The 115343-nt window shown below is 72.2% G+C and carries 106 protein-coding genes, 1 other RNA gene and 1 pseudogene (2 of these 108 only partly in view); 65 read left to right on the top strand and 43 right to left on the bottom strand.

Going from position 1 to position 115343, the window contains the following annotated elements:
* On the bottom strand, positions 1-173 hold the beginning of the coding sequence (locus ABD709_RS06950; protein WP_344773672.1) for a phytoene desaturase family protein. The gene continues 1138 nt to the left of window position 1, outside the view; 173 of the gene's 1311 nt are visible here — the first part of the coding sequence; the start codon lies at positions 171-173; the stop codon falls past the left edge of the window.
* 3 nt (positions 174-176) lie between these two features.
* On the bottom strand, positions 177-653 hold the full coding sequence (locus ABD709_RS06945) for a YbaK/EbsC family protein (protein WP_344773670.1): 477 nt from the start codon (positions 651-653) through the stop codon (positions 177-179).
* 42 nt (positions 654-695) lie between these two features.
* Between ABD709_RS06945 and ABD709_RS06940 the strand changes: the two genes are divergently transcribed.
* From ABD709_RS06940 to ABD709_RS06920, 5 genes are all read left to right on the top strand, one after another.
* Positions 696-1145 (top strand): hypothetical protein, encoded by a 450-nt coding sequence (locus tag ABD709_RS06940; RefSeq protein ID WP_344773668.1) that lies wholly within the window; start codon positions 696-698, stop codon positions 1143-1145.
* A gap of 123 nt (positions 1146-1268) precedes the next feature.
* Positions 1269-1739, top strand: coding sequence for an SAV_6107 family HEPN domain-containing protein (locus ABD709_RS06935; RefSeq protein WP_344773666.1), 471 nt, complete (start codon positions 1269-1271; stop codon positions 1737-1739).
* Positions 1740-1776: 37 nt separating this feature from the next.
* Positions 1777-2484, top strand: a complete 708-nt coding sequence (locus tag ABD709_RS06930; protein WP_344773664.1) for a methyltransferase domain-containing protein — start codon at positions 1777-1779, stop codon at positions 2482-2484.
* 21 nt (positions 2485-2505) lie between these two features.
* Positions 2506-3780, top strand: coding sequence for a DNA polymerase IV (gene dinB / locus ABD709_RS06925; RefSeq protein WP_344773662.1), 1275 nt, complete (start codon positions 2506-2508; stop codon positions 3778-3780).
* Positions 3781-3831: 51 nt separating this feature from the next.
* Positions 3832-4263 (top strand): DUF3040 domain-containing protein, encoded by a 432-nt coding sequence (locus tag ABD709_RS06920; protein WP_344773660.1) that lies wholly within the window; start codon positions 3832-3834, stop codon positions 4261-4263.
* Positions 4264-4287: 24 nt separating this feature from the next.
* Here the strand turns inward: ABD709_RS06920 and ABD709_RS06915 are convergent, their stop codons facing one another.
* From ABD709_RS06915 to ABD709_RS06905, 3 genes are read right to left on the bottom strand one after another with little or no spacing between them, the layout of a single operon-like run.
* Complete coding sequence (locus ABD709_RS06915) at positions 4288-6603, bottom strand: transglutaminase TgpA family protein (protein WP_344773658.1); 2316 nt, start codon at positions 6601-6603, stop codon at positions 4288-4290.
* Positions 6600-7895: a DUF58 domain-containing protein gene (locus ABD709_RS06910; protein ID WP_344773656.1), complete on the bottom strand. Its 1296-nt coding sequence runs from the start codon at positions 7893-7895 to the stop codon at positions 6600-6602. Before ABD709_RS06910 ends, ABD709_RS06915 begins: the two co-directional genes overlap by 4 nt.
* A gap of 13 nt (positions 7896-7908) precedes the next feature.
* Positions 7909-8898, bottom strand: coding sequence for an AAA family ATPase (locus ABD709_RS06905; protein WP_344773877.1), 990 nt, complete (start codon positions 8896-8898; stop codon positions 7909-7911).
* A 301-nt stretch (positions 8899-9199) separates the two neighbouring features.
* Between ABD709_RS06905 and mraZ the strand changes: the two genes are divergently transcribed.
* The 26 genes and pseudogenes from mraZ to ABD709_RS06775 all read left to right on the top strand — a co-directional run bounded on the left by mraZ (position 9200) and on the right by ABD709_RS06775 (position 33514).
* Positions 9200-9622, top strand: coding sequence for a division/cell wall cluster transcriptional repressor MraZ (mraZ, locus tag ABD709_RS06900; RefSeq protein ID WP_344773654.1), 423 nt, complete (start codon positions 9200-9202; stop codon positions 9620-9622).
* Between the two features lie 265 nt (positions 9623-9887).
* Positions 9888-10037, top strand: a complete 150-nt coding sequence (locus ABD709_RS06895; protein ID WP_344773652.1) for a hypothetical protein — start codon at positions 9888-9890, stop codon at positions 10035-10037.
* Between the two features lie 13 nt (positions 10038-10050).
* The gene (gene rsmH / locus ABD709_RS06890; protein ID WP_344773650.1) at positions 10051-11016 is read left to right on the top strand and encodes a 16S rRNA (cytosine(1402)-N(4))-methyltransferase RsmH; all 966 of its coding nucleotides are present in this window, start codon (positions 10051-10053) and stop codon (positions 11014-11016) included.
* Positions 11013-11576: a cell division protein FtsL gene (gene ftsL / locus ABD709_RS06885; protein ID WP_344773648.1), complete on the top strand. Its 564-nt coding sequence runs from the start codon at positions 11013-11015 to the stop codon at positions 11574-11576. The genes rsmH and ftsL overlap by 4 nt, the downstream gene beginning before the upstream one ends.
* Positions 11577-11626: 50 nt before the next feature.
* Positions 11627-13408, top strand: a complete 1782-nt coding sequence (locus tag ABD709_RS06880) for a peptidoglycan D,D-transpeptidase FtsI family protein (RefSeq protein WP_344773646.1) — start codon at positions 11627-11629, stop codon at positions 13406-13408.
* On the top strand, positions 13408-14946 hold the full coding sequence (locus tag ABD709_RS06875; RefSeq protein ID WP_344773644.1) for a UDP-N-acetylmuramoyl-L-alanyl-D-glutamate--2,6-diaminopimelate ligase: 1539 nt from the start codon (positions 13408-13410) through the stop codon (positions 14944-14946). The genes ABD709_RS06880 and ABD709_RS06875 overlap by 1 nt, the downstream gene beginning before the upstream one ends.
* Entirely contained in the window at positions 14943-16328 is a 1386-nt protein-coding gene (locus ABD709_RS06870) for a UDP-N-acetylmuramoyl-tripeptide--D-alanyl-D-alanine ligase (RefSeq protein WP_344773642.1), read from the top strand. Before ABD709_RS06875 ends, ABD709_RS06870 begins: the two co-directional genes overlap by 4 nt.
* Positions 16328-17413, top strand: a complete 1086-nt coding sequence (gene mraY / locus ABD709_RS06865) for a phospho-N-acetylmuramoyl-pentapeptide-transferase (protein WP_344773640.1) — start codon at positions 16328-16330, stop codon at positions 17411-17413. Before ABD709_RS06870 ends, mraY begins: the two co-directional genes overlap by 1 nt.
* The gene (gene murD, locus ABD709_RS06860) at positions 17413-18873 is read left to right on the top strand and encodes a UDP-N-acetylmuramoyl-L-alanine--D-glutamate ligase (RefSeq protein ID WP_344773638.1); all 1461 of its coding nucleotides are present in this window, start codon (positions 17413-17415) and stop codon (positions 18871-18873) included. Before mraY ends, murD begins: the two co-directional genes overlap by 1 nt.
* 127 nt (positions 18874-19000) lie before the next feature.
* Positions 19001-20173 (top strand): putative lipid II flippase FtsW, encoded by a 1173-nt coding sequence (gene ftsW / locus ABD709_RS06855; RefSeq protein WP_344773636.1) that lies wholly within the window; start codon positions 19001-19003, stop codon positions 20171-20173.
* Between the two features lie 49 nt (positions 20174-20222).
* Positions 20223-21317: an undecaprenyldiphospho-muramoylpentapeptide beta-N-acetylglucosaminyltransferase gene (gene murG, locus ABD709_RS06850; protein WP_344773634.1), complete on the top strand. Its 1095-nt coding sequence runs from the start codon at positions 20223-20225 to the stop codon at positions 21315-21317.
* Positions 21314-22735: a UDP-N-acetylmuramate--L-alanine ligase gene (gene murC / locus ABD709_RS06845; protein ID WP_344773632.1), complete on the top strand. Its 1422-nt coding sequence runs from the start codon at positions 21314-21316 to the stop codon at positions 22733-22735. Before murG ends, murC begins: the two co-directional genes overlap by 4 nt.
* Complete coding sequence (locus ABD709_RS06840; protein ID WP_344773630.1) at positions 22728-23456, top strand: cell division protein FtsQ/DivIB; 729 nt, start codon at positions 22728-22730, stop codon at positions 23454-23456. The genes murC and ABD709_RS06840 overlap by 8 nt, the downstream gene beginning before the upstream one ends.
* Positions 23457-23689: 233 nt before the next feature.
* Positions 23690-24635, top strand: a pseudogene (ftsZ, locus tag ABD709_RS06835) (cell division protein FtsZ); the annotation flags it as partial.
* A 256-nt stretch (positions 24636-24891) separates the two neighbouring features.
* Positions 24892-25617, top strand: coding sequence for a peptidoglycan editing factor PgeF (gene pgeF / locus ABD709_RS06830; protein WP_344773875.1), 726 nt, complete (start codon positions 24892-24894; stop codon positions 25615-25617).
* A complete protein-coding gene (locus ABD709_RS06825) occupies positions 25614-26318 on the top strand; it encodes a YggS family pyridoxal phosphate-dependent enzyme (protein ID WP_344773626.1) in 705 nt (234 codons plus the stop codon). The genes pgeF and ABD709_RS06825 overlap by 4 nt, the downstream gene beginning before the upstream one ends.
* Positions 26319-26378: 60 nt before the next feature.
* On the top strand, positions 26379-26876 hold the full coding sequence (locus tag ABD709_RS06820; RefSeq protein WP_344773624.1) for a cell division protein SepF: 498 nt from the start codon (positions 26379-26381) through the stop codon (positions 26874-26876).
* A gap of 61 nt (positions 26877-26937) precedes the next feature.
* Positions 26938-27228 (top strand): YggT family protein, encoded by a 291-nt coding sequence (locus ABD709_RS06815; protein ID WP_344773622.1) that lies wholly within the window; start codon positions 26938-26940, stop codon positions 27226-27228.
* A 141-nt stretch (positions 27229-27369) separates the two neighbouring features.
* A complete protein-coding gene (locus ABD709_RS06810) occupies positions 27370-28161 on the top strand; it encodes a DivIVA domain-containing protein (protein WP_344773620.1) in 792 nt (263 codons plus the stop codon).
* 164 nt (positions 28162-28325) lie between these two features.
* Positions 28326-29315, top strand: coding sequence for a TraR/DksA family transcriptional regulator (locus ABD709_RS06805; protein WP_344773618.1), 990 nt, complete (start codon positions 28326-28328; stop codon positions 29313-29315).
* Positions 29288-29866: a signal peptidase II gene (gene lspA / locus ABD709_RS06800; RefSeq protein ID WP_344773616.1), complete on the top strand. Its 579-nt coding sequence runs from the start codon at positions 29288-29290 to the stop codon at positions 29864-29866. Before ABD709_RS06805 ends, lspA begins: the two co-directional genes overlap by 28 nt.
* Complete coding sequence (locus ABD709_RS06795) at positions 29863-30795, top strand: RluA family pseudouridine synthase (RefSeq protein WP_344773614.1); 933 nt, start codon at positions 29863-29865, stop codon at positions 30793-30795. The genes lspA and ABD709_RS06795 overlap by 4 nt, the downstream gene beginning before the upstream one ends.
* Entirely contained in the window at positions 30782-31234 is a 453-nt protein-coding gene (locus ABD709_RS06790) for a GNAT family N-acetyltransferase (RefSeq protein WP_344773612.1), read from the top strand. Before ABD709_RS06795 ends, ABD709_RS06790 begins: the two co-directional genes overlap by 14 nt.
* Positions 31231-31776, top strand: a complete 546-nt coding sequence (locus ABD709_RS06785; RefSeq protein WP_344773610.1) for a 2'-5' RNA ligase family protein — start codon at positions 31231-31233, stop codon at positions 31774-31776. Before ABD709_RS06790 ends, ABD709_RS06785 begins: the two co-directional genes overlap by 4 nt.
* Positions 31777-31817: 41 nt before the next feature.
* The gene (locus ABD709_RS06780; RefSeq protein ID WP_344773608.1) at positions 31818-32615 is read left to right on the top strand and encodes an AIM24 family protein; all 798 of its coding nucleotides are present in this window, start codon (positions 31818-31820) and stop codon (positions 32613-32615) included.
* Positions 32615-33514 (top strand): AIM24 family protein, encoded by a 900-nt coding sequence (locus ABD709_RS06775; RefSeq protein ID WP_344773606.1) that lies wholly within the window; start codon positions 32615-32617, stop codon positions 33512-33514. Before ABD709_RS06780 ends, ABD709_RS06775 begins: the two co-directional genes overlap by 1 nt.
* Before the next feature lie 30 nt (positions 33515-33544).
* Here ABD709_RS06775 and ABD709_RS06770 read toward each other — a convergent pair whose 3' ends face one another.
* From ABD709_RS06770 to rnpB, 4 genes are all read right to left on the bottom strand, one after another.
* Positions 33545-33880, bottom strand: coding sequence for a hypothetical protein (locus tag ABD709_RS06770; protein WP_344773604.1), 336 nt, complete (start codon positions 33878-33880; stop codon positions 33545-33547).
* Between the two features lie 50 nt (positions 33881-33930).
* The gene (locus tag ABD709_RS06765) at positions 33931-34086 is read right to left on the bottom strand and encodes a DUF6131 family protein (RefSeq protein ID WP_344773602.1); all 156 of its coding nucleotides are present in this window, start codon (positions 34084-34086) and stop codon (positions 33931-33933) included.
* A 128-nt stretch (positions 34087-34214) separates the two neighbouring features.
* Positions 34215-34604 carry a winged helix-turn-helix domain-containing protein gene (locus tag ABD709_RS06760; protein ID WP_344773600.1) on the bottom strand — a complete coding sequence of 130 codons (390 nt, stop codon included), beginning with the start codon at positions 34602-34604 and terminating at the stop codon, positions 34215-34217.
* Between the two features lie 120 nt (positions 34605-34724).
* An RNA gene (gene rnpB, locus ABD709_RS06755) (RNase P RNA component class A) lies at positions 34725-35094 on the bottom strand.
* Positions 35095-35116: 22 nt separating this feature from the next.
* Here rnpB and ABD709_RS06750 point away from each other — a divergent pair.
* The 3 genes from ABD709_RS06750 to ABD709_RS06740 are packed head-to-tail and all read left to right on the top strand — an operon-like array spanning position 35117 to position 36032.
* The gene (locus ABD709_RS06750; RefSeq protein ID WP_344773598.1) at positions 35117-35524 is read left to right on the top strand and encodes a tetratricopeptide repeat protein; all 408 of its coding nucleotides are present in this window, start codon (positions 35117-35119) and stop codon (positions 35522-35524) included.
* A 25-nt stretch (positions 35525-35549) separates the two neighbouring features.
* On the top strand, positions 35550-35717 hold the full coding sequence (locus ABD709_RS06745; RefSeq protein ID WP_344773596.1) for a hypothetical protein: 168 nt from the start codon (positions 35550-35552) through the stop codon (positions 35715-35717).
* On the top strand, positions 35718-36032 hold the full coding sequence (locus ABD709_RS06740) for a hypothetical protein (RefSeq protein ID WP_344773594.1): 315 nt from the start codon (positions 35718-35720) through the stop codon (positions 36030-36032).
* A gap of 1 nt (position 36033) precedes the next feature.
* On the opposite strand, the gene ABD709_RS06735 is transcribed toward ABD709_RS06740, so the two are convergent.
* The gene (locus ABD709_RS06735) at positions 36034-37047 is read right to left on the bottom strand and encodes a glycosyltransferase family 2 protein (protein WP_344773592.1); all 1014 of its coding nucleotides are present in this window, start codon (positions 37045-37047) and stop codon (positions 36034-36036) included.
* 39 nt (positions 37048-37086) lie between these two features.
* On the opposite strand from ABD709_RS06735, the gene ABD709_RS06730 reads away from it, so the two are divergent.
* From ABD709_RS06730 to ABD709_RS06700, 7 genes are all read left to right on the top strand, one after another.
* Positions 37087-37932 (top strand): sulfotransferase, encoded by an 846-nt coding sequence (locus ABD709_RS06730; RefSeq protein WP_344773590.1) that lies wholly within the window; start codon positions 37087-37089, stop codon positions 37930-37932.
* 234 nt (positions 37933-38166) lie between these two features.
* The gene (locus ABD709_RS06725; protein ID WP_344773588.1) at positions 38167-38790 is read left to right on the top strand and encodes a TetR/AcrR family transcriptional regulator; all 624 of its coding nucleotides are present in this window, start codon (positions 38167-38169) and stop codon (positions 38788-38790) included.
* 14 nt (positions 38791-38804) lie between these two features.
* A complete protein-coding gene (locus ABD709_RS06720) occupies positions 38805-39380 on the top strand; it encodes an HhH-GPD-type base excision DNA repair protein (protein ID WP_344773586.1) in 576 nt (191 codons plus the stop codon).
* On the top strand, positions 39381-40715 hold the full coding sequence (locus ABD709_RS06715) for a SpoIID/LytB domain-containing protein (RefSeq protein WP_344773584.1): 1335 nt from the start codon (positions 39381-39383) through the stop codon (positions 40713-40715). It begins immediately after the preceding gene.
* A 297-nt stretch (positions 40716-41012) separates the two neighbouring features.
* On the top strand, positions 41013-42338 hold the full coding sequence (locus ABD709_RS06710) for an RNA polymerase sigma factor (protein WP_344773873.1): 1326 nt from the start codon (positions 41013-41015) through the stop codon (positions 42336-42338).
* Positions 42339-42595: 257 nt separating this feature from the next.
* The gene (locus ABD709_RS06705; RefSeq protein WP_344773582.1) at positions 42596-43876 is read left to right on the top strand and encodes an MFS transporter; all 1281 of its coding nucleotides are present in this window, start codon (positions 42596-42598) and stop codon (positions 43874-43876) included.
* Positions 43877-43959: 83 nt separating this feature from the next.
* Entirely contained in the window at positions 43960-45426 is a 1467-nt protein-coding gene (locus ABD709_RS06700) for a hypothetical protein (protein WP_344773580.1), read from the top strand.
* Positions 45427-45436: 10 nt separating this feature from the next.
* Here the strand turns inward: ABD709_RS06700 and ABD709_RS06695 are convergent, their stop codons facing one another.
* The 3 genes from ABD709_RS06695 to ABD709_RS06685 form a co-directional block, all read right to left on the bottom strand.
* The gene (locus ABD709_RS06695; RefSeq protein ID WP_344773578.1) at positions 45437-46789 is read right to left on the bottom strand and encodes an amidase; all 1353 of its coding nucleotides are present in this window, start codon (positions 46787-46789) and stop codon (positions 45437-45439) included.
* A 25-nt stretch (positions 46790-46814) separates the two neighbouring features.
* Positions 46815-47654 carry an EamA family transporter gene (locus ABD709_RS06690; RefSeq protein ID WP_344773576.1) on the bottom strand — a complete coding sequence of 280 codons (840 nt, stop codon included), beginning with the start codon at positions 47652-47654 and terminating at the stop codon, positions 46815-46817.
* 91 nt (positions 47655-47745) lie between these two features.
* Positions 47746-47976, bottom strand: a complete 231-nt coding sequence (locus ABD709_RS06685; RefSeq protein ID WP_344773574.1) for a DUF7455 domain-containing protein — start codon at positions 47974-47976, stop codon at positions 47746-47748.
* Positions 47977-48264: 288 nt separating this feature from the next.
* Between ABD709_RS06685 and ABD709_RS06680 the strand changes: the two genes are divergently transcribed.
* Positions 48265-50328, top strand: coding sequence for a DNA gyrase/topoisomerase IV subunit B (locus ABD709_RS06680; protein WP_344773871.1), 2064 nt, complete (start codon positions 48265-48267; stop codon positions 50326-50328).
* Positions 50329-50334: 6 nt separating this feature from the next.
* Here ABD709_RS06680 and ABD709_RS06675 read toward each other — a convergent pair whose 3' ends face one another.
* The 4 genes from ABD709_RS06675 to ABD709_RS06660 are packed head-to-tail and all read right to left on the bottom strand — an operon-like array spanning position 50335 to position 55839.
* Positions 50335-50829 (bottom strand): beta-class carbonic anhydrase, encoded by a 495-nt coding sequence (locus tag ABD709_RS06675; protein ID WP_344773572.1) that lies wholly within the window; start codon positions 50827-50829, stop codon positions 50335-50337.
* 42 nt (positions 50830-50871) lie between these two features.
* Positions 50872-52620: an MFS transporter gene (locus ABD709_RS06670; protein ID WP_344773571.1), complete on the bottom strand. Its 1749-nt coding sequence runs from the start codon at positions 52618-52620 to the stop codon at positions 50872-50874.
* Positions 52617-53354: an LppX_LprAFG lipoprotein gene (locus ABD709_RS06665; RefSeq protein ID WP_344773569.1), complete on the bottom strand. Its 738-nt coding sequence runs from the start codon at positions 53352-53354 to the stop codon at positions 52617-52619. The genes ABD709_RS06670 and ABD709_RS06665 overlap by 4 nt, the downstream gene beginning before the upstream one ends.
* 4 nt (positions 53355-53358) lie before the next feature.
* Positions 53359-55839: a DNA gyrase/topoisomerase IV subunit A gene (locus ABD709_RS06660; protein WP_344773567.1), complete on the bottom strand. Its 2481-nt coding sequence runs from the start codon at positions 55837-55839 to the stop codon at positions 53359-53361.
* Positions 55840-55898: 59 nt separating this feature from the next.
* Here ABD709_RS06660 and ABD709_RS06655 point away from each other — a divergent pair, with 59 nt between their 5' ends.
* The 9 genes from ABD709_RS06655 to ABD709_RS06615 all read left to right on the top strand — a co-directional run bounded on the left by ABD709_RS06655 (position 55899) and on the right by ABD709_RS06615 (position 65157).
* Positions 55899-56477 carry a dihydrofolate reductase family protein gene (locus ABD709_RS06655; RefSeq protein ID WP_344773565.1) on the top strand — a complete coding sequence of 193 codons (579 nt, stop codon included), beginning with the start codon at positions 55899-55901 and terminating at the stop codon, positions 56475-56477.
* Between the two features lie 16 nt (positions 56478-56493).
* Positions 56494-59205, top strand: a complete 2712-nt coding sequence (locus ABD709_RS06650; RefSeq protein ID WP_344773563.1) for a bifunctional acetate--CoA ligase family protein/GNAT family N-acetyltransferase — start codon at positions 56494-56496, stop codon at positions 59203-59205.
* 18 nt (positions 59206-59223) lie between these two features.
* Positions 59224-59874 (top strand): sulfotransferase family 2 domain-containing protein, encoded by a 651-nt coding sequence (locus ABD709_RS06645; protein ID WP_344773561.1) that lies wholly within the window; start codon positions 59224-59226, stop codon positions 59872-59874.
* A gap of 1 nt (position 59875) precedes the next feature.
* A complete protein-coding gene (locus tag ABD709_RS06640; protein WP_344773559.1) occupies positions 59876-60433 on the top strand; it encodes a DUF5998 family protein in 558 nt (185 codons plus the stop codon).
* The gene (locus ABD709_RS06635; protein WP_344773557.1) at positions 60430-61566 is read left to right on the top strand and encodes an alkaline phosphatase family protein; all 1137 of its coding nucleotides are present in this window, start codon (positions 60430-60432) and stop codon (positions 61564-61566) included. The genes ABD709_RS06640 and ABD709_RS06635 overlap by 4 nt, the downstream gene beginning before the upstream one ends.
* A 79-nt stretch (positions 61567-61645) precedes the next feature.
* A complete protein-coding gene (locus tag ABD709_RS06630) occupies positions 61646-62176 on the top strand; it encodes a SigE family RNA polymerase sigma factor (protein ID WP_344773555.1) in 531 nt (176 codons plus the stop codon).
* Positions 62173-63258: a hypothetical protein gene (locus ABD709_RS06625; RefSeq protein ID WP_344773553.1), complete on the top strand. Its 1086-nt coding sequence runs from the start codon at positions 62173-62175 to the stop codon at positions 63256-63258. The genes ABD709_RS06630 and ABD709_RS06625 overlap by 4 nt, the downstream gene beginning before the upstream one ends.
* Positions 63259-63304: 46 nt before the next feature.
* A complete protein-coding gene (locus ABD709_RS06620) occupies positions 63305-63973 on the top strand; it encodes a thymidine kinase (protein ID WP_344773551.1) in 669 nt (222 codons plus the stop codon).
* 11 nt (positions 63974-63984) lie between these two features.
* Positions 63985-65157: a hydroxymethylglutaryl-CoA reductase gene (locus tag ABD709_RS06615; RefSeq protein ID WP_344773549.1), complete on the top strand. Its 1173-nt coding sequence runs from the start codon at positions 63985-63987 to the stop codon at positions 65155-65157.
* Between the two features lie 13 nt (positions 65158-65170).
* On the opposite strand, the gene ABD709_RS06610 is transcribed toward ABD709_RS06615, so the two are convergent.
* From ABD709_RS06610 to ABD709_RS06580, 7 genes are all read right to left on the bottom strand, one after another.
* The gene (locus tag ABD709_RS06610; protein WP_344773547.1) at positions 65171-66370 is read right to left on the bottom strand and encodes a GAF domain-containing sensor histidine kinase; all 1200 of its coding nucleotides are present in this window, start codon (positions 66368-66370) and stop codon (positions 65171-65173) included.
* A 14-nt stretch (positions 66371-66384) separates the two neighbouring features.
* On the bottom strand, positions 66385-67539 hold the full coding sequence (locus ABD709_RS06605; protein ID WP_344773545.1) for a histidine kinase dimerization/phospho-acceptor domain-containing protein: 1155 nt from the start codon (positions 67537-67539) through the stop codon (positions 66385-66387).
* Between the two features lies 1 nt (position 67540).
* Positions 67541-68242 (bottom strand): response regulator transcription factor, encoded by a 702-nt coding sequence (locus ABD709_RS06600; protein WP_425575055.1) that lies wholly within the window; start codon positions 68240-68242, stop codon positions 67541-67543.
* A gap of 1 nt (position 68243) precedes the next feature.
* Entirely contained in the window at positions 68244-68618 is a 375-nt protein-coding gene (locus tag ABD709_RS06595) for a hypothetical protein (RefSeq protein ID WP_344773541.1), read from the bottom strand.
* Positions 68618-70441: an Ig-like domain-containing protein gene (locus tag ABD709_RS06590; RefSeq protein WP_344773539.1), complete on the bottom strand. Its 1824-nt coding sequence runs from the start codon at positions 70439-70441 to the stop codon at positions 68618-68620. The genes ABD709_RS06595 and ABD709_RS06590 overlap by 1 nt, the downstream gene beginning before the upstream one ends.
* Positions 70438-71016: a signal peptidase I gene (locus ABD709_RS06585; protein ID WP_344773537.1), complete on the bottom strand. Its 579-nt coding sequence runs from the start codon at positions 71014-71016 to the stop codon at positions 70438-70440. Before ABD709_RS06585 ends, ABD709_RS06590 begins: the two co-directional genes overlap by 4 nt.
* Positions 71017-71095: 79 nt before the next feature.
* Positions 71096-71626, bottom strand: a complete 531-nt coding sequence (locus ABD709_RS06580) for a TasA family protein (RefSeq protein ID WP_344773535.1) — start codon at positions 71624-71626, stop codon at positions 71096-71098.
* Between the two features lie 179 nt (positions 71627-71805).
* Here ABD709_RS06580 and ABD709_RS06575 point away from each other — a divergent pair, with 179 nt between their 5' ends.
* Positions 71806-73836: a M3 family metallopeptidase gene (locus tag ABD709_RS06575; RefSeq protein WP_344773533.1), complete on the top strand. Its 2031-nt coding sequence runs from the start codon at positions 71806-71808 to the stop codon at positions 73834-73836.
* 107 nt (positions 73837-73943) lie between these two features.
* A complete protein-coding gene (locus tag ABD709_RS06570; protein WP_344773531.1) occupies positions 73944-74858 on the top strand; it encodes a hypothetical protein in 915 nt (304 codons plus the stop codon).
* A gap of 33 nt (positions 74859-74891) precedes the next feature.
* Here ABD709_RS06570 and ABD709_RS06565 read toward each other — a convergent pair whose 3' ends face one another.
* The 4 genes from ABD709_RS06565 to ABD709_RS06550 form a co-directional block, all read right to left on the bottom strand.
* Positions 74892-76046, bottom strand: coding sequence for a PQQ-dependent sugar dehydrogenase (locus ABD709_RS06565; protein WP_344773529.1), 1155 nt, complete (start codon positions 76044-76046; stop codon positions 74892-74894).
* A 32-nt stretch (positions 76047-76078) separates the two neighbouring features.
* On the bottom strand, positions 76079-76948 hold the full coding sequence (panB, locus tag ABD709_RS06560; RefSeq protein ID WP_344773527.1) for a 3-methyl-2-oxobutanoate hydroxymethyltransferase: 870 nt from the start codon (positions 76946-76948) through the stop codon (positions 76079-76081).
* Between the two features lie 107 nt (positions 76949-77055).
* Positions 77056-77415, bottom strand: coding sequence for a YbjQ family protein (locus ABD709_RS06555; protein WP_344773525.1), 360 nt, complete (start codon positions 77413-77415; stop codon positions 77056-77058).
* Positions 77416-77424: 9 nt separating this feature from the next.
* Positions 77425-77886 (bottom strand): VOC family protein, encoded by a 462-nt coding sequence (locus ABD709_RS06550; RefSeq protein WP_344773523.1) that lies wholly within the window; start codon positions 77884-77886, stop codon positions 77425-77427.
* Positions 77887-77924: 38 nt separating this feature from the next.
* Here ABD709_RS06550 and ABD709_RS06545 point away from each other — a divergent pair, with 38 nt between their 5' ends.
* The 3 genes from ABD709_RS06545 to ABD709_RS06535 are packed head-to-tail and all read left to right on the top strand — an operon-like array spanning position 77925 to position 84339.
* On the top strand, positions 77925-79991 hold the full coding sequence (locus ABD709_RS06545) for an NAD(+) synthase (protein ID WP_425575054.1): 2067 nt from the start codon (positions 77925-77927) through the stop codon (positions 79989-79991).
* Positions 79992-80001: 10 nt separating this feature from the next.
* Positions 80002-81339, top strand: a complete 1338-nt coding sequence (locus ABD709_RS06540) for a glutamine synthetase family protein (RefSeq protein ID WP_344773521.1) — start codon at positions 80002-80004, stop codon at positions 81337-81339.
* A gap of 6 nt (positions 81340-81345) precedes the next feature.
* The gene (locus tag ABD709_RS06535; RefSeq protein WP_344773519.1) at positions 81346-84339 is read left to right on the top strand and encodes a bifunctional [glutamine synthetase] adenylyltransferase/[glutamine synthetase]-adenylyl-L-tyrosine phosphorylase; all 2994 of its coding nucleotides are present in this window, start codon (positions 81346-81348) and stop codon (positions 84337-84339) included.
* A 259-nt stretch (positions 84340-84598) separates the two neighbouring features.
* On the opposite strand, the gene ABD709_RS06530 is transcribed toward ABD709_RS06535, so the two are convergent.
* Entirely contained in the window at positions 84599-86509 is a 1911-nt protein-coding gene (locus ABD709_RS06530; protein ID WP_344773517.1) for an APC family permease, read from the bottom strand.
* 91 nt (positions 86510-86600) lie between these two features.
* Between ABD709_RS06530 and ABD709_RS06525 the strand changes: the two genes are divergently transcribed.
* The 4 genes from ABD709_RS06525 to ABD709_RS06510 all read left to right on the top strand — a co-directional run bounded on the left by ABD709_RS06525 (position 86601) and on the right by ABD709_RS06510 (position 90289).
* On the top strand, positions 86601-86939 hold the full coding sequence (locus ABD709_RS06525) for a hypothetical protein (RefSeq protein ID WP_344773515.1): 339 nt from the start codon (positions 86601-86603) through the stop codon (positions 86937-86939).
* Positions 86936-88009 carry a sensor histidine kinase gene (locus ABD709_RS06520; RefSeq protein ID WP_344773513.1) on the top strand — a complete coding sequence of 358 codons (1074 nt, stop codon included), beginning with the start codon at positions 86936-86938 and terminating at the stop codon, positions 88007-88009. Before ABD709_RS06525 ends, ABD709_RS06520 begins: the two co-directional genes overlap by 4 nt.
* Complete coding sequence (locus tag ABD709_RS06515; RefSeq protein ID WP_344773511.1) at positions 88006-88680, top strand: response regulator; 675 nt, start codon at positions 88006-88008, stop codon at positions 88678-88680. Before ABD709_RS06520 ends, ABD709_RS06515 begins: the two co-directional genes overlap by 4 nt.
* Before the next feature lie 91 nt (positions 88681-88771).
* On the top strand, positions 88772-90289 hold the full coding sequence (locus tag ABD709_RS06510) for a fatty acid desaturase (protein ID WP_344773509.1): 1518 nt from the start codon (positions 88772-88774) through the stop codon (positions 90287-90289).
* On the opposite strand, the gene ABD709_RS06505 is transcribed toward ABD709_RS06510, so the two are convergent.
* From ABD709_RS06505 to ABD709_RS06490, 4 genes are read right to left on the bottom strand one after another with little or no spacing between them, the layout of a single operon-like run.
* Positions 90282-91778: a GDSL-type esterase/lipase family protein gene (locus ABD709_RS06505; protein WP_344773507.1), complete on the bottom strand. Its 1497-nt coding sequence runs from the start codon at positions 91776-91778 to the stop codon at positions 90282-90284. The genes ABD709_RS06510 and ABD709_RS06505 overlap by 8 nt on opposite strands.
* A gap of 9 nt (positions 91779-91787) precedes the next feature.
* On the bottom strand, positions 91788-93452 hold the full coding sequence (locus tag ABD709_RS06500; protein WP_344773505.1) for an FAD-binding dehydrogenase: 1665 nt from the start codon (positions 93450-93452) through the stop codon (positions 91788-91790).
* 45 nt (positions 93453-93497) lie between these two features.
* A complete protein-coding gene (locus tag ABD709_RS06495) occupies positions 93498-94922 on the bottom strand; it encodes an MBL fold metallo-hydrolase RNA specificity domain-containing protein (RefSeq protein WP_344773503.1) in 1425 nt (474 codons plus the stop codon).
* Positions 94923-94932: 10 nt separating this feature from the next.
* Complete coding sequence (locus ABD709_RS06490) at positions 94933-95067, bottom strand: hypothetical protein (RefSeq protein ID WP_344773501.1); 135 nt, start codon at positions 95065-95067, stop codon at positions 94933-94935.
* A gap of 153 nt (positions 95068-95220) precedes the next feature.
* Between ABD709_RS06490 and ABD709_RS06485 the strand changes: the two genes are divergently transcribed.
* Positions 95221-96039 (top strand): COG4705 family protein, encoded by an 819-nt coding sequence (locus ABD709_RS06485; protein ID WP_344773499.1) that lies wholly within the window; start codon positions 95221-95223, stop codon positions 96037-96039.
* A gap of 69 nt (positions 96040-96108) precedes the next feature.
* Here ABD709_RS06485 and ABD709_RS06480 read toward each other — a convergent pair whose 3' ends face one another.
* From ABD709_RS06480 to ABD709_RS06455, 6 genes are all read right to left on the bottom strand, one after another.
* The gene (locus tag ABD709_RS06480) at positions 96109-96693 is read right to left on the bottom strand and encodes a hypothetical protein (RefSeq protein WP_344773497.1); all 585 of its coding nucleotides are present in this window, start codon (positions 96691-96693) and stop codon (positions 96109-96111) included.
* Between the two features lie 94 nt (positions 96694-96787).
* Positions 96788-97612: a universal stress protein gene (locus ABD709_RS06475; RefSeq protein WP_344773495.1), complete on the bottom strand. Its 825-nt coding sequence runs from the start codon at positions 97610-97612 to the stop codon at positions 96788-96790.
* A gap of 370 nt (positions 97613-97982) precedes the next feature.
* Entirely contained in the window at positions 97983-101309 is a 3327-nt protein-coding gene (cydD, locus tag ABD709_RS06470) for a thiol reductant ABC exporter subunit CydD (protein ID WP_344773493.1), read from the bottom strand.
* Positions 101306-102343 carry a cytochrome d ubiquinol oxidase subunit II gene (gene cydB, locus ABD709_RS06465; protein WP_344773491.1) on the bottom strand — a complete coding sequence of 346 codons (1038 nt, stop codon included), beginning with the start codon at positions 102341-102343 and terminating at the stop codon, positions 101306-101308. The genes cydD and cydB overlap by 4 nt, the downstream gene beginning before the upstream one ends.
* A 15-nt stretch (positions 102344-102358) precedes the next feature.
* On the bottom strand, positions 102359-103792 hold the full coding sequence (locus ABD709_RS06460; protein WP_344773489.1) for a cytochrome ubiquinol oxidase subunit I: 1434 nt from the start codon (positions 103790-103792) through the stop codon (positions 102359-102361).
* 125 nt (positions 103793-103917) lie between these two features.
* The gene (locus ABD709_RS06455; RefSeq protein WP_344773487.1) at positions 103918-104892 is read right to left on the bottom strand and encodes an Acg family FMN-binding oxidoreductase; all 975 of its coding nucleotides are present in this window, start codon (positions 104890-104892) and stop codon (positions 103918-103920) included.
* A gap of 126 nt (positions 104893-105018) precedes the next feature.
* Here ABD709_RS06455 and ABD709_RS06450 point away from each other — a divergent pair, with 126 nt between their 5' ends.
* The 3 genes from ABD709_RS06450 to ppdK all read left to right on the top strand — a co-directional run bounded on the left by ABD709_RS06450 (position 105019) and on the right by ppdK (position 110098).
* Positions 105019-105687 (top strand): response regulator, encoded by a 669-nt coding sequence (locus tag ABD709_RS06450; RefSeq protein WP_344773485.1) that lies wholly within the window; start codon positions 105019-105021, stop codon positions 105685-105687.
* Position 105688: 1 nt separating this feature from the next.
* Complete coding sequence (locus ABD709_RS06445) at positions 105689-107380, top strand: GAF domain-containing sensor histidine kinase (RefSeq protein ID WP_344773483.1); 1692 nt, start codon at positions 105689-105691, stop codon at positions 107378-107380.
* 75 nt (positions 107381-107455) lie between these two features.
* Complete coding sequence (gene ppdK, locus ABD709_RS06440; protein WP_344773481.1) at positions 107456-110098, top strand: pyruvate, phosphate dikinase; 2643 nt, start codon at positions 107456-107458, stop codon at positions 110096-110098.
* Between the two features lie 123 nt (positions 110099-110221).
* Here the strand turns inward: ppdK and ABD709_RS06435 are convergent, their stop codons facing one another.
* Positions 110222-111217 (bottom strand): Acg family FMN-binding oxidoreductase, encoded by a 996-nt coding sequence (locus ABD709_RS06435; RefSeq protein ID WP_344773479.1) that lies wholly within the window; start codon positions 111215-111217, stop codon positions 110222-110224.
* Positions 111217-111624: a pyridoxamine 5'-phosphate oxidase family protein gene (locus tag ABD709_RS06430; RefSeq protein ID WP_344773477.1), complete on the bottom strand. Its 408-nt coding sequence runs from the start codon at positions 111622-111624 to the stop codon at positions 111217-111219. The genes ABD709_RS06435 and ABD709_RS06430 overlap by 1 nt, the downstream gene beginning before the upstream one ends.
* 129 nt (positions 111625-111753) lie before the next feature.
* On the opposite strand from ABD709_RS06430, the gene ABD709_RS06425 reads away from it, so the two are divergent.
* Complete coding sequence (locus tag ABD709_RS06425) at positions 111754-112569, top strand: YwiC-like family protein (protein WP_344773475.1); 816 nt, start codon at positions 111754-111756, stop codon at positions 112567-112569.
* Between the two features lie 6 nt (positions 112570-112575).
* Here ABD709_RS06425 and adhP read toward each other — a convergent pair whose 3' ends face one another.
* The gene (gene adhP, locus ABD709_RS06420) at positions 112576-113592 is read right to left on the bottom strand and encodes an alcohol dehydrogenase AdhP (protein WP_344773473.1); all 1017 of its coding nucleotides are present in this window, start codon (positions 113590-113592) and stop codon (positions 112576-112578) included.
* 29 nt (positions 113593-113621) lie between these two features.
* Positions 113622-115343, bottom strand: the 3' portion of a protein-coding gene (locus ABD709_RS06415) for a cation-translocating P-type ATPase (RefSeq protein WP_344773471.1). 1071 nt of this gene lie beyond the right edge of the window; 1722 of the gene's 2793 nt are visible here — the last part of the coding sequence; its start codon lies off the right edge, out of view; the stop codon is at positions 113622-113624.

Here is a 115343-nt window from a genome sequence, read left to right as displayed (position 1 = left end):
AGGGTGTACGTCGCCCCGGCGTCCCAGGTGAAGCCCTCCTCGCGGACCGTGCCGAGGGCGCCGCCCAGCGAGCCCGACGCCTCGAGCAGGGTCACGTCGTGGCCGAGCTTCGCCAGCCGTGCCGCGGACGCGAGGCCGCCGAGCCCGCCGCCGACGACGACGACCTTCGCCATCCGCTAGGCCTCCACGTCGATGGGCGTCGCGCCGGTGATCCGCAGCAGCTCGTCGTAGGTGGTCGAGAACACCGCCGCCGGGTGCCCCGCCGCCGCCCACACGACGTCGTACTGCTGCAGCCAGGTGTCGAGGTACGTCGGCACCGGCGCCGGGTGCGCGATGGGCGAGACCCCGCCGATGACCTGCCCGGTGTGCTCCCGGACGAACTCCGGCTTGGCCCGCCGCAGCGACGGCACGCCGACTCGTTCGGCCGTCGCCGCCACGTCGACGCGGTGCGCGCCCGAGGTCAGGATGAGCACCGGCTTGCCGTCGGCGTCGAAGAGCAGGCTGTTCGCGATCGCGCCGACCTCGCAGCCCAGTGCCTCGGCGGCCAGTGCGGCCGTGTGGACCGAATCGGGCAGAATGACGATCTCGCCGGTCCCACCGAGACGCTCGTGCGCCTCCCGGAACAGGGTGATCGAGGGGTGGTCGTCCGGCATGGGCCCGACCCTATCGAGGGCGGCGCGACGAGAGAGGAACCGATGGCTGAGGGACCGGAGCGACCGGCGAGCGTCGAGCTGGCGTGCTACCTGCTGTGGGCCCTCGTCGCGGCGGGCCTCGTCGTGTCGGTGCTCGTCGTGGTGTTCCGGTCCCGGCTCGCCGAGACCTGGGCACCCCAGCCGACGGGGGACAGCACCGTGCAGCCGGTGGACTTCGTGCCCGTCATCCTCGTGCTCTACATCGTCGTCGCGGGTACCACGCTGACCCTCGTGCCGCTGCTGCGGCTGGGGCACAACTGGGCGCGCCACGTCCTCGCGGCCCTCGCGATCGGCATCGTCGTGGCGACCGCCGCGACCATGCGGACCTCCCCGCCGGCCATGGTGCAGACCTGCGCGATCGTGGCGGCGGTGATGGCGGCCGTCACCGTGGTGCTGCTCTGGCACCCCGACAGCCACCGCTTCATCCGGGAGTCCGGCCCCGAGCAGGAGTGAGCCGCGGCCGACCCGGCCGACCCGGCCGACCGGAGCCTTGACGCTCCGTCGGGGGAGAGGTGTACATTGGCACTCGTTCGAACAGGTGTTCGAACAGCCACCTTCATCTCAGGGGAGCCGGCCATGGTCGACCAGCACCAGCCCAGCCCGTCGTCGCCGCACACGATGCCCGCGACGACCCACTCCTATCTCATCCGTGCGGCGGAATCCCTGAGCGAGGCGGTCGGCGCCCGCGACGTGCCGACCCGCTACGCCTGCGCGCACGTCGCCGCGCTCCGGGCCGCGGCGGCCCTGCTCTCGGCCCGCGCCCGCCCCGAGGCCGCCCATCCGGGCCGGCGGCGCCGGCCGCAGCGCAACGCCTGGGTGCTGCTCACCGAGGTCGCGCCGGAGCTGACGGAGTGGGCGGTCTACTTCGCCGCGGGCGCGGCGAAGCGCGCTGCGGCCGAGGCGGGCTCGACGCGCGCCGTGACCGACCGCGAGGCCGACGACCTGGTGCGTGAGGCCGATCGGTTCCTCGCCGTCGTCGAGCAGGCGCTCGGCCTGGTGCCGCACGTCCCGTTCGGCAACCGGCTCGCCGGGCGCGCCGCGGGCTGAGCGCGGCAGCCGCGACGGGGGCCCTAGTGTTGCGGTCATGGCAACCGGAGAGCGCCGCGGCTCCGCGAGGACGGCGGTCGTGTGGGACGCCCTGGATCGCGTCCTGGCAGGAGAGCCCCGCGACGTGCTCGACGTCGGCGGCGGCACCGGGGGGTTCGCGGTCCGGGTCGCCGAGCTCGGCCATCGGGTCACCGTCGTCGACCCCAGTCCGGACGCGCTGGCGTCGCTCGGCCGCCGGGCGCGTGAGGCGGGCGTGGAGGTCACCGGCCGGCAGGGCGACCTCGCCGACCTCGCCGCCGAGCCCAAGTCCGCCGATCTCGTGCTCTGCCACGGCGTGCTCGAGGTCGTCGACCCGGGAGAGGCGCTCGCCCGGATCCGGGAGGTGCTGCGCCCCGGCGGGCAGCTCAGCCTCCTGGTCGCCGGCCGCCACTCCGCCGTGGTCACCCGGGCGATGGCGGGCCACTTCCAGCAGGCACTGGCGCTGCTCGACGGCGACGACGGGGCGCGCACGGGCGGCCGCACCGGGCGCCGGTTCACCGCCGACGAGGTCCGCGGCCTGCTCGAGGGCGCCGGCTTCACGACCCGAGCGACGCACGCGGTCCGGGTCTTCACCGACCTCGTCCCCGGCTCGCTGCTCGACCTCGAGCCGGGCTCGTCTGCCGCGCTCACCGAGCTGGAGCGTGCCGTCGCCGAACGTCCGGAGTACCTCCCGCTCGCAGCCCAGCTGCACTTCCTCGCCGACTAGCCCACCGGCCGCGGGGCGGCCGTGACCACGACGCCGCTCCTGCACGTCGACATGGACGCGTTCTATGCGTCCGTGATGATCCGCGACCGCCCCGAGCTGCACGACGTGCCCGTCGTCGTCGGCGGCGGCCACCGCGGCGTCGTGCTCTCGGCCAACTACCCCGCGCGCGCGTACGGCGTCCGCTCCGGAATGTCCGGCTGGGAGGCCTCCCGGCTGTGCCCCGACGCCGTCGTGATGGCGCCGGACTTCGACCTGCTGGTGCCGGTCTCGCGCGCGATCATGGAGACCTTCAGGTCGGTCACCCCGACGGTCGAGGTGATGTCGCTCGACGAGGCGTTCCTCGACGTGCGCGGCGCCGTGCGCCTGTTCGGACCGCCGGAGGCGATCGCCGAGCGGATCCGGTCCCGGGTCCGCTCCGAGCACGGCATCACCTGCTCGGTCGGCATCGCCGCCGCGATCTCGGTCGCCAAGCTCGCCAGCCGGCGCGCGAAGCCCGACGGCGTGCTCACCATCCCGCCGGACCGGTTCGTCGAGATGGTGCACCCGCTCGACGTGGGCGAGCTGTACGGCGTCGGCGACGCCACGCGCGCGCGGCTGCACCGGATCGGTCTCGAGCGCGTCGGTGACGTCGCGGCGATCCCGGTCGACCAGCTGCGCCGGATGGTGGGCAGGCACCTCGGCGGGCACCTGCACGCGCTGGCCTGGGGCCGCGACCGCACCTGGCTGCGACCGGGCGGGGCCGGCACGTTCGGGTTCGGCGAGGGCGAGCCCGAGGGCAGCATGGGGTCGCAGCACACCCTCGCGGCCGACACCCGCGACCGTGAGGAGCTGCTGCGCGAGCTGCTGCAGATCTCCAGCCGCGTCGCCGCCCGGGTCAGGGCGGCCGGGAAGTGCGGGCGGACGGTGTCGATCACCATCCGGTTCTCGGACTTCCGGACGATCACCCGGTCGCACACGCTGCCCGAGCCGACCGACGTGACCCAGGACGTCTACGCCGCGGCGGTGCGCCTGCTCGACTCCCTGGGCCACTGGCGGGACGGCGCGCCGGGCCCGCCCGGTGTGCGGCTGGTGGGGGTCCGCGTCGAGGGCCTCGTGCCCCTGCTGCCCGAGCGTGGTCGCCAGCTGGCGCTCGGTGACCGCGACCCCGGCTGGCCCGACGCGGACCGCGCGGTCGACGTCGCGACCGGCCGTTTCGGCAAGGGCGCGGTCCGCCGCGCGTCGCTCATCGGGCCCGACGTGTCCGCGGGCGCCTCCCCGCCCGAGACAATCTCCGGGATCGGCCTACCGATGCGGTGAGACGCTGCCTACACTGGTCCCCACACCAGTCGTGAGTCGTGGAGGAAGCCGGTGCCACTCTCTGAAGAGGAGCTGCGTCTGCTCGAGCAGATGGAGCGCGCCCTCGTGGCGGAGGATCCCAAGCTCGCCTCCACGCTGCGTGGCACCACTCTTCGTCAGGCCGCCCGCCGCCGCGCGATCGTCGCCGGCCTGGTCTTCGCGATCGGAATCGGCGTGCTGATGACCGGCGCCATCACCCGGTTCTGGCAGATCGGCATCCTCGGCTTCGTGATCATGCTGGGCTCGGCCACCGTGGCGCTGAGCTCGCTCCGCGGCCAGCGCGCCGGCGCGTCGTCCGCCGCGGTCTCGGCCCACCCCTCCGGCTTCGGCGTCATCGACGGCGGCCGTTCCGCGCGCCGCTCCCGCGCATCGCGCTCCTCCGGCACGTTCATGGGCCGCATCGAGGACCGCTGGCGCCGCCGCAAGGACCAGGGCGGGTTCTAGTCGGGCCGAGCGTGTCGCCGGGCGTCAGCTCCGGACGGGCAGCGGCAGCCGGTCGTCGACGCGGTCGGCGGAGCGCCAGAGCGAGCGGGGCAGCCAGGCGCCGCGGCGCCGTACCTTCGGGAGGGCAGCGGTCGTGAGGGCGGTGACGCAGGCCTCGCCGTCGGCGCGCAGCTCCTCCGACGGTTCGGAGACCGCGCTGCCGGGGCGGGCGTAGCGGGTCAGCTCGATCCGGGCGACCAGCCGGTTGAGGGCTTCGCCGTGCCCGGCCATGTGCTCGACCAGGACGGCCGCGATCTCACGGGGTGACCGGCCCGTGGGCCACGGCACCTGGAGGTCGACGGCAGTGGCGGCGAGCTCGGCCCACACGTCCTCGGGAGCCCCGGCGAGGCGCCGGGCCCGGAGCCGGCCGCGGACCACGCGCGGCAGTCCGGCGGCCACGAGGAGCAGGAGGACCAACCCGAAGACGACGAGCATCACCGTGGTCGACGTGCTCTGCCCGGAGCCGGCCCGCTCGCGTGCGGTCGTGGTCTCCGGGTCCGCCGCCGTGGTCGGGGTGTCCGCGCCGTGGGGGGTGTCCCCGAGCAGCTCGTTCACGTGCTTGGGGGCGTTCGGGTCCGTGGCCGGGTCGGAGCGGTCGATCCGGGCCCGGGTGTAGGACGGGACGGTCTTCGCGCGGTCCGCCGGCGTGGGCTCGAAGCGGACCCAGCCGGCGCCCTCGAAGTAGAGCTCGGGCCAGGCGTGCAGGTCGTGCGTGCTGTAGGCGAACACGCCGGGGCCCACCCGGTCGGGCTCGTAGAAGCCGACCGCGACCCGAGCCGGGATCCCGAGCGTCCGGGCCATCACGGCCATCGCCGAGGCGAACTGCTCGCAGTAGCCGATCCGACCGTCGGGACCCTTGTTCAGGAACGTCGCGAACGTGCCACCGCCGGTGCCCTGCGGGGCATCCTCGACGCTGTAGGTGAAGTTGTCGCGGAACCACCGCTGCAGCAGCACCGCCTTCTCGTAGTCCGAGGACGCACCGTTGGTGGCCTCCAGCGCGTACTGGGCGACCGACGACGGCAGCCCGTCGGGCAGGTCGGTCAGCGTGCTCGGGACGTCACCGCTGACCGAGTCGCGGAAGAAGGCCCCGGTCGTGCCGTAGTCGGGCCTGATCGCCGTGAACGAGTAGTTCTCGCCGGCGGTGGTGAGGTCGTCGTCGGCGGAGATGAAGTCCATCGAGTCGGGGTCGTAGCGCCAGTCGTCGGACGAGAGCACCTTGGTGGCGGGGTAGATCGTGGGCAGCCAGTAGCTGTTGAAGCTGTCGCTCACCGAGACCCGGTAGTCGTAGGTCTCGCGGGGGACGTCCGCGGCGAGCCCCTGGGGGGGCGGCAGCGGCGCGCCGTCGGCGCGCTGGTTGCTGGAGACGTCGCGGTCGCCGCTGGTCCACTCGTCGCCGGTGAACCAGTTGAGCACCGCGATCCGCAGGTAGTCGGGATTGGGGTCGTCGGTGGTGATCCGCAGCAGCTGCTGGTCCTCGCCCTGCTCGAGGTCCCTGCGCATGTCGGTCTGGGGATGGTGGATGGTGATGTCGCCGGACCCGGACCCGGGTCCGAGCCCGAACACGTCGAGGTGCAGGACGGGCACGAACACGGGGACCACCAGCGCGAGCGCCGTCGCAGCAACGCCGATCCGGCCCGCCCCGGCCCGGACGGCGTCGGCGACGGGGTTGGCGTCGGTCCACGGTGAGCTCTCCGTGGGTCCGAGGGGCCGGCCCCAGCGCAGCAGGTCGTCGCGGGCGTCGACGTGCAGCAGCACGAGGAAGCCGATCGCGGCGCCGAGGAACGCGAGCGCTCCCGGGCCGCTCTCCGTGAGCCCGGCCGGCACGGAGTAGATGGCGAGGAGGGGTAGGCCGGCGATCGGCACCCTGCGCAGCGTGCAGGCGAGCAGGTCGACGAGCAGCAGGAACCCTGCTCCGCAGACGATGAGCAGGGGAGCGACCGAGGGCGCGCTCGGTCCGATCGGCGCCTGGTAGGTCTGCGCCGAGTTCATCGCCCCCGACAGGGCGTGCCCGATCGCGACGAGGTTGTCGTGGGTCGGCAGCGCCGAGCCGGCGATGTGGCCGCAGACGTACGCCGCCGCCACGAGGGCCTGCACCGGGAGCACGACGAGGCGGGGCAGCCCCGCGTGGCGGAGCAGCGCCCCGGTCACCGCGATCAGCACGCCGCAGATGACGAGGGGGATGAGGTACTGGCCCTTGCCGACGATGAAGACCCGCCACGACAGCAGCGCGGCCAGCGTGGTGGCCGCCGCCACCAGGGCGAGGAAGAGGGCGTGGGGGAGTGCGGGGCGTCCGGTCCTCATCGGATCGCGGCCTTCCCTGCCGCGGCCCGCTCGGCGGCGCGGCCCAGGTCCTGCCACGCCCGGTCGAGCCGGTCTCGCGGCCCGACGGGGACGGCCCGCCAGCCGAGCAGGCTGACCGCGGCCGCAGCGGCCGGCAGGTCGGCGGCCGGCGTACGGGTGGTCCACTGCTCGACGTCGATGACGATCGCCAGCGCCGAGCTCGCGTCGTGGCGGATCCGTCGCAGCGCCGGGACGTCGGTCGGCTCGGTGCTCCCGAGCACGGCGACGACGAGACCGCCGCGGGCCTGCTCACCGCACCAGCCCACGTCGAGCAGCGGCCGCTGGGTGGGAGTGATCAGTGCGAGCCGTTCCAGCTCGGCCACCGCGTTGTCGGTGTCGTCGGGAGGGGAGCCCGCGGAGGTCACCAGCCGCACCGAGTAGCCGGCGAGCTCGAGGTGGGTCAGGATCGACGCCGCGACACTGACGGCCGCCTCGAAGCTGGAAGCGAGCCCCTGGCCGCGGTGGACCCGGAGCCGGTCGTCGAGCAGCACGGTCGCCCGCGCCTCCCACGGCTGCTCCTCGCGGCGCACCATCAGCTCGCCGACCCTGGCCGAGCTGCGCCAGTGCACGCGGCGCAGCTCGTCGCCGCGACGGTACTCCCGCACGCTGACGTCCTCGGCCGACCCCGCTGCGAACGCCTGGGGCCGGTGCTCGCCGGTGCCGCTCCAGCCGCCGCCCAGCGGGATCCGCGGCAACGCGACGGTGCGCGGGGTGACGACGAGGTTGGACGTGCCGGGGAAGGTACGGCGCAGCTCGACGAGCCCGAACGGGTCGGCGACCCGCAGCGCCAGCGGGCCGATCTCGAAGGCGCCACGGACGTCGGAGCGCACCTGGTAGCTGACCTTGCGCTCCCAGTGGCGGCTCAGGCCGCGGAGCACGAACCGCGACCGGGTGCCGAGGGCGTAGGGGACCAGGTCCTCGGCCAGCAGGGCGCCGGTCGGACGGCGCCCGTCGTTGACGATGGTGAGGTCGACCCGTGCCGGCTGGCCGGCGGTCACCAGCCGGGGCGCGACCGATCGCGACACCGTGATCTGGGTGCGGCCCCGACCGATCACGAGCGCGGCCACGAGCGGCAGGACCAGCACGAGCACGCCGACCCGGGTCAGCGCGGACTGCCCGAGCAGGATCGCGCACAGGATCGCCGTGACCCCGGCGGCGACGAACGCGCGACCGCGCAGGGTCAGCCCGCGCAGGGCGTCGCGCACACCGCCCACCGAGTGCAGCTGGCTGGTGGTGGTGACGGGCTCGGGCACGGGAGGCGCTCGCTCAGGCGTCCGGGTCGGGGACCGGGACCCGGGCGGTCACGGCCTCGAGGACCGACGCGACCTGGCGGCCGGACACCGCGGCCTCCGCGCTCGGCAGGAGGCGGTGGGCGAGGACCGACGGGACGAGGGCGCGGACGTCGTCGGGCAGGACGTAGTCGCGCTGCTGCATCGCGGCGTAGGCCTTGGCCGCCCGGACCAGGTGCAGGGTGGCTCGCGGCGACGCACCGAGGAGGAGCTCCGGGGCCTCGCGGGTCGCGGAGGTGATGGCCACGGCGTAGCGCTGGACCGCCTGGCTGACGTGCACCTGGCCGACGATCGCGGACAGCTTGCGGATCTCCGCGCCGTCGGTGACCGGCTCCAGGTCGTCGAGCGGGTTGAGCGCCGTGTGCGAGTCGAGCATCGCGATCTCGGCCGCGGTCGTCGGGTAGCCGACCGAGACCCGCGCCATGAACCGGTCGCGCTGCGCCTCCGGAAGCGCGTAGGTGCCCTCCATCTCGACCGGGTTCTGGGTCGCGATGACCATGAACGGCGGCTCGAGGTGGTAGGTGACGTTGTCGACGGTGACCTGTCGCTCCTCCATGCACTCCAGCAGCGCCGACTGGGTCTTCGGCGAGGCCCGGTTGATCTCGTCGCCGATCACGATGTTCGCGAAGACGCCGCCGGGGCGGAACTCGAACTCGCGGGTGTTCTGGTTGTAGACCGAGACGCCGGTGACGTCGGACGGCAGCAGGTCCGGCGTGAACTGGATGCGGCGGACGGTGGAGTCGATGCTGCGCGCGAGCGCCTTGCTGAGCATCGTCTTCCCGACGCCCGGCACGTCCTCGAGCAGCAGGTGCCCCTCGGCCAGCAGCACGACGAGCGAGGCTGACACCACGTCCGGTTTGCCCTCGATCACCTTCTCGACGTTGGCCCGGATCCGGCCCGCGACGCGCGCCACCGTGGCCACGTCGGCCTGCTCGAGCTGGGGGTGGGTCGACGACTCCACGTGCATGGTCTCCCTCGGTGCGGTGGGCACGGGGTGGCCCACGTGCTCAGGTTATGTGACGAACGGTGGCCGCGCTGGGTTCACATCCGGTCTCGATCCGGTCTCGATCTGGTCTCTACGCCACGTCGGCTCGTCTCGGCGCACGCAGGCCTTCGCCCGCGCCCGCGGCCGTGACCCGGGCGCGCAGAGACGAGCCGACCCGGCGGTGCAGAGATGCGCCGACTCGGGGGGAATGTGGTTGACGGTGGGGGAAAGTGGAGTATTGTGGTGGAAAGTGGAGGAAAGCTGAGGCGCAAGGGGGTGCCCGATGTTCTTCATGGGCACCTACACCCCGAAGCTCGACGAGAAGGGGCGCCTCTTCCTCCCGGCGAAGTTCAGGGACCGACTGGCGGAGGGCCTCGTGGTGACGCAGGGACAGGAGAACTGCCTCGTCGTCTGGCCGTCCGACGTGTTCGCCGAGGAGGCCGAGCGCGCCGCCGCGCGGCCGATGACCAACCGCGCCGCCCGTAGCTATGCCCGCGTGCTGTTCGCGGGCGGTGACGAGGGCACGCCCGACAAGCAGGGCCGGATCGGCATCCCGGCGCACCTGAGGGACTACGCGGCGCTCGAGCGCGACGTCGTCGTCATCGGGGTGCGGGACCGGCTCGAGATCTGGAACCCCGACAAGTGGCGGGAGTTCCAGGCCGCGGCCCTGGAGGACTTCGCCGAGCTCGACGAGGACGACGACTAGCACAACCGAAGAGAGATCCGCAGGACGAGGCCTCCGCCCGCTCCTCCGCTTTCCGGAGCACCTTCCCCGGCCCCGGACAGCACCCCACGGCAGCCGCCACCCGGGACACCTTCCCCGGCCCCGGACGGCAGCGGCCGGAGCGGGCAGGGACCTGGTCCTGCGGATCTCTGCATCACCAGGCAGTCACCACCGAGCACCACCGCGCACCACACCGCACCACCGAGCACCAGGGCAGAGGGCGAGCAGAGTCGATGAGGGTCGAGCGATGAGCGTGCTGGACGCGCCGGACCGGACCGGCGCCACGCCGCGGGTCCGCGAGCAGGCACGCGACGTGCTCGTCCTGATGGCGTTCTCCGCGGGTGTCTCGCTCTCCGTGGCGCTCCTCCTCCTTCTTGTCTCCGGACTCGGGCGCTGACGGGGCCGCGACCGTGACGACTCCCCGCCACGCACCCGTCCTCCTGGACCGGGTCGTCGCGCTCCTGACGCCTGCGCTCGACCACGAGGACGCCGTGCTCGTCGACTGCACGCTCGGCCTCGGCGGCCACAGCGAGGCGGTGCTCGCGCGCTGCGGACTGGCCCGGGTGATCGGCATCGACCGCGACCCGCAGGCTCTCGAGCTCAGCCGCGAGCGGCTCGCGCCGTACGGCGACCGGTTCACCGCCGTGCACGCGGTCTACGACGAGATCCCCGACGTGCTCGACGAGCTGGGTCTCGCCGAGGTGGACGGGGTCCTCTTCGACCTCGGCGTCTCCTCGATGCAGCTCGACCTGCCGGAGCGGGGCTTCGCCTACGCCGTCGACGCGCCCCTGGACATGCGGATGGACGCCGGGTCGGGGCCGACCGCCGCCGACGTGCTCAACACCTACCCGGCCGGGGACCTGGTCCGGATCCTCCGCGAGTACGGCGAGGAGCGGCACGCGCGCCGGATCGTGGCCGCGGTCGTCCGGGAGCGGGACCGCGAGCCGTTCACGACCTCGGGTCGCCTGGTCGAGCTCCTCTACGAAGCCATCCCCGCGCCGGCCCGGCGTACGGGCGGGCACCCCGCCAAGCGCACCTTCCAGGCGCTCCGGATGGAGGTCAACGACGAGCTCGGCGTCCTCAACCGGGCGATCCCGGCGGCGATCGACGCGATCGGCGTCGGCGGCCGGGTGGTCGTCGAGGCCTACCACTCGCTGGAGGACCGGCTCGTCAAGCGGGCCTTTGCCGCAGCGGTGAGCACCGACGTCCCCGAGGACCTGCCGTTCGTACCGGAGGGGCACGAGCCCGCCCTCCGCCTGGTCACCCGCGGCGCCGAGCAGGCGCCGCCCGAAGAGATCGCCACCAACCCCCGGGCCGCCTCCGTGCGGCTCCGGGCCATCGAACGAGTCCGACCGCGGACAGGAGTCGCCTCATGAGCTACGCCGCCCCCCAGCTGCGCGCCCGACTTCCCAGGATCGCCGACGCGGCGATCCAACGGGCCCGGCTCACGGTCGTCCCGCGACCGAGGGCCCGAGCGGCCCGCGCGCCCCGGATCCCGTTCGTGATGCTGGTGAGCGCGGTGCTCCTCGCCGGCGTGGTGGGGCTGCTGCTCTTCAACACCTCGATGCAGGCGGCCGCGTTCCGCGAGACGTCGCTGGAGAACCAGGCCAGCGACCTGGCCGCGCGCCAGGAGGCGCTCGAGACCGACGTGCAGGCCCTGCGCGACCCGAAGCGGATCGCGCACGCCGCGCAGAGCATGGGCCTGGTCATCCCGACGACCACGGCGGGCGTGATCGACCTCGCGACCGGGGAGATCAGCGGCAACCCGGTGCCGGCCCAGGGCACCCCGCTGCCGCTGTTCCCGCCGCCCCCGAGCCGTCCGGCGGCGCTGGACCCGCCGGCGGTGCACGTCGCGGCGTCGCACGGCGTGCCGGACCAGGATCGGGGTGGCAGCGGGCCTAAGTTGGGCGACAAGCACCGCGCGGCCCGTCGCTGACCGCGCACCGCCCGCCACACCCCGTCCCGCCGACCTCCAGGACCGAAGCGTTGAGTCGACCGACAGTCCGCAGCGCCGTCCGGCGCGGCTCCCCGCAGCTCCGGCTGCGGGTGGGGTTCCTTGTGATCGCGATCGTGCTGTCCGTGTTCGCCGCCCGGCTGGTCCAGCTGCAGGGCGTCGACCCCGGCTCCTACGCCGCCATGGCTGCCGCCGAGGGGTCGGTCACGGTCACCCTGCCGTCGGCGCGCGGCGAGATCCTCGACCGTGACGGCCAGCCGCTCGCCGAGACCGTCGACGGGCTGATGGTCATCGCCGACCCGGCGCTGACCAGCGAGAAGGCGCCGCAGATCGCGCGGTTCCTGGCCAAGCGGCTGCACGTCGACTACATCAAGACGCTCGACCGGCTTCGGGTCGAGGGCAGCCGTTACCAGTACGTCGCCCGCCAGGTGCCCGCGAGCCTCGCCTCCGACGTCGTCAACGACGCCGAGGACAAGGGCTTCGACGGCCTGTTCACCGAGCGGGACCCGCTGCGGGTCTACCCGGGCGGCGACGTCGCCGCGAACCTGATCGGCTTCCTCGGCACGCCGGGCGCGGACGGGTCCGCCCGGGCGCTGGCCGGCCTGGAGGCGTCCTTCAACCACTACCTCGCCGGCAAGGACGGCCAGGCGCGCTACCAGGTCGGCGCCGGCCAGGAGATCCCGCTCGGCGACAACACGATCACGCCGGCGGTCAACGGCCACGACCTGCACCTGACCATCGACCGCGACATGCAGTGGTACACCCAGCGGGTCCTGCAGCAGACCGTCGAGGGCGCCGGGGGCGACTCCGGGGTCGCCGTCGTCATGGACAGCCGCACCGGCGAGCTCCTGTCGGTCGCCGACTACCCGTCCTACGACGCGAGCCGCCCGCAGGACTTCACCGACCACAAGGACCTCTTCAAGTCGGCCGCGCTGACCGACGTCTACGAGCCCGGCTCGGTCGAGAAGGTGCTCACCCTGTCGTCGCTGATCGACGCCGGCCTCGCGACCGACCGCACCAGGCTCACCGTGCCGCCCGAGCTGGACCGGCAGGACCACCCGATCCACGACTACTGGGAGCACGGCACGCTGCACCTGACGCTCGCGGGCGTCCTCGCCAAGTCGTCGAACATCGGCACCGTGATCGCCGCCGACCAGTTCAAGCGCGGCCAGCTCCGCAGCTACCTCACCAGGTTCGGCCTGGGCAAGCGCACCGGCATCGGGATCGGCGGCGAGACCAAGGGCATCCTGCCGTCCGGCTCCGCCTGGACCGACCAGGTCGACGACCGCATCGCGTTCGGCCAGTCGGTCTCGGTCAACGCGATCCAGATGGCCGCAGCGGTCAACACCATCGCCAACGGAGGAGTGCGGATCGATCCCAGCCTGGTCGAGGGACACGCCACGCTCGACGACGGCACCGAGATCGGCTCCGACGACGCGACCGAGCACCGCGTGGTCAGCGCGGACGCCGCGCACCAGACGATGCTGATGATGGAGCGCGTGCTCGACCCCGACGCCGGTGTCGCGCCGCTCGCCGCGGTCCCGGGCTACCGGGTGGCCGGCAAGACCGGCACGGCGCAGGAGGTCTCGAGCGACTGCGGCTGCTACAACGGCCTCACTGTCTCCTTCGCCGGGTTCGCGCCCGCCGACGACCCGCGGTTCACGATCTACGTCGTCGTGCACAACCCGCGACCGGGCAGCGGTGGCGGCTCGACCGCCGGTCCGGCATTCTCGAAGCTGATGAGCTACGCACTGCGCCGTTACGGGGTTCCGCCCACCGGGACCCAGCCGTCCCGCCTTCCCGTCGAGTGGTGATGGCGGCGGCCGGGCTCGACCGGGCGGCCGTCGCCGCCACCCGCCCCCGGCACCCGGCTCCGGTGCGGGTCGAGGACGTCAGGGCGTGGGCGGGCGACGATGCGCGCCTCGAGCTCGCCGGGACGGCGCGGCCGGTCACGGGGATCACCCTGGACTCCCGGCGGGTTCTCCCCGGCGACGTGTACGCCGCCCTCCCCGGCGCCCGCGCGCACGGCAGCGCGTTCGTGGCCCAGGCTGCCGAGGCCGGTGCCGTCGCCGTGCTGACCGACGCCGCGGGCGCCGCGCCTGCGACGGAGGCGGGCCTGCCCACCGTCGTCGTCGAGGCGCCACGCTCGGTGCTGGGGGCGGTCTCCGCCGGCGTCTACGGCGACCCCGCCGCCGCGCTCCGGATGGTCGGCGTGACCGGCACCCAGGGCAAGACGACCGTGACCCGGCTGCTCGACGGCGGCCTCGACGCGGCCGGGATCCGCTCGGCGGTCGTCGGCACGGTCGGCACCAGGATCGCCGGCGTCGACGTGCGGACCGCGCTCACCACGCCCGAGGCGCCCGACCTGCACGGCCTGTTCGCGCTGATGCGGGAGCAGGAGGTGGTCGGCTGCGCGATGGAGGTCTCCAGCCACGCCCTCGTCCTCGGCCGCGTCGACGGCGTCGTCTTCGACGTCGCGGTGTTCCTGAACCTGGGCCGCGACCACCTCGACTTCCACAAGGACGTCGAGGACTACTTCCAGGCGAAGGCCGGCCTGTTCACCCCCGAGCGCGCCCGGCTCGGCCTCGTCGACGTCGACGACGAGCACGGACGCCGGCTCGCGGGGGAGGCGCCGATCCCCGTGCGCACGCTGTCCGCGCGCGGCCGCGCGGCCGACTGGACGGCCACCGACGTGCGCACCGCTCCGGACGGGTCCCGGTTCACGGTCCGTGGCCCGCGCGGACTGGCCGTACCCGCGTCGGTGCCGCTGCCCGGCGACTTCAACGTCTCCAACGCGCTGGCTGCGATCGCCGCGGCCGTCGAGGCCGGCTACGACGCCGAGCAGGTCGCTGCCGGCATCGCCGCGTCGGGCGGCGTACCAGGCCGTCTCGAGCGGATGACCACCGGCGACGAGGGCTTCACCGTCGTCGTCGACTACGCGCACAAGCCGGACGCCCTCGAGGCGGTGCTCCGCACGCTGCGGCCCGTGACCGAGGGCCGGCTGATCGTGGTGATCGGTGCCGGTGGCGATCGCGACCGCGGCAAGCGCCCGGTCATGGGCCGGATCGCCAGCGAGCTCGCCGACCTCGTCGTCGTCACCGACGACAACCCCCGCACCGAGGACCCCGCCCAGATCCGGCGCGAGGTGCTCGCCGGCACCGACGGCCCCGCCGACGTGCTCGAGATCGGTGACCGGCACGCCGCCATCGCCGAGGCGATCGGCCGCGCCGGCGACGGCGACGTGGTCCTGGTCGCCGGCAAGGGGCACGAGACCGGCCAGGAGATCGGGGCCGTCGTGCACCCGTTCGACGACCGCGACGTGGTCCGCGAGCTGCTGGGCGGCGGCGCATGATCCCGCGGACGCTGGCGGAGATCGCCGACGCCGTCGGTGGCAGCATCCACGGCCCTGCCGACCTGGTGGTGTCCGGCCCGGCGTACGTCGACAGCCGCACGCCGGTCGACGGCGGCCTGTTCGTCGCGGTCGTCGGCGAGCACGTCGACGGCCACCAGTACGCCGACCACGCGCACGCGGTCCTCGGCAGTCGTCCGACGGGCGCGCCGACGATCGTCGTCGACGACGTGGTCCCCGCGCTGGGCCGGCTGGCTCGGCACGTGGTCGACCGGCTCGACGCGACCGTCCTCGCGCTGACCGGGTCGCAGGGCAAGACCGGCACCAAGGACTACCTGGCCGGGGTCCTCGCCACGCTGGCGGGCGCCGACCGGGTGGTCGCCACGGCGGCCAACAACAACAACGAGATCGGCGTGCCCCTGACGGTGCTGCGCGCGACGGGCGACACCGCCTACCTCGTCGTCGAGATGGGCGCGCGGGGCATCGGCCACATCGGCTACCTGTGCAGCATCGCGCCGCCGGACGTCGCCGCCGTCCTGAACGTCGGGTCCGCCCACGTCGGGGAGTTCGGCAGCCGCGAGGCCATCGCCCGGGCGAAGGGCGAGATCGTCGAGTCCCTCGCCCCGTCGGGCGTCGCCGTGCTCAACGCGGACGACCCGCTCACCACCGGCATGGCGTCGCGGACCGCGGCGCGCACCGTGTCCTTCGGTACCCACGGGGACGTGTCGTGGCGCGAGGTCCGGCTCGACGAGCTCGGCCGGCCGTCGTTCGAGCTCGGCTTCGACGGGCAGTGGCACCCGGTCACGCTCCAGCAGTCCGGCGGGCACCAGGTGGCCAACGCCGCGGCTGCCGCCGCGATGGCGATCGCGACCGGTCTTGCCGCGGCCGACGTCGCCGCCGCGCTGTCCGGTGTCGCCGCGGCCTCGCCGTGGCGGATGGAGGTCGGCAGGCGGGACGACGGGATGGTCGTCGTCAACGACGCCTACAACGCCAACCCCGAGTCGATGCGCGCCGCGCTCGAGGCGCTGGTCGCGATCGGGCGGAGCGGCGGGCGCCGCACGATCGCGGTCCTCGGCGAGATGAAGGAGCTCGGTGCGGAGCACCTCGACGGCCACCGCGCCGTGGGCCGGGTCGCCGCGGAGCTCGGCGTCGACGTGGTCGTCGTCGTCGGTGAGGCGGCGGCCGGGATCTCCGACGGAGCGCAGGACGTGGCGGACGCCGCACCGCAGGTGGTGCCGGTGCCGGGTCGTGAGGAGGCAGTGGCCTGGGTACGGCACAATGCCGGGGCCGGGGACGCCGTACTGGTGAAGGCGTCCCGCGGCGCCGCCCTGGAGTGGGTGGCCCGGCAGCTGCTCGACGATGCGGACGGGAGAGGTGAGCGCTAGTGCTGGCGATCCTGTTCGGCGGCGGCATCGCCCTGCTGATCTCGCTGCTCGGCACCCGGGTCGCGATCAACCTCTTCACCCGGTGGGGCTACGGCCAGGAGATCCGCGACGACGGTCCGACCACCCACCACACCAAGCGCGGTACGCCGACCATGGGCGGCGTCGTCATCATCGCGGCGACCGTCGTCGGCTACTTCGCGGCGAAGCTGTTGACCCTCAACGCGCCGTCGGCGTCGGCCCTGCTGCTGGTCTTCCTGTTCGTCGGGATGGGACTGGTCGGGTTCCTGGACGACTTCATCAAGATCTCCAAGCAGCGCAGCCTCGGCCTGCGCAGCCGCGCCAAGATGATCGGCCAGACGGTGATCGCGCTGGTGTTCGGCGCGCTGGCCCTCTCGCCCTGGCTGGAGGACAGCTACGGCCGGACGCCCGCCTCGCTCAAGATCTCGTTCCTGCGCGACGTCAGCTGGCTGGCGCTGCCGACGGTCCTGGCGCTGCTGCTGATCTGGCTGTTCGTGGCCGGGTTCAGCAACGCGGTGAACCTGACCGACGGTCTGGACGGCCTCGCGGCCGGCGCGAGCGTGATGGTCTTCGGCGCCTACACCTTGGTCAACATCTGGCAGAACAACCAGTTCTGCGAGGAGAACCCGAGCTCGACCTGCTACGACGTGCGCGACCCGCTCGACCTGGCGATCATCGCCGCGGCGATCACGGGTGCCTGCTTCGGCTTCCTGTGGTGGAACGCGTCGCCGGCCAAGATCTTCATGGGCGACACGGGCTCGCTCGCCCTCGGCAGCGGCCTGGCCGGGTTCGCGATCCTCACCCGCACCGAGCTGCTGCTCGTGCTGCTCGGTGGGCTGTTCGTCCTCATCACGATGTCGGTGATGATCCAGGTCAGCTGCTTCAAGCTGACCAAGAGGTTCACCGGCACCGGCAAACGGGTCTTCCGCATGGCACCGCTCCAGCACCACTTCGAGCTGCTCGGCTGGGAGCAGGTGACGATCGTGATCCGGTTCTGGATCATCACCGGCCTGTTCGTCGCCACCGGCCTCGGCGTCTTCTACGCCGAGTGGGTCTCCCGGCTCTGATGGCCCGCGACCCATCGACCCTCGGCCGACTGGACGACTGGGACGGCGTGCGCGCCGTCGTCGCCGGGTTCGGCGCCAGCGGCGCGGCGGCCGTCGACAACCTGCTGCACCTCGGCGCCGAGGTGACCGCGCTCGCCGAGAACGCACGACCCGAGATCCTCGAGCGCGCCGAGCTGCTGGAGGTGCTCGGCGCGCAGATCGACATCCACACGGGAGCGACCGAGACGCTGCCTGAGGACGTCGACGTCGTGGTGACCTCCCCGGGCTTCCGGCCGGACAGCCCGCTCATCCGCGCTGCCACCGCCCGCGGCATCCCGGTCTGGGGGGAGCCGGAGCTCGCCTGGCGGCTCCGGGACCCGCAGCGGCCGGCTCCCTGGCTGTGCGTGACCGGCACCAACGGCAAGACCACCACCGTGCAGATGCTCGAGTCGATCCTGCGGGCCGCCGGGCTGCGGGCCGTCGCGGCCGGCAACGTCGGCCTGCCCCTCACCGAGGTCGTCATGGACCCGGACCCCTACGACGTGGTCGCCGTGGAGCTCTCGAGCTTCCAGCTGCACTACACGTCCTCGATGGCCGCCGAGTCCGCCGCGGTGCTCAACGTCGCCGACGACCACGTCGACTGGCACGGCACGATGGCCGCCTACGCCGCCGACAAGGGCCGGATCTACCAGGGCGTGCAGCGCGCCTGCGTCTACAACGTCGCCGACCCCGTCACCGAGCAGCTGGTGCGCGACGCCGACGTCGTCGAGGGAGCCCGCGCGATCGGCTTCACGCTCGGCACCCCGGCGGTCGGCATGGTCGGTGTCGTCGAGGACGTGCTCGCCGACCGGGCGTTCGTGGAGGAGCGGCGTACCAGCGCGGCCGAGCTCGGCACCCTCGACGACCTCCCGTCCACCGCCCCGCACGTGGTCGCCAACGCGCTCGCCGCGGCGGCGCTCGCGCGGTCCCACGGCGTGGCGCCGGCCGCGGTCCGGGACGGCCTGCGCGCGTTCCGGCTCGGCGGGCACCGGATCGCCGTGGTCGCCGAGCGCAACGGCATCACCTGGGTCGACGACTCGAAGGCCACGAACCCGCACGCCGCCGCCTCGTCGCTCTCGGCGTACGACTCGGTGGTCTGGATCGCCGGCGGACTCGCCAAGGGTGCAAGGTTCGAGGAGCTCGTCGAGCGCACGCGCGACCGGCTCCGCGCCGCTGTGCTCATCGGGCAGGACCGGCAGCTGATCGCCGACGCCCTGGCACGACACGCCCCGGATGTGCCGGTGATCGAGGTGACTCCCGGCGAGACTGGGCCCGTAGACGGGGCTGACCTGATGGCTCGCGTCGTCGCCGCGGCAGCGGCCGCCGCCCAGGCGGGGGACACGGTGCTGCTGGCGCCGGGCTGCGCGTCGATGGACCAGTTCACCGACTACGCCGCCCGGGGCGACGCGTTCGCCGCGGCAGTGCGGGCGGCGACCGGATAGCAGCGCCGGACCACCGGCCGAGGACGAGGGGGACGCCATCACCACCGCGAGCCCCGAACGGACCCGGTTCCGGCTCCCCGTCCGTCGACCTGTCGCGAAGGTGGCGACGGCTCGGCGGCCCGGATGGGTGCAAGCCCTCCAGGACGCCCTCGACCGGCCGCTGACGACCTACTACCTGCTCCTCGGCTCGGTCGCGCTGCTGCTGACGATCGGGCTGATCATGGTGCTGAGCGCCTCGAGCGTGCAGGCCTTCGAGCAGACCGGCGACTCCTACTCGATCGTCAAGCGGCAGCTGCTCTGGGTGCTCATCGGCGTGCCCTGCGCGTTCATCGCCTCCCGGGTGGCCGACCGCTGGGTCCGGCGGCTGGCCTATCCGGCGTTCTCGGTCTCGCTGCTCCTGCTCGCCCTCACGGCGGTCATCGGCGTCTCGGTCAACGGCAACCAGAACTGGCTCGCCCTCGGACCCGTCCAGATCCAGCCGTCGGAGATCGCCAAGCTCTCCCTGATCCTCTGGGCCGCGCACATCTACGCCAACAAGGAGCGGCGGCTCGGGTCGCTGCACGAGATGCTCGTGCCGGTGGTGCCCGGGATGCTGCTCGCGACCGTCCTGGTGGTCGTCGGCCGCGACCTCGGCACCGCGCTGGTGTTCTTCGCGCTCCTGGTCGGGATGCTCTGGGTGGTCGGGGCGCCCACCCGGCTCTTCGTGCTCGCGCTCAGCATGGTCAGCGTGCTGGCGATCGGCATGGCCGCGATCGACACCGAGCGGCTCGCCCGGATCACCAACTTCGTCGATCCGTTCAAGGACTACCACGGCACCGGGTGGCAGCCCGCGCACGGTCTCTACGCGATGGCGAGCGGCGGGATCTTCGGCGAGGGCATCGGCGCCAGCCAGCAGAAGTGGGGCTCGCTGCCCGAGGCGCACACCGACTTCATCTTCGCCGTGCTCGGCGAGGAGCTCGGGCTCGCCGGGACGCTGCTCGTCGTCGGCCTGTTCCTCGTGCTCGCCTACGCGATCCTGCGGGTCGCCCGGCAGACCAAGGACCCGTTCGTCCGCTACACGAGCTTCGGGATCGCCGTGTGGCTGCTTGGCCAGATGATCATCAACGTCGGCATGGTGCTGGCGCTGCTGCCCGTCATCGGGATCCCGCTGCCGCTGGTGTCCTACGGCGGGTCCAGCCTGCTGCCGACGCTCAGCGCGCTGGGCCTCGTCATCGGCTTCGCGCGCCGCGAGCCCGCCGCCAAGCGTGCCCTCGCCCAGCGCCGCCGGGCCCGCACGAAGGGTCTGGCCGCCCGCCGGTAACGTCCCGCCACGGACGGTCGGATCGGAGCAGAGGCGGAGGGCACGGGGGATGCGGATCTTGTTGGCCGGCGGGGGCACGGCGGGTCACACCTCGCCCCTGCTCGCGACCGCGGACGCCCTCCGGCGCATCGACCCGGGCTCCGAGATCACCTGCCTCGGCACGCCGCGCGGCCTCGAGAACACCGTCGTCCCGGCAGCGGGCTATCCCCTCGAGCTGATCCCGCCGGTGCCTCTCCCGCGCAAGCCGTCCAAGGACCTCGTGGCCGTGCCGGCGCGGCTCCGCGGCGCGGTCAAGGCGGCGCTCGCCGTCGTCGACCGGGTGCGGCCCGACGTGATCGTCGGCTACGGCGGCTACGTGTCGCTCCCCGCCTACTTCGCCGCGCGGCGGCGCAGGATCCCGCTCGTCGTGCACGAGCAGAACGCCCTGCCGGGCATCGCCAACAAGATCGGCGCCCGGCTCGCCGACCGGGTCGCGGTCAGCTTCCCGGACACCCCGCTGAAGAAGGCGGAGTACGTCGGCCTGCCGCTCCGGCGGATGATCTCCACCCTGGACCGTGCCGCCCTCGGTGCCGAGGCGCGCCAGTTCTTCGGGCTCGACCCCGCCCTGCCCACCCTCGTCGTGACCGGCGGCTCCCAGGGCGCCTGGCGGCTGAACCGCGCCGTCGCCGGCGCCGCCGCCACCCTCTCGGGCACCGGCGTCCAGGTGTTGCACGCCATAGGGAAGCGCGGCACCGAGGATCCGGAGTGGGCCGAGCCGGACCGCGGGGGCGCGTCGGCGCCGTACGTCGTGGTGCCGTTCATCGAGCGGATGGACTACGCCCTGGCCGCCGCGGACCTGATGGTCTGCCGCGCGGGCGCGTCCAGCGTCGTCGAGGCGGCGGCGAGCGGGGTGCCCGCGATCTTCGTCCCGCTGCCGATCGGGAACGGTGAGCAGGCGCTGAACGCCAAGCCGGTCGTCGACGCCGGCGGCGCGCTGCTCGTCGAGGATGCGGCGTTCGACAAGGCCTACGTCGCCGACCACGTCCCGCCGCTGGCGCGCGACGCGGCCAAGCTCGCCCGGATGGGCGCCGCCGCCGCGCACCTGGTCCCGCGCGACGCCGACGAGCGGCTGGCCCGGATGATCCTCGACGCAGGTCGCCGATGAGACTTCCGGTCCCGGAGCGGATCCCGCCGGCCGAGGAGCTCGGCCGGGTGCACTTCGTCGGCATCGGCGGGGCCGGCCTCTCCGGGATCGCGCGGATCATGGCGCGGCGCGGCGTGCCGGTCACCGGCAGCGACGACAACGACACCCCGTTCCTCGCGCAGCTGCGTGAGCTCGGCGTGACCTGCCACCTCGGCTACGACGCCGCCCACGTCGGCGACGCGGACACCGTGGTCGTGACCACGGCCGCCCGGGAGGACAACCCCGAGGTGCTCGAGGCGCGGCGGCGAGGGCTCACGCTGCTGCCGCGCTCGGCCGGGCTGAAGGCCGCGATGGCGGGCCATCGGGTGCTCTCGGTCGCCGGCACCCACGGCAAGACCACCACGACCTCGCTGCTCACGATGGCGCTCCTGCACGCCGGCGCGGACCCGTCCTACGCCGTCGGCGGGGTCCTCACCGGCACCGGCCGCAACGCCGACCTGGGCGAGGGCGGCGTCTTCGTCGCCGAGGCGGACGAGAGCGACGGCGCCTTCCTGGTCTACGACACCCACGGCGCGATCGTGCTCAACGTCGAGGCCGACCACCTCGACATCTGGGGCACCCCCCAGGCCTATGTCGCGGCGTTCGAGCAGTTCGCCGACGGCGTCGACCCGGACGGCTTCCTCGTCTGCGGCGTGGACGACCCCGGTGGTGCGGCGCTCGCGGAGCGGCAACGGGCGCGAGGACACCGGGTGGTGACCGTCGGCGTCGACCGGCCCGGCGACCTGCGCGCCGTCGACCTGCGCGCCGCCGACGGCGGGACGACGTTCGCGGTCGAGCGCGACGGCGACCTGATCGGCGAGGTCGCGCTGCGGATCCCCGGGCGCCACTACGTCATCGACGCGCTCGCGGCGCTCGCCGCCGGGCTCGAGCTCGGCCAGGCCTTCGCCGGCCTCGCGGCAGGGCTCGCGGAGTTCGTCGGCACCGGCCGGCGGATGGAGCCCAAGGGCGGGGCCGGGGGAGTCCGGGTCTACGACTCCTACGCGCACCACCCGACCGAGATCAGCGGCGACATCGAGGCCGCTCGCTCGCTGGCCGGCGACGCGCGGGTCGTCGTCTGCTTCCAGCCGCACCTGGTGTCGCGTACCCGGATCTTCGCGCCCGAGATGGGCAAGGCGCTCGGCGCCGCCGACGAGGTCGTCGTGCTCGACGTGTACGTCGCCCGCGAGGAGTCGGATCCCGAGGTCAGCGGCGCGCTGGTCGCGGATGCCGTACCGCTGCCGCAGGAGCGGGTCCACTACGTCCCGCAGCGGTCCGACGCGCTCGGGGTGCTGCTCGACATCGTGCGGCCCGGCGACGTGGTGCTCACCCTCGGCGCGGGCGACGTGACCGCCCTGGCCCCCGAGCTGGTCGCTCGTCTGGAGGAGCGCGGCGATGGCTGACCGATCGGCGCAGGCGCGCACCCGCAAGCGGTTCGCCCGCCGCCAGTGGGCGCGGCGCTGGCTGACCTGGCGCTACATCGTCGTGGTCGTGGTGGTCGTCCTGCTGATCGGCTTCGCCGTCTACTCCGTCTACTTCTCGCCGTGGCTGCAGGTCCAGGGCGTCGACGTGACCGGCAACTCGCAGGTCTCCGACGCGGAGATCATCCGGACCGCCGACGTCCCGGAGGGCGGCGCGCTGGCCAAGGTCGACCTGGACGCGATCGCCGTACGCGTCCGGGCCCTGCCCGCGGTGAAGTCCGTCGACGTCTCCCGCAAGTGGCCGCACGACGTGCGGATCGACGTCGTGGAGCGGACGCCGGTCGCGGTGGTCGCTCGCGGCGACGGGTACGTCGACCTGGACGAGGAGGGCGTCACCTTCAACCGGCTGGCCCATCCGCCCGCGGGGCTCCCGCTCGTCGAGACCGGCGCCGCTGCCGAGCCCTCCGCACTCGAGGAGGCGGCCCACGTGGTCGCCGCCCTGCCCGACGACATCTCCAGCCTGGTCGACCACGTCCAGGTCGACACCGTCGACGAGATCCTGCTGGTGCTCCACGACGGGCGGCAGGTCAAGTGGGGGAGTGCCGACCAGTCCGACGAGAAGGCCCAGGTGCTGCTCGCGCTGCTGGACCGCAAGGCCCAGGTCTACGACGTCAGCGTCCCGGGCATGCCGACGACACACTGACCGCGCGGCGGTCGTACGTGGACGGGCTGCCCAACCCGGCCAGCCCGGGACGCCGCGCCGCGGCGTGTCGGCACGAAATGCCCGGGCCGCCTCCCTACTGTCTTCACCACGACGAGGTTGACATAACTATAACCCTCAGCCTGAGGGTCAGAGTTTAGACCAGGGTCAGTCAGACCGAGTCGGGACTTCTTCCCCACCACACTTGCCGGACCGCAACGAGAGGTGAAGCCGCCGTGGCAGCTGCACAGAACTACCTGGCCATCATCAAGGTCGTCGGCATCGGCGGTGGTGGGGTCAACGCCGTCAACCGGATGATCGAGGTCGGGCTCAAGGGCGTCGAGTTCATCGCGATCAACACCGACGCGCAGGCGCTGCTGATGAGCGACGCCGACGTGAAGCTCGACATCGGGCGGGAGCTGACCCGGGGCCTCGGGGCCGGCGCGAACCCCGACGTGGGCGCCAGGGCCGCTGAGGACCACGCCGAGGAGATCGAGGAGGTCATGAAGGGCGCCGACATGGTCTTCGTGACCGCCGGCGAGGGTGGCGGCACCGGCACCGGTGGTGCGCCGGTCGTGGCGCGGATCGCCCGCTCGCTCGGCGCGCTGACCATCGGCGTCGTCACCCGGCCGTTCCAGTTCGAGGGGCGCCGCCGGGCCGGCTCCGCGGAGGAGGGCATCGCCCGCCTGCGCGACGAGGTCGACACCCTGATCGTCATCCCGAACGACCGCCTGCTCCAGATCTCCGACCGCAACGTGTCGGTGATGGACGCGTTCCGCCAGGCCGACCAGGTCCTGCTCCAGGGCGTCTCCGGCATCACCGACCTGATCACCACCCCTGGCCTGATCAACGTCGACTTCGCCGACGTCAAGGCCGTGATGAGCAACGCCGGGTCGGCGCTGATGGGGATCGGCTCGGCCCGCGGCGAGGACCGCGCGGTGTCCGCCGCGGAGATGGCCGTGAGCAGCCCGCTGCTGGAGGCGTCGATCGACGGCGCCCACGGTGTGCTGCTCTCGATCGCCGGCGGGTCCGACCTCGGCATCTTCGAGATCAACGAAGCCGCCGCGATGGTGGCCGACGCGGTCCACCCCGAGGCCAACATCATCTTCGGCACGATCATCGACGACGCGCTCGGCGACGAGGTCCGGGTCACGGTGATCGCGGCCGGCTTCGACGGAGGCGCCCCGAAGAAGGCCGAGCAGGGCATGGGCCTCCGCCGCGACCAGCGTGGGTCTCAGGAGCAGACGCGCAACGCCGACGTCGTGGCCCGCCGCGAGGAGCCCACGCGGGTCCGGCCGGCCGAGCAGTCGGAGCAGTCGGCGCCCGAGCAGGCCCCGGAGCCCGAGCGCCCCAGCGTGCCGGTCGGCGCGCACACCCAGCAGCCGATGCAGTTCGAGGACGACGAGCTGGACGTCCCCGACTTCCTGAAGTAGGCGCCCTGTACGCCTTCCGCACCACCCTCGGCCCCGTCGAGCTGGCCTTCACCGACCGGCTCGGCGGGGTCAGCGCTGCGCCGTACGACGAGCTGAACCTCAGCGTCGCCGGTGGGGACGACGAGGCCGCGAAGGCCGAGAACCACCGGATCCTGCTGGCGGACTTCGCGCCCGGCGACCGGCTCGCCGACCTCTACCAGGTGCACGGTGCCGACGTCGCGGACGCGGAGCCGGGCACCCGCCCCGAGTGCGACGGCATCGTCGCCTCCGGGCCGGGCGTGGTGCTGATGGTCCGTGCCGCCGACTGCGTGCCGGTCCTGCTGGGTGACGCCGAGCACGGCATCATCGGCGCGGCCCACGCGGGGCGGTTGGGGCTGGTGCGGGGCGTGGTCCCGGCGACCGTCGCGCGGATGCGGAAGCTCGGCGCCGAGGACGTCACCGCGTGGGTCGGGCCGCACATCTGCGGCCGCTGCTACGAGGTGCCCGCGCAGATGCGGGACGAGGTCGCCGCGGTCGAGTCGGCGGCGCGTTCGACCACGTCGTGGGGCACGCCCGCCGTCGACCTCGGCGCGGGCGTCCGGGCCCAGCTCGAGCGCGAGGGCGTCACCGTCGTCGACCTCGCGCGGTGCACGCTCGAGTCGGCCGATCTCTACTCCTTCCGTCGCGACCGCGACGGCGCGGGCCGGCAGGCGGGCGTCGTCCGCCTCGCGCCGGACCGGGGGTCGTCGTGAGCCGCGCCGACGACGTGGCCCGCGGCCTGGGCGAGGTGCGCGACCGGATCGCGTCCGCGTGCGCGGAGGCCGGCCGCGGCGCCGACGACGTCACCCTCGTCGTGATCACGAAGTACTTCCCGGCCTCGGACGTCCGGATCCTCGCCGACCTCGGCGTGACGGACGTGGGGGAGAACCGCCACCAGGAGGCGGCCGCCAAGGCTGAGGAGTGCGCCGACCTGCCGCTGACCTGGCACTTCGTGGGCGGGCTGCAGAGCAACAAGGCGGCCGCGGTCGCGGGCTACGCCGGCGTCGTGCACTCCGTCGACCGCGTCAAGCTGGTCCGGCCGCTCGACCGGGGAGCGGGCGAACGGCCGGACGCACGCGCGGTCGACGTGCTCCTGCAGGTGAGCCTCGACCCGCCGGGCACCGAGCACCGGGCCGGGGCAGCGCCCGCCGACCTCGCGGCCCTGGCCGACACCGTGGCGGCCGCCGAGCACCTGCGGCTCCGCGGGCTGATGGCCGTCGCGCCGCTGGGCGAGGACCCCGCCGGGGCCTTCGAGCGACTGGCCGGTCTTCGTGCCGATTTCCTGTCCGACCACCCCGACGCGACGTGGCTGTCGGCCGGGATGAGCGGCGATCTCGAGCAGGCGATCGCAGTCGGCGCGACACACGTGCGCGTCGGCACGGCGGTCCTCGGATCGAGGCCCCGTGTCCAGTAATGTCCCAATCACCACCAGTCGCCCCGCAGGGGTGCAGACGGATCAGTGGAGGCAAGTGTCATGAGCGGCGCGATGCGCAGGATCGGTGAGTACCTCGGCCTGCTCGAGGACACCGGCTACGACGAGTACGACGACGAGCTGGTCGAGGAACGCCCCACGCGGGACCACGCCCCCGTCCGTCAGGAGCGCGCGGCCCGGCCCGGACGCCCCGCCCCGGTCGCCGACCTCAACGAGCGACGCCGCCCGGCCCCCGTGCAGTCCGCGCCGATGGTCGCTGAGCTGTCCCGGATCACCACGCTGACCCCGCGCACCTACAACGAGGCGCGCGCGATCGGCGAGGAGTATCGCGAGGGCACCCCGGTCATCATGAACCTCTCCGAGATGGACGACGCCGACGCCAAGCGGCTGGTCGACTTCGCCGCCGGGCTGATCTTCGCCACCCGCGGCAGCATCGAGCGGGTCACCAACAAGGTGTTCCTGCTCTCGCCGCCGAACGTCAGCGTCGCCGCCGAGGACAAGCAGCGCATCGCGGACGCAGGTTTCTTCAACCAGAGTTGAGGCGTCCGTCGGCGACTGCCCTCACGGCCACGCGCTGGGTGCCGATGGATAGGTTGTGCGCGTGCATGTGGTCGGGACGGTCTTCGAGTACCTGCTGTACGCGTTCATCGTGCTGCTGTGGGTGCGGTTCATCGTGGACTGGATCCAGGTCTTCGCCCGGTCCTGGGAGCCGCGGGGCGTGCTGCTGGTCGTGCTGGAGATCGTCTACTCGGTGACCGACCCGCCGATCAAGGCGCTGCGCCGCGTGATCAAGCCGATCCGGCTCGGCAACTTCGCGTTGGACGTCAGCTTCCTTATCGTGATGATCCTCGCCTACGTGTTGCTCGCGCTCAACCGCTCGTTCCTGCTCTGAACGACGGGAGGACCCGCCGGGCGACCACTGGCGGCGCACGGGAGCCGTGTGTTCGGAAGTGACTGGTGAATCCCGCTGATGCGCAGGCAGGCGCTACAGTTCCGCGAGACAGTGTCTCCTTGATCGAAGATAGGTGAGGTCATGCCGCTGACGCCCGAGGACGTGAGCAACAAGCGCTTTACCCCCGTCCGGTTGCGCGAGGGCTACGACATGGGCGAGGTCGACCAGTTCCTCGACGAGGTCGAGGCCGAGCTTGCCCGGCTGACCCAGGAGAACGACGAGCTGCGCGCCAAGCTGGCCGCGGCGCAGTCCGGCAAGGGCTTCGACAGCTACGAGGCGCCGCCGACCCAGGCGACGCCCATCCCGGAGCCGACCCCGGTCGCCCAGCCGGCCCCCACGCCGGTGACCCCGACCCCCGCCCCGACTCCGGAGCCCGCCGCCGCCCCGGTGGGCGGCAGCCCCTCCGGCGGTGTAGAGACGATCCGGGTCGAGACGGTCCCCGAGGCCTCCAACGCCGCGGCCCGCCTCCTCGAGATCGCGACCCGCAACGCGGACGAGCTGGTCGAGGACGCCAAGAACGAGGCCGACAAGATCGTCGGCGAGGCCCGCACCAAGGCCGAGCGCCTGGAGAACGAGGCCAAGGGCAAGGCCGACCGGCTCGAGTCCGATGCCCGCACCCGCGCCGAGATGCTCGACTCCGAGACGGCCGAGCGTCGCACCCAGCTGTTCGGCGACCTGGAGAAGGAGCGCGACAAGCTCAACATCGAGGTCGAGAACCTGCGCTCGTTCGAGCGCGAGTACCGGTCGCGCCTCAAGAGCTACTTCACCCAGCAGCTCGAGGCGCTGCAGACGCCGGGCGACACCATCGCTCCCTCCGAGGAGGCGCCGGCCCCGAAGCGGCTGCGCTCCATCCTCGGCGAGGAAGAGCACTGAGCCGCACTGCTTGAACACTTCGACGGCCGGTCCGCGCAAGCCGCCCGGCCGTCGTCGTGCTCCTGCAGCGTGCCGCACTTGGTGACCTCGGCCTCACCGGCTATGGTCCGTGCAGCCTGTTGCGACCCCGCGACAGACGCCGGCTCCTGGAGGAGGCTCCGACCGTGGCGCGCACGAGTACGAAGAAGTCGCTGACGGCGGCTGCCAAGCGGATCATCCGCCCCAAGGGCAAGGCGACCGCGTCGGACAACGGCAAGCCCGCGAAGAAGACCGCTGAGAAGGCGGCGACGACCGCCAAGAAGGCCGCTCCTGCGGCGAAGAAGGCCGTCGCGAAGAAGGCAGCGCCGGCCGTGAAGGCCGCCGCCAAGAAGGCGCCCGCCAAGAAGGCGCCTGCCAAGAAGGCGCCTGCCAAGAAGGCGCCTGCCAAGAAGGCGCCTGCCAAGAAGACCGCTCCCGCCGCCAAGAAGGCGCCGGTGAAGACCGCGCCGGCGAAGAAGGCAGCCGCCAAGAAGGCTTCGGCGAAGAAGGCGGCGCCGGCCGCGCCGAAGGCCGCTCCCGCGAAGAAGGTCTCCCCGGCGAAGAAGGCCTCGCCGGCGAAGAAGGCGACACCGCCCGCCAAGAAGGCGGCCACGCCGGCGAAGAAGGCGCCCGCGAAGACGGCGCCGGTCGCGAAGGCTCCGGCCAAGAAGGCCGCGCCCGCCACGAAGGCGCCCGCGACCAAGGCACCGGCCAAGAAGGCAGCGCCGAAGAAGGCCGCGCCCGGCCAGCTCGTCGTACGCGAGGGCGAGGAGAAGTGGTCCAAGGCCGAGCTCGCCGAGGTGCTCGCCGAGCTGCACGAGCAGCGCGACCACAGCGCGGCGATCGTCGCCGAGCAGGAGGAGGACCTCTCCGGCCTGCTGCGCGACGCCGGGGACGGGGCCGGACAGGACCAGGCGGACATCGGTGCCACCTCGTTCGAGCGTGACCACGAGCTCACCGTGCTCAACCACGAGCGCGAGAAGCTGGCCCAGATCGACCGCGCGCTGGCGCGGATCGACGACGGCACCTACGGCGTCTGCGAGTCGTGCGGCAACCCCATCGGCAAGATGCGGTTGATGGCGTTTCCGCGTGCCACACTGTGCATGACATGCAAGCAGCGCGAGGAACGTCGGTAGAGACCCCCGACAGCGGCGAGTCCCGTCCGTTTCTCGCCCGGCGTGGCACCTGGCTGCTCTTCGCGGCCGTGGCCGTCGTGGCCTACGCCGCCGATCAGGTGGCGAAGCGGCTGGCGGTCACGCACCTGCACGCCCGCGACGACGTGCAGGTCGTCGGCGACCTGCTCCAGCTGCGGCTGACGCACAACCCGGGCGCGGCGTTCAGCCTCGGCACCGACTTCACGGTCGCTCTCGCGTTCCTGGCGATGGTGGCGTCCCTGGTGCTGCTGTGGTTCAGCCGCGGGCTGCGCGACCGCGTCTGGGCGGTCGGTCTCGGCCTGATCCTCGCCGGCATCGACGGCAACCTGACCGACCGGATGATCCGGGACCCGGGGCCGTTCCGGGGCGAGGTGGTCGACTTCCTGATGCTGCCGCACTGGCCGATCTTCAACGTCGCCGACATGTGCATCAACGTGGGCGCCCTTCTCGTCCTGGTGCAGATCTTCCGCGGCATCCGCCTCGACGGCTCGCGGGCGGTGTCGTCCCCGTCCTCCGACGAGGACGACTCATGAGCGTCGACCACCGCAGCCTGCGGGTGCCCGACGGGCTCGACGGCGAGCGCATCGACGTCGCCATGGCGCAGCTGTTCGGCGTCTCCCGCACCCGGGCGGCCGAGCTGATCGCCGACGGGCGCGTGCTGCTCGACGGCACGCCGGTCGCGAAGAGCGAGCGGGTGCTGCCGGGCGCCGTGCTCGAGGTCGAGATCCCGCAGCAGGCGAACCCGCTCGAGGTCGTGCCCGAGATCGTCGAGGGCATCAAGATCATCCACGACGACGACTCGATCGTGGTGATCGACAAACCCGTCGGTGTCGCCGTGCACCCCTCGCCGGGATGGCGTGGCCCGACCGTGGTCGGCCACCTCGCGGGCGCCGGGTTCCGGATCTCCACCTCCGGTGCCAAGGAACGGGAGGGCATCGTGCAGCGCCTCGACGTCGGGACCTCGGGCGTGATGGTGATCTGCAAGTCCGAGCACGCCTACTCGGTGCTCAAGAACGCCTTCCGGCAGCGCACCGTCGACAAGGTCTACCACGCGCTGGTCCAGGGCCACCCCGACCCGCTGACCGGCACCGTGGACGCGCCGATCGGCCGGCACCCCGGCGCCGACTACAAGTTCGCGGTCATGGACGGCGGCCGGGCCAGCGTGACGCACTACGAGACCCTCGAGGCGCACCGGTTCGCGAGCCTGCTCGAGGTGCACCTCGAGACGGGGCGGACCCACCAGATCCGGGTGCACATGGCGGCGCTCAAGCACCCGTGCTGCGGCGACCTCACCTACGGCGCCGACCCCGTGCTCGCGAAGCGGCTCGGGCTCACCCGCCAGTGGCTGCACGCGGTGCGCCTCGGGTTCGAGCACCCGGACAGCGGCGAGTACGTCGAGTACGAGTCGACGTACCCCGACGACCTCCAGCACGCCCTCGACGTCATCCGTGACAGCGACTGACCTGCTGCTGCGCCGCGCGACCGCCGACGACGCGGCCGCGATCGCCGACGTGCACCTCACCGCCCGCGCGGCGTCGCCGATGCCGCCCGGCATCCACCCGCCGGACGACGTGCGCAGGTTCCTCGGCGGCCGGATCGCCGCGGACGAGGTGTGGGTGGCCGAGATCGAGGGCGCCGTCGCCGGCTACGCCCGGTTCACCGAGACCTGGCTCGACGACCTGTACGTCGCGCCGACGGCGCAGCGCGCCGGCGTCGGCGCGGCCCTGCTCGACCTGGTGAAGTCCCTGCGTCCGAGCGGGTTCTCGCTGTGGGTGTTCGAGGTCAACGAGCCGGCGCGCGCCTTCTACCGCGCGCACGGGCTGGTCGAGCGCGAGCACACCGACGGCTCGGAGAACGAGGAGCGCGAGCCGGACCTGCGGATGGAGTGGTCGCCCCGATGAGCGGCGGCGGGCACTCCGTGCTGCTCGTCCCGGTGCCGGAGCTGGAGCCGTTCGTCCGGTCCCGGTGGGAGCACTACGACCCCGCGCTCGTCTCGGCCGACAGCGCGTTCACCCATGCCCACATCACGCTGCTGGCGCCCTACCTCCCCGCTCCGACGTACGACGACCTGTCCCTGGTCGCCGCGGTGGCCGCCCGGTCGCCTGCCTTCGAGTTCGAGCTGGCGGAGGTGGCCGCCTTCCCCGACGGCATCGTGCACCTGCGGCCGGAGCCCGCAGAGCCCTTCGCGCGGCTGACCGCACAGCTGTGGGAGGCCTTTCCGCAGTGCCCGCCCTACGCGGGTCAGCTCGCCGACGTGGAGCCGCACCTGACGCTGGACCGGATCGGCCCCGGCGTGACGCTGGAGAGCACCCGCAGCGCCCTCGCCGCCGTCCTCCCGGCGGCCTGCAGGGCGGACCGGATCGAGCTCCACTGGTACGAGACGGGCAACTGCCACGTGCGGGAGCAGTGGAGCCTCGCCGGCGCCAACCTGAGAGTCTGCTGAAGCGCCGACTTTTCGGGCACGACGGGACTAGCGTCCGGCGCGTGGAGCTCGTCGAGTGTGAGTGGTGCCGCGTCCAGTCCCAGCCCGGCACGTCCACGTGCCCCACGTGCGGGGCGCCCCTGGACGTCGCGAACCTGGTCAGCGACTCCGGCTGGCGCGAGGCGCCCCGGATGCGGGACATGGCGCAGTTCCGGTTCTCGTCGTCGTCGGTGCAGGTCGAGGGCACCATCGTGCCCGTCGCCGAGGTCAACCTCGCGCAGGGCGACTCGGTGTACTTCGAGCACCACGTGATGCTCTGGAAGGACGCGCACACGCCGCTCGTGGCCTACAACGTGCCGGGAGGCGCGCGGCGGAGCCTGGCCGGCATGCCGCACGTGGTCACGGTGGCCTACGGGCCCGGGCGGATCGCGTTCTCGCGCGAGGCGCCGGGCGAGCTGGTCGTGCTGCCGCTCGCCGCGGGCGTCGAGATCGACGTCCGCGAGCACGCGTTCGTGGTCGCGAGCCACACGACGTCCTACTCCTTCATCCGGATCAAGGGCTTGACCAACCTGCTGCACGGCGGGAACGGCATGTACATCGACAGGTTCATCACCGGCGCCGAGCCGGGCGTCGTGATGCTGCACGGCAACGGCAACGTCTTCGAGCGCTACCTCCAGCCGGGGGAGCGGATCCAGGTGGAGCCCGGAGGCTTCCTCTACAAGGACGCCTCGGTGCAGATGAACACGGTCCAGCTGGACGTGAAGACCGGCATGTTCAGCAGGGGCCTCTACGTCGCCGAGTTCGTCGGGCCGGGTCGGCTCGGCATCCAGTCGATGTACCACCACCACGGGAGCGACTGATGACGGCCGGTACCGGCGTCGAGTACACGTGCCGCTACTGCAGGCTGCGGTCCGAGCTCGGCGACGGGCACGCGGCGTGCCCGCACTGTGGTGCGCGGGTCGACCTCCGGCACGTCGTCAGCGAGTCCGGGTGGGTCGAGCAGCCACCGATCGCGGACATGACGCGGATCCAGTTCGGTCGCAGCTACGTGCAGGTGGAGGGCGACGTCGTACCCGTCGCCGACTTCAAGCTCGCGGAGGGCGATTCCGTCTACTTCTCCCACCACGCTCTGCTGTGGTCCGAGACCGACGTCCGGATCACGAACCACCCGAACGCGAGCGGCTGGAAGCGGTTCCTGTCGGGCATGCCGTCCTACATGCTCGACGCGGCCGGACCGGGCCGGGTCGGGGTGTCGGACAACCACGCGGGCGAGGTGATCGCGGTCCCGCTCCCGATGGGGGGTGCGATCTGGGTGCGCGAGCACCGGTTCCTCGCAGCGACCGGGAACATCGACTACACCTTCGTGCGGACGGGCCTCTGGTACCAGACCGGCAGCGGTGACGACCGCGAGACGCACCACCCCGTCGGGACCTACGACGACGTCTTCTCGGCCCAGGGCGGCCCGGGCCTGCTGCTGCTGCACGCGCCCGGCAACACCTTCATCCGGGACCTCGCGCCCGGGGAGACGATCCACGTCCAGCCGAGATCCCTGCTCTACAAGGACCTGTCGGTGTGGATGGGGCTGCACGTCGAGTCGCCGCGCACGACCGGCTGGTCGACGTGGCGGCGCAACTGGCAGCTGCGGACCATGTTCCTGCGCCTGGTCGGCCCGGGTCGGGTCGCCGTGCACTCGGTCTTCGAGAACGAGCTCGAGGGGGAGCGGATCACGGGCGGTCAGTACACCCACCAGCAGTGGTGAGTGGCTGACCGCCCGGTTCTCCCTCCGGGCTCAGAGCTGGAAGGTCGCCACCGCGATGAGGTACGCCGCCGAGACGGCGGCGGGCTCGTGCAGGGCTCCGGGCAGCTCCAGAGCCGCCTGGGACCGCGCGCGGATCGCCGCGCCCGGATCGGCGGCGACGAGGTCGGCGCACAGCCCGGCCACGACGGCCTCGGCGTCGTGGTCGTCGAGGCCGTCGAGGACGAGGCCGTTGTGCAGCAGCGTCGCCGCCTCGAGGAAGACCTCGCGCGCCATGTCGAGGTCGACCTCCGGTCGCTCCTGCGCCACCGCCTCGGCAGTCGCGAGGAAGCGGTCGACGTACGGGGGGTCAACCGCGCTGGACGACATGCCGTGAGGCTCGCAGGCGCGGCCGGTCGCGGCAACCGGGTTTCGCGGTCCTACCAGTAGTGCGCGCGTGGGCCGACCGAGTGGCCCATCGAGCCGGCGATCCACAGCACGGCGCCGATGATGACGGCGATGATGCCGAGGGTCCACAGGATCGGCACGTTGAAGATCGCGCCGAGGACCAGAAGAATCACACCGAGGATGATCACGAGGGTTCGCCTCCATTCGTCGTGCGCGGCCGGGGTGTGCCGCGCACCGATCTCGGTACCCGCCCGAATCGCCCGCAATCCCCTGTTGTCAGGGACCACGGATCGCCGGGCTTCCTGCTCCAGCTCCGTCAGGGTGCCGTGGCGGTGGTCGGTGCCGTGCCGAGCTCGAACCGGTAGCCGCGTCCCCACACCGTCGTCAAGAAGCGCCGGGGCTCGGCCGTGTCCCCGAGGCTGCGGCGCAGCCACTGGACGTGGACGTCGACCGTCTTCGTCGACGTCCACGTCCGGTGGCGCCAGACCCTCAGCATGAGCTCCTCGCGCGAGACCACGCGTCCCGCGTTCGCCATGAGGTAGCCCAGCATCCGCGCTTGCTTCGGCGGCAGCCGCGGACGCTCCTCCAGGTCGACCCACACCCGGCACGTCGCGGGATCGAACCGCACCGCGTTCACCTCGAGGATCCCGTCGCCGCCCGAGGCGAGCGTCCACACGTGCCCGTCGAACGGGTCCACGCCATCCATCCCGACCTCTTCCCTGCTGCGCGTGCTGCGCAGTCCCGAGAGCCACCCAAGTGGCAGACCACAGCGATCCGTGTTCGTGGCACTCGACCGGTCGGATTGGTCTGGACCTCGCAAGATGGGGGGACGGGCCGGCCTGTAAGCCGGGTTCTGTGATCGGCGACCATCCATCTACGGCTGCCGTTGCCGACAGCCTCCAGCGGCCTACCCGCACACTCGGGCGAGCAGCCCTCTCGGTCGAGACCATCGTGTGCTGTCTGGCCTTGCTCCGGGTGGGGTTTGCCGAGCCGTCCCGGTCACCCGGGGCGCTGGTGAGCTCTTACCTCACCGTTTCACCCTTACCCCTCCGAGGAGGGGCGGTCTGATTTCTGTGGCACTTTCCCGCGAGTCACCTCGGGTGGGTGTTACCCACCACCCTGCTCTGTGGAGCCCGGACTTTCCTCGGGACCCCGCACCTCTCGGTACGGCGTCACGCGGTCGCCCGGCCGGCCCGTCCGGAAGGTAGCGTAGCGGTGATGGACGAGTTGCGGCCGCCGCCGATCGTGTTCCCGGGTGCGGGGAGCCGGCCGGAGTCCGCCTACCGCACCGCCTACGACCTGCTGAGCCGCCGCGCGCCGAAGGAGGCGCTGGAGGTCATCGAGCCCGCGCTCGAGGCGGACCCGGACAACCGTGGGCTCCGCAGCCTGCGGGCCTGGGCGTTCTACATACGGGTGCAGCTGCAGAAGGCGACCGACGAGCTGACCCGGCTGGTCGAGGAAGACCCGTCCGACACCTGGGCGCGGCACACGCTCGGGCGGGCGCTCGAGCGACAGTCCCGGCACCGCGAGGCGCTCCCGCACCTCCGGCTCGCGGCCGCGATGAGCGGCGACGTCGAGCACGAGGTCGACGTGCTCCGTGTCGAGCGGCTGGTCGAGGGCCACTGAGCGATCGCAGCGGTAGGTTCGTCCCATGGCCTACTGGTTCTGCCTCAACCATCACGCGGTGGAAGGTCCCGAGGGGTGTGCCTACAAGGACCGGCTCGGTCCCTACGACACCGAGGAGGAGGCCGCGCACGCGCTGGAGAAGGTCAAGGAGCGCAACGAGGACTGGGACAACGACCCGAACTGGAACGACTAGTTGGCGCTGATCTCGCGGCGCCGGCGCATCAAGCCGTCGGTCGTCGACCCTGCCACCGGCGAGCGGCTCTCGCCCTGGTCGTTCCTCGGCATGGTCCTGATGGCCTGCTCGTTCTTCCTGTACGCCGCCAGCGGGCTGGTCGCGCCGTGGTGGGCGGTGGCCGCACTGCTCGTCGTGTGGGCGGCCCTGCTCGTGCTGTGCCTGTCCTGGTTCGTGCGCCGGCCGACCTGGGTGCCGGTCGTCGGGGCGCTCTCGATCGTGCTGTGGTTCTGCGTGCTCGTCGCGGGCGGCGCGTTCCTGGGCTGGAGCCCCTGACTCACAGTCCGAGGGTGGCCCGCTCCTCGTCGTCGAGGTTGCGCAGGATCGGGTAGGACCGCCAGCTGCCCCGCGGCCCCTCGACAGCCGCGCGCAGCTGGTCCTGCTGGGCGGGGGAGAGCGGCGACGGCTCGTGCTTCCCGGCGGCCGGGTCCACCTCGACCAGCAGCCCGAGGTCGCGCAGCGTCTCGAACGGGTCCTCGCAGGTCCGCTCGTAGATCCGCCGGACGGTCCGCTCGCGCACCTCGGCCGGCAGGTCCATCGAGGCGAGCTGGGCGAACGCCTCGTAGATCGAGCCGCGGTCGTCCTGGAAGTTCGGCGGGCGGGAGCCCGCCGTGGCGAGGTTCGACCACTTCCGCTCGAAGTCCTCCAGCGACCAGGACTCGTAGTGCAGCAGCTCCAGGCCGTCGAACCTCTTGTGCGGCAGCGGCTCGAGGTCGTCGTCGACCGCGTTGTGCAGGCCGATCCAGCCCGCCGTGTCGGGCCGCATGCCGATCTTCCCGAACCGGTGGCCCCGGAAGTACGCCTTGTTCCGGGGCTCGTCCAGCACGCCGAGCTGCACGAGCAGGGCCAGCTCGCCGTCGGTGAGGTCGCGCTTGAACCACGTCGGGTCGCCGGGCCACGACGGCCGGCTGACGGCCTCCAGCACGCCGAGCCGGACCACCCCGTGCCGCTGAGGTACGCCGTCCAGCACGTCACGGTCGATCTGGGCGACCTCGTCGCCGTCGAGGTGGAAGAACCAGTCGACCCGCACCACGTCGGCGAGGGCGTTGCGCACGCGGTTCGCGTTGATCCACTGCCGCATGTTCAGGCGCTCGGGTCGTGGCCCCTGCCACCAGGTGGCGTCCGCCACGAACGCGGTCACCTCCGGCTGCGCGCCGAGCCAGTCCACGACGTCGGGCGCGGGGTCCTCCAGCACGACGACCATGTGGTCGACGCCTCCGGCGAGGTTGCCGCGGACGAAACGCTGGACGTTGGGCAGCCTGTCGCGCGCTGTCGTGACCGTGACGATCATGCGCCCAGCCTAGGTACTGGCGTGCCCTACGATGCGCGGGTGCCCAAGCCGTCCCGTCGTCGACCAGACCTCGGCGGCGAAGGGGACGAGGTCGCCGAGCTGCGTCAGGAGCTCGAGCAGACGCGCGCCGAGGTCCGGGACCTGAGGCGGCGGCTGCGACGTACGCGCGACCGGTTGCGCGAGAGCCGACCGCGCGACGACGTCGGCTACCTGTTCGTCGTCACCTACGGACGGTCCGGCTCGACGCTCGTGCAGGGCCTGCTCAACTCGATCCCCGGCTATGTCATCCGCGGCGAGAACGCGCAGATCCTCCGGCACCTCTACGAGTTCCACCGCGCGGGGATGAAGCTGCAGCGCCGCGGCCGGGGCTGGCTGAAGAGCCACCCCGAGCACGACGAGCAACCGGTCACCCAGCCGTTCTACGGAGCCGAGGCCTACCCGCGCGTCCCGCCGCACCCGTTGTTCCGCAGGATCGCGCTCGACGTCCTCCTGGGGCCCGACGAGGCCACCCGCGTGGTGGGGTTCAAGGAGGTGCACTGGGACGAGCCGGACACGGCGCACTACGTGCAGTGGCTCCAGCGGGTCTTCCCGGGCGCCCGGTTCCTCTTCAACACGCGGGACCTCGACGACGTCGCCCAGAGTGCCTGGTGGGGCGACGACCCGGACTCGCGCGGCCGGCTCGAGCGGATCGAGGCCGACCTGCTGGCGCTCTGCGACGAGCTCGGCGGCGCGGCGTACCGGATCCACTACGACGACTACACGGCCGACCCGTCGGTCCTCGCCGGGCTCTACGAGTGGCTCGACGAGCCGTTCGACGTCGACCGGGTGCGCGAGGTCCTCGGGCGCGAGCACTCGTTCCAGCGGAAGCCGGACGCCGAGGCCTAGCTGCTCGCCCGGCCGGCGGAGGCGGATGCGCCGCCGCCCCCGCAGGCCAGGCAAGGGGCGCCCACGTTCTGACCCGATGGCGCCCTCGAGCAGCTCCCCCAGCAGCTCTCGTGGTGGGACGCTCACAGAGTTGCCGACCTCCTTGACGACTGTCAAGACTTCGCTGGACATCCGTCAAGACGAGTACGGGCCGAGAGGCCAGCGGACGGCCGGGGTCCGGGGTACGCTCACGCGGTGACTTCCGTCGCCGCGCGCACGGCACCGGCCGACAAGCACGAGGAGCGGCGTCGCGAGCTCGCCGACTCGGCGCTGCGCACCCTCGGGGAGCTCGGCTACGCGCGGGCCAGCCTGCGCGAGATCGCGAACAACTCGGAGTTCTCGCACGGCGTCGTCCACTACTACTTCAAGGACAAGCTCGAGCTGATCGTCTTCTGCGTGCGCCAGTACAAGACGACCTGCGTGACGCGCTACGACGGTGTCGTCGCCGAGTCGACCAGGCCGGACGAGCTGGTCGAGGCCTTCGCCGACAAGCTGGTCGAGACCATCGTCGAGGAGGCGCCGATGCACCGCCTCTGGTACGACCTGCGCTCTCAGAGCATGTTCGAGGAGAAGCTCCGCGAGGCCGTCCTCCAGATCGACAAGAGCCTCGAGGACATGATCTGGCGGGTGGTCTCGAAGTACGCCGAGCTCGCCGGCGCCGAGCCGGCGCTCAGCCCGGAGGTCGCCTACGGACTGCTCGACGGGCTGTTCCAGCAGGCGCTGCTCGGCTACCTGTGCGGCAAGGAGGACGTGACCGACGGCATCCGCGACCAGGTCCGTGGCCTGATGCCGATGCTGCTCGCGGAGGCCACGGCGTAAGGCAGGATTGCCCCATGGCGATCCACATCACCGACGACCCCGCCGCGGACCAGCTGCTCACCGACTCACCGTTCGCGCTGCTGGTCGGGATGATGCTGGACCAGCAGTTCCCGATGGAGCGGGCCTTCGCCGGCCCGGCAAAGGTCGCGGACCGGTTCGGCAACCTCGACCCGGCGAAGATCGCCGCCGCCGATCCCGAGGCGTTCTCCGAGCTGTGCCGGCGCCCGCCCGCCATCCATCGCTACGGGGGCGCGATGGCGACGCGCCTGCAGGAGCTCGCCCGGCTGGTCACCGAGGAGTACGACGGCGACGCCTCCCGGATCTGGACCGGCGCAGCCGACGGCAAGGACCTCGCGAAGCGGCTCAAGGCGCTGCCCGGCTTCGGTGAGCAGAAGGTGAAGATCTTCGTCGCGCTGCTCGCCAAGCAGCTGGGTGTCGTACCCGCCGGCTGGGAGCAGGTCGCCGGCGACTACGCGCTCGACGGCTACCGCTCGGTCGCGGACGTCGTCGACCCCGCGTCGCTGCAGAAGGTGCGCGACTACAAGAAGGCAAAAAAGGCGGAAGCCAAGGCCGCGGCGACGGCGGTCTGAGTGCGCTCGCGTCTCGGCCCACTGGTCCCGCTCGCCCTCGCGCTGCTGGTCGGCGCCACCGCCACTCCCGCCACCGCCGGTGACGACCGGACGACCCACCGGGCGGTGCCGGCGTCCTTCACGATTGCGGGCTCGGGCTTCGGCCACGGCGTCGGCATGTCGCAGTACGGCGCCTACGCCATGGCGGTCGGTCACCAGTCGGCCGAGCAGATCCTGGAGTACTACTACGACGGAGCCTCCCTCAGCACCGCCCTGAATCCCGATCCCGACATCGCCGTCCAGATCTTTGGCTCTCCGGGCGACGCTCGCGGCGCGACGCTTTCGGTGAACAAGGGGGAGTGGCGGCTGCGAGCGAGCACCGACGCGACAACCGATCTGGCGACCGGCGGCGCGGACAGCACGATCGCGCTCAGTGTGGACGACGGCAAGGTGGCAGCGCGCATCAAGCAGGGCGGCCGTGTCGTCCAAACGGTCACGAAGGGCGCCCTCACGCTCGAATGGACCGGAACCCGTGCGTGGCCCAGCGGGACACCCGGAGTCGTAACGGTCGCGGGCACACACGGCCGGTACCGCTATGGCACCCTCTCCGCAACCGTCATCAAGGGGAGGATCAACGTCGTCAACGACCTCCGGCTCAATGACGAGTACCTCTATGGGATCGATGAGATGCCGTCGCTGTGGGGCTCGTCGGGTGGCTCTGAGGCACTCAAGGCGCAGGCGATCGTTGCCCGCACCTACGCGCTGCGGGCAAAGACGGCTCGGCCGGACAACGCGCCCATGCCCAACTGCGCCTGCCACCTCTACGACGACACGCGCAGCCAGAACTTCATTGGCTGGCTGAAGGAGAATGGTGACAAGGCGGGCCTCTGGAAGGCCGCTGTGGACGCCACGCGACATGGCGTGTCCGGATCGGACACCGACACGGTGGACGTCGTTCGCGATTCTGACGGAGGGTTCGCCGAGACGCCCTTCTTCGCCCGTTCGGGGAAGACCGCTGATGGGCGCGGGACGGCAAGCAACCACGACGTGTTCGGGAGTGCTCAGCTGCCGTACCTCGTGCATCGGCCGGATCCCTACTCCTTCCAGGCGCAGCCCGACCGCAAGTACCTCAGCTGGACCGGCACCCTGACCCAGGCGAAGGCGCGGCGGATCTTCGGGATGCGGCAGGTCGCCTCGATCAAGGTGACGGCCCGCTACTCGAGCGGACAGGTCAAGACGCTGAAGGCCGTCGCTCCCTCCGGAGCAGGCGTCAGCCGCACCAAGACGGCCGACGGCTGGCGGGTCGCGCTGGGGGTACTCGGTTCCTGGGTCACTGGCTTCACCCCGCACCGCTGATCCCGCTCACCGGGGCGGGAGCCGGGCGTCTCCACCCCCGTGGCAGAATGGTGGTCGCGGTCTTGACGCCTCCGGGCCGGTCCGCGCCCCCAAGCAAGAAGACCGATCTGAAGCCTGTACCCGCATCGAGAGGTGTTCGTGTCCTCGAACGCACGCAAGGTCCCGCCCGCGCTGCTCGCGCACCCCTCCATCGTCGCCCTCGTCGAGCGGGCCGCCCCAAGCGGGAGCGTGACGCCCGAGGACGTCCGGCAGGTCTTCGCCGAGGCGGGCGTCGCGCCGGCGCACCTCAAGCCGCTGATGGCGCACCTCGCGGCTGAGGGGATCTCGGTGGCGCTGCCGGTCGAGACCCGTGCGGTCGCCGCGACCAGCACCCGGCGTACGACGACGGCCACCACGGCCAAGAAGGCTCCCGCCAAGAAGGCTGCGGCGAAGGCTGCCGACGAGGAGCCGAAGAAGGCGCCCGCGAAGAAGGCACCGGCGAAGAAGGCTGCCGCCAAGAAGGCCGAGGCCGCCCCGGCAGAGGTCGAGGTCCCTGTCCTCGGCCCGGACGGCAAGAAGGTCCTCCCCGACATCCCCGACGACCAGTTCGAGAAGGACGTCGCGACCGACCCGTCGATCAAGGAGGACGAGGAGGAGGCCACCGCCACGTCCTCGTTCGTCGTGTCCGCGGCCGACGAGACCGACGAGCCCGCGCAGCAGGTGATGGTCGCGGGCGCCACGGCGGACCCCGTCAAGGACTACCTCAAGCAGATCGGCAAGGTCCCGCTGCTCAACGCGGAGATGGAGGTCGAGCTCGCCAAGCGGATCGAGGCGGGCCTCTTCAGCGAGGAGAAGCTGGCCAAGGGCGGCAAGATCTCGCCGAAGATGCTCGAGGAGCTCGAGTGGATCGCCGAGGACGGCCGGCGCGCCAAGAACCACCTGCTCGAGGCGAACCTGCGCCTGGTCGTCTCGCTGGCCAAGCGCTACACCGGCCGCGGCATGCTCTTCCTCGACCTGATCCAGGAGGGCAACCTCGGCCTGATCCGCGCGGTCGAGAAGTTCGACTACACCAAGGGCTACAAGTTCTCGACCTACGCGACCTGGTGGATCCGGCAGGCGATCACCCGCGCGATGGCCGACCAGGCCCGCACCATCCGGATCCCGGTCCACATGGTCGAGGTCATCAACAAGCTGGCGCGCGTCCAGCGGCAGATGCTCCAGGACCTGGGCCGCGAGCCCACCCCGGAGGAGCTCGCCAAGGAGCTCGACATGACACCGGAGAAGGTCGTCGAGGTCCAGAAGTACGGTCGTGAGCCGATCTCGCTGCACACCCCGCTGGGTGAGGACGGCGACTCGGAGTTCGGCGACCTGATCGAGGACTCCGAGGCCATCGTGCCGGCCGACGCGGTGAGCTTCACGCTCCTGCAGGAGCAGCTGCACGCCGTGCTCGACACGCTCTCCGAGCGCGAGGCGGGCGTGGTCTCGATGCGGTTCGGGCTCACCGACGGCCAGCCCAAGACCCTCGACGAGATCGGCAAGGTCTACGGCGTGACCCGCGAGCGGATCCGCCAGATCGAGTCCAAGACGATGTCGAAACTGCGCCACCCGAGCCGCAGCCAGGTGCTCCGCGACTACCTCGACTGATCGAAGGTCCGTCCGATCGGGCTGGTGACCTGGTGCCTGGGTACCGCCTCCACCATCCAGCCGCGCCGGCGACACGAAGGTGGGCTGGGTAGGTCTCGGGACACCATCCCTGCTTGATGCTCCCAGGCCGAGTCGTGCCTCCGGGGCGCGAGGAGACCCCGGCTCAAAGAGCGGGCCGGGGTCTCCGCCTGCTTGTTCGGACCGGCGGCCGCGACGGATGGGCGACTATGTCGACCGACCGCGGGTAACACCCGCGCATGGCTGATCGGGAAGCCACGCAACGCGAGCCCCTGACCCGGGACCAGCGCAACGCCTTCGCGGCGGCGTACCTCGGCTGGGCGATGGACGCCTTCGACTACTTCCTGGTCGTGCTGATCTATGCCGACATCGCGGCCGACTTCGGCGTCTCGTTGGAGCGGATGGCCTTCATCACCACGATGACGCTGGTGATGCGCCCGGTCGGCGCGTTCATCTTCGGACTGTGGGCCGACCGGGTCGGCCGGCGGGTCCCGCTGATGGTCGACGTCTGCTTCTACAGCGTGGTCGGCTTCCTGTGCGCCTTCGCGCCGAACTTCACGGTCCTCATCATCCTGCGAATGCTCTACGGGCTCGGCATGGGCGGGGAGTGGGGGCTGGGCGCCGCGCTGGCGATGGAGAAGATCCCGTCCAAGCGCAGGGGCTTCTTCTCCGGGCTGCTTCAGGGCGGCTACTCGATGGGCTATCTGCTCGCCTCGCTCGCCTTCCTCGTCGTGATCACGTGGTGGGGGCTCAGCTGGCGATGGATGTTCGCGCTGTCGATCATCCCGGCGGGCATCAGCCTGCTGATCCGGTCGCGGGTCGAGGAGTCGGAGGTCTGGCGCAAGGCCAACGACCGGGTCCGCCAGACGCGGACCAGCGCGCGCGAGATCTTCAGCAACCCGGTGATCTGGCGGCGGTTCGTGTTCCTGGTCCTCCTGATGACGGCCTTCAACTGGATGAGCCACGGCACCCAGGACGTCTACCCGACCTTCCTCAAGGAGACCGGCGATGAGGGCATCGGGCTGGCCGGCAGCACGGCAACCTGGATCGTCGTGGTCTACAACGTCGGCGCGATCCTCGGTGGCATGGTGGCGGGGGCGCTGTCGGAACGCTACGGCCGCAAGGCGCTGATCATCGGCTGCGCCGTGCTGGGCCTGCCGATCGTGCCGCTGTTCGCGTACTCGACCAGCGTAGGGATGCTCATGCTCGGGTCGTTCCTCATGCAGGTGATGGTCCAGGGTGCGTGGGGCGTCATCCCAGCTCACCTGACCGAGCTGTCGCCGGACGAGATCCGGGGCTTCTACCCGGGCGTGACCTACCAGCTCGGCAACTGCCTCGCCGCGTTCAACCTGCCGATCCAGGAGTCCCTGGCGTCCAGCCACGGTTACCCGTTCGCGCTGGCGGCCACGATCGTCCCGGTGTTCGTCGCGGTGATCGTGCTGACCGCGACCGGCAGGGAGCGGCGCGGTGTCCGGTTCGGCAGCGAGGACACCAGCCTGGTGACCGCCGGCGCTACCTGATCGATGCCAGCGTTGACTTCGGGCTCGCTCACGAGGATGGTCGGGAGCGACTCTCGGGACTTCGACCCTGATCGGGGGACGCCATGCGTCCACACCTCGTCGCTCTCGCATGTCTCGGGTCCGGAGCCCTCCTGGGCGCGGCGCTGACGCCGGTACCGTCCACCGAGGCAGCCGCACCGACCGCACCGGGCGCCCGCGCCGCGGACCCGTCGGCGTGGGAGCCGCTCTCGGCCGCGGGGCCCGGCCAGCCCGGCCCGTCGCAGCGCGTCGACCTGACCCGCTCGCCCGACGGCATCCTCCACATCGCTTGGGCGGTGCGCAACGCGGACGGCACGTCCTCGCTGAAGGAGCGGCGGCTGACCCCGATCGGGCCGGGCGGCGACGACCTGATGAGCACGGTCTCGACACCGATCTCGTCCTGGCTGATGGTCGGCGATCCGGCCGGCGTCGACATCGGCGACGGCTACCAGCTGTACTTGGGCGGCCAGCAGTCGGCCGACCCCGACACCCTCGACGGCCTGGTGGGAGTGTCGAACGTCGGACCGAACGCGGATCCGGCCTGGTCCGCGCCGCTCATGATGGAGCCGGGCGAAGCCGCGATGTGGGCGCAAGTGGCGCAGGCGCCCTCCCAGACTCCCGTCTTCGTCTTCGAGCACAACTCCATGGTCGTCGCTGACCGCCCGGACGCGACGCCTCCGGCAGCCGTGCCGGCATCCGGCGGCAACGTGGGCGCCGGCTCGATCGTGATCGATCCCACCAACAGCGCGCACGCCGTCGTCGCCTGGTGTGAGTTCGGCGGCTCGGAGCCGGGGACGCACGAGCAGGTCTACGACACCGGCACGGGGGCCTTCCTGGGCTCACCGACGCTGATGCCCGGCACCGCGGACGCATGCGTCCTGCAGGCGACGATCAACCGCGGAACGCCGTTGGCCTTGCGCGGCAACGACGCCTACGTCGGCGGCACGCACCTGAACGCGTCGACCGGCGTGCTCACCGACGTCCGGGTCTGGCAGGTCGGGGACGCCACGGCGGAGGTCGTCGGCCGGAGCAGGACGGGTGTGTCGGCGCCCCAGGTGACCACCGACTCCTGCGGTCGGATCTGGGTGGCGTGGCTCGCACGACGAGACGGGACGCACACCTTGCTGGCGCGGCGGTCGAACGAGGCAGCCACCGAGTGGGGCGCTACCGTGGCGGTGGAGCCCCCGGCGGGGTGGAGCCTGGGCAGCTTCGAGGCGATCGCCAGCTGCGTCAGAGGACCTGGGCAGCTCGACGTCGTCGGACAGTTCGAGAAGCCCGGCAAGAACGTGCTCCAGCGCACCGTGGTCCGACCCGGGCTCAGCCTCGCCGTCGTCCACGTGGAGAAGCTCGGCGACGGGTCGAAGCGCGTGACGTACCTGGCGACCGACGCGGGGAGGCCGGTCGTCGGCGCTCGGGTCCACGCTCACGGAGTGAGCGCCTTCACTGGGACGGACGGCAAGGTGACGTTGCGATTCACCGGTGACACCTCCGCCACGGTGACCGGGCTCGGCTACAGCGACGGCCAGACCTGAGCGGGTCGGTTCAACCGCCCGCCACCCGCGGCCAGGGCTGGAGCTCCTCGACCTGGGCAGCCAGCCCGAGCAGCGTCGCCTCGGAGCCGGGGCGCCCCACCAGCTGGACGCCAAGCGGGCGTCCCGAGCTGTCCAGGCCCGCCGGCACCGACATCGCGGGCCAGCCGGCGATGTTCCACGGCGCCGCGAACGGCGCGAACCGGGCGTTCGCCTGGATCGTCGCGAGCCAGCCGCCCTCCGACCAGGCCTTGGCCGCGATCGGCGGCTGCGCAAGGGTCGGCGTGATGAGCACGTCGGTGTCGGCGAAGAACCGCTCGGCGATCGCGCGCCAGCGCTCGCGCGGCCCGGGTTTGGGGTGGCCGCGCCGCGCCAGCTGCCGGCCGATGGCGACGTGCCGGGCGGTCCGCTTCTCGACCTGGGTCGGGTCGGCGAGCAGCTCGGCGTCGGCAGCCGTCCCGGTCGTCCAGAGGGCGAGCGCGGTCGTCGACATCAGGCTGGACGGGTAGTTCGGCGTGCGGCTCGACAGCCGGTGGCCCGCGCCGCGGAGCGCCTCGGCCGTACGTCGTGCCGCGCCCGCCCACTCCTTCGAGACCGGGATGCCGACACCGGGCGCCTGGGTGGAGACGGCGAGCCGGAGCGTGCCGGGCCGGGCGGGGGCGGCGTACGACGGGTCACCGGCCAGCACCGAGAACATCAGGGCCGCGTCCGCGACCGTGGTGGCCAGCGGCCCGTTCTCGGCCATGCCGTGCCACGAGCCCTTCCCGAGATCCGACGGGACCACGCCGTACCCGGGTTTGAGGCCGACGAGCCCGCAGCACGCGGAGGGGATCCGGATCGAACCCATCCCGTCGTTGCCGTGCGCGATCGGTACGGCGCCCGAGGCCACCGCTGCCGCCGAGCCGCCCGACGAGCCGCCCGGGGTCCGCTCGGGGTCCCAGGGGTTGCGGGTGATGCCGAAGACGGAGTCGGTGGCGCCCCAGATGCACAGCTCGGGCACCCGGGTCAGGCCGACGACCACGGCGCCGGCGGCGCGCAGCCGCTTGACGACCTCGTGGTTGCGCTCCTGGGGCGCGGGGTCGGAGCCCGCCGATCCGTCCCGCATCGGTTCCCCGGCCACCGGGACGTTGTCCTTGATCGCCACCGGGACGCCGGCCAGCGGCAGCGCGAACCGGTCCGAGCGCATGTCGACGGCCTCGGCCTCGGCGAGCGCCGCGTCGCGCCGGACCACCTGCCAGGCATTCGTCACCGGCTGGGAGCGGTCGATGCGCTCCAGCGCCTCCTCGACCGCGCGTCGGGCCGTCAGGGTCCCTTCGTGGACCTCGCCGGCGATCTCGACGGCAGTGGGCGCGGTCGTGGTCGTCATGGGGCCACGCTAGTCCGCGTGCGGGTCAGCCCGCCGCGACGAGGGCGACCGCGCAGCCCGACAGCACCAGCCCGACCGCCTGCGTGCGGTAGACGTGCTCGCGCAGCGCGGCAGTGGCGAGGACGACGGTGAAGGCCGGGTAGAGCGACGTCAGCACCGCAGCGACCGCGAGCAGGCCGCGTTGCGAGGAGAGCAGGAAGGAGAGGACCGCGGCCGACGCCAGGATGCCGGCGACGATGCCCCAGAGCTCGGTACGCCGACTCGGCACCCACGCCTCGCGGGCGAGGAGCGCGCCGACGACGATGGCGACCAGCGCGGTGACCTGGCCGGTGGCAAGGGGCCAGTAGCCCGCCTCCTCCGGCACCTGGCCCATGGCGACGAACAACAGCCCGAAGCCGACGCCCGCGAGCACGCCGTCGCGCAGGGCGGCGGCGTCGCTCTCGTCGGTGGAGCGGCCCTCGTCGGGGACCCTCGCCACCAGCCAGATCGCCGGGAGCGCGAGCACGATGCCCAGCCACACCAGCACGGCCGGCCGCTCTCCGACGGCGACCCCGACGATGACGGGCAGGATCGCGGCGCCCACGGCCGACACGGGTGCGACGACCCCCATCCGCCCGCCGGCGAAGCCGCGGTAGAGGAAGACGGTCCCCATCCCGGCCCCGATCCCGGCCAGCGCGCCCCAGCCCAGGTCGCCGCCCGTCGGGTCGCCGGCGAACGCGGCCGCCAGGACGACGGCGCCCGCCAGGCCACCGACCTGGGAGAGCAGGGCCACCGGCCAGGTCGACGACCGCCGCGCTGCGACGCCCCCGACGAAGTCGGACAGGCCGTAGCCGAGCGCGGCAGCGAGGGCGAGGAGGACTCCCACGGGACTACCCTTTCAGGTCGAACGGACACGCTCGCCGAGGAAGACAGAAGGGCCCCGGAATCATCCGGGGCCCTTCGACGTCTTCAGCGGATCAGTGCTCGTCCTCCGGGGCGGGCGCGGGCGCGTCGCCGAGCTTGTGGGTCTCGTCGTGCACCGCCGCGGCGACCTCCTTGAGCTTCTCGCCGTGCTCGCGCGCGTGGTGCGCGCAGAACAGCAGCTCTCCGCCGGAGGCGAGCTCGACACGGAGGTAGGCCTGAGCGCCGCAGCGGTCGCAGCGGTCCTCAGCGGTCAGCGGTGCGCTGGGGGCTACAGCAGTAGTCACTTCGGCCTCTCTTTCGTCTTCCCGTCCGAGAAATCGGTCGGTACCGGGATCAACGTAGTCACCGGGTCCAAGATTCCCGGAGCTGTGTGGTCATCGGCACTTCTACCCCATCCAAACACGAGCCACCCCCACCTCGATCGGTTTTCCACCCGCCGAAACGTCCTTGTGATCTTGGACGCGCCGCCGGCCCTGCAGGTTGCCTCATCGTGGTCCTCCCCAGGACCGTGCGCCTGCACTGTCCTTCGGCGTGTCGGCGGTAGATTTGAGGGGTATCGAAAGGAGCCGGTCATCGCCGACAACACCTACAACGCCGCTCATCTCCTGGTCCTGGAGGGTCTCGAGGCGGTCCGCAAGCGGCCCGGGATGTACATCGGCTCGACCGACACGCGCGGTCTCATGCACTGCGTCTGGGAGATCATCGACAACGGCGTCGACGAGGCCCTCGGCGGCTTCGCGCACCGCGTCGAGGTGACCCTGCACCCCGACGACTCGGTCGAGGTCTACGACGACGGTCGCGGCATCCCGACCGACAAGGAGCCCAAGACCGGGCTGCCGGGCGTCGAGGTGGTCGCGACCAAGCTGCACGCGGGCGGCAAGTTCGGCGGCGGCTCCTACGTCGCCACGGGCGGCCTGCACGGCGTGGGACTCTCGGTCGTCAACGCGCTGTCGAGCCGGATGGACATCGACGTCGACCGGTCCCCGACGGGCCAGGGCATCTCGTTCCGCCGCGGCGTGCCGGGCGTCTTCGACGCCGACGGCCCCGGGGCGGGCTTCACCGAGAGATCCGGGCTGACCCGCAAGGGCAAGCGCGTGGCCAAGGGCCGGACGGGCACCCGGATCCGGTTCTGGCCGGACCGGCAGATCTTCACCAAGGACGCGCGGTTCGAGCTCGAGGGGCTGATCGGGCGCGCCCGGCAGACGGCGTACATCGTCCCGGGTTTAGAGATGGTCGTGCGCGACCTCCGCGGCCCGGAGCTGTTCGAGGAGAAGATCCGGCACGACGGCGGCATCGCCGAGTTCGCCGACGCGCTCAGCCACGGTGAGCCGGTCACCGACGTGGTCCGGATCACCGGGACCGACACCTTCACCGAGACGGTGCCGCTCCTCGACGAGCAGGGCCACATGGTCCCGCAGGACGTCGACCGCGAGCTGACGGTCGACATCGCGGTGCGCTGGGACACCGGCTACGACACCGAGATGCGCTCGTTCGTCAACGTGATCGCGACCCCGCACGGCGGCACCCACGTGGCGGGCTTCGAGGCGGCCCTCACCAAGACCTTCAACGACGCCATGCGGGCGACCAAGGCGCTCAAGGTCAACGACGACGACGTGATCAAGGACGACATCCTCGAGGGGATGACGTCGATCGTGACCGTCCGGCTGGCCGAGCCGCAGTTCGAGGGCCAGACCAAGGAGGTGCTCGGCACGCCGGCCGTCCGGGGCGCGGTCCGCAAGATCGTCGCGACGCAGCTCAAGGACTTCCTGACGTCCTCCAAGCGTGCGGAGAAGGCCCAGGCCAAGGCGCTGATGGAGAAGGTCGTCGGCGCCTCGAAGACCCGGATCGCGGCCCGCCAGCACAAGGAGACCCAGCGGCGGAAGAACGCGCTGGAGTCGTCGACGATGCCGGCGAAGCTGTTCGACTGCCGTTCCTCCGACAACGAGCGCACCGAGCTGTTCATCGTCGAGGGCGACTCGGCGATGGGCACGGCCAAGGCCGCGCGCAACTCGGAGTTCCAGGCGCTGCTGCCCATCCGCGGCAAGATCCTCAACGTCCAGAAGGCGTCGATCGGCGACGTCCTCAAGAACACCGAGTGCGCGTCGATCATCCAGGTCGTCGGGGCCGGGTCCGGGCGCACCTTCGACCTGGACGCGCGCCGCTACGGCCGGATCATCCTGATGGCCGACGCCGACGCCGACGGCGCGCACATCCGGACGCTGCTGGCGACGCTGTTCTTCAAGTACATGCCCGACCTGGTCGCCGACGGCCGGATCTACTCCGCCGTGCCGCCCCTGCACCGGATCGAGATCTCGAACCCGAAGAAGGGTCAGGACAAGTACGTCTACACCTACTCCGACGCCGAGCTGCAGCGGAAGCTCGCCGAGCTCAAGAAGAAGAACGTGCGCTGGAAGGACCCGGTCCAGCGCTACAAGGGCCTCGGCGAGATGGACGCCGGGCAGCTCGCGGAGACGACCATGGACCCGCGGCACCGGACGCTGCGCCGGCTCACCGTCGACGACGCCGCCCAGGCGAGCGAGGTCTTCGAGCTGCTGATGGGCTCGGACGTCGGTCCGCGCAAGGACTTCATCGTCAACAACGCCTACGAGGTCGACGTCGAGGCGCTCGACGCCTGACCGGGGTCACACCTTCTGGCTGAGCAGCCCGCTGTCGACGTCGTAGACGAACCCGCCGACCTTGACCGTGTCGGGGATCAGCGGATGCGCACGCACGCGCTGCACATCGCCGGCGAGTGCCTCCTCCTGCCCGTCGGTGACGGGGAGGGTGAGCCACGAGGTGTCCTGGCCGGTGGCGTTGTCGAGCCGCTCGCGCAGGACCACCTCGGGGTTGCTGGCGACCGCGCAGCGGGTGTGCGGGGCGATCATGATCCGGCTCACGTTGAGCATGTGCACGGAGATGACGAGGGCGTCGAGCGTCAGGTCGTCGACGCGGCCACCGGGGTTGCGGAGGATCTTGGCGTCACCCGCCTTCAGGCCGAGCATGCCGAGCGGGTCGATCCGTGAGTCCATGCAGGTCACGATCGCGATGCCCGCGTGGGCGATGCCGTCGAATCCACCGAGGTCGAAGTCGCTCGCGAAGTCGCGGTTCGCGGCGAGCAGGTCGTCGAAGTCCGCCATGCGGAGGAGATTATCGGGCCCGCTCGCGGGCGGGAGCAGGGGTCAGCCAGCGGCGCGGAGCACCTCGGCGACGTCGACGGCGCGGGTGCGGGCCCGGGCGAAGACGGCGAGGGCGAGGACCGCCGCGAGGGCCGCAGCCACACCGGCACCGGTGAAGACGGCCCGCTCCTGGATGAGCGCGAGGGCCTTGGTCCCCAGGCCGGGGTGGGCGTCGGCCTCGGCATAGAGGCGGCGCAGGCCCCAGGTGGTCAGCACCGAGATCCCGACCAGCATGCCGACCATCCTGGCGACGACGACCAGGGCCGACGCGAGGCCGTGGGCGTCCTCGGAGGTCGAGGCCAGCATCGCGGCGTTGACGGGCGCGAGCGCGAGGCCGAAGCCGAAGCCGCCGAGCACCAGCGGGACGTTGGACACGAGCTGGTCGAGGCTGCTCTGCCCCCACTGGGCCATCCAGAAGAAGGAGACGGACGCGCAGACCATGCCGGCGGCCGTGAGGACGCCCGCGGGCGCACGGTGCAGCAGCCATCCGCCGATCACCGCTCCGATCGGGAGCGCCACGAGGAACCGCAGCAGGATCAACGCCGCGCCGAGCTGTGTCTCCTCGGTCGTGGTGCGCGCCAGCAGCGGCACGTCGACCAGCGCGGCGATCAGTGCCCAGCCGACCAGGAAGCTCACGAGCAACGAGCCCCAGGCGGGCACCGCCCGCAGGGCGCCGCGCGGCACGATCGGCGTCGCGGAGCGGCGGAGGTGGACGAGCAGGAGGACCAGGGCGACCGCGGAGCCCAGTAGGAACCAGGGACCCTGCGGGTTGAAGACGGCGACCTCGGGATCGGCGGTGGCGAACGCCAGCACCACGCCCGCGAGCGCGACCGCGAACAGCGCGGCCCCGGTGAGGTCGGCATCGGCCAGGCTGCGGAACCAGCCGCGCAGGTCCACCAGGTTCCGGCCGGGGACCAGGCACGACACCAGGAGCACGAGGAGCGCCGCAAGGGTGATCACGCCGATCGGGGTCTCCCACCTGCCGCCGCCGACGACGTACGGCACGAACAGCTCGCCCCAGGTCAGGTCGCGCTTGATCGAGGCGGGCTGGATGAACTCGATCCAGCCCGCCACCGCTGCCACCAGGCCGGCGAGGACGCCGACGACCAGCGGGATGAATCCAAGTTTCTGCCGGCTCGACGGCACGTCGGTGGTCGAGGTGCCAGGCGCCGCAGCACCGAGCTCCGGAACCTCCGACGTCCCCCGCAGCGAGCGGACGGTCACGGCCAGCAGAACGCCGACGAGGAGGTTGATCGCGAAGATGGCGCGCCAGGAGGAGAAGGAGAGCACGACGGCGCCGAACAGCGGGCCGAGGACGGCGCCGAACTCCTGGACGGCGGAGACCAGGCCGAGGGGGAGGCCGCGGCGCTCGACGGGGTAGGTCGCGGCGACGAGCGCCATCGTGGCGGGCACGAGACCGCCCCCTCCGACGCCCTGCAGGAACCGGCCGGCCACCATCGTGGCGAGGTCGTAGGAGATCGAGGTGAGCAGCGAGCCGACCGAGAAGACGACCAGCGCCATCACCAGCACCGGCACCGGGCCGCGCAGGTCGGCGATCCGGCCGATGAGAGGGAGCATCGCGACGTACCCGAGGAGGAACCCGGACACGATCGGGGCCGCCCGCTGCAGCTCGTCGACCGGGATCCCGGCCGCCGCCATCATGTCGGGCAGCGCCAGGACGACCACGTAGGTGTCGATCGCGGCGAACGCCACGGCGACCGCGGCGAGGCCGAGCAGGACGCGCGGGGTCACTGCGGTGCCGAGATGTCCTTGTCGACGTCGTACTGCTGGACGTCGATCGTGTAGGTGATGTCGTCGGTGCCGGAGAAGAACTCCCCGGTCAGCTCCGCGGAGCGCAGGTAGCCGTCACCGTCGATCCGGAAGGTCGCGTCGAACGAGTCACCCTGGGCGCAGGGCAGGATCGCGCGGATCGCGTCGCCCGGCACGCTGCCCGTGTAGGGGGTGAGGATCTCGTCGTTGTCGGCCCCGCCGCGCTCGGAGTCGCCGGCCTCGAGGCCGGTGGCCTCGGTCAGGACCGAGGAGACGCCCGAGTCGGGGTCGAGCAGCGTGGAGGGATCCGGCGCGCAGAACTTCGCGGGGTCGAACTTCGTCCAGCCGGTGATCGGGATCTTCACCCAGACGTCCCCGTCGACCGCGACCACGTCGATGTCGCTCGCCGGGATGCCGGAGACCCGACCCGACACCTTGCCCTCGAAGGCCGGCTCCGTCGTGATCGTGCCCTCGGCCGAGGCGAGGTAGTCGCCGTCGGAGGGCTCGTCGTCGGTCGAGAGCGACAGCTCCACGCCCGTGGTGTCGTCGAGCAGCTTCTTGGCCGCCTGCATCACCTCGTCGGGTGACTTGCCGTCGGTGGACGGCGAGTCGCTGCCGGAACAGCCGCTCAGGGCCAGCACGGCGGCCACGACGGCGATCGCCATGCGCCGGGCGGTCCCTGGGGAGGCGGGGAGCGCGCCGTCTCGAAGGGTCATGGCGTCACCCTGACATACCGACGGTCAGCCGGACGGACAGCGGCCCGGCTGCGGCCGCCAGCGGCTGGCTGCCGGGTGTCCCCGACCCGTCGCGGCGGCCCTCGGCGGGCGGCAGGTCGACCGGCGCGCCGCTCGCCGCGGCCCCGCGGGCCGGTGCCGGCCCGGCCCAGGCGAAGACCAGGGTGTCCTCGCCCTTGAGGAACCGGTGGCAGCGGACGCCCCCCGTGGCGCGGCCCTTGGGCGGGTACTCGCCGAAGTCGGTGACCTTGACGTTGCCGGGCTCGGTTCCGGGCAGCGCGGTCGAGGAGCCGGACGAGGTGACGACCACGGCCGGGACCCGCCCGTCGAGCGCGCCGAACCACACGACACGCTCGCCGCCGGCCAGCCGGATGCCGGCCATGCCGCCGCCGGAGCGGCCCTGGGGTCGGACGTTGTCGGCGCCGAAGTGCAGCAGCTGCGCGTCGGAGCTGATGAAGCACAGCTCCTCGGTGCCCGTGCGCAGCTCGACCGCACCGACCACCTCGTCGTCGTCCTTGAGCGAGATGACGTCCCACTCGTCGCGGCCCAGGACCTCCGGGTTGACCCGTTTGACCACGCCCTGGCGGGTGCCGAGGGCCAGCCCCGGTCCCTCGGTGCTCAGCGTGCAGAGCGCCAGCGCGCGCTCGCCGGTCGCGAGGGGGAGCATCTCGGTGAGGGGGAGTCCGCCCTGGAGGTTGGGCTCGTTGGCCGACGGCGGGATCGCTGGCAGGTCCAGCACCCCGAGCCGCAGCAGCCGCCCGGCCGAGGTGGCCACGCCGATCTCGCCGCGCGCCGTCGTGCGGACGGCGGAGACGACCACGTCGTGGTTGGCCCGCCCACCGCCCTCGCCGATGTCGTCGGCCCCGCTGGTGCGCGCCAGGAGACCGGAGGAGGACAGCAGGGCGAAGCAGGGGTCGTCGGCGACCTCGAGCGGTGCCGTGGCCGCGGCGACGGCGGCGGAGCCCGCGGACTCGAGCAGGACGGTGCGGCGAGGGGTGCCGTAGGTCTTGGCGACGTCGGCGAGCTCGCCGGAGACGACCTTCCGGAGCAGGGTGTCGTCGGCGAGGATCGCGTCCAGGTCCTCGATCTCGCGGCGCAGGGTCTCCTGCTCCTTCTCCAGCTCGATCCGGGAGAACCGGGTCAGCCGCCGCAGCTGCATCTCGAGGATGTACTCCGCCTGCGCGACGGACAGGTCGAAGACGCTCATCAGCCGCTCCTTGGCAGCGGCGGAGTCGTCGCTGGTGCGGATGACCTGGATGACCTCGTCGATGTCGAGCAGGGCGATCAGCAGGCCGTCGACCAGGTGCAGCCGCTCGGACTTCTTGTTCCGGCGGAACTGCGAGCGCCGGCGGACGACCTCGTAGCGGTGCTGGAGGAAGACCTCGAGCATCTCCTTGAGGCCCAGCGTCCGCGGCTGGCCGTCGACGAGGGCGACGTTGTTGATGCCGAAGGTGTCCTCCATCGGGGTCAGCTTGTAGAGCTGCTCGAGGAGCGCCTCGGGAATGAAGCCGTTCTTGACCTCGATCACCAGCCGCAGGCCGTGCTCGCGGTCGGTGAGGTCCTTCATGTCGGCGATGCCCTGGAGCTTCTTGCCCTGGACCAGGATCTTGACCCGCTCCATCACCTTCTCGGTGCCCACGCCGTAGGGCAGCTCGGTGATCACGATGCCCTTGCGGCGTCCGATCGTCTCGACCCGGGCGGTGGCCCGCATCCGGAAGGTGCCGCGGCCGGTCTCGTAGGCGTCGCGGATGCCGTCGAGGCCCACGATCTTGCCGCCGGTCGGCAGGTCCGGGCCGGGGATGAACCGCATCAGCCCGTCGACGTCGGTGGCGGGGTGCTGGATCAGGTGCCGCAGCGCCTGCACGACCTCGACCAGGTTGTGCGGTGCCATGTTGGTCGCCATGCCGACGGCGATGCCGGTGGTGCCGTTGACCAGCAGGTTGGGGATCGCGGCAGGCAGCACCGACGGCTCGTACTCGCGGCTGTCGTAGTTGGGCCGGAAGTCGACGGTGTCCTCGTCGATCGACTCGGTCATCGCGACCGCGGGCGGCGCCATCCGCGCCTCGGTGTAGCGCATGGCCGCCGGCGGGTCGTCGCCGCCGAGGGAGCCGAAGTTGCCGTGCCCGTCGACCATCGGGAGCCGCATCGTCCACGCCTGTGCCTGCCGGGCGAGGGCGTCGTAGATCGCTCCGTCGCCGTGCGGGTGCAGGCGACCCATCACCTCACCGACGATGCGGGCGCACTTCACGTGGCCGCGGTCGGGCCTCAGGTTCATGTCGGCCATCGTGTAGAGGATCCGCCGCTGCACCGGCTTGAGGCCGTCGCGGGCGTCGGGCAGCGCCCGGGAGTAGATCACCGAGTAGGCGTACTCGAGGAACGACGACTGCATCTCGTCGCGGATGTCGGTGTCGAGGATGTGCTCCTCGAAGTCCTCAGGGGGTGGGTTCTTCGTCGTACGCCGTGCCATGGGGGCATTCTCTCCGGTGCCCCCGATGAATCCGGGGAGGTGGTCCGGTCTGTCCGGACATGGCAACGGTGATGACCCACGCGGTGGTCTCGGTCGACGGCTTCATCGCGGACGAGAAGGACGACGTCGGCCCGCTCTTCGACTGGTACTTCAACGGTGACCGGCCGATCTACGACGACGCGTCGTTCCGTGTCGGCGCCGCCTCGATCGACTACGTCAAGGGGATGTGGGACGACATCGGGGCGATCATCCAGGGCCGCCGCCTGTTCGACCAGACGAACGGCTGGGAGGCCAGGCCGCCGGCGGGCGACAACCTGCTGGTCGTGTCGCACCGCCCGAAACCCGACGGCTGGCATCCGGAGGCCGACGTCCCGTTCTTCGACGACCTCGCCGCGGCGATCGAGGAGGCGAAGCGGCGGGCAGGGGACCGGACCGTCGCCGTCTGCGCCGGCGACATGGGTGGCCAGGCCGTCGCGGCCGGCCTGGTCGACATCGTGGCGATGGACGTCGTCCCGGTGGTGTTCGGGCGGCGCCGTCGCTACTTCGGGCCGATCGACGCCCAGCACCTGCTGGAGGATCCGCACGTCGTCATCCAGGGGGACCGCGTCCTGCACCTGCAGTACCGCGTGCGGCGGTGAGGACTACCTTTTCCCTGTGACGCAGGAGGACGGGACCCCCACGGACGAGATCGAGTCGCCCCCGCAGCACTGGGAGGCCGACGTCATCCTGCGCGACGGTCGTACGGCGCACATCCGGCCGATCCGCGGCGAGGACGAGGAGCTTCTCGTCAGCTTCTACGAACGGGTCTCCGACGAGTCGAAGTACTACCGGTTCTTCAGCCCGATGCCGAAGCTGTCCGAGCGCGACGTCCGGCGGTTCACCCACGTGGACCACCACGACCGGGTCGCCCTGGTCATGCTGCTCCAGGGGCGGATGATCGCCGTGGGCCGGTTCGAGGTCGTCGCGGCGAACGAGGCCGAGGTCGCCTTCCTCGTGGAGGACCAGCACCAGGGCCGCGGGATCGGGCAGCTCATGCTCGAGCACCTCGCCCAGGCGGGCCGGGAGCGCGGCGTCGAGCGGTTCACCGCCGAGATCCTCCCCGACAACCACCGGATGATCCAGGTCTTCCGCGAGGCCGGCTACCGGGTGGTGAGCGGCTACTCCGACGGCGTGATCACGCTCGAGTTCCCCATCGACGCGACGGACACCGCGGTCGGCCGGATGCACAGCCGCGAGCACGTCGCCGAGGCCGCCTCGATCCACCGCTTCTTCCACCCGCGGTCGGTCGCGATCATCGGCGCCAGCCGCCGGCAGGACACGATCGGCCAGGTCCTGGTCCGCAACCTGGTGACCGGCGGCTTCACCGGCCGGGCGTACGTCGTCAACCCGTCCGCGACCGCGGTGTCGGGCATGCCGGCGTACAAGACCGTCAACGAGATCCCGGACGACGTCGACGTGGCGATCGTCGCCGTGCCGGCCGACGCGGTGACCGACGTCGTCCTCGACTGCGCGGCCAAGGGCGTGCACGGCCTGATCGTGATCTCCTCGGGGTTCGCCGAGACGGGCGAGGAGGGTCGGCGCCGGCAGCGGCACCTGGTCGGCCTGTCGCGGTCCTACGGCCTCCGGCTGATCGGGCCCAACTGCCTCGGGGTCATCAACACCGACCCGCGGGTGCAGGTCAACGCGTCGCTGTCCTCGGTCATGCCGACCCGCGGCCGGGCCGGCTTCTTCTGCCAGTCGGGCGCGCTCGGCTCCGCGATCCTCGAGAAGGTCCGCAACCGGGGCCTCGGCATCTCGACGTTCGTCAGCGCGGGCAACCGCGCCGACGTCTCGGGCAACGACCTGCTCCAGTACTGGGAGGAGGACGACTCGACCGAGGTCGTGATGATGTACCTCGAGTCGATCGGCAACCCCCGCAAGTTCTCCCGGATCGCGCGCCGGGTGTCCCAGCGCAAGCCGATCGTGGCCGTCCGCTCCGGCCGCACGACCCAGGGTGTCCCGATGGGCCATGCCGTACGGCGCATCGGCGCGCCCCAGGCTGCCGTGGACGCCATGTTCCGCCAGGCCGGCGTCATCCAGGTCGACACCCTCGACGACATGTTCGACGTCGCTCAGCTGCTGGCCCACCAGCCGCTGCCCCGGGGGCGGCGGGTCGCGATCGTCGGCAACTCCGACGCGCTCGGGCTGCTGGCCGCCGACGCCGCGTCCGCCGTCGGACTCGTCGTCAACCGCAGCGTGGCGCTCGGGGCGGACGCCACGGCCGAGGACTTCGAGGACGCCCTCGACGACGCCATCGACGACCCCGAGGTCGACTCGGTCGTCGCGGTCTACATCCCGCCGCTGGACGTGTCCGGCGAGGACGTCGCCAACGTGCTCGCGGCCGTGGGGGAGCAGTCGGACAAGCCGCTGGTGTCGACCTTCCTCGGCGCCGAGGGCGTGCCCGAGCTGCTGCGCGTGCCCGACGTCGCCGGCTCCACGGCCGGCCGCGGCTCGGTCCCCTCCTATCCCGCCGTCGAGGCCGCGGTCCGCGCGCTCGCGCGCGTGGTCGAGTACGCCGTCTGGGTCCGCACGCCCGACGGGCCTCCGGCCGACGCCGGCGACGTCGACCCGGTGGCGGCCAAGACCCTGGTCGGCAGGCTGCTCGCGGACGCGCCGGGGGAGCTCGAGCTCAGCCGTGACGACACCCGAGACCTGCTGGCGACGTACGGCATCGAACTCTGGCCCGCGATCCCGGTCAACGAGCTCGACGAGGCCCACCGGGCGGCCGAGGAGCTCGGCTGGAACGTCGTGCTGAAGGCGACCGAGTCCTCGGTGCGCGAGCGGCCCGACCTCTCCCACGTGTGGCGCAACATCACTGGGCCCGAGGACATGGAGGACGCCTGGGCGAACCTGCACGAGGTGCTCTCCGACCCGGCGCAGGGCGCGTTCGTCGTCCAGAAGAACGCGCCGCCGGGGGTGCCGATCGCCGTGCGGTCCTTCGAGGACCCGCTGTTCGGCCCGGTCGTGTCGTTCGGCATCTCCGGGCCGGTCATCGAGCTGCTGGGGGACTGGTCCTACCGGATCCCGCCGCTGGACCAGCACGACGTCCGGGCGATGGTGCGGGAGGTGAAGAGCTCCCCGCTGCTGTTCGGCTACCGCGGCGCCGAGCTCGTCGACGTCGAGTCCGTGGAGCGGCTGGTGACCAAGGTGGCCCAGCTGCAGAACGACCTGCCGCAGATCAGCTCCGTCGACCTGTCGCTCGTCCTCGCCGGAACGAGCTCGGTCAACGTGCTGACCGCCTCGGTCCGGGTCACTCCCGTGCGGGACCCGCGGCCGGACTCCTTCGTCCGCCGCCTCAGCGACGTCACCGTCACCATCCCCGAGTAGGCAAGGTAGGGTCCGGCCGTGCTGATCTCCGACTCCGCGCGGGTGCTCTTCGTCCACGTCCAGAAGACGGCGGGCTCCACGATCGACCGCGCGCTCCAGGAAAATCTGCCGGACATCCGGGAGTCCAAGGGGATCGGCCGGCACGCGCACATGTCGCGGATCCTCAAGGCGGAGCCCGCGCTCAAGGACTACTTCATCTTCGGCTTCGTCCGGAACCCGTGGGACCGCCTCGTGTCCTGGCACCAGATGATCGTGCGGATGGACGCCCGGGCCCAGCAGGAGGACAAGTACGGCGCGGCGGTGCGCAAGCGGCTCGCCCGCAACACCTTCTGGTCGGAGGTGGCACGGGACTTCCCGGAGTTCGAGGACTTCGTGCTGCGGGGTCCCGAGCACTTCCCGCGGATGCGGTCCCCGCAGATCGACTACCTCGTCTCCGGTGACCGGCGCGCCGACTTCATCGGCCGCCAGGAGAACTTCAACGCCGACTTCACGACCGTCTGCGACAAGATCGGCCTGCCGCCGTTCGAGCCGACCCCGCGCAACGTCGACAAGTCGGCGCGGCCGCACTACAGCACGTTCTACACCGACGAGATGCGCGACAAGGTGGCCGAGGTCTTCGCCAAGGACATCGAGGAGTTCGGCTACACCTTCGAGCGCCCCGAGGCCTGACGTGCACACCGACGAGCTGCGGGACGCGATCGACCGGACGGGCTACTACCCGGAGGTCGTCGCCGACGCGGTCAGTGGCGCGGTCGGTGGCGAGGACGTCGTGTCCTTCTACGTCCACCACGAGCCGACCTTCGAGCGGGACGAGGTACGGCGCCACCAGTCGGTCGTCGTGCTGACGCCGACCCGGCTGATCCTCGCGCACACCGACGAGCACGACGGCGACGACCTGCTGCCCGAGCCCTATACGTCCACCTCCACCGAGGCGGTCAGCCTCACCTCGGTCACCTCGGTCGTGGTCACCAGGATGACCACGTCGCCCTCGGAGGGCCCCCGGCCGCCCGCCGAGGCCGTGCTCACGATCGGCTGGGGCGGCGTGAGCCGGGTCGACCTGGAGCCCGCCGGCTGCAACGACCCGCAGTGCGAGGCCGACCACGGCTACACCGGCACCCTCGCCTCCGACGACTTCTCGCTGCGCGTCTCGGCGGCGGCCGACGGCCAGCAGGCGGTCGCCGGGCTGCTCTCGTTCGCCGCCTCGCTGTCGGCCCGGACCCGCGGATGAGCACGCTCGAGGAGGCCCCGGCGTTCTGCGAGCCGGCGTACGGCGACCGCTCCCTCGGCGATCTCGTGCCCGCGGTCGCCGCGGCCCTGCACAACCCCCTCGGCACTCCTCCGACCGGGCTGCTGCTGCCGGACGCCTCGTCGTACGTCGTCTTCCTGATCGACGGGCTCGGCCTCGAGCTGCTGCAGCGCTACGGCCACTCGGCGCCCTACCTGTCCTCCCTGGTCGCCGGCGGCCAGACGGCCACCGCCGGCGTACCGTCCACCACCTCGACCAGCCTGACCTCGCTCGGCACCGGCTTGACGCCGGGCGGGCACGGCCTGATCGGCTTCACCACCCGGATCCCCGGCAGCGACCACCTGCTCAACGCGCTGGTCTGGGACACCGACGTCGACCCGCTCGAGTGGCAGCCGCACCCGACGGCGTTCTCGCGACTGCAGGCCGCAGGGGTGCGGGTGAGCGTGGTCAACAAGCGGGAGTTCGACGGCAGCGGCCTGACGATCGCCGCCCACCGCGGCGCGGACTACGTCGGCGTCGACCGGGTCGGCGAGCGGATCGCGGCCGTCCTGGCCTCCTCCAAGGAGCGGCCCTCGCTGACCTACGTCTACGACGGCGACCTGGACTGGACCGGGCACCGCTGGGGCGTCGCGTCCACGCAGTGGCTCCAGCAGCTCTCGATGATCGACCACGAGGCCGAGCAGCTGCGCGAGGCCCTGCCCGCCGACCGCCGTCTCGTCGTCGTCGCCGACCACGGCATGGTCGACGTGCCCGCGGACCGGCGGGTGGACATCGCCCACGACGACGACCTGCGGTCGGGCGTCGCGCTCGTCGGCGGAGAGGCGCGGTTCCGGCACCTCTACTGCAGGGGCGGCGCCGTCCCCGACGTGGTGGCCACGTGGCGGGCGACGCTCGGCGAGGACGCCGAGGTCCTGACCCGGGCCGAGGCGATCGGCCGTGGCTGGTTCGGACCCGTCGACCCGAGCGTCCTGCCCCGGATCGGCGACGTCGTCGTCGCGTGCCGCGGCGACTTCGCGGTGATGTCCACCGAGGGCTTCCCCTACGAGACGAGGCTGGTGGGCATGCACGGCTCGCTGACCCCCGCCGAGATGCTGATCCCGGTCCTGATCGACTGACCGAACCATTTCCGGGGCCCGCGTCGTCTGGGACATTGACCGGGGCGCGATGGGCTGCTCCCGACACACCGGAGGCACGATGGCGACGCGGGACAGAGCGGCGTTCGCGGAGTTCGTCACCGCCCGATCGGGAGCGCTGCACCGCGCGGCGTACCTCATGGTCGGCGACGTGGGGCTCGCGCAGGACCTGGTCCAGGAGGCGCTCACCAAGACCTACGTGGCGTGGCCGCGGCTGCGCGACACGGCGAACGCGGAGGCCTACACGCGCAAGGTGATCACCAACACCGCGCTGACCTGGTTCCGGCGGAAGGGCTGGTACGGCGAGCAGCCGGCCGCCGAGCTGCCGGAGGACACCGACCACGGGCACGCCGACCACGTCGCGGCGCGGACCTCGCTCATGGACGCGCTCGCGCAGCTGCCCCCACGGCAACGGGCCGCGATCGTGCTCCGCTTCTACGACGACCTGACCGAGGCGCAGACCGCAGCCGCGATGGACTGCGCCGTCGGCACCGTGAAGAGCCAGGTGTCCGCCGGGCTCGCCAAGCTGCGCGCCCTGCTGGGTGACGCGGTGGACCTCGCAGACCTGATGCCCGCAGGAGGTGCGGCATGACCGAGAAGCTGAAGACCCTGATGGACGAGAGCGCCGACCTGCAGTTCGCCGTGCCCGACCTGGACGCGATCGTGAAGGCCGGCGACCGCAGCGTGCGGCGGCGCCGCCTGGTGGCCGGCGCCGGCGGCCTGGCCGCAGCCGCCGTGGTGGCCGGTGTGGTGATCGGCGTGAGCGCCGGTGGCTCCGACCGCGTCACCGACCCCGCGGCCGGCTCGGACGGAGCGGTCGCCGAGTGGGCGTCGGGAGCGGTCCTGCACACGCAGGCCGGGACGATCGACGTCGGCCACCCGGTGCGGGCCTACGTGCGGACGTCGGTCGGCTACCTGGTCGCGGACGACGACGGCACCGTGTGGTCGGTGGTCGCGGGCGACGTGCGCAAGGTGGGCACGACGTCGGCCGAACACGCGCACCTCGTCGGCGACGACGACGCCCCGATGGGTGCGTGGGTGGACACGACGGCCGACCCGGTCGGCTACGTGGCCTACGACCAGGCGCACCGCCAGAACATCTACCTGGGACCCGACCACGACGGGAAGCTGGTGGCCCTCGACGCAGGACAGCTCTACGTCCAGGAGGGCCGCGAGACCAAGGTCTACGCCGTCGACGGTCCGGACGCCCGGCTCGACCCGCCGGCCCCGGGCGACCGGCTGCTGACCTGGGAGGACGGGGTGGCGGTCTGGGAGGACCCCGGCGGCGGGGACGAGGAGTCGAAGTACCTCGTCGGGCGCACCGAGATGGAGCCCGTCGAGATCCCGCAGGTGCAGGGCGAGCTCGCGATGCTCTCGCCCGACGCACGCTGGCTCACCCTCGACGCCGACGAGCCCCGCGTCTACGACGTCCAGACGGGCGCCGAGGTGACGATGGACGTCGGCGACCGCGACTTCGCGACGGGCTACGGCTGGCTCGACGACGACACGCTGATGATGATCGCGGGCAAGGGCGGGGACGGGGCTGTCGAGCTGCTGGTCTGCCAGGTCCCGTCGGGCACCTGCACGCCGGACCCGGAGAGCGCCGGGAAGCTCGGCACGTTCGCCGACGCGGTCGGCTTCGCGCTCCCCGTCGGCACGCCTCTCGGCGACTGAACGTGCCTCCGGGCCGGATCCTCCCCCTGGTGAGAGGATCTGGCCCGTGGCGGAGCTGACCTTCTGGACGGGCACGATGGACGCGGGGAAGTCGACGCTGGCGCTGCAGACCAACCACAACCACGCCGCACGCGGGCGGGTCGGGAGGCTGTTCACCTCCCACGACCGGGCCGGTGTCGCGCTGGTGTCCTCGCGGCTGGGGCTCACCCAGCACGCGGAGGAGGTCACGCCCGAGCTGAACTTCTGGCGCTACACCGTGGACGCGCTGACGGCGGGCGCCCGGATCGACTACTTCGTGTGCGACGAGGCGCAGTTCTACACCCCGGCCCAGATCGACCAGCTCGCGAAGGTCGTCGACGAGCTCCAGATCGACGTGTTCTGCTTCGGGATCCTCACCGACTTCCGGACCCGCCTCTTTCCCGGCGCCGCCCGGCTGGTGGAGCTCGCCGACCGCACCGAGGTGCTGCAGGTCGAGGCGCTGTGCTGGTGCGGCAAGCGCGCCACGCACAACGCGCGCACCGAGAACGGGGTGATGGTCACCGAGGGCGAGGTGATCGTGGTCGGGGACGTCGACAACGTCGAGACGCGCGCGGACGACGAGGTCGAGGTGGCCTACGAGGTGCTCTGCCGCCAGCACCACCGCCGGGGCATGACCGCGGCGCGGGCGCGTGCCGTCTCCCTGGCTCCCGACCCGCTTCCGTTCGGATCGGCGTGAATACTGCTCCCATGTCCGACCTGAGGATCCCCCGCGACCGCGACGACGATTACGGCCCCGCTGCGATCAAGGCCAGGCAGGACCTGGTGCGCGAGCGGACCGGCTCCGACCTCGAGCACGTCGGCAGCTACTCGCTCGACCCGTCGACGCTGCCGGGCAACGTCGAGAACTTCCTCGGTGCGGCGCAGGTGCCGATCGGGCTCGCGGGGCCGCTGCTCGTCGACGGCGAGCACGCCCAGGGGGAGTTCCTGGTCCCGCTCGCGACGACCGAGGGGACGCTCGTGGCGTCGTACTCCCGCGGCATGAAGCTGTGCAACGCCGCCGGCGGGATCACCACGACCGTGCTCGACGACAGGATGCAGCGCGCGCCGGTCTTCAGCTTCGACAACGCTCGCGACGCGCGGGCCTTCGGGACCTGGCTCGACGAGCACTTCGAGGAGATCGCGGCCGCGGCGCAGGCGACGACCTCGTCGGGCCGGCTGCTGGAGATCCAGCAGTTCTCGGTGTCCAAGCTGCTCTACACGCGGTTCAACTACTCGACCGGCGACGCGGCGGGTCAGAACATGACGGGCAAGGCGACCTTCGCCGCCTGCGCCTGGATCAAGCAGAACTACCCCGGCGAGGTGCACTTCCTGCTCGAGGGCCAGTTCGCGACCGACAAGAAGACGTCGGTCGTCAACATGCTCCACACCCGCGGCAAGCGCGTCGTCGCCGAGATCACGCTCCCCGCGCGCCTGGTCGAGGAGCACCTCCGGGTGTCCACGGACAAGATGTACGCCGCCCGGATGCGCGGTCAGCTCGGCGCGATCATGTCGGTCACCAACAACAACGGCAACCACTCCGCCAACGGCATCACCGCGCTGTTCATCGCGACCGGCCAGGACGTGGCCAACGTCGCGGAGAGCTCGGCGCTGTACGGCTTCTCCGAGCTGCTGCCCAACGGCGACTTCTACGCTTCGGTGACCCTGCCCTCCCTGATCGTGGCGACCTACGGCGGCGGCACGGGGCTCGCGACCCAGCGCGAGTGCCTGGAGCTTCTCGGCTGCTACGGCGCCGGCGGGGTGCGCAAGCTCGCCGAGATCGTCGCGGCCACGGTGCTCGCCGGCGAGCTCTCGCTCGGCGGCGCGATCCTCGCCGAGGAGTGGGTGCAGTCCCACGACGACCTCGGGCGCAACCGGCCCTAGCCGGGGAGGTCGCTCACGCGGGCAGCGTGAACCAGAACGCGCTGCCGTCCTCGCTCGTCTGCTCGATCCCGATCCGCCCGCCGTGCGCCTCGACCGCGCGGCGCGCGGTCGCGAGGCCGATGCCGTTGCCTTCGACCGACCGGTCGCCGCGGACGTTCAGCTCGAACACCGACGACCGGTGCTCCGGCGCAATGCCGCGGCCGTTGTCGGCGACGACCACCCGCCACGTGTGGTCCTCGCGGGACGCGTCGACCGAGACCGACGGCGTGCGCTCGACCGGGGTGAACTTGATGGCGTTGGACAGCAGGTTGAGCAGCACCGAGTAGAGCAGCTCCGCGTCACCGGCGACGCGGGGGAGCGGGGTGCTGGTCACCGACGCCGACCGGCTCGCGATCACCGGGCCGAGGTCGGCGAGCACCTGGTCGAGCACCTCCTGCAGGTCGACCTCGTCGCGTGCGGCACGCGCACTGCCCCGGGCCTGCTCCAGGATCCGCTCGATCATCGTCGCCATCCGCCGGCCGGCCCTGATGGTCGCCGAGACCAGTCCGGCCGCGTCGGGGTCGGCCGCCACCGCCGGCTCGGTGGCGAGCAGCTCGGCGTTCGCCAGCACGGCCGTCAGCGGTGACCGGAGGTCGTGACTGACCTGCCCGGCGAACAGCGAGAGCATCTCGTTGGAGCGCTGGAGGTCCTCCTGGGCGCGGGTGAGGTCGTCGAGCGACTCCGCGAGCTGCCGTCCGCGGAGCCGGAGCTCGAGGACGTCCATCACCCGCGCGGCGACGACCTGGAGCAGCTCCGCGCGCTCCTGGGCGAGCTCGTGGGCCTCGGTGTCGAACACGCACAGCCGGCCGATGGTCGTCCCGTCCGGAGTGACGAGCGGTGCCGAGGCGTAGAACCGGACGGTGTCGATGGCCCCGTTCACGAACGGGTTCGCGGCGAACCGCGGGTCCTCGCGCGCGTCCGGGCTCACGACCGTGCGGCGGTCGTCGAGCACGATCGCGCACATCGAGTCGTCCCGCGAGCACACCGACGGGTCGATGCCCGCGGCGGCGATCTGGTGCTGGTGGTCGCTGGTGATCAGGTTGATGGCCGCGTTGGGCACGTCGCACACGAGTGCCGCGAGCTCGGCGAGCGCCTCGAGGTCCCCGCCCGGCTCCTGCAGCGCGCCGTAGCGGTCGATGGCGTTGTCGGCGTCGATCCCGGGAGTCGCAACCACGCGGCGATCCTCCGTCAGCGGACCAAATCGTGGTCGCCGGCCCCGGCAGCGGGCCGCTTCGGGAGCAGGACCAGGAGCTCGTCGCCGGAGTGCGTCAGGCGACCGCCGGCAGCGGCCACCAGGTCCTCCGCCGGGCCGTCGGGCGGCTGCGCCGCGGAGCCGGTGATGCTGATCTGCAGGTGGCTGCCGCGGTCGGAGACGGTCACGCGGGAGCCGTCGACGAGCAGCTCCTTGAGGGCGGCCACCACCGGGGTCGGGTCGAGCCGGACCGGCAGCGGTCCGGTGCGGGTGTGGACCACCGACCGGACCGTTGCAGCGACGGTGTGGGCGACCAGCGCCTCGAGGTCGAGGTCGATCTCCGCGCTCGCCGAGAGGTCGCGCGAGGTGGCCAGCAGCTCGCCGATGACGTCGGAGAGCCGGTCGAGCTCGCCGACCGCGCGCTGCAGCTCGGTGGCGATGGCCGGCGTCGTCTCGGGCCAGAGACTCAGGTCCTCGAGGGCGAGGCGGAGGGCGGTGACCGGCGTGCGGAGCTCGTGGGAGGCGTGCACGACGAGCTCGCGCTCGTGCTCGACGAGAGCCTCCAGCCGCTCGCCGCCGGTGGCGAGCCCCTTCGCGATCGCCCGCGCCTCGGGCATCCGGTAGTCGGGCAGCGCCGGACGCTCGGCCGCGCCGAGTCCGTGCGCCGCCTGCGCGAGTGCCCGGAACGGGCGGGCGAACCGGTCCGCCAGCACGAGGCCGGCCGCTGCGGCCAGCAGCGCGAGCAGGACGCCGAGCAGGGCGAGCGGCAGCAGCGCGTGGCCGACCTCGGCGTCCACCGACCCTCCGTCGCGGGTCACCGTGACCGTGCCGCCGTCCGCCAGCCGACTCGCCGCGGAGACGTCGCCCTCGTCCTGGCCCGTGGCCCCGGAGGAGCGGACCGGCGTACCCGAGACGTCGACGACGATGCTCTCGCCGCTCCTGGTCAGCGCGTCGAGGAAGGCGGGGTCCACGGGTCGGCCGTCGGCCTCCCGCTCGTCGACCACCGCCGCGACCAGGTCCGCGGTCCGGTCGACGCGGGCCTGCTCCTGCGAGCGGACGAGGTCGGCCACGTAGTAGGCGCGAGGGATCCCGAAGAGCGCGACGACGACGACGGTCAGCCCGACGAACGCCGCGACGAGCCGCTCCCGCACGTCAGCTCGTCTCGAGACGGAACCCGACGCCCCTGACGGTCACGATCGTGACCGGGGCCGCCGCATCCTCCAGCTTCTGGCGCAGCCTGCCGACCGTGACGTCGAGGGTCTTGGTCGAGCCGAACCAGTTCTCGTCCCAGACCTCGTCCATGAGCCGCTCACGGGTGAGCACGTTGCCGCGCTCGGAGTCCAGCAGCGCGAGCAGGTCGAACTCCTTGGACGTCAGCGACACCTCGGCGTCGCCGACCCACACCCGCCGCGCCTGTACGTCGACCCGCAGCCCGCTGGTGGTGTCGGCGGCCACGCTCGGAGTGTCCTCGGCCGCCGGGCCGCCCCGGGTCACGCGGCGCAGCAGCGCACGCGTGCGGGCGAGCAGCTCGGCGAGCGCGAACGGCTTCGCGAGGTAGTCGTCGGCGCCGACGTCGAGGCCGACCACCCGGTCCAGCTCACCGCCGCGAGCGGTCAGGATCATGATCCCGGCCTCGTGGCCGTCGCTGCGCAGCCGGCGGCAGACGTCGAGGCCGTCCACGTCCGGGAGCCCGAGGTCGAGGATCACCAGGTCGAGGCCGCCTCGCGTGGCCCGGTCGATGCCGGCCTCGCCGGTGGCGACCCGCTCGACGCTGTAGCCCTCCCGCTCGAGGGTCCGGACGAGCGGGACCGCGATGCCGTCGTCGTCCTCGATCACGAGGAGGCTGTGCGTCACCTCAGAGAGCATACGGATGCTCCACGTCGTCGGTCCGGGGCGGCGCGAGGGCGCCCGACGACGCGATCGTGGCTACGGCGGCGGACACCAGGATCGTCACGACCCCGGCCGCGTCCCAGCCCGACGGCGTACGCGCGGGCAGGCCGAGCCCGCTCGTCAGGACCTGCGCCGCCAGCACCGCCGCACCCAGCAGCGCGGCCGTCACGCGTCCGCAGAAGCAGTCGACCGTCCAGACGCGGACGGCGGCGACGACCGCGCCGAGGACGGCCACGGGGACGACGACCACCTCCCACCGCTGGAGGGGAGCGGACGCGGCGGCGTCGACGATGACGAGCAGGGCCAGCGCGAGCGTCAGCGCCGCCGTCGTGCGCCGCATCAGAACTCCTTGTCCAGCGCGCCGCGCTCGGACGTCGGCGCCGTGCTGCACGGACGACCGTTGAGGTCGGTCACCGTCGCGGTGGGCGTCCACACCATCGTGGAGGCGGCGCCGGCGGTTCGGAGGCTGCCGCCGCTGGCGATCGTGCCGACGGTGATGGTCACGACGGTCGCCGTGGTCCCGTTGACCGTCGTGGTCGAGGCCACCATGGTCGCGTTGAACTGCGCCTGCTTGTTGTTCTTCACGAAGCTCTGCTTGAGGTTCACCGAGCCGAGGGGGAGTGCCGTCCCGTTCGCGCTCCGGAGGACGTCGACGGTGTCGTTGTTGCCGCTGGAGCCCACGAGGAGCGCGTCGCGCAGCCGCACGACCACCGGCAGCGAGGAGCCCGTCCAGCCGGCGCTGATCGAACCCGGGCTGACCTGGTCGGTGAACGTGAACCGCAGGACGTCGCCGGCGTCGAGCTTGCCTGCCGTCGCGCCGCCGTTGACGGCCTGGACGTCGTAGGCCTGCAGCGGGCTGTTGTCGACCCGGCGCGCGCCCAGCGTCGTCGAGGTCGTCGTCCGTCCGAGGCTGTCGGTCATCACCGCACGCAGGTCGTAGCTTCCGTCGGCGACGGTGGTGGTGTCCCACGAGCACGCGTACGGCGCGGTCGTGTCGGTGCAGAGTGCCGTCCAGGTGGTCGTGCCTGCGGGTGCGCGGTCGATCCGGACCGACGCGATGCCGGCGGTCGAGCTCGCGGTGGCGGTCACCGTCACCGATCCGCTGAGGTAGGCCCCCGGGTCCTCCACGGACACCGAGGCGACCGTGTTGTCCACGACCCGGCCGGTGACGGAGGCGGAGGTGGCGACGTTGCCGATCGCGTCCGTGGCCGTCGCCCGGAACGCGTAGGTGCCGTCGGACAGCTTCGCGGTGTCGTAGCGGCAGCTGTAGGGGTCGACGGTCGGCGTGCAGAACGTCGTCCAGGTCGAGGTCCCCGAGCGCTGGTACTGCAGCTGGACCTGGACCACTCCCGAGTCGGCGTCGGTCGCGGTCGCGGCGAACGTCGCCGTGCCGCGCAGCGGGGTGCCCGGGTCGGTCATCGTGACCGACGGGGCGACGTTGTCGATCATCACGTCGGAGACGACCGCCGACGTGGTGGAGACCACCAGGCCGGTCGTGGCCACGGCCCGGAGGTCGTAGGACTCGCCCTGGGTGAAGCCGCTCGCGGTCGTGCTCCACGTGCAGGTGTAGGGAGCGGTGAGCACGGTGCACAGGGTCTTCCAGGTGCTGGTGCCGGTGACGGCGTACTCGATCCGGACGGTGTAGGGGAGCGCGCCGGAGTTGTAGAGCGAGGCGGTGAGCGCGACCGACCCCTTGACGACGTCGCCCGGGTCGCCCAGCACGACGAGCAGGTTGTTGGCGACCGTGGTGCTCACCGGGTCCGACGTGGTGACGTAGCCGGCGTTGTCGGTCGCGACCGCGCGTAGGTCGTAGCTGCCGTCGGCGCCGGCCGTGGTGTTCCAGGAGCAGGAGTACGGCGAGGTGGTGTCCGTGCAGATCGTGACCCAGGCGGACCCGCCCGGTGCGAGGTACTGGACGACGACGTTCGCCACGCCCGAGCGAGCGTCGCTGGCGTCGGCCACGACGGTGACCGTGCCCTTGACCGAGGTGCCGGGCGACTGGACCGTCACGGTCGGTGCGGTCCAGTCGGTGGCGGCCGAGACGGAGCTCGCGCCGTTGGCGGAGACCGAGGTGAACGTCGCGCCGGACATCGAGGGGATCCCGAACAGCGCGATGCCCATCACGGCCAGCAGGGCCGTGACGAGCAGCGGACGCCGGCTCATGCCTCGAGGGCCGCGGGACGGCGGCGCTCGCGGACCGTCTCGCGGGTGGCCGAGACCAGCTGGCGCAGCGCGCCCAGCGCAATCAGGAGTGCGGGGACGCCGATCGCGAGCATCCGGGTCTGCTTGTCGGCGAGAGCGATGAACAGCCAGCCGACGTAGGGGACGCCCGCCTGGACGACCGGCTGGTCCTGGTCGACCAGCTGGAAGTGCCAGGGGTCCGGGTCCGGGTTGTGGTCACCCTTTGTGGTGAAGAGGAGGCCGCCGCCCTCGGCGGGCTCGATGTCGACGATCCGGTGGGTGACCAGCCAGGTGACGCCGGTGTCGGCCGGGGGCGTGTAGGTGATGACGTCGCCGACCTCCAGGTCCGCGACGTCCACCGGCTTCTCGAAGACCACCGAGCCACGGTCGTAGGTACCGGTCATCGAGGGGCCGGTGATCACGTAGCGGCTGAAGCCGAACAGGCTCGGCGCGATCCACGCGAGGCAGAACAGGATCACGAGCAGGGTCGCCGTCGAGACGGCCCAGCGCCCGGTGCGCCGGGCGATGGTGGTCCTGCGGTGCTCGGACGTGCTCACGACGGATCTCCGTTCGGTGTCGGTGGACGAGGGAACGACGAAGGGGGCGCCTCCCTCCCGAGCGCGCCCCCTCCGTGGGTCACTGGTTGTAGGTGTCGCCGCTCAGCTGCACCGAGGACCAGCTGTAGACCGCGCCGGCGGTCTTGCCCTGGTCGGCGTTGGGGGTGTCCTGGTTGAGCTTGACCACGAACTTGAACGAGTGCGCGGCGCCGGGAGCCCAGCTGCCCAGGTCGTTGGACGCGCCGTCGGTGAGGCCGCCGAAGGTGCCCGAGTAGACGGTGGTGCTCGTCGTGGTGTCGACGATGTCGAGGGTCAGGTTCGAGCCGGTGAAGCCGTCGGTCGAGGAGACCTCGGTCAGCGCGAAGGCCGCCGGGAGCGAGCCGGTGTTCGTCAGCGTCAGGGTGCCGTTGAGCGTGTCGCCCGGCTTCATGTTGCTGAGGTTGAAGATCGCGGCGTTCGCCTTGGAGTTCGACTGGGTCAGGGTGCCCGAGGTGACGGCGCTGATGGTGTTGCCGGAGGTGCTGGTGAACGTAGCGCCCGAGCCGACCACGACGGCGCCGGCGGCGGCCAGGGTGGCGAGCGGGACGAGGATCTTGCGGCTGGTCTTCATGACGGGGACTGCTCCTTGTGATCGCAGCGGCTGCTGCTCGGTTCCGAGGGGATTTGGTTGTTGACCAGAACGCTAGGGAGCCGCGGACCACGGGCAGGCAACAGGAAATGCCCAGGACTGCCACAGGCCGGAACCAAACCGGGACGACGGCAACGGGCCGGCGATCGTAGGGTGGTGCGGTGACCCTCGACGCACTGCTCGGTGAGAGCCCGCTGCCCTATCAGCTGCCCCCGTTCGCGGAGATCTCCGACGACGACTACGCGCCCGCGATCGACCAGGCGATGGCCGACCAGCTCGACGCGGTCGCGGCGGTGACCGGTTCCGACGAGCCGCCGACCTTCGACAACACCTTCGTGCCGCTGGAGCGCAGCGGCGTCGGGCTCGCCCGCGTGCTGGCGGTGCTCTTCAACAAGAGCGCGGCCGACACCAACGACGTCGTCGACGGCGTCCGGTCGGCGTACGCCCCCAAGCTCGCGGCGCACGGCGACGCCATCCGGCTCGACCCGGCGCTGTTCGCCCGGATCGACGCGGTGCATGCGGACCGGGACTCGCTCGACCCCGAGGCGCGCTACCTGGTCGAGCGCTACCACACCGAGCTCGTGCTCGCCGGCGCCGCGCTCGGCGAGGAGGAGAAGGAGCGGCTCAAGAAGCTGAACGAGGAGATCTCCACCAAGGAGGCCGCCTTCGAGCTGGCGCTCCAGGCGGACACGAACGACCTGGCCGTCCTCGTCGACGATGCGGCGGAGCTGGACGGCCTGACGCCCGGCGAGGTGTCCGCGGCCGCGGCGGCCGCCGAGGCGCGCGGCCTCGACGGCAAGTACCTGCTGACGCTGGTGCTCCCGACCGCGCACCCGCACCTGGCGTCGCTCACCGACCGCGACGTGCGGGCCCGGTTGTCGGCGGCCCAGCGCGCCCGCGGGAGCCGCGGCAACGACCACGACACCCGTGCGGTCCTGCTCGAGATCGCCCGGCTCCGCGCGGAGCGCGCGCGGCTGCTCGGGTTCGACAACCACGCCGGGGTGGTGACCGCCGACAACACCGCCGGCACCCCGGACGCCGTACGCGCCATGCTCGAGCGGCTCGCCGGGCCCGCGGCCGCCAACGCGCGCCGCGAGCAGGAGGCGCTCTCGGCCGAGGCCGGCTTCCCGGTCGAGGCGCACGACTGGGCCTTCTACGCCGAGAAGGTGCGCGCCGCGCAGTACGACGTCGACCTCGCCGCGCTCCGTCCGTGGTTCGAGGCCGAGCGGGTGCTGAAGGAGGGTGTGTTCTTCGCGGCCAACCGGCTCTACGGCATCACCTTCACCGAGCGCGACGACCTGCAGGGCTATCACCCGGACGTCCGGGTCTTCGAGGTGCACGAGGCGGACGGCACGCCGGTCGGGCTCTACCTGCTGGACCTCTACACGCGCGACTCCAAGCGCGGCGGCGCCTGGATGAGCAGCTTCGTCGACCAGTCCGCGCTCCTCGGCATCGACACCGCCGTCGTCGTCAACAACCTCAACGTGCCCAAGCCGGCGGCGGGGGAGGCGACGCTGCTGACCTTCGACGAGACCACGACCCTGTTCCACGAGTTCGGGCACGCGCTGCACGGCCTGCTGGCGCGTGCGACGTACCCGAAGTTCGCGGGGACCGCCGTCTTCCGGGACTTCGTCGAGTACCCCTCGCAGGTCAACGAGATGTGGATGCTGTGGCCCGAGGTGCTCGCGAACTACGCGGTGCACCACGAGACCGGCGAGCCGATCCCTGCCGAGGTGATCAAGCGGCTGGAGGCGTCCGAGACGTTCAACGAGGGCTTCGGCACCTCGGAGTACCTCGCCGCCGCGCTGCTGGACCTGGCCTGGCACGAGCTCGGTCCGGACGAGGTGCCGACGGCCGTCGAGGCGGTGGGCGAGTTCGAGGCGAAGGCGCTCGCGGCGGTCGGGCTCGACAACCCGGCGGTGCCGCCGCGGTACTCCTCGCCGTACTTCGCGCACAGCTTCAACTTCGGTTACTCCTCCGCCTACTACTCCTACATCTGGAGCGAGGTCCTCGACGCCGACACCGTCGCGTGGTTCAAGGAGAGCGGCGGCCTGACCCGCGAGAACGGCGACCTCTACCGGCGCTACGTCATCGGCATCGGGGGCACCAAGGACCCGCTGGAGTCCTACCGCGAGTGGCGCGGGCGTCCCGCGCCGATCGAGCCTCTCCTCGAGCGCCGCGGTCTCGCCTGATCCCTCGCGTCAGGGTGAGGGTGACCCCTGGGTCACTCTCACCCTGACGGGCCTGAGGCTGTGGAGGGCGGACTCGAGCGACCGTCGATTCCTGCACGCTGTCGGCCATGGCAGCGGACCCTTGGCGCGCCGTCGCGACAGCACAGGCGGGGCTGATCACGCGCGCCCAGCTGGCCGAGTGCGGTGTCAACCGATGGGCTGTGAGCCACCGGATCGAGACGGAGCGCTGGACGGACCTGTCCCCGGTGGTGATCGGCACGACCACGGGGGCCCTGAGTCGCGGCCAGGTGATGTGGCTCGGCGTCCTCCACGCCGGCGGCGAGGCGTTGCTGGGTGACCTCTCCGCTGCCGAGGTCCTCGGCTTGCGCAACTGGCATCGCGACGACATCACGGTGCTCGTCCCGCAGGGAGGTCAGCCCGAGTCGGCCGTCGAAGGCGTGCGGTTCGCAGAGACCAGGTTGTCTCTCGCGTCCCTGCGGCAGCCGGCGCGCGGACTGCCGACGTGCCGGATCGAGCCGGCGGTTCTCCGGTTCGCGTCACGTGAGCGGTCCCACCGGACAGCCGAGGGCGTCCTCGCGGCTGCGGTCCAGCAGCGGCTCACGACCCCGTACGCGCTCCTCGAGTGGATCGACCGGATGCGTCCGTTGCGGGGCGCGCCGAGGTTCCGTCTGGCCCTGGCCGAGATCCAGGGGGGTGCGCAGTCGAGCGCAGAGATCGGCGTCCGCCGGATGTGCCGAGCCTTCGGGCTGGCCCGTCCTGCGCGGCAGGTCCGGCGTCGCGATGCGAGCGGGCGGCTCCGCTTCACCGACTGCGAGTGGCGGCTGCCCGACGCGCGCACGCTGGTCCTGGAGGTGGATGGGGGCTTCCACATGGAGGTGGAGCACTGGGAGGACGACCTCGCTCGCCAGCGTGCGCTGACGGCGCCCGATCGCGTGGTGGTCCGGTGCACCTCGCGCGAGCTCCGCGACGAGCCCGCTCAGGTCGCGCACGACCTCCGGCTGCTGGGAGTCCCCGCGGCATGAGTCGTCAGGGTGAAGGTGACCCGTGGGTCACTCTCACCCTGACGCGGGGGTGACCTTGAGGATCACGTCGTTGCCGGAGCCGTTGTCGGTCGTGACCAGCAGCGAGTGCCCGACGCGGGTGACGGCGCGCAGGCGGCCGTAGTCACCGCGCAGGGCCGCCGGTGCCTTGGTCCACACCAGGTGCCCGGACTTGTCGAACTTGACGAACATCAGGCGCTCGCCGGCGAGGCACCCGACGGCGAGCGTGCCGGAGAGCTTGCCCCAGTGCGGGCCGCCGACGAACGACGCCCCGCTGCACGCGATGGTCGGCTCGCCCGAGCTCCAGCGGGCCGCCCACTGCTTGCCGGGGAGGGAGAAGTTCGTCATCGGCGGTGACTCGTCGTAGCCGGGGCCGGGCTGCCAGCCGTAGTTGCGGCCGGGCCGCAGGAAGTTGATCTCGTCGTCGCGGTAGGTGCCGTGCTCGACCGACCACAGGGTGCCGTCCTTGCGCTGGGCGAGGCCCTGCACGTTCCGGTGGCCGTAGGTGTCGACGAAGCGCCGCCGGGTGTCCGCGTTCTTCCAGGGGTTGGTCCGCCAGGGCTTGCCCGTCATCCGGTCGATCCGGAGGGTCTTGCCCCCGAGGCTGTCCTTGTCCTGCGGGTTCGGCGTCTGCGCGGCGTCGCCGGTGCCGATCAGCAGCGAGCCGTCGTCGGTGATGAGCAGCCGGCAGCCCCCGTGCCGGCCGCTGCTGGTGGGCAGCCCGGTCAGCAGCACGTCGGTGCGCGTCGCGCTGGACCGGTCGTCGCTGAGGTGCCACGCCAGGATCCGGATGTCGTGGCCGCCGTCGTTCTTGGTCCAGCCGCTGCACGTGTAGAAGCGGCCGTTGGTCGCGAAGTCCGGGTCGATCGCGAGCCCGAGCAGGCCGGTCTCCCCGGAGACCCAGATCTTGCTGTTGTCGAAGTCGACGCCGTCGACGGTGCCGTCGGGCTCGACGACGCTCAGCGTCTTCCGGTCGCGCTGGGTCACCAGCAGCCGGCCGCCGCCGATCGGCCGCACGTCCCACGGGTGGTCGAGGCCGTCCGCGACCGTCGTGACGGTGAGGTCGGGGACGGCCCGGTGCGGCTTCGCCTCGGCACGTACGCCGTCCGCGGGCCCGGCGAGGCAGGCGAGGGTCAGTGATGCGGCGACCAGGGCGAGGAGGGTGCGCATGCGCCACCGTAACCCCGGACCTCCTGCACGGGTCAGAACGTGTGCTCGGGCCCCGGGAAGGCTCCGGACTTCACCTCGGAGTCGTAGGTCCTGGCGGCGTCGAGCAGCGTCGACCGCAGGTCGGCGTACTGCTTGACGAAGCGGGGCATCTTGCCGGTGCGCAGCCCGAAGGCGTCCTGCCAGACCAGGACCTGGCCGTCGCACTGGTTGCCGGCGCCGATGCCGATGGTCGGGATCTCGAGCTTCGCGGTGATCTGTGCGGCGACGTCGCCGGGCACCATCTCCATGACGACCGCGAACGCCCCGGCCTCCTGGACCGCCTCGGCGTCGCGCAGCAGCCGCTCCGCCGCGTCGCCGCGGCCCTGGACCCGGTAGCCGCCGAGCGCGTGCTCGGACTGCGGCGTGAAGCCGATGTGCGCCATCACCGGGATGCCGCCCCGCGTCATCCGCTCGATCTGTGGGGCCATCTCGACGCCGCCCTCGAGCTTCACGCAGTGGGCGCCGCCCTCCTTCATGAACCGCGCGGCGGTGAGGTAGCCCTGCTCAGGGGAGGCCTGGTAGGAGCCGAACGGCAGGTCGCCGACCACGAGCGCCCGGGAGACGCTGCGGCTCACGGCCCGGGTCAGCGGCAGCAGCTCGTCGACGGTCACCGGGATCGAGGTGCTGTTGCCCAGCACGTTGTTGGACGCGCTGTCGCCGACGAGCAGGACCTCGATCCCGGCCTCGTCGAAGACCTGCGCGGTCAGCTGGTCGTAGGAGGTCAGCATCGAGAACCTCTCGCCGCGCTGCTTCATCTCCCGCAGGTGGTGGGTCCGGATCCGGCGGATCACCTTGGGCGTCTCCGCCGCCGGTACGGCGGGGCCGCCGCCGTAGGGCGCGGTCTCCTCGGGGGTGCTGCTCATCGGTGCTCCTCATCTCTGACTCGCGGCCCGCGCGGTGCGGGTCCACGGACGGTGGGGGACCACTCGAGCCTAGGCCCGCGGCGGCCGGATGGGACCTGTGTGCTCGGTCACCCCTGCGGGGTGGCGGGCGCCTGCGGGACCGGCGGTGTGGTCGCCTCGACCACGACGGCGGTGCCGTAGGCGCAGACCTCGATGCCGGTGCCGCCGTACTCCGTCGTCTCGAAGCGGAACGCGACGACGGCGTTGCCGCCGCGGGCCTCGGCCTCGGCCGCGAGGCGGGAGAGCGCCTCCCGCCGGCACTCGATGAGCAGCTGGGTGATGCCCTTGAGCTCCCCGCCGGCCATCGCCTTGAAGCCCGCGCCGATGTTGGACCCGAGGTTGCGCGAGCGGACCGTCAGCCCGAAGCACTCGCCGAAGGTGTGCACGATGCGCGCGCCCGGCACGTCGTTGGAGGTCACGATGATCATGGCGGGACGCTACTCGTGCCCGGCCCCGTCGGCTGCCCTCTCCAGCTCGGCGACGACGATCCGTCGCATGCGCATCATCGCGGCGACGGCCGCCTCGGCGCGGGCCCGATCGGGGTCGTGGATCAGCTCGTAGAGCCGGACGGGGACGATCTGCCAGGACAGGCCGAACCGGTCCTTGAGCCACCCGCAGACCGACTCCGCGCCGCCGTCGACGAGCGAGTCCCAGTAGTAGTCGACCTCGGACTGGTCCCGGCAGGTCACCTGGAACGAGACCGCCTCGGTGAACCCGGCGTGGTCCGGCCCGCCGTTGATGCCGCGGAACGCGAGGCCGTCGAGGGTGAACTCCCCGGCCAGACGGGTCATGTGGCCCATCGAGGAGTTCGGGAAGATGCCCGTGTAGAACCGCGCCGCCTCCTCGAGGTTGTCGTCGAACCACAGGCAGGGCTGAATGCTCGTGGACGTGATGCTCATACCCGGGTGGACTCCACCCGGTCCCTAGACTCATCGACGTGGACTTCTACTCGGCGTACGCCCAGGGCTTCGCGCGCGTCGCCGCGTGCACGCTCCCGGTCGCGCTCGCGGACCCGGTCACCAACGCCGCCCGCACGCTCGAGCAGGCGCGCGGCTGCCACGACGAGGGCGTCGCGGTCGCCGTGTTCCCGGAGCTGGGGCTGACCGGCTACTCGGCCGACGACCTGTTCCTCCAGGACACGCTGCTCGCGGCCGTGGACGAGGCGGTCGCGACCCTGGTCGAGGGCTCCGCGGACCTGCTGCCGGTGATCGTGGTCGGCGCTCCGCTCGAGCACGGCAGCCGGGTGCTCAACTGCGCGGTCGTCATCCACCGCGGGCGGATCCTCGGCGTCGCCCCCAAGTCCTACCTGCCGACCTACCGCGAGTTCTACGAGCGGCGCTGGTTCGCACCCGGCGACGACCTCCGCGGCTCGACGATCCGTGTCGCCGGCACCGAGGTGCCGCTCGGGCCGGACCTGATCTTCTCGTCGACCGACGTGCGCGGCCTCGAGCTGCACGTGGAGATCTGCGAGGACATGTGGGTCCCGGTGCCGCCGAGCTCGGAGGCCGCGCTCGCCGGGGCGACCGTCCTCGTCAACCTGTCGGGCAGCCCGATCACGATCGCGCGGGCCGACGACCGGCACCTGCTGGCGCGCAGCCAGAGCGCGCGCTGCTCGGCTGCCTACGTCTACGCCGCCGCGGGTCAGGGGGAGTCGACGACGGACCTGTCCTGGGACGGCCAGACGATGGCCTACGAGTGCGGCGAGCTGCTCGGGGAGAGCGAGCGGTTCCCCGACGGCCCGCGGCGCACCGTGGTCGACGTCGACCTCGACCGGATCCGGCAGGAGCGGCTGCGGCAGGGCACCGTCGACGACAACCGTCGCACGCTCGCGACCCGGGTCTCGGCATTCCGCCGGATCCCGTTCGAGCTGCGCCCGCCGGCGGGCGACGTCGGCCTGCGCCGCAAGGTCGACCGGTTCCCGTTCGTGCCCGACGACCCGGCGCGCCTGGCGCAGGACTGCTACGAGGCCTACAACATCCAGGTGTCCGGCCTGGAGCGCCGGCTCGCGGCGATCGGCGGCCCGGACTTCCAGCCCAAGGTCGTGATCGGCGTCAGCGGCGGCCTCGACTCCACCCACGCACTCATCGTCGCCGCGAAGGCGATGGACCGGCTGGGCCGGCCGCGCAGCGACATCCTGGCGTTCACGATGCCCGGCTTCGCCACCGGTTCGACGACGAAGTCCTACGCGACCCGGCTCTCGAAGGCGCTCGGCTGCACGTTCGAGGAGCTCGACATCAAGCCGGCCGCCTCGCGGATGCTCGAGGAGCTCGGGCACCCGTTCGCCGAGGGCGAGCCCGTCTATGACATCACCTTCGAGAACGTGCAGGCCGGGCTGCGGACCGACTACCTGTTCCGGCTGGCCAACCAGCGCGGCGGGATCGTGCTCGGCACCGGCGACCTGTCCGAGCTGGCCCTCGGCTGGTGCACCTACGGCGTGGGCGACCAGATGTCGCACTACAACGTCAACGGCGGCGTGCCCAAGACGCTGATCCAGCACCTGATCCGCTGGGTGATCGACAGCAGCCAGCTGCACGGCGGTGAGTACGACGACGAGGCCGACCAGGTCCTCAGGGAGATCCTCGAGCAGGAGATCACCCCCGAGCTGATCCCGACCGAGGAGGGCAAGAAGCCGCAGGCGACCGAGGACTCCGTCGGTCCCTACGCCCTGCAGGACTTCACGCTCTACCACGTGATCCGGCGGGGGTTCCCGCCGCACAAGATCGCGTTCCTGGCCTGGCACGCGTGGCGCGACTGCGACGAGGGGGAGTGGCCGCCGGCCTTCCCGCCGGAGGCGCGCACGGCGTACGACCTCGCGACGGTGCGGGGCTGGCTCGAGGTGTTCGTGAAGCGGTTCTTCGCCAGCCAGTTCAAGCGGTCGGCGCTCCCGAACGGCCCGAAGGTCAGCCCCGGCGGCACCATGTCGCCGCGCGGCGACTGGCGGATGCCGTCCGACGCGACCCCGGCGGCGTGGCTCGCCGACCTCGAGCAGGTGCCGAACCAATAGGCTCTGCCCCATGGGCAAGCAGGAAGACTTCGTTCTCCGCGCTCTCGAGGAGCGTGACGTCCGGTTCGTCCGGCTGTGGTTCACCGACGTGCTCGGGTTCCTGAAGTCGGTGGCCGTGGCGCCCGCCGAGCTGGAGGGCGCGTTCGCCGAGGGGATCGGCTTCGACGGCTCGGCGATCGAGGGCTTCGCGCGGGTCTACGAGGCCGACATGCTCGCCAAGCCCGATCCGTCGACGTTCCAGATCCTGCCCTGGCGCGGCGAGGGCCCGTCCACGGCCCGGATGTTCTGCGACATCCTGATGCCGGACGGCTCCGCGTCCTTCGCCGACCCGCGCAACGTCCTCAAGCGCACCCTGGGCCGGGCCGCCGACCAGGGGTTCACGTTCTACACGCACCCCGAGATCGAGTTCTACCTGTTCAAGGACGACCCGCAGCCGGGCGTGGAGCCGGTGCCGATCGACCGCAGCGGCTACTTCGACCACGCCGCGCACTCCGACGGCTCGGACTTCCGCCGCGAGGCGATCACGATGCTCGAGGCGATGGGCATCTCGGTGGAGTTCAGCCACCACGAGGGCGGGCCGGGCCAGCAGGAGATCGACCTGCGGTACGCCGACGCGCTCACCACGGCCGACAACATCATGACCTTCCGCACCGTCATCCGGGAGGTCGCGCTGGGCCAGGGCATCTGGGCGACGTTCATGCCCAAGCCGTTCACGGACCAGCCCGGCTCCGGCATGCACACGCACGTGTCGCTGTTCGAGGGCGACCAGAACGCCTTCTACGAGCCCGGTGCGGAGTACCAGCTCTCCAAGACCGGCCGCCAGTTCATCGCCGGCATCCTGCACCACGCCGGCGAGATCAGCGTCGTGACCAACCAGTGGGTCAACTCCTACAAGCGGATGATGTTCGGCGGCGAGGCGCCGTCCTACGTCTGCTGGGGCCACAACAACCGCTCCGCGATGGTCCGGGTGCCTATGTACAAGCCCAACAAGGGCCAGTCCACGAGGATCGAGCTGCGCACCGTCGACGCGGCCTGCAACCCCTACCTCGCGTTCGCGGCGGTCCTCGCGGCCGGTCTGGAGGGCGTCAAGCAGGGCTACGAGCTGCCGCGCGAGGCCGAGGACGACGTCTGGGCGCTGACCGAGAAGGAGCGGCGCAGCCTCGGCATCGCGCCGCTGCCGAAGAACCTCAACGAGGCGATCGAGATCGCGGAGCGGTCCGAGCTGCTGCCGGAGACGCTCGGCGAGCAGGTCTTCGACTACTTCCTGCGCAACAAGCGCTCCGAGTGGGACGAGTACCGCGGGCAGGTCTCCGCCTTCGAGCGCGACCGCATGCTGCCTGTCCTGTAGGGCGCGGTGACTCCGACCGACGACCGCGCCACCCGTCGCAGCGAGCTGCTGCGGCTGGGGTTCGCCGACGTCGACCGCGCGCAGGCCGACCTGGCCGCGCTGGGAGACGTGGCCGGGCCGCTGCTCGCGATCATGGGTCGTACGGCGGACCCGGACGCCGCTGTCGCCGGCCTGGTCCGTCTGGCCGACGTCGTGCCGGACCGGACGGCGTTCCTCGGCGCGGTCGCCGACGACGAGGGCACCGCGATGCGGCTCCTGTCGGTGCTCGGGGCGAGCGCGGCGCTGACCGACCACCTCGCCGCCCACCCCGAGCAGTGGCGGGACCTGACCGATCCGACCCTCGGCTCGACCCGCCCGGCCGCACGGCACCTGCGCGACCGGCTGCTGACGGCTGTGGGAGCGGACGCGGCGTCGGAGCGGCCCGTCTCCGCGATTCCCGATGCCGAGGCGGTCGACGCGCTGCGCGTGGAGTACCGGCGGCTGCTGCTCCGCATCGCGGCCCGCGACCTCGCGCACGACCTCGGCGTCGACGACGCCGCGGCGGAGCTGGCCGACCTGGCGGCAGGGACGCTCGAGGCGGCGCTGGCGATCGCCCGGGCACGGGTCGGCGAGCCGGCGGACGGCGTACGCCTCGCCGTGATCGCGATGGGCAAGTGCGGGGGACACGAGCTCAACTACGTCTCCGACGTCGACGTGATCTTCCTGCACGAGCCCGCCGACGGGGCGAACGAGGCGGAGGCGGCTGCCACCGCTGCGAAGCTCGCGTCGAACCTGATCCGGATCTGCTCCGACCACACGGCCGAGGGCACGGTGTGGGAGGTCGACGCGGCGCTGCGGCCCGAGGGCAAGGCCGGCGCGCTCAGCCGCACCCTGGCCGGCCACCGGGGCTACTACGAGCGCTGGGCCGAGCCGTGGGAGTTCCAGGCTCTGCTCAAGGCACGGCCCGCCGCCGGTGATGCGGCCCTCGGCCGCGACTTCGTCGAGATGGTGCGGCCGATGGTGTGGTCGGTCGCGGACCGCCCGGGCTTCGTCGACGCGGCGCGCGCGATGCGTCGCCGGGTCGTCGACCACATCCCCGCGAAGCAGCTCGACCACGAGATCAAGCTCGGGCCGGGCGGGCTGCGCGACGTCGAGTTCGCGGTCCAGCTGCTCCAGCTGGTGCACGGCCGCGCCGACGAGCGGATCCGCCCGGCCGCGACGCTGAGCGCGCTCGCCGAGCTGATCCGCGCCGGCTACGTCGGTCGTGAGGACGGCGAGGCGCTGCACCGTGCCTATGCCTTCCTGCGCCAGCTCGAGCACCGGATCCAGCTGTACCGGCTGCGCCGTACCCACCTGATGCCCGAGGACGAGCGCTCGCTGCGCCGGCTCGGCCGGAGCCTGGGGTTCCTGCGGCAGCCCGACGTCCAGCTCCTCGCCGCGTGGGAGCACCACCGGCGCGAGGTCAGCCGGCTGCACCAGAAGCTCTTCTACCGGCCGCTGCTCACCGCGGTCGCGCAGATCAGCGGCGACGAGGCGCGGCTGTCGTCGGAGGCCGCGATCGCCCGGATGGCAGCGCTCGGGTACGACGACCCGCGCGCCGCGCTCCGGCACCTGGAGGCGCTCACCGCCGGCGTCACCCGCACCGCGGCGATCCAGCGCGCCCTGCTGCCCGCCCTCCTGCAGTGGTTCGCCGAGGGTGCCGACCCCGACGCGGGCCTGTTCGGCTTCCGACGGCTCAGCGAGGCGCTCGGCAGCACGCCGTGGTACCTCTCCACGCTCCGTGACGAGGGTCAGGTGGCCGAGCGGCTCGCGCACCTGCTCGCCACCTCGCGCTACTGCACCGACCTGCTCGAGCGGGAGCCCGCCGGGGTGCGGCTGCTCGGGGGCGACCTCGCGCCGCTGTCCGCGGACGCGATGACCGAGGAGATGCTCGCGACGGCCGGCCGCCAGGCCGGCACCGACAAGGCCATCCGCGCGATCCGCGCCGTCCGCCGCCGGGAGCTGCTCCGCACCGCGGCGGGCGACGTCCTCGGGATCACCGACGTGGCCGACGTCGGGTTCGCGCTGACCCGGCTCACCGACGCGACCCTGGAGTCGGCCCTCCAGATCGCCGGCAGGTCGGTCCGCGCCGCGCGCGGCCTCGAGCAGGCGCCGACCCGGATCGCGATCGTCGCGATGGGCCGCTACGGCGGTTTCGAGCTGTCCTACGGCAGCGACGCCGACGTGCTGTTCGTCCACGACCCCCCTGAAGGCGCGTCGGGCGCCGACAAGGAGCTTGCGGCGTCCTACGCCAAGGCCGTGGTGGAGGAGGTACGCCGCTCGCTCGCAGCACCGGGGGACGACCCGGCGCTGCTCGTCGACGCCGACCTGCGGCCGGAGGGCCGGCAGGGCGCCCTGGTCCGCACCCTCGAGTCCTACACGAGCTACTACGCGAAGTGGTCGAAGGTCTGGGAGGCGCAGGCGCTGCTGCGCGCCGACGCCGTCGTCGGCGACCCGGGGCTCCGCGATCGGTTCACGGCGCTCATCGACCCGCTGCGCTACCCCGCCTCGGGGCTCAGCGCGGACGACGTCCGCGAGGTGCGTCGGATCAAGGCGCGGGTGGACGACGAGCGGTTGCCCCGCGGCGCCGACCCCCACCTCCACCTCAAGCTCGGCAGGGGAGGGCTGGCCGACATCGAGTGGACGGTCCAGCTGCTCCAGCTGCGGCACGGCGCCGAGCTGCCGGCGCTCCGCACGCCGCGCACGCTGCCCGCGCTCGAAGCGGCCTCCGAGGCCGGCCTGTTGAGCCGGGCGGACGCCGACGTGCTCATCGGCGCCTGGCGGCTGGTCAGCCGGGTACGGAACGCCGTGACGCTCGCCCGTGGCCGCGGTGGCGACCAGCTCCCGACCGACCCGCGCGAGCGACGCGCCGTCGCGGGAATCGTCGGCTATCCGCTCGACCGGGCCGACGAGTTCGTCAACGACTACCTGCGCACCACCCGCCGTGCGCGTGCCGTCGTCGACCGGGTCTTCTGGGAGTAGGACGGCCGACCCGCGTTGTTGAAAATCCCGGCAGGACCGTTAGCGCGGGTCACCTTCTTTATGTAATGATGAGGCAGTCGGGCCGCGACCGACCCCCCCAGAGGTCGCGGCCCGACTTGCTTTTTGCGGTCGAGCGCGTCCCGGATCGGGTGCCGCCGACCCCCAGTTCTTGCGCACCGGTCGCCTGCTCGCAACACGACCGGACGCTGCCGGGCCAGCACATTGTTTCAACGCCGGGTCGGCTCGTCCCTGCAGCGGATCAGCCGACGTGCACGTGCGGACGGCGGCCGCGGTCGGGCTCCGCGCGGCGGAGCACCTCGCGGGCCAGGGGAGCGACGTCGCCGACGCCGAACAGGAGGAACCGGGCGAGGTTGAGCAGCGGGTTCCCCTCGGTCCACTCGAAGTAGATGTGCGGACGGACGCCGGTCCGGTCACGCAGGTCGAGGAGCAGCGAGGCGAGCGCGTTGGGGATCGAGGCGGCCCGGACGGTCAGCACCCGGAACTCGCCGTGCAGGACCTCGCCGTGCACCTCGATCCGGCTCTCGAAGTCCGAGTAGTCCTCGACGGTGACCTCGACGAAGACGATGTCCCCTGAGTCCGGGAGGTCGTGGTCGTCGACGATCTGCGCGATCTTGTCGCGGTACTCCGACACGTCCCGCGCGTCCGGCTCGTTCGCGACCAGCCGGATCGTCCGGCGGGCGCAGTCCCGGATGAACGCGTCGGCGCGGGCGTCGTAGGTCACCTCCGTCGTCCGCAGCTCCAGCGACCGCACCAGCCGCGAGACCAGGGAGACGACGATGATCGCCGCGATGAAGCACCCGCCGATCTTCACGCCGTCGGGCCGCTCGCGCACGTTGTCGACGAGCGTGTAGGCGAGCACCACGGCGATCAGGCCGTAGGCCACCGTCAGACGGGGTTGGCGTGCCTTCCGTGCGGCCAGGGTCACCGCGACCGCGGCGGACGTCATCAGCACGAGGACCCCGGTCGCGTAGGCGCCGCCCTGGGCGTCGACGTCCGCGTCGAACAGCCAGGTGATGAGGAACGCGGTGAGCGTCAGCACGAGGACGAGCGGACGCACGGCACCCGCCCAGGCGGGAGACATGCCGTAGCGCGGGAGGTACCGGGGGATCAGGTTGAGCATGCCTGCCATGGCCGACGCGCCCGCGAACCACAGGATGAGGATCGTCGAGACGTCGTACGCCGTCCCGAAGCTCTCGCCGAGGTAACGGTGCGCAAGGAAGGCCAGCGCCCGGCCGCTGGCCTTGCCGCCGTCCCGGAACTCGTCGGCCGGGATCAGCAGGGTGGTCACCAGGCTGGACGCGATGAGGTAGCCGCTCATGACGATCGCCGCCGTCGTGAGAAGGCGCTTGGTGCTGCGGATCCGCCCCTCGGGCCGCTGGGGCCGGTCGCCGGGATCCCCGCGGACGTGGCTCATCACTGCGACACCGGTCTCGAACCCGGACATCCCGAGCGCCAGCTTCGGGAACAGTGTGAGCGACACCGCGACCATGAGCACGACGTTGCCGTGCTCGGCGGTGAGCGTGGTCGTCCAGTCCGTCACGGCGTGGGCGTCCTGGAACACGTGCACCGCTGCGACCGCGATGACCACGGCGTTGAGCGCGAGATAGGCGGCCACCAGCCAGACGGCGACGCCGATCGCCTCGCGGAAGCCCTTGAGGAAGACGGCGCCGAGCAGCGCCACGAGGAACAGCGTGATCCAGAGCTCCTTGCCGTCGAGCACCCCGGGCACGTGCGGGTTCTCGACGATGTGCACCGACGCGTCCGCGGCGGAGAGCGTGACCGTGATGATGAAGTCGGTCAGTGCGAAGCCCAGCAGCATGAGCACGAACAGCTTGCCGCGCCAGAACGGGAGCAGTCGCTCCAGCATGGCGATCGACCCTTGACCGTGCGGGCTCTCCTCGGCAACCCGGCGATAGACCGGCAGCGCCCCGAACAGCGTCAGCAGCACCAGGATCAGCGTCGCGATCGGACTGAGTGCGCCGGCCGCCACGAACGCGATCCCCGGCTGGTAGCCGAGGGTCGAGAAGTAGTCGACGCCGGTCAGGCACATGACCCGCCACCACGCCTGCGGCTCGTCACCGCGACGGCCGGCGGCATAGGGCCCGCGCCCTCCTTCGGTAGGTGCCGGTGCTTCGATGTCGAGACTCACCAGGCAATGAAACAGCCGTCCTCCGGCGCTGGGACGTGGCCTAACGACTCCCTAACGTGCGTAGGTCGCCTCGGCGCGGTTTGCTGGGAACGTGGCACAGCAGGTGACCGAGCCCAGCATGCTCGAGCAGGAGGGGGTGCGCCTCGGCATCGGCGGCGGCCTGCTGCTCGCCGCCACCGCGACCTGCGTCGCCACGGGCATCACCGGCGCCGGTGCGACCGCTGCGGTGTTCGCCGTCGCGACGTTGCTCTTCCGCGTCGTCCGGAAGTACGGCGCCCTGCTGCTCGCGGTGACCGGATGGGCGCTGGCCACCGGCTTCGGCGTCAACGAGCTCGGGCAGCTCACCTTCCGTGGGCCCGACCTCGTCCGGCTGCTGGTCATCGTCGCCGGCGCCATCGCGCTCGGCCGCCGCGCTCCGGCGGCACCATGAGCACCCTGCGCGCCGGGCTGTTGAGCAGGCGCCGGCGTGCCTACGGCTACGCCGTGGCGCTCGCCGGTGCGGCGGTGCTCGTGCTCGTCCTGCTGCCGTTCCGCGGCGGGGCGCTCAACCTCGCGAGCGACGTCGCGGCCTATCTCGTCCTCGTGGTGGTCGCTGCTCTCGTCGGGGGCCTCGGGCCGGCGCTCGTCGCGTCGGTGATGTCGGCGGCGGTCCTGAACTTCTTCTTCACCCGGCCCTACCGCACCTTCGCGATCGACGACGCCAACAACGTCGTCGCGCTGACCGCCTTCGTCGTGGTCGGAGTGATGGTCAGCTGGCTGGTCGACCTCTCCGAGCGTCGGGCGGCGGCGGCCTCCGCGGCGGCCGAGATCACGGCCGCCGACCAGCTGCGGACCGCGATCCTCGCCGCCGTCGGCCACGACCTGCGCTCACCCCTCGCCGCCGCCAAGGCCGTGGTGTCGGGGCTCCGCGAGGAGGGCGTCACCCTCGACGAGCACGACCGGAGGGAGCTGCTCGAGGCGGCCGACGAGGCCCTCGACCGGCTCACCGGGCTGGTGGACAACCTGCTCGACCTGAGCCGCCTGCAAGCCGGCGCCATGCCCGTCCACCTGCGCCCGACCGCCCTCGAGGACGTGGTGTCGCGCGCCCTTGACTACCTCGGCGTTGCTCCTCAGAGCGTCGTCCTCGCCGTGCCCGGGGAGCTCCCCGAGGTCGTCGCCGACCCGGTCCTCCTGGAGCGCGCGGTCGTGAACCTGGTCGCGAACGCCCAGCGGTTCTCGCCGGACGGCCGGCCCCCCGTCGTGGCCGCGGAGAGCGTGGGTGGCCTGGTCCGGTTGCGCGTGACCGACCACGGGCCGGGGATCCCGGTCGACGACCGGGAGCGGGTCTTCAAGCCGTTCCAGCGCCTCGGTGACACCGGCACCGGCCTCGGACTCGGGCTGGCGCTGTCCCGAGGCCTGGTCGAGGCGATGGGCGGCCGGATCGACCCGACCGACACCGAGGGAGGCGGGCTGACCATGGTGCTGACCCTGCCGGTGGCACGGACAGGAGACACGTCGTGAGCCGGGTCCTGGTCGTCGACGACGAGCCGCAGATCCTCCGGGCCCTGCGGATCAACCTGCGGGCCCGTGGCTACGACGTGGTCGTCGCCGCGGACGGCACCGAGGCGCTCGACGCCGCCGCTGCCGTGCCGCCCGACGCCGTCGTGCTCGACCTCGGCCTGCCCGACATGGACGGCGTCGACGTCATCGCCGGGCTCCGGAGCCGCAGCAGCGTGCCGATCCTGGTGCTGTCCGGGCGCAGCGACAGCGCCGACAAGGTCGAGGCCCTGGACGCCGGCGCAGACGACTACGTCACGAAGCCGTTCGGGATGGACGAGCTGCTCGCGCGACTGCGCGCCATCCTGCGGCGCAACGCGCCGGTGGAGGACGAGCCGGTCGTGGAGTTCGGCGACGTACGCGTCGACCTGGCGGCCACCCGCGTCACTGCCGGGGGAGTCGACGTACGCCTGACGCCCACGGAGTGGCACCTGCTCGAGGTCCTGGTCCGCAACCCCGGGCGCCTGATGAGCCAGCGCCGGCTGCTGCTGGAGGTGTGGGGCCCGGGCTACGAGACGGCCCAGGGCAACCTGCGGCTCTACATGGCCCAGCTCCGCAGGAAGCTCGAGAAGGAGCCCGCTCGACCCGTGCACTTCCGCAACGAGCCCGGCATGGGCTACCGGTTCGAGCCGTGACGAGGTTTACAGATACTCGGGTCTTGTCAAGAAGGTTTACAAATAATACCGTCGTGTACAACGCGAGAACGCGACGGAAGGTGAACCTGGCATGGACACGATCCCGAACAGCACGGTCCCGGAGGGGACGACCGAGACCTGGAAGGACAAGAAGCGCTTCCTCTGGATACTCGGGCTCGTCGTGCCGAGCCTGGCGTTTCTCGCGTTCGCCGGCTACACGCTGCTCGGCTGGAGCGCCGCGCTGTGGGTCGGCCCGATCCTCGTCTTCGTGATCATCCCGGCCCTCGACGTCGCTCTCGGGCTCGACGACTCCAACCCGCCCGAGGACCTGATCGAGGCGTTGGAGAACGACAGGTACTACCGGTGGATCACCTACCTCTACCTGCCGATCCAGTACGTCGGGCTGTTCGCGGCGATGGCGATGATCGCCGGGGTCAACCCGCTCACCTGGTTCACCGACCTGGTCGGCGCGACGTCGTGGGTGGCCGACACCCTGAGCCCCCGGCTGGTGGCCGACCTCAGCCTGTCCGTGGTCGACAAGATCGGGCTCGCGCTGTCGGTCGGCTGCATCGCCGGCATCGGCATCAACACGGCGCACGAGCTCGGCCACAAGCGCGAGGCCAACGAGCGCTGGCTCTCCAAGATCGCTCTGGCGCAGAGCTTCTACGGTCACTTCTACATCGAGCACAACCGTGGCCACCACGTGCGCGTCGCGACCCCGGAGGACCCGGCGTCGAGCCGGCTGGGCGAGAACTTCTACCAGTTCTGGCCGCGCACGGTCTCCGGCTCGCTGAAGAGCGCCTGGCGGCTGGAGAAGAAGCGGTACGAGCGCAAGGACACCCATCCCTTCCACCTCGGCAACGACGTGCTCAACGCGTGGCTGATGTCGGTGATCCTGTTCGGCGCGCTGCTCGCCGTCTTCGGGTGGGGGATCGCGCCGTACCTCGTGCTGCAGGCCGTGGTGGGCTTCTCGCTGCTGGAGATCGTCAACTACCTCGAGCACTACGGGATGCTCCGGCAGAAGGTCGGCCCGGAGGGCCGGCAGCGCTACGAGCGGGTCAACCCGTCGCACTCCTGGAACAGCAACAACATCGTCACGAACGTCTTCCTTTACCACCTGCAGCGGCACAGCGACCACCACGCGAACCCGACCCGCCGCTACCAGTCGCTCCGCGCGTTCGAGGAGTCGCCGACGCTGCCGATGGGCTACGCCGGCTGCATCGTGATGGCCGCGGTGCCGCCGCTGTGGCGCGCGGTGATGGACAAGAAGGTGGTGGCGCACCTGGGGGGCGACATCACCCTGGCCAACATCAGCGAGCGGAAGCGGGCGAAGTACTACGCGCGGTACGGCGCCGACGGGGCAGCGCACGAGCACGCCCTCCCCGACGACGTGACCGCGAACGACTTCGCCACCGAGGTCCTCGCGGCGAGGTGCCCGGGCTGCTCCTACGTCTACGAGGTCGCGGCCGGCGACGAGCACGAGGGCTTCGCGGCCGGGACGGCGTGGAACGACATCCCGGACGACTGGACCTGCCCGGACTGCGGCGTTCGCGACAAGGTGGACTTCGTGCCGGTGGACCCGGAGACCCTCCGGGTCCGCGCTAGCTGACCGGGGCGGACGGCGACCCGGTCGAGCCGGAGGACTCGGCCGACCGGATCGCCCCGAGGACGGTGGCGGCCAGCCGGACCATGCCGACGCCGGTCGGGTGGAACGGGTGCTTGTCGTCGAGACCCTGGATGTCACCACCGACCTCGGGATCCACCTTCTGGCACAGCGGGACCAGCTGCGGCTTCGCATAGGTGAAGCCGTAGGCGCCCGCACCCGTCGAGAGGACGTGGTTGAGCTCGTCGTTGCGCTGCTCGAGGAGCGCGAGGCCCTGCTGGTCCAGGCCCGGGTGGCCGGCTGCCTTGGTGTCCGAGCAGTCCGCGTCCTTCGCGAACACGTCGTAGGACCCGACCACCACCACCTCGGGCTTCCCGGGCAGGGCCGCCAGGGCGGCCAGCAGGTCACCGTAGTCGCGGTCGAACTTCGCGATCCGGTAGTCGAACTGGTCGCTGGTGAACCTGTCGTCGCACTGGTCGACGCCGTAGCAGTAGCGCAGGAAGTCCGACCAGGCGAGGTCGTTGGGACCGATCATCACGACGACGTACTCCAGGCCGCGCGTCCGCAGCAGCCGGGAGACCTGCGGTGGGACGACCTCGCCCCCGGTGTACTGCCCGCCCAGCAGGCCGTGCGGGATCGTGGCGGAGGGGCAGGCGAGGTTCAGCACGGGCTGGCCGGGGGAGAGACGACCCAGCTGCGCGGCGAGGGAGTCGGAGGACCGCGCGCAGGCCTTGTCGTCCTTGGTGGGATCCGAGACCAGCGGACCGCCGAGGCGGGACGCACGGCTGTCACCGATCACCGCACCGGCGTAGCCGCTCACCGGCGGACCCTCGGGCCGCAGGTGCACCGGGTCGGCCCCGACCAGGTCCCGCACGGAGCTCACGCCGTCGATGCCGGCGCGGGTGTCGTGCCAAGCGAGTGCGCCGCAGGCGAGCCAGGCCACGAGAGTGCCGGCCACCACGACCGCCGCGCTGCGCCACAGGCGCCGCGCCCGGCCGTGCCACACCTCGCCGACGGTCAGGGGCTCGTCCCGGCGTCCCGCACGGGCCATCACGATCCCGATCCGTGCCGTCGTCGCGAGCAGGATGATCGCGACGGTGACGAGCAGGAGCAGCCCCGTCGCCTCGAGGTACCAGGTCCGGAAGGCCCCGGTCACCGCGCCGAGCGCCCGCTTCTGAGCGGCCGGGCCGCTCTTCGGGTCGAGCAGCTCGTCGGCCTCACGGGTGCGGACCAGCGGACCGACCTCGAGCCGCGGGCGGAGCGGTCCGTGCACCTGGATCCGGTCGAGGTCGACGGTGGTCTCGCCCAGCTGCTGCAGCTCCGCGGGCCCCTTGAGACCGTCGATGCCGGCGCTCGCGCCGACCCCGAGGTACTGCCCGGCGACGGTGGTCTCGCGCGCCGGCGTCAGCTCGATCGCGACCGGGATCGCGATGACGACGCAGGCGAGCAGCGTCAGGACCGTGGCGAGCAGAGAGATCCAGCCCCGGCGCCCCACGCCTCCAGGTTAGCGAGCGGCCGCACGCCCGGCCGCGCGGCCGGAGAAGATGCAGCCGCCGAGGAAGGTCCCCTCGAGCGCGTTGTAGCCGTGCACGCCGCCTCCGCCGAAGCCCGCGACCTCGCCGGCGGCGTACAGCCCGGGTACCGGCTCCCCGCCCGCAGCGAGCACCTGGCTGTCGAGGTTCGTCTCCAGCCCGCCGAGGGTCTTTCGCGACAGGATGTTGAGCCGTACGGCGATCAGCGGCCCGTGGGCCGGGTCCAGGATGCGGTGCGGCTTGGCCACGCGGATCAGGCGGTCGGTGCGCGAGCGGCGGGCGTTGGCGATCGTCATCAGCTGGACGTCCTTGCTGAAGGCGTTCGCCAGCTCGCGGTCGCGGGCGAGGACCTGGCGCTCGATGTCGGCGGGGTCGAGCTGCGGGCCTCGGGCGATCTTGTTCATGCCGGCGACGAGCTCCGGGAGCGTGCGGGCGGTGACGAAGTCCTCGCCGTGGTCGATGAACGCCTGCACCGGACCGGGCGCGCCCTTCGCGAGCCGGGACTTCGCGAGAACCTTGACGTCCTTCTCGGTGATGTCGGGGTTCTGCTCGGACCCCGACAGCGCGAACTCCTTCTCGATGATGCTCTGGGTGAGGACGAACCAGGAGTAGTCGTGCCCGGTGGCAAGGATCTGCTTCATCGACCCGATCGAGTCCGCTCCGGGAACGCCGGACATGCCGGTGAGGCGCCTGCCGTTCGCGTCGAACCACATCGACGACGGGCCCGGCAGGATCCGGATCGCGTGGTCGGGCCAGATCGGGTCCCAGTTGTGGATGCCCTCGACGTAGGCCCACATCCGGTCCCGGTTGACGACCCGGCCGCCCGCCGCCTCGGTGATCGCGAGCATCCGGCCGTCGACGTGGTGCGGCACGCCGCTGATCATGTGCTCGGGAGCCGCGCCGACCCGCTCGGTCGGCCAGTTGCGCCGCATCAGCTCGTGGTTGTGCCCGATCCCGCCGGAGGTGACGATCACCGCAGCGGCCCGGTGCTCGAACGCCTCGACCTCCTCGCGGTTGGACCGCGCCCCGCGGGCGGCGTCGTCCGGCGCCAGCACGGTCCCGCGTACGCCGACCACGGCGCCGCCGTCGAGCACGAGCTCGTCGACGCGGTGCCGCAGTGCGAACCTCGCCAGGCCGCGCTCCTCGCCCCGCAGGACCGGCTCGAGGAACACCCGCACGACCTCCGGGCCGGTGCCCCAGGTCAGGTGGAAGCGGGGGACGGAGTTGCCGTGGCCGTCCGCGCGGCCGTCGCCCCGCTCGGCCCAACCCACGAACGGCAGGGAGCGCAGGCCGAGGTCGCGCAGGTACTGACGCTTCTCGGTGGCCGCGAAGTCGACGTACGCCTCGGCCCAGCGGCGGGGCCACACGTCCTCGTCGTCGAGCCGGTCGAACTGCGCGGAGCCGAGCCAGTCCTGGAGGGCGAGCTCGCGGGAGTCCTTGATGCCCATTCGCCGCTGCTCGGGGCTGTCGACGAAGAACAGGCCGCCGAGCGACCAGAACGCCTGCCCGCCGAGGTTGGCCCGGTTCTCCTGGTCGAGGACGAGCACCCGCTTCCCGGCGAGGACGAGCTCGTGGGTGGCGACGAGGCCGGCGAGGCCGGCCCCGACGACGATCGCGTCGGGTTCGAAGTCGGGCACGGCCGCCGAGCCTACCGGCCGGCCGCGGTGCCGCCGGACGTCGTGTCAGTCGAGACGGACGCGCTCGCCCAGGCGCGGCGCGACGGCGCAGACCCCGAGCTCCTGCTCGAGGCGTCGGGCGAGCGCGGCGGACGCCGCGGCCTCGCCGTGCACGACGTAGACGATCCGGGGGAGGGCTGGTGCTGAGGCCAGCCAGGCGACCAGCTCGTCGGCGTCGGCGTGGACCGAGAAGTCCGGTACGTCGACGACCTCGGCGCGCACGGGAACGTAGCAGCCGTGCATCTTCAGGGCGCGCGCCCCGTCGAGAAGCTGGCGCCCGCGGGTTCCCGCGGCCTGGTAGCCGGTCAGCACCACGCAGTTCCGCGGATCCGGGAGCTGGTGGCTGAGGTGGTGGACCACCCGGCCGCCGGTGGCCATTCCGGACGCGGACACGATGATGCACGGCTGGTGGGGCGTGTTGAGCTGCTCGGAGCCCGCTGCGTCCCGCACGTGGTGCAGGTCGAGCCGCTCGAGGGCGTCCAGCGCTCCGGCGCGGTCCGGCCTGAGCTGCGGGGAACCCGCATGGGCCGCCCTGCGGTAGACGTCCAGCGCGGCCAGCGCCATCGGGCTGTCGACATAGATCGGGAGCCGCGGGATCAGGCCCTCCTCGGTCAGCCGGTAGAGCTCGAGGAGTACCAGCTCGGTGCGATCGACGGCGAACGCCGGGATCAGCACGGAGCCGCCCCGCTCGACGGTACGGCGAACGGCGCGCCCGAGCAGGTCCGGCGCCGGGTCCGGGTGCCGCCGGTCGCCGTACGTCGACTCGACGACGACGGCGTCGGCCGCGGGCGGGGGAGCCGGGGCAAGGAGGAGCGGGTGGCCCCCGCGGCCCAGGTCGCCGCTGAAGACGACCCGGTGCCCGCCGGCGTCGACGGTCAGCACCGCGGAGCCGAGGATGTGGCCGGCCGGCGCCATGGAGATGTCGATCGCGCCGACGGCCTCCCGCTGCCCGAAGGCGCGCGGCGCCAGGAGCGGCAGCGTCCGCTCGACGTCTGCCGTGTCATAGAGCGGCAGCGCCGGTGCGTGCCGGGTCCAGCCGCCCTCGTTGGCCTGCCGCGCGTCCTCCTCCTGCAGGTGCGCGCTGTCCCGGAGCACGATCTCGGCGAGCGAGGCGGTCTCCGGGGTGCAGTAGACCGGTCCGGAGAACCCGTCCCGGACCAGGCGCGGCAGGTAGCCGGTGTGGTCGAGGTGCGCGTGCGTGAGCGCGACGGCGTCGATCTCCCGGGCAGGGACCGGGAACGGCTCCCAGTTCCGGCGGCGGAGCTCGCGGAGCCCCTGATAGAGGCCGGCTTCCGCCAGGAGCCTGGTGCCGCCGCTCTCGACGAGGAAGCGGCTGCCGGTGACGGTGCCGGTCGCGCCGAGGAAGGTCAGGGTCGACGTGGTGGACCTGCGGTCGACGACGGTCGGGCCGCGCAGCTGCGTGTCGGTCATGGCCGGCCCGTCACGCGGCCGGGGGACCGGCGTCGAGGTCGGTCGCCCGCGCGGCAAGCAGGTGGGCGCGCGCGATCTGCTCCGGGACGCGGCTCACCTCCACCGACCCGGGCGTCATCGTGGTGTCCGTGGTCACTGCCGTCATGGGCCCTCCTCCGAGTCGGCGTGGGTCGCGTCCAGCGCGACATCGCAAGAATCGCGCGCCGGAGGCGGGGCGGCGAGGGGCCAAGGTCCCTCCTGGTCTGGTCACAACGGGTGGTCAGGTTTGCTGCAGGTTGCCCGACCTAGCATCCGGGGCATGGCCAACCGCAGCTTCGCCGCGCCCAAGGTCCCCGAGGTCTTCGCGCTCTTCTGGATCGTCAAGCTGCTCACGACCGGCATCGGGGAGACCGGTGCCGACTTCATGGGTACGGCGAACCTGGTCCTTGCCGGCGTCGTCGGTGTCGGCGGCTTCTTCGCCGTGCTGTGGTGGCAGCTGCGGTCGACGGCCTACCACCCGGTGCGCTACTGGCTGACCGTGCTGATGGTCGCCGTCTTCGGCACGATGGTCGCCGACGGTCCGCACGTCGCGCTCGGGACGCCCTACTACGTCGACTCGGCGGTCTACCTGGTGCTGCTGTGCGGGCTGCTGGCCTGGTGGCGGGCCGCCGAGGGCACGTTGTCGGTGCACTCCATCACGACCGCACGCCGGGAGCGGTTCTACTGGGGGACCGTGCTGCTCACCTTCGGCCTCGGTACGGCGCTGGGCGACACCACGGCCGAGAACCTGCGCCTCGGGTTCCTCTGGTCGATCGTGATCTTCGCCGTGGCGATCGTGGTTCCGTTGGTGCTGTGGCGGATGGGCGCCGGGGTGGTCGCGTGCTTCTGGGGGGCGTACGCACTGACCCGGCCGCTCGGCGCGAGCGTCGCGGACTGGCTGGCGCACGCACCGGACAAGGGCGGCCTCGGCTACGGCACCGGACTCGTCACCGCCGTCGGGCTGGTGGGCTTCGCCGCGGCGGTCGGCTACCTGTGGTGGACCCACGCGGACGAGGAGGGCCACCACGCCGTGGCCCGGGCCGGTGCGCACCGGCCGTCGGAGGAGGACCCGCGGGACCTGGAGCTGCAGACGGACTGAGGGGGTACGTCGAAGAGCGGCCCCGCCGAGCGTGTCGGCGGGGCCGCCCTTGGAGACGGTGTCAGCTGGTCACCGGAGGACCGGGAACCGGCGGACGATCCGGGTCTTGGCCCAGGTCTTGCCCATGCCCCAGGTGTCGCCGGCCAGCGTGAGGGCGAAGACCGTCAGCGCGACCAGTCCGACGATGTGGTCGTCGAGCACCGGGTTGTTCTCGAGCGGGAACGAGACGGCCCACATCATGATGTAGAGCGCCCCACCCGTGATCGCGGCGACCCGGATGCCGGCGCCCGTGACGAGCGCGATCCCGATGCCGAGCAGGCCGAGCATGAACAGCGCGTCCGCCCAGGTGGCGCCCGCGATGTTGTTGGCGATCCCGTGGAACCAGTTGTCCGGGTTGACGCCGAACTTCAGGAAGCCCTCGGTCGGGCTGCCGCCGTGGATCCACGCCGCGTCGCCGAACCGGTCGACTGCGCCGGTCTGGTCGTTGACGCCGGTGTGGTAGCCGAGGGCCAGCAGCTTGTCGACGAAGGCCCACAGGAACGTGAGGCCGAAGATGATGCGCAGGGCGGCGAGGCCGCGCCGTGCGGACTGGTGGGTGACGATGTCGCTCTCGACCATCACGTCGAGATGGGCGGGGCGCTGGATGGTGCTCATGATGGACTCCTTCTGGGGCCGGGTGCCCCGCTCTTCGTGTTGCTGGTTGTTTCGTGTTCTTTGGTTGAAGCCTCGCCGGATCCGCGAGCGCCGGTCAGGGCCGCGGTACCGAAAGCGAGGGGTCGTTGGTCCCGACGACGACGGGCCGTTCGCTGGACCTCGCCGGCACGACGGCGACGTAGGTGTGCGCGTGCTCCACGACCTCGGTGACGGACGGACCGGCCGTGGGCCGTGCGGCTCCCTCCGTCGCACGACCCACGACGACCATGTGCCACCGGGCCGAGGACCGCGAGCTGCTCTCGGCGGTGAAGTCGGTTTCCGTCTGGCGGCTCACGAAGACCTCCGGGAACAGCTCGCGGAAGCCGGCGAGCGACTCGGCGAGCACCAGCTCTGCCGGCGAGTCGTCGCCGCCGGCTGCGTTCACGACGGTGAGCGGCAGGTCGCGCAGGGAGGCCTGGCGGAAGGCGAACTCGATGGCGGGCGCGGAGTCCCGGGTGCCGTCGACGCAGACCAGGATGCCGTGGCGCACCCTGCCGACCGGACCCGGTCGGCACACGACCACGGGGCAGGAAGCACGGCTGCTGATCTTGGCGCTGACCGATCCCAGCACGGCGCTGCTGATCCGGCCCCGGCCACGGGACCCGAGGACCAGGAGGTGCGCGCCGGCCGAGATCTCCGGCAGCAGCCGGCGGGGGGTCCCCTCGATGGCCGCGCCCTGCACCTCGACGCCCGGGCGCCAGCGGCGGGCCAGCTCGACGGCGGCATGGTTCGCCGCACCGTCCGCGTCGGGCACCACGGTCACCACCGCGAGCGGACGCCTCTCGAGGTGTGCTTCCTCGACGGCCCACAGGACGGCTCGGTCTGACTCCGGCGAGCCGTCGGCCGCCACGACGACGCTGCCTGGCTGGATCGTGTTCATGCGTCGAGCCTGCGCGCGGTCGCGGTGCGGGGCACGGGTCGCCGTCCTCCCGTTGGGGGGACCTTGGCCCCTGCTCCAGCACGGGCCGCGGCTGGTCGACTGGACGGGTCGGACTCCGGACGGGAGGGATCGCCATGCGCGCGGGTCATCACGTGGGTGTCGCGATCGAGCGGGTCGAGCCGGGGGCGCTCGCTCTCGCGGCCGTGGAGACGCCCCTGGCCGACCTGGAGGACCTGGCGGACCTGGGGAGGCGGTTCCCGGTTCCCAGGCGGACCGGGTGGAGCTCGGCTTCGAGAGGTACTACCTGTGGAAGATGCAGCACGGGTGGGCCCGGCTGCCGTGACGCCTCCGCCTGGCCCGGGTCCGAGTGTCAGCCGGTGGCCCGGTCGGCGGGATCCTGAGCCGTGGGAACGGCGTCGAGGTCCACGACACGGTCGACCAGGTCGCGCCCGACGTCCCCGTGGGTGATCCACAGGACCGACCGGGCGCGAGGACCGGTCAGGACCTCGTCCGCCAGCTCGCAGGCGGTCGCGTGGTCGAGGTGGGCAGCCGGCTCGTCGAGGACGAGCACCGGCTGGTCCGCGAGCAGCGAGCGCGCGATGCCGATCCGGGCGCGCTCGCCGCCCGAGATCGCTGCGTGCCCGTCCCCGAGCCAGGTGTGCAGGCCGTCGGGGAGCGTGTCCAGCCAGTCGCCCAGGCGGGCCCGGCGCAGTGCGTCCTCGACCTCCTCGTCGGTCGCCGTCGGCCGAGCGAGCCGGACGTTCTCGACGAGGGTGGTGCCGAAGACGTGCGGGTGGTCGTCCACCAGGCCGACGGTCCGGCGTACGTCGTCCAGCCAGATCGCGGTCAGCGGCGCACCGCCGAGGGAGATCCGCCCCTCGACCGGGTCGAGGAAGCGCAGCAGTAGCGCCGCGAGGGTGCTTTTGCCCGAGCCCGAGGGACCGACGAGGGCGATGCGCTCACCCGGTGCGAGGTCGAGCGTGACCGCCTGCGTGGTCGCGCCACGCAGGTGCCAGCGGCCGCGGGCGGCGGCGACGGAGACGTGGTGGCCGACGGGCCGGGCCGTGGCGACAGTGTCGCGCACCGCCGGTGCGGTGTGCTCGATCGCGCGCAGCCGAGCGCCTGCGGCCTGGGTGCGGACGGCCAGCGCTCCGGCGTCCGCGAGCGGCACGGCCACGTCGGCGAGAGCCAGCGGGAGGAGAACGAGCAGCGCGGCGACGGGGGCGGACACGGTGCCGGACGCGACGCCGTCGCGGCCGAGCACGGCGAGCAGCGCCATGGCGCCGGCGGAGGCGGCGAGCACCAGCGCCCGGGCGGCCGCCCGGCGGCGCATCGCTGCGGTGCTCGCCGCCCCGATCTGGGCGCTGATCGCCGAGACTCGATCAGCGGTGCGCCGGGTCGCCTGCCACATCCGCAGCTCGTCGGCGACCTGGACCGCATCCAGCACCGCCGCGGAGAGCCGCGGGCGCAGCGTCACCAGCGTGCGCTCCGCCCGAGCCGCGCCGATCCGGGCGACGACGTACGCCCCGGGGCCGGCGACCAGGGTGAACCCGAGCACGACGGCTCCGGCGGCTGGCAGCAGCGCACCTGCGACGGTCGCCGCGATGATCGCCACGAGGGCGAACTGGCGTACCGGCATCCGGACCCGGAGCTCCCGGTCGAGCACGCTGTCGACGTCGTCGACGACCGCGCTCAGCAGGTCGCCCCGCCGTCGACCCAGCCGCGCCGGGACGAGCGGGATCACGGCGTCGTACACCTCGACCCGGCGCCGGGCGAGGAGCCGGAGTGCCGCGTCGTGGCCGAGCAGGCGCTCGGCGTAGCGCAGCACCGGCCGCGCCAGTCCGAACGCCCGGACGCCGACGATCGCGACGAGCAGGGTGAGCACGGCGGGCCGCGTGGAGGCCTGGACGATGAGCCAGCCCGCGGTCGCGGTGAGCGCGACGCCGGAGGCGGAGGCGAGGGCGCCGAGCACGGTGCTGGCCAGCAGCGCGCGGCGACCGGCGGGAAGATGCGCCGGACCCGGATCGGAAACGTCGACCGGGTCCGGCGCGACCGCCGCCGAGGGGGGTGCGGCAGCGGTGGCTGAGGGGTACTCGCGCGGTGCGGGGCGCGTGAGGGCGAGGACGCGGTCGGCCACCTCGACGACCGCGGGGCGGTGCGCGACAACGACCACGGCCGAACGGCGTCCGAGCTCGACGATGGTGTCGACGATCACCCGTTCGGTCAGCTCGTCGAGGTGGGCGGTCGGCTCGTCGAGCAGGACCCAGGGCCGGTCCGCGAGCACGATGCGAGCGAGCGCGAGTCGCGCCCGCTCTCCGGCCGAGAGGGTGGTGCCGTCCTCGCCGAGCGGAGTGTCCAGGCCGTCGGGCAGCTCCTGGACGCGCACCTCCAGCGCGACCTGGCGCAGCGCCTCCCAGAGCTCCGCGGTGCTCGCAGCGGGCCGCGCGAGGCGGAGGTTGTCGGCGATCGTGCCGGCCACGAACCGGGGCTGCTGGGGCAGCAGGGCGACCTGTGCCCGCCGGGCGGTGCCGCCGATCGGCGCGCCGTCGGCGACGAGCGCGTCGCCGGCCGGCAGCAGACCCGCGAGCGCGGCGATCAGGGTGGACTTCCCGCACCCGGAGGGGCCGGTGACGGCGGTGACGCCGGTCGCCGGGATCGTTGCGTCGGCCAGCGCCAGAGCCGCGACCCGGCGGCCGGGGTAGGTCAGGGTGAGGTCCCGCATGGCGATGCTCGCCCCGGCGGGTGCGGCCGCGTCGACGGCGCCGCCCTCGGCCGTCAGCAGGGCGTGCGCCGCCTCGAAGGTCGCGGCGCCTTCGGCGGCGGCATGGAACTCGGCGCCCATCCGGCGCAGCGGCCAGTAGGCCTCGGGCGCGAGGAGCAGCACGACCAGGGCCGTGTGCAGCCCGACCGAGCCGGAGGCCAGGCGTACGCCGACCGTCACCGCGACGAGCGCGACGGAGAGGGTCGCCACGAGCTCCAGGACGGCGGAGGAGGCGAACGCGATCCGCAGCGTGCGCAGGGTGGCGACGCGGTACCGATCGGTGATCCGGGCGATGCGGTCGGACTGCGCACGCGCGCGGCGGTGGGCGACCAGCGTCGGCAGGCCGCGCACGACGTCGACGAAGTGGCCGGACAGCGAGGACAGCGCGCGCCACTGCTCCTCCGCGCGGTCCCGCGTCGCCAGGCCCACCAGGGCCCCGAAGACCGGGATGAGGGGGAGCGTCGCGACCACGACGACCGCGCTGAGCAGATCCTGCGTGGCGAGGGCGACGACCGTCAGCGGCGGCAGTACGGCCGCCATGACGACGGCCGGCAGGTACCGCGTGAGGTAGGGCTCGGTGGCCGCGACGCCGCGGGTCGCCAGCACGGTCCGCTCTCCGGCCGCGGTCTCGTCGGGGCTCTCGAGCGTCGCGACCAGCAACCGGTGCCGCAGGACGGTGCCGACGACCGCAGCGGCCCGTGCGGCGAGCACGTCGCCGGCGCCGCTGACGATGCCCCGGGCGATCAGCACACCGGCCACCGCCGCGGCCCAGGCCGCCAGGTCGCCGCCGCGCACGACGGTCACCAGCAGCCCGGCGACGGCCCAGGCCTGGCCGATGACCAGCAGCCCGGCGACGACGCCGGTGACGCCGACGCCCGCCAGCTCACGCCGGGCGGGCGTGAGCTGGGCGCGGAGCCGGGGGTCGGACGGCCTCACGGTGCAGTGGTTGCGGTCGGAGCCGGTGCCGAAGACGTCGTGGAGGGGATGTGGTCCACCGAGATCCGCTTGCGGAAGACCCAGTAGGTCCAGCCCTGGTAGGCGAGCACCAGCGGTGTGAACACGACCGCGAAGACCGTCATCAGCTTCAGGGTGTACGCCGTCGACGCCGCGTTCGTGGTCGTCAGGTCGACACCGCCGGCCAGCGTCGTCGGCATCACGTCGGGGAACAGGGCGAGGAACAAGCCCGCCACCGCGATGCCGATCCCGGCGAAGGTGCCTGCGAACGCCCGGCCCTCCCGGCCCGCGCGGGCCGAGAAGAGCGCTCCGACCAACGCGAGCGCCGCGAGCACGAAGGCGACCGCGGAGGTCGCAGTACCGGTGTCGGCCTGGGTCCAGGCGAGGAACGCGACCCCGGCAGCGGCGGCCGCGACCAGGAGAGGCACGGCCCGGGCGCGGGCACGGTGCCGGATTGCACCGTCCGTCTTCAGCGACACGAACAGCGCACCGTGGGCGAGAAACAGCAGCAGCGTGGTGACGCCACCGAGGAGGGCATAGGGGTTCAGCAGGTTGAAGAACCCGCCGGCGTACTCCTTGTCGGCGTCGATCGGGACGCCGTGCAGGATGTTGGCGAACGCCACGCCCCACAGCAGGGCCGGTAGGAAGGAGCCGACCACGATCGCTGCGTCCCAGCGCCCCCGCCACTGGTCGTCGTCCCGCTTCGCGCGGTACTCGAACGCGACGCCGCGGACGATCAGGGCGACGAGGATCAGCAGGAGCGGGAGGTAGAAACCGCTGAAGAGGGTGGCGTACCACTCGGGGAACGCCGCGAACGTTGCGCCACCGGCGACGAGCAGCCAGACCTCGTTGCCGTCCCAGACCGGGCCGATCGTGTTGATCATGACGCGCCGCTCGGTGTCGTCCTTGGCCAGGAACGGCAGCAGCATTCCCACGCCGAAGTCGAACCCCTCGAGGGTGAAGTAGCCGATCCAGAGGACGGCGATCAGGGTGAACCAGATGGTCGTGAGCTCCATGGTGTCCTCCGTGGCTCAGTAGGCGAAGGCCAGCGGACGGTCGCCGGGGTCGGCGGTGTCCGTGGGCTCGGGCAGGGGGTCCGCGCCACGGCGGATGTAGGTCAGGATCAGGCGCACCTCGATGAACGCGAGGACGCCGTACACGGCTGTGAGGACGATCAGCGACGTCAGCACCTCCCCGGCGCTCACGCCGGGCGAGACGGCCTGGGCGGTGGTCATCAGGCCGAAGACGGCCCACGGCTGCCGGCCGACCTCGGTGAAGATCCAGCCCATCGAGTTGGCGAAGAGCGGCAGGAGCGGCAGGGCCATCGCCGACCACAGGAGCAGCCGGCCGGTGGGTGTCCGCCCCTTGCGGGTGGCGAGCAGGATCCAGGCCGCGATCCCGGCTCCGAGCAGACCGAGGCCGATCATCCAGCGGAACGTCCAGTAGGTCAGCGGGATCACGGGCGTGTAGTCGCCGGGGGAGTAGTACTTCGCGCCCGGGTCCTGTCCGTAGGTCTCCTGGTACTGCTCGCGGAGCTGGTTGATGCCCTCGACCTTGCCGTCCCAGGTTCCCGTGGCCAGGAACGAGAGCAGGTGGGGGGTCTTGATCGCGAACTTCTCGGTCGATCCGTCGGGCGTGCCGATCGTGAACCACGAGAACTCCGCCGGGGACTCGGTGTCGTAGAGGGCCTCCGCCGAGGCCATCTTCATCGGCTGGACCTCGGTCATGATCTTGCCCTGGAGGTCGCCGGTGATCGCGACGCCGATGCCCGCGGCGAGCAGCACGGCCGCGCCGCTGCGGACCGCCTTGCGGTACATCGAGCGGTCCTCGACGCGAGCCTTGCGGACCATCTGCCAGAACGCCACGCCGACCACGAAGGCCGCTCCGGTCATGTAGGCCGACAGCACCACGTGGGGGAACGTGACCAGCTGGACCTTGTTCAGCAGCACGGCGACGAAGTCGTTCATCTCGGCGCGCCCGGTGTCCGGGTTGTAGCCGTAGCCGACCGGGTGCTGCATCCAGGAGTTCGCGGCGAGGATGAAGTACGCCGAAAACAGCGTGCCGACGTGCACCAGGACGATGCAGGCGGCGTGCAGCTTGGGGGTCAGCCGGTCCCAGCCGAAGATCCAGAGGCCGAGGAACGTGGACTCCAGGAAGAACGCGAGCAGACCCTCGACGGCCAGCGGTGCGCCGAAGATGTCTCCGACGAACCGGGAGTAGTCGCTCCAGTTCATGCCGAACTGGAACTCCTGCACGATGCCGGTCACGACGCCGATGGCGAAGTTGATGAGGAAGAGCTTCCCGAAGAACTTCGTGAGCCGGAGCCACTCGGGGTTCTTGGTGCGCAGCCATGAGATCTCGTAGCCCGCGATGATCGCCGACAACCCGATCGTGATGGGGACGAACAGGAAGTGGTAGACGGTGGTGATGGCGAACTGCCACCGTGCGATGTCGGTCGGGTCCACGGGATCTCCTGGGTCGCGCTGAGGGGACGTGCTGAGGCTAGGAACGGGTGCGGCCCCGCGATCACGGTCCGATTGCCCGGGCGGCGGGGACCTTCGTCCCGGCCGGCACCCGGCTCGGCACCGGGCTAGGGCTTCAGCACCTCGGCCACCGGACGACGAGGGGTGCGCGGCAGCTCGCTGCGCCCGATCGCCTGCCACCCGATCCGGACGAGGAGATGCGGGACGAACGCGTCCTGGACGACGACGTGCTGGAGCTCCGTGCGGCTCGCCTCCACCTCGATCGGCAGGCTCAGGGGGACGACCGACATCCCGGCGCGAGTCGCTCGCAGCCAGAGGGCGCTCAACCCCTCGCCCGTGCGCAGCCAGTCGATCGGCCCGTCGGCCGGGCCGCCGAGGACGATGACGCCGTCCCCGCTCTCGACCACCGTCGGGTTCTCGGGCGACGGCTCGGTGGCGAAGCGCGCCAGGTGCGACGTGGACCCGCGTTCGGGTAGCACCTCGCGCGGGATGCCGTCGTAGCCGCCGCGGCCGACCCACGCGCGTTGCTCCGAGGTCGCCGCGGCGTCGGTGCTGCGCGAGGCCTGCGCGCGCAGGGTCAGCAGCTCGACCCGGAAGCGGGTGCTGAGGTCGAGGATCGGAATTGCCGTGCAGTCCCAGCTCCGTGCCTCCTCGGCGAGGGCCTCGAGCTCTGCCGCGGGGACCGGCCACAGGGTGAACCTGCGCCGGTCGGTGCACCGGGCGCGGAGGACGGTCAGGTCGTCCGACGGGGTCGGTGACCGGAAGCCCGGGCGCAGCTCGATCGACGCGAGCAGGTCGCGTTCGTCGCCGTCGGGCATGAGCTCCACGCGCGCGTCGAGGCCGAGCGCTCGGGCCGCCACCCGCAGGTGGTGGACGGCCGTTCCGCAGCTGAGGACGAGGTTGCGACCGCGCGGATCCTCCACCGGCAGCGCACGGGTACGGTCGGCGTACAGCAGCACGCGATCGCCCTCCAGGCGCCAGCTCCACGGTTGGGTGTTGTGGACGCTCGGTGCGAGGCAGGCGAGCTCCACGAGCCGGCGTCGCACCTCGGTCGTCGTCGATTCCCTAACGATCACTGTCATCTTCCCGTCCTGTCGGTCTCCTCTACGGTGGGACGGACGCGCGCGTCGGGAAAGGGCAGAAGGTCCTCAACCAACGGCCGGAGGGTTGGGCTGCGATCAGCGTGCCTAGGGCCTACCCTGGGTCGGGTGAGCGATTCGACCGCACCTCCGTCGCCGATCCGCGTCTTCCTGCTCGACGACCACGAGGTGGTCCGGCGGGGCATGCGGGAGCTGCTCGAGGCCGAAACCGACTTCGAGGTCGTGGGCGAGTCGGGCTCGGCGGCGGAGGCGACCCGCCGGATCCCGGCGCTGCGCCCGCACGTCGCAATCCTCGACGGCCGGCTGCCCGACGGCTCCGGCATCGACGTCTGCCGCGACGTCCGCTCGGTCGACCCGTCGATCAAGGCGCTGATCCTGACGTCCTACGACGACGACGACGCGCTGTTCGCGGCGATCATGGCCGGCGCTGCCGGCTACGTCCTCAAGCAGGTCCGCAGCAACGACCTCGTCGACATGATCCGCCGCGTCGCCGCCGGGCAGTCGACGCTCGACCCGTCGATCACCGCGCAGGTCCTCGAGCGCGTGCGGTCCGGCCCGCCCAAGGACAAGGCGCTCGAAGGGCTCACCGAGCAGGAGCAGCGGATCCTCGACCTGATCGGCGAGGGCCTGACCAACCGCCAGATCGCCCAGCGCACGCACCTCGCCGAGAAGACGGTCAAGAACTACGTCTCCTCGATGCTGGCCAAGCTCGGGCTCACCAGCCGCACGCAGGCCGCGATCTTCGCGGTCAAGCACACTCATCCGCCCGAGGGCTGACGTGCCGGACCGGGGCCTGGGGGAGGCGGACTTCGAGGAGCTGGTGCGGGAGGTCCAGTCGCGCATGCAGGGCGCGCTGGACCAGCAGGCGCGCCTCCAGCTGCTGCTGGACGCGGTCGTCTCGATGGCGGCCGACCTCAACCTCGACGGTGTGCTCTCCCGCATCGTCGGGATCGCCGGCCGGCTGGTCGACGCCAAGTACGCCGCGCTCGGTGTCCTGGGCGACTCCCACGAGCAGCCGCTGCGCACCTTCATCACCCACGGGATCGACGACGAGGAGATCGTCCGGATCGGCGAGCTCCCCAAGGGACACGGGCTGCTCGGCCTGATCATCGACCGCCCCGAGCCGCTGCGGCTGCATGACATCGCCGAGCACCCGGCGTCCTACGGGTTCCCGCCCAACCACCCGGCGATGCACTCCTTCCTGGGTGTCCCGGTCCGCATCCGCGACCGGGTGTTCGGCAACCTCTACCTCTCCGAGAAGCTGGACGGCAACGACTTCACTGCTGACGACGAGGAGGTCGTCGTCGCGCTCGCCGCGGCGGCGGGCGTCTCGATCGAGAACGCCCGCCTCTACGAGGAGGCCCGTCGCCGGGAGGCGTGGTTGCGCGCGACGGCCGAGATCACGGCACTGCTGACCGACCCGGCCATCGGAGCGGGGGCCGTGCAAGCCGTCGTCGACCGCGCTCGCGAGGTCGCGGAGGCCGATGTGGCCTGGATCGTCGCGGGACCCTCGTCGGACAAGCTCAGCGTCCGGGCCGTGTCGGGCTTCACCGCGAGCTACGACGAGCTCGCCGAGCTCAAGCTCGAGCACTCGATCTCGGGCACCGTCGTCGACTCCGGCGAGCCGGCGACGAACCCCGACGTGGCGTCGGGAGGTCTCCAGGTGAGTGTCGGCTCGTTGCCCGGCTGCCCCGTGGTGGGATCTGCGACCGCGGTCCCGCTCGGTTCGGGGGACAGCTCCGGGGCACTCGGGCTGGCCTGGGCCCCGGAGCACGCCGACCTGCACCGGAGCCTGGACCCCGAGCTGCCGGCGAGCTTCGCCCGCCAGGCCGCCCTGGCCCTGCAAGTCGCGCAGGCCCGCGACGACCAGCAGCGGCTGGTGATGCTCGAGGACCGTGACCGGATCGGCCGCGACCTCCACGACCTCGTGATCCAGCGGCTCTTCGCCGTGGGTCTCGGGCTCCAGGGGACCGGGCGGCTCGCCGACCGTCCGGAGGTCGCCGAGCGTCTCGAGCGGGCCGTCGACGACATCGACGCGACGATCAAGGACATCCGCCGGACCATCTTCGCGCTCGGCACGGTGGAGTCCTCCGAGGACATCCAGGCCGAGGTCACCCGGCTCGTGGACCGTGCGGCGGCCGCCCTCAAGTTCCGTCCCGGGCTCCGGTTCACCGGACCGGTGCGCAGCCTGGTCGGCAAGGACGTTGCGCCGGACCTGCTCGCCGTTCTCGGCGAGGCCCTGTCCAACGCGGTCAAGCACGCGGAGGCGTCCTCGCTGGAGGTCGATCTCGCGGCGGCCGACGAGATCGTGCTGACCGTCACCGACGACGGACGGGGCATCGCTCCTGACGCCATCGAGAGCGGTCTCGCGAACATCCGTCGCCGTGCGGAGCAGCGCGGCGGCACGTTCACCGTCGAGTCCGCCCCGGGGGAGGGCACCTCGCTGCGGTGGGCCGTGCCGCGAGGCTGACGGGCACCCAAGGCCCCCCGGCGGAAGGACCTTCGCCCCTGAACCGCCGCGTCCAGCGCCCCGCAGCATCGGGGTGTGACCGACTATGTCCGCAACTTCAACGACGGCAGCTCCGCGGAGCGCGACATCCTCGGCGGCAAGGGTGCCGACCTCGCCGAGATGGTCCGACTCGGGCTTCCCGTGCCTCCCGGTTTCACCATCACCACCGACGTCTGCCGGCACCACCTGGCGCACGGAGCGCCCCCGCCGGAGCTCGCGTCCCAGGTGGCCCGGCACGTCGCGCTGCTCGAGCGGGCTGCGGGTCGTGCCTTCGGTGACGCCGACGACCCGCTCCTCGTGTCGGTCCGCTCCGGCGCCGCGGTGTCGATGCCCGGGATGATGGACACCGTCCTCGACGTCGGCCTCAACGAGGAGACCGTGCGCGGGCTGGCGGCCCGGACCGGCGACGAGCGGTTCGCCCTCGACTCCTACCGCCGGCTGGTCCAGATGTTCGGCGAGACCGTGCTCGGCGTACCGCAGGAGCTCTATGGCGCGGCGCTCGACGACCTCGTGCGTGAGACCGGCGTCGGTCGGGACGTCGACCTGTCGGCCCCGTCGTTGAGACTGCTCGTCGACCGGTTCCTCGAGATCACCGTGGCGCACGGTGACCGTCCGTTCCCGCAGGACCCCCGCGAGCAGCTCGACCTCGCGGTGCGCGCGGTCCTCGACTCGTGGAGCAGCGAGCGAGCACGGCTCTACCGCCGGCACCACGGCATCGCCGACGACCTCGGGACCGCGGTCAACGTCCAGGCGATGGTCTTCGGCAACCTCGGGCCGCGCTCGGGTGCGGGCGTCGCCTTCACCCGGGACCCGGCGACGGGCCAGCTCGGGCTCTACGGCGACTACCTGCCGAACGCCCAGGGGGAGGACGTCGTGTCCGGCGTGCGCGACGCCGTGCCGCTGGCACGGCTGCGCGAGCTCGACGAGGCCGCGTTCCTGCGGCTCCGGTCGGTGATGCACGGGCTCGAGCGGCACTACCGGGACATGTGCGACATCGAGTTCACCATCGAGCAGGGCCGGTTGTGGATCCTGCAGACCCGCGTCGGCAAGCGCACGCCCGCCGCGGCCTTCCAGATCGCGGCCGACCTCGTCGAGGAAGGCTCGATCGACCTGGACGAGGCGTTGCGCCGCGTGTCAGGCGACCAGCTGGCCCAGCTGCTGCACCCGTCCTTCGACCCGGGCGCGCCCCGCACCCTGCTCACCCGCGGGGTGGCGGCGTCTCCCGGCGCAGCCGTCGGAAGGGTGGTCTTCGACTCGGCTGCCGCGGTGGCCCGTGCCGCCCAGGGTGAGGCGGTCGTGCTGGTGCGCCGGGAGACGCGCCCCGAGGACCTGCCGGGCATGCTGGCCGCAACCGGCATCCTGACCGCTCGGGGCGGCAAGACCTCCCACGCCGCCGTCGTCGCCCGCGGACTCGGCCGTGCGTGCATCTGCGGCGCCGGCGACCTGGACGTCGACCCCGACAGCCGCCGCATGACGGTCCGAGGCGGCCCGGTCGTGCAGGAGGGAGACCTGGTCTCCATCGACGGGGGCACCGGAGAGGTGTTCCTCGGCGAGGTCCCGGTCGCTGGTTCCGTCGTGGCCCGCTGGTTCGACGGCGAGGCCGTCGACGGTGACCTCGTCGACGCCGTCGCCCGTCTGGTGAGGCACGCCGACGCCGTCCGCACGCTGGGCGTGCGGACCAACGCGGACAACGCCGAGGACGCCGCGCGCGCCGTACGACTCGGTGCCGAGGGCATCGGGCTGTGCCGCACCGAGCACATGTTCCTCGGCGAGCGTCGCACGCTGGTCCAGCGGCTGATCCTCGCCGACTCCGACGCCGAGCGCGATGCCGCGCTCGCCGACCTGCTGCCTCTGCAGCGCGCGGACTTCCGGGAGCTGTTCGCGGCGATGGACGGCAAGCCGGTGACCATCCGGTTGATCGACCCGCCGCTGCACGAGTTCCTGCCCGCCGAGCGCGACACCGAGGACGAGCGGGTGCTCGCGGCCCTGCGTCGGATGCACGAGGACAACCCGATGCTCGGCCTGCGGGGCGTGCGGCTCGCCATCGCGGTGCCGGGCCTGGTCGCCATGCAGACGCGCGCGATCCTGGAAGCGGCCGACGACCACGGTTCTTCGGGAGGCGTCGTCGAGCCCGAGATCATGGTGCCGCTGGTCGCGACCGCGGCCGAGCTGGCATCCGTGCGGTCCGAGATCGAGCACGTCGCCGACACCGTGGCGGTCGAGCGGGGCCGCTCCGTCGCCTACCGCGTCGGCGCGATGGTCGAGCTGCCCCGTGCGGCCCTCACCGCGGACCGGATCGCGGAGCATGCGGCGTTCTTCTCCTTCGGCACCAACGACCTGACCCAGACGACGTGGGGACTGTCGCGCGACGACACCGAGGCGACCGTGGTCCGCCGCTACCTCGACCTCGGCATCCTCGCCCGGTCCCCGTTCGAGACGATCGACGTCGACGGCGTGGGCGCACTGGTGCGCACCGCGGTCGAGAAGGCCCGGGCTGCCAGGCCCGGCATCGGGCTCGGCGTCTGCGGCGAGCACGGCGGCGACCCCGAGTCGATCCGGTTCTTCGCCCAGGCCGGGCTCGACTACGTCTCCTGCTCACCGTTCCGGGTGCCCGTCGCGCGGCTCGAGGCCGGACGAGCGGCGATCCTCCGCCCCGCGGCGCACGCCGCTCTCGGCTGAGCAGCCCCGCCGGCGGTGCCGCCTCTGGTGGGAGCCCCCAGCACAGTGGAGCCCGGACCCCCCACAGGGTCCGGGCTTCACGTCTTGCGACGGTCGGTGCGTCGGCGCTCGACGAACAGACCGTCATGTCGTGCGCAGCACCTCGCTGACGGCGCGGCGGGGCGTGGCAGGGAGCGGCTCTCGACCGATCGCCTGCCAGCCCACCCGCACCAGCAGGTGCGGAGCGAACTCGTAGCGCAGCAGCTCCTTGCGCAGCTCGTGCCGCACGGCGTCCACCTCCACCGGGAGGCTCAGGGGCACGACCGACATCCCGTCGCGTGTCGCTCGCAGCCAGATCCGGCTCAGTGCCTCTCCGGTCCGTAGCCAGCCGGCTCGGTCGTCGAAGGCGCCCCCGAGCACGATGACGCCGTCACCCGGACTGCTCACCGTCCGGGTCTCGTGGACGCTCCCGGCCGGGAACCGCGACGGCGGGGAGACCGCGGGATCGGTGTCCGACGGCAGAACGTCGCCGGGAACACCGTCCTCCGCGGAGTGGTCGACCCACCGCTCCAGCTCGGCCTGGGCGATCGGGTCCGCCGCCCGGAGCACGCGAGCACGCTCGGCGAGCCTCTCGAGGTGGAACCGGACGACCTCGTCGTCGAGGGCACGCGCGTGTGCCCCCCGGCGTCGGGCCTCGGCCACCAGGGCGTGCAGCACCTCGTCGGGGACGGGCCAGGACGTGTAGCGCCGCCGGTCGGTCTGCCGCGTGCGGATGGCCTCGAGGTCGTCCACGGCGGTCGGGGAGGGCTGCGACTGCTCGAGCCGCACCTCCGCGAGCAGGTCGTTGCCCGGGCCCTTGGGGAACCTCACGACCTCGCCGTCCCAGCCGAGGGCCTGGGCGGCGACGACGAGGTGGTCCAGCACGGCCCCACAGCTGATCACGGCATTGCGCCCCGCGGGGTCCTCCAGGACCAGCTGGCGGCCGCGGTCGACGTACAACCGGACGAGGCCGTCGCCGTCGGCGGTCCATCGCCACGGCTGCGTGTTGTGCATGCTGGGAGCCCGGCACGCCAGCTCGACGATGCGGGCGATCGTCGTGCTGCTGGGTGGGCGCAACGTTGCGCCTGACTTGCTGGTCATCAGGCCGGTACCAGCCGGCGTCCCGTGACGGCGTCCGGCTTGATCCGTATGACGTAGCCGCGGTTCCCCTCGGCCCAGGGGTAGGGCGGGTTGTCCATCGGCGCGAACGGCGACTCGCGGTGGGCGTGGCCACGGATGACCACGGACCAGCCCGACTCCGTGAAGGGGTCGATCTCGTCGACCTCGAACGCGACCCTCGCGCCCGTCGCGGCCCGCGCCATTGCGCTGTATCCGGTCGTGGCGATCAGCACGTCCTCGCCGTCGAGGGCGAAGTTCACCGGTATCGTGTCGGGTCCGGAGTCGTCGGTGAACGCGATCCGGCCGACCTTCTGCGTGCGGAGCAGGCTGATGCACTCCTCGCGCTCGATCGCCCGCACGTGGGACTTGTACCAGTGCTGTTCCTTCATGACGCCTCCCCGGCTCGTGGTGCTCTCAGCGCACCATCCGGGCGGCCGGCACGGCAGGGCCGCCGGTAAGCCGTCAGCGAGGACCTTCGTCCCTCCAGGAGGGCTGTCGGCTGGGGCATGCTGGGGATCATGTCGGCCACCGACCGCGACCGTCGTCCGGCCGTGACGCGCGGGCGTCGCCAGCTGCTGCCCCACCAGCACGGTGCCTGGGCGTTCCTCGTCCTGCCGCTGCTCCTCGGGCTCTGCGTCGCTGGCTGGTCGGTGCTGCTGGTCCCTCTGGCGTTCGCGTGGATCGCGTCCTACCCGTTCAGCTGGGCGGTCGCCGCGAGCGTGTCGATGCCACGCCCCGAGCGGTACCGCGACGCCGTCGTGCTCTGGGGGGTCGTGTCCGCCGCCGCGGGCCTGGTGGTCCTCCTGCAGCGACCGTGGCTGGTCTGGGTCCTGCTGGTGTACGGCGCCGCGTTCGCGGTCAACCTCGACTTCGCGCGACGGAGGTCCGAGCGCGCGATCGCCAACGACCTGCTGCTCGTCGCGGAGTGCTCGCTCGTGGTGCCCGTCGCCGCGGGGGTCCTGGCCGGCGGCGACGGCTGGGAGCCGCCCTGGTCCGCCATGTCCGGCTCCGCCGTGCTCGTGTGGACGGTCGTGTGCGTGCTCACCCTGGTCGGCTCGACCCTGCACGTGAAGAGCCTGATCAGGGAGCGCCGCGATCCGCGCTACACCCGCGCCAGCCAGGCCTTCGCCGTCGCGTCCGTGCCGGTCGCCGCGGCGCTCGCGCTGGTCGGCGGCGTTCCCTGGTGGGCGGTGACGGTGCCCCTCGCCCTCCTCGCGGGCCGGGCGCTGTGGCTGCACGACCCGACGATGCGGCCGGGCCGGCTCGGGATGATCGAGCTGGTCTGCTTCGTCGCCGTCGTGGCGGGCGGCGCCGCCGCCCGCCTCGCCGGCTGAGCGCCCTCAGAGCTCGAAGACGATCCGGGCGGTCGTGCGACCAGCCAGCACGTCGTCGATGGCCTCGTTCACCTCGTCCAGCTTGCGGTGCTCCGAGATGACCCGGGTCCGGCCGCGGGCATGGAGGTCGAAGACCTCGGCGAGGTCCTGACGGGTGCCGACGATCGAGCCGATGACCGACACGCCCTTGAGCACGGTCGGGAAAATGGGCAGCGCCATCGGTCCCTCCGCCTCGGGAGGCAGGCCCACGCAGACCAGCCGCCCGCCGCGGCGCAGCGACGCGAAGGCCTGCTCGAACACGGAGGGGATCACGGCGAGGACGATCGCCACGTCGGCCCCGCCGAGGGCCTCGATCGCCTCGACCGGGTCGGCCTTCGCGGCGTTCACGACGTGGTCGGCGCCGAGCTCCTGCGCCATCTGCAGCTTCTCGTCCTCGATGTCGACCGCGATGACGGTGCCACCGACCAGACGGGCGTACTGCACCGCGAGGTGGCCGAGCCCGCCGACCCCGAAGATCGCGACCCGCTCGGACGGCTTGACGTGCGCCACCTTGACGGCCTTGTAGGTCGTGACGCCGGCGCAGGTGAGCGGCGCGGCGTCGATGGGCAGGACCTCGTCCGGTACGGCCACGGCGTACGTCGCGTCCGCGACGGCATACTCGGCGAACCCGCCGTCGATCGAGTAGCCCGTGTTCTGCTGCTCCTCGCAGAGCGTCTCCCAGCCCTCGACGCAGTGGTCGCAGTGACCGCAGGCGTGGCCGAGCCACGGGAGGGCGACGCGGTCGCCGACCGCACGGGCGGTGACGCCCGGCCCGACGGCCTCGACGATGCCCACTCCCTCGTGGCCCGGCACGAACGGCGGGGTCGGCTTGACCGGCCAGTCGCCGTGGGCCGCGTGGATGTCGGTGTGGCAGAGGCCGCTGGCCTCGATGCGCACGAGGATCTGTCCGGGACCTGGCTCGGGGACCGGGCGGTCCTGGATCTGGAGAGGTTCGGTGAAGCTGGTGACGACGGCGGCTCTCATGGCTGCTCCCTCGGGTCGATGGTGTGGTGTCAACGCTTCCCACTCGCCGTCGATGCGGCGAGGGCCACAGGTCCCGCCGGTGCGGGGACTCCGGCCCGAGAGGCACGCCTGCCCCGCCAGCGCCAGAGCTCGTCAACGCCCCACACGACGAAGGGCAGCGGCACGAGCAGGGCGAGCAGCCAGGCGTCCGGGACCGCGGTTCCGACGACGGGCTGGACTGCGGGGATCGTGACCACGGCCGCAGCGAAGACGATCTCGAAGAGGATGCCCCAGAGGAGCAGCGGGTTCGTGCGCAGGCCGACCTGCCGAAGCGAGGCGTGCTGGGTGCGGGCGGCCACGGCCGTGCCGATCTGGCACGCGACGATGCCGAGGAAGGTCATCGTGGTCGCCTGACGCCACACGTGCTCGAGCGGACCCGACGCCGTCGGGTCACCGGGCGACCAGCCGCCCGCCACCAGGGTGAGCAGGAAGAGTCCGGTGACGAGCACCGCGGACACGCCTCCGAGCAGGCCCCATGCGCGGACCAGCATCGCACGGCCGATCACGTGGTTCCCGCGCCGCCGCGGCGGCCGGTCCATGATCCCCGGCTCGGCGGGCTCGCGGCCGAGCGCGAGAGCCGGCAACGTCTCCGTGCCGAGGTCGATGGCCAGGATCTGCATCACGGTCAGCGGGAGCGGGATACGTCCGCCGGACAGCGCATAGAGCAGGAACGGCACCACCTCGGGCGTCGCGTGGGCGAAGATGTAGACGATGAACTTGCGGACGTTCTCATAGACCTGCCGCCCCGCACTCACCGCGCTGACGATGGTTGCGAAGTTGTCGTCGGTCAGCACCATGGTCGCCGCCTCGCGGGCGACGTCGGTGCCCGAACGTCCCATGGCGACCCCGATGTCGGCTCGGCGCAGGGCAGGAGCGTCGTTGACGCCGTCGCCGGTCATCGCGACGACGTGCCCGAGGTGCTGGAGCGCGTCGGCGATGCGCAGCTTCGCCTCGGGTGAGCTCCGCGCGAACACCAGCTCCCTGTTGTCGGTCAGCAGGGCGTCGAGCTCCGCCTCGCTCATGGCGTCGAGCTGCGAACCGGAGACCACCGGGGTGCTCGGGTCGCCGATGCCGACCTGGTTGGCAACCGTCCGTGCGGTCAGGCCGTTGTCGCCGGTGACCACGATCAGCCGGATGCCGGCGGCGTGGCACTGCTTGACCGCCAGCCGGACCTCGGAGCGCGGCGGATCGGCCATCGCGACCAGGCCGAGGAGGGTCAGGTCGGTCTCGGCGTCCTCCCGGCGCAGCTGATCGGCCTCGACCCGGCCGAGGCGCCGCTCCGCGATCGCGAGCAGGCGGAGGCCCTCCGCCGCCCACGTGTCGACCATGGCCGACACGTGGGAACGTCGGCCGGCGTCGAGCTCCTGGGCGGAGTCCGGGCCGACGGCGATGCGGGAGCACCGCGGCAGGAGCTCCTCGGGGGCGCCCTTGCAGACCAGGACGCTGCCGTCGTCGAGCTCGTCGACGGTGCTCATCCGGCGGAGGACCGGATCGAACGGGAAGACCGACACCCGACGCGGGTGCCCCGGTGGGCACGGGAGGCCGAGGTCGGCGGTGACGCGCAGCAGCGCCAGCTCGGTGGGGTCCCCGCTCACACCCTCGGCGTGCTCCGGGTCCCAGGTCGCGTTGTTGCACGCGACACCGGCGGCGACGAGCCGGCGGGTGAGGGCATCGGGCCGAGCAGCGGCGTCGCCGGGTTCGAGGATCTCGTT

Source organism: Nocardioides panacisoli, from assembly GCF_039537325.1.
GTDB classification, from domain to species: Bacteria; Actinomycetota; Actinomycetes; order Propionibacteriales; family Nocardioidaceae; genus Nocardioides; species Nocardioides panacisoli.
The sequence above is the reverse complement of the archived record's forward strand: the minus strand, read 5'-3'. Positions and strand labels throughout refer to the sequence as shown.

Excerpts from the sequence above, each read along its gene's own strand:
- ABD709_RS06945 (WP_344773670.1), bottom strand. The coding sequence starts at position 653 with ATGCCGGACGACCACCCCTCGATCACCCTGTTCCGGGAGGCGCACGAG.
- ABD709_RS06940 (WP_344773668.1), top strand. The coding sequence starts at position 696 with ATGGCTGAGGGACCGGAGCGACCGGCGAGCGTCGAGCTGGCGTGCTAC.
- ABD709_RS06935 (WP_344773666.1), top strand. The coding sequence starts at position 1,269 with ATGGTCGACCAGCACCAGCCCAGCCCGTCGTCGCCGCACACGATGCCC.
- ABD709_RS06930 (WP_344773664.1), top strand. The coding sequence starts at position 1,777 with ATGGCAACCGGAGAGCGCCGCGGCTCCGCGAGGACGGCGGTCGTGTGG.
- ABD709_RS06915 (WP_344773658.1), bottom strand. The coding sequence starts at position 6,603 with ATGAGGACCGGACGCCCCGCACTCCCCCACGCCCTCTTCCTCGCCCTG.
- ABD709_RS06905 (WP_344773877.1), bottom strand. The coding sequence starts at position 8,898 with ATGCACGTGGAGTCGTCGACCCACCCCCAGCTCGAGCAGGCCGACGTG.
- mraZ (WP_344773654.1), top strand. The coding sequence starts at position 9,200 with ATGTTCTTCATGGGCACCTACACCCCGAAGCTCGACGAGAAGGGGCGC.
- ABD709_RS06895 (WP_344773652.1), top strand. The coding sequence starts at position 9,888 with ATGAGCGTGCTGGACGCGCCGGACCGGACCGGCGCCACGCCGCGGGTC.
- ftsL (WP_344773648.1), top strand. The coding sequence starts at position 11,013 with ATGAGCTACGCCGCCCCCCAGCTGCGCGCCCGACTTCCCAGGATCGCC.
- ABD709_RS06875 (WP_344773644.1), top strand. The coding sequence starts at position 13,408 with ATGGCGGCGGCCGGGCTCGACCGGGCGGCCGTCGCCGCCACCCGCCCC.
- ABD709_RS06870 (WP_344773642.1), top strand. The coding sequence starts at position 14,943 with ATGATCCCGCGGACGCTGGCGGAGATCGCCGACGCCGTCGGTGGCAGC.
- murD (WP_344773638.1), top strand. The coding sequence starts at position 17,413 with ATGGCCCGCGACCCATCGACCCTCGGCCGACTGGACGACTGGGACGGC.
- murG (WP_344773634.1), top strand. The coding sequence starts at position 20,223 with ATGCGGATCTTGTTGGCCGGCGGGGGCACGGCGGGTCACACCTCGCCC.
- murC (WP_344773632.1), top strand. The coding sequence starts at position 21,314 with ATGAGACTTCCGGTCCCGGAGCGGATCCCGCCGGCCGAGGAGCTCGGC.
- ABD709_RS06840 (WP_344773630.1), top strand. The coding sequence starts at position 22,728 with ATGGCTGACCGATCGGCGCAGGCGCGCACCCGCAAGCGGTTCGCCCGC.
- ABD709_RS06820 (WP_344773624.1), top strand. The coding sequence starts at position 26,379 with ATGAGCGGCGCGATGCGCAGGATCGGTGAGTACCTCGGCCTGCTCGAG.
- ABD709_RS06810 (WP_344773620.1), top strand. The coding sequence starts at position 27,370 with ATGCCGCTGACGCCCGAGGACGTGAGCAACAAGCGCTTTACCCCCGTC.
- lspA (WP_344773616.1), top strand. The coding sequence starts at position 29,288 with ATGCAAGCAGCGCGAGGAACGTCGGTAGAGACCCCCGACAGCGGCGAG.
- ABD709_RS06795 (WP_344773614.1), top strand. The coding sequence starts at position 29,863 with ATGAGCGTCGACCACCGCAGCCTGCGGGTGCCCGACGGGCTCGACGGC.
- ABD709_RS06785 (WP_344773610.1), top strand. The coding sequence starts at position 31,231 with ATGAGCGGCGGCGGGCACTCCGTGCTGCTCGTCCCGGTGCCGGAGCTG.
- ABD709_RS06775 (WP_344773606.1), top strand. The coding sequence starts at position 32,615 with ATGACGGCCGGTACCGGCGTCGAGTACACGTGCCGCTACTGCAGGCTG.
- ABD709_RS06770 (WP_344773604.1), bottom strand. The coding sequence starts at position 33,880 with ATGTCGTCCAGCGCGGTTGACCCCCCGTACGTCGACCGCTTCCTCGCG.
- ABD709_RS06760 (WP_344773600.1), bottom strand. The coding sequence starts at position 34,604 with ATGGATGGCGTGGACCCGTTCGACGGGCACGTGTGGACGCTCGCCTCG.
- ABD709_RS06750 (WP_344773598.1), top strand. The coding sequence starts at position 35,117 with ATGGACGAGTTGCGGCCGCCGCCGATCGTGTTCCCGGGTGCGGGGAGC.
- ABD709_RS06745 (WP_344773596.1), top strand. The coding sequence starts at position 35,550 with ATGGCCTACTGGTTCTGCCTCAACCATCACGCGGTGGAAGGTCCCGAG.
- ABD709_RS06735 (WP_344773592.1), bottom strand. The coding sequence starts at position 37,047 with ATGATCGTCACGGTCACGACAGCGCGCGACAGGCTGCCCAACGTCCAG.
- ABD709_RS06720 (WP_344773586.1), top strand. The coding sequence starts at position 38,805 with ATGGCGATCCACATCACCGACGACCCCGCCGCGGACCAGCTGCTCACC.
- ABD709_RS06710 (WP_344773873.1), top strand. The coding sequence starts at position 41,013 with ATGGCGCACCTCGCGGCTGAGGGGATCTCGGTGGCGCTGCCGGTCGAG.
- ABD709_RS06705 (WP_344773582.1), top strand. The coding sequence starts at position 42,596 with ATGGCTGATCGGGAAGCCACGCAACGCGAGCCCCTGACCCGGGACCAG.
- ABD709_RS06700 (WP_344773580.1), top strand. The coding sequence starts at position 43,960 with ATGCGTCCACACCTCGTCGCTCTCGCATGTCTCGGGTCCGGAGCCCTC.
- ABD709_RS06695 (WP_344773578.1), bottom strand. The coding sequence starts at position 46,789 with ATGACGACCACGACCGCGCCCACTGCCGTCGAGATCGCCGGCGAGGTC.
- ABD709_RS06675 (WP_344773572.1), bottom strand. The coding sequence starts at position 50,829 with ATGGCGGACTTCGACGACCTGCTCGCCGCGAACCGCGACTTCGCGAGC.
- ABD709_RS06665 (WP_344773569.1), bottom strand. The coding sequence starts at position 53,354 with ATGACCCTTCGAGACGGCGCGCTCCCCGCCTCCCCAGGGACCGCCCGG.
- ABD709_RS06660 (WP_344773567.1), bottom strand. The coding sequence starts at position 55,839 with ATGGCACGGCGTACGACGAAGAACCCACCCCCTGAGGACTTCGAGGAG.
- ABD709_RS06655 (WP_344773565.1), top strand. The coding sequence starts at position 55,899 with ATGGCAACGGTGATGACCCACGCGGTGGTCTCGGTCGACGGCTTCATC.
- ABD709_RS06635 (WP_344773557.1), top strand. The coding sequence starts at position 60,430 with ATGAGCACGCTCGAGGAGGCCCCGGCGTTCTGCGAGCCGGCGTACGGC.
- ABD709_RS06630 (WP_344773555.1), top strand. The coding sequence starts at position 61,646 with ATGGCGACGCGGGACAGAGCGGCGTTCGCGGAGTTCGTCACCGCCCGA.
- ABD709_RS06625 (WP_344773553.1), top strand. The coding sequence starts at position 62,173 with ATGACCGAGAAGCTGAAGACCCTGATGGACGAGAGCGCCGACCTGCAG.
- ABD709_RS06615 (WP_344773549.1), top strand. The coding sequence starts at position 63,985 with ATGTCCGACCTGAGGATCCCCCGCGACCGCGACGACGATTACGGCCCC.
- ABD709_RS06595 (WP_344773541.1), bottom strand. The coding sequence starts at position 68,618 with ATGCGGCGCACGACGGCGGCGCTGACGCTCGCGCTGGCCCTGCTCGTC.
- ABD709_RS06590 (WP_344773539.1), bottom strand. The coding sequence starts at position 70,441 with ATGAGCCGGCGTCCGCTGCTCGTCACGGCCCTGCTGGCCGTGATGGGC.
- ABD709_RS06580 (WP_344773535.1), bottom strand. The coding sequence starts at position 71,626 with ATGAAGACCAGCCGCAAGATCCTCGTCCCGCTCGCCACCCTGGCCGCC.
- ABD709_RS06570 (WP_344773531.1), top strand. The coding sequence starts at position 73,944 with ATGGCAGCGGACCCTTGGCGCGCCGTCGCGACAGCACAGGCGGGGCTG.
- ABD709_RS06565 (WP_344773529.1), bottom strand. The coding sequence starts at position 76,046 with ATGCGCACCCTCCTCGCCCTGGTCGCCGCATCACTGACCCTCGCCTGC.
- panB (WP_344773527.1), bottom strand. The coding sequence starts at position 76,948 with ATGAGCAGCACCCCCGAGGAGACCGCGCCCTACGGCGGCGGCCCCGCC.
- ABD709_RS06555 (WP_344773525.1), bottom strand. The coding sequence starts at position 77,415 with ATGATCATCGTGACCTCCAACGACGTGCCGGGCGCGCGCATCGTGCAC.
- ABD709_RS06550 (WP_344773523.1), bottom strand. The coding sequence starts at position 77,886 with ATGAGCATCACGTCCACGAGCATTCAGCCCTGCCTGTGGTTCGACGAC.
- ABD709_RS06540 (WP_344773521.1), top strand. The coding sequence starts at position 80,002 with ATGGGCAAGCAGGAAGACTTCGTTCTCCGCGCTCTCGAGGAGCGTGAC.
- ABD709_RS06520 (WP_344773513.1), top strand. The coding sequence starts at position 86,936 with ATGAGCACCCTGCGCGCCGGGCTGTTGAGCAGGCGCCGGCGTGCCTAC.
- ABD709_RS06510 (WP_344773509.1), top strand. The coding sequence starts at position 88,772 with ATGGACACGATCCCGAACAGCACGGTCCCGGAGGGGACGACCGAGACC.
- ABD709_RS06495 (WP_344773503.1), bottom strand. The coding sequence starts at position 94,922 with ATGACCGACACGCAGCTGCGCGGCCCGACCGTCGTCGACCGCAGGTCC.
- ABD709_RS06490 (WP_344773501.1), bottom strand. The coding sequence starts at position 95,067 with ATGACGGCAGTGACCACGGACACCACGATGACGCCCGGGTCGGTGGAG.
- ABD709_RS06485 (WP_344773499.1), top strand. The coding sequence starts at position 95,221 with ATGGCCAACCGCAGCTTCGCCGCGCCCAAGGTCCCCGAGGTCTTCGCG.
- ABD709_RS06480 (WP_344773497.1), bottom strand. The coding sequence starts at position 96,693 with ATGAGCACCATCCAGCGCCCCGCCCATCTCGACGTGATGGTCGAGAGC.
- ABD709_RS06475 (WP_344773495.1), bottom strand. The coding sequence starts at position 97,612 with ATGAACACGATCCAGCCAGGCAGCGTCGTCGTGGCGGCCGACGGCTCG.
- cydB (WP_344773491.1), bottom strand. The coding sequence starts at position 102,343 with ATGGAGCTCACGACCATCTGGTTCACCCTGATCGCCGTCCTCTGGATC.
- ABD709_RS06455 (WP_344773487.1), bottom strand. The coding sequence starts at position 104,892 with ATGACAGTGATCGTTAGGGAATCGACGACGACCGAGGTGCGACGCCGG.
- ABD709_RS06435 (WP_344773479.1), bottom strand. The coding sequence starts at position 111,217 with ATGACCAGCAAGTCAGGCGCAACGTTGCGCCCACCCAGCAGCACGACG.
- ABD709_RS06430 (WP_344773477.1), bottom strand. The coding sequence starts at position 111,624 with ATGAAGGAACAGCACTGGTACAAGTCCCACGTGCGGGCGATCGAGCGC.
- ABD709_RS06425 (WP_344773475.1), top strand. The coding sequence starts at position 111,754 with ATGTCGGCCACCGACCGCGACCGTCGTCCGGCCGTGACGCGCGGGCGT.
- adhP (WP_344773473.1), bottom strand. The coding sequence starts at position 113,592 with ATGAGAGCCGCCGTCGTCACCAGCTTCACCGAACCTCTCCAGATCCAG.